Source organism: Actinoplanes sp. NBRC 103695, from assembly GCF_030269485.1.
Taxonomy (GTDB): domain Bacteria; phylum Actinomycetota; class Actinomycetes; order Mycobacteriales; family Micromonosporaceae; genus Actinoplanes.
Genome location: NZ_BSTL01000010.1, coordinates 264,884 through 361,973, shown reverse-complemented (window position 1 = coordinate 361,973; position 97,090 = coordinate 264,884). Strand labels below are relative to the sequence as shown.

The 97,090-nt window shown below is 69.1% G+C and carries 84 protein-coding genes and 3 tRNA genes (1 of these 87 only partly in view); 37 read left to right on the top strand and 50 right to left on the bottom strand.

Annotation, left to right across the window (positions count from 1 at the left end; all coding sequences use genetic code 11):
* Positions 1–197 precede the first annotated feature (197 nt).
* A complete protein-coding gene (locus tag QSK31_RS20395) occupies positions 198–494 on the bottom strand; it encodes a hypothetical protein (RefSeq protein WP_285685819.1) in 297 nt (98 codons plus the stop codon).
* On the opposite strand from QSK31_RS20395, the gene QSK31_RS20390 reads away from it, so the two are divergent.
* Positions 435–1,496, top strand: coding sequence for a recombinase family protein (locus QSK31_RS20390; RefSeq protein ID WP_502872983.1), 1,062 nt, complete (start codon positions 435–437; stop codon positions 1,494–1,496). The genes QSK31_RS20395 and QSK31_RS20390 overlap by 60 nt on opposite strands.
* Before the next feature lie 57 nt (positions 1,497–1,553).
* On the opposite strand, the gene QSK31_RS20385 is transcribed toward QSK31_RS20390, so the two are convergent.
* From QSK31_RS20385 to QSK31_RS20360, 6 genes are all read right to left on the bottom strand, one after another.
* Positions 1,554–1,898, bottom strand: coding sequence for a hypothetical protein (locus QSK31_RS20385; protein ID WP_285685817.1), 345 nt, complete (start codon positions 1,896–1,898; stop codon positions 1,554–1,556).
* A 122-nt stretch (positions 1,899–2,020) separates the two neighbouring features.
* A complete protein-coding gene (clpX, locus tag QSK31_RS20380; protein ID WP_285685816.1) occupies positions 2,021–3,313 on the bottom strand; it encodes an ATP-dependent Clp protease ATP-binding subunit ClpX in 1,293 nt (430 codons plus the stop codon).
* 232 nt (positions 3,314–3,545) lie between these two features.
* A complete protein-coding gene (locus QSK31_RS20375; RefSeq protein WP_285685815.1) occupies positions 3,546–4,208 on the bottom strand; it encodes an ATP-dependent Clp protease proteolytic subunit in 663 nt (220 codons plus the stop codon).
* Positions 4,209–4,219: 11 nt separating this feature from the next.
* Positions 4,220–4,849, bottom strand: coding sequence for an ATP-dependent Clp protease proteolytic subunit (locus QSK31_RS20370; protein ID WP_285685814.1), 630 nt, complete (start codon positions 4,847–4,849; stop codon positions 4,220–4,222).
* A gap of 130 nt (positions 4,850–4,979) precedes the next feature.
* Positions 4,980–6,329, bottom strand: coding sequence for a trigger factor (gene tig / locus QSK31_RS20365; protein ID WP_285685813.1), 1,350 nt, complete (start codon positions 6,327–6,329; stop codon positions 4,980–4,982).
* 37 nt (positions 6,330–6,366) lie between these two features.
* Positions 6,367–6,440: transfer RNA gene (locus QSK31_RS20360), tRNA-Pro, on the bottom strand.
* Between the two features lie 119 nt (positions 6,441–6,559).
* On the opposite strand from QSK31_RS20360, the gene QSK31_RS20355 reads away from it, so the two are divergent.
* Positions 6,560–6,633, top strand: a tRNA-Gly gene (locus QSK31_RS20355).
* Between the two features lie 233 nt (positions 6,634–6,866).
* Here QSK31_RS20355 and QSK31_RS20350 read toward each other — a convergent pair.
* The gene (locus tag QSK31_RS20350) at positions 6,867–7,169 is read right to left on the bottom strand and encodes a hypothetical protein (RefSeq protein WP_285685812.1); all 303 of its coding nucleotides are present in this window, start codon (positions 7,167–7,169) and stop codon (positions 6,867–6,869) included.
* 272 nt (positions 7,170–7,441) lie between these two features.
* Between QSK31_RS20350 and QSK31_RS20345 the strand changes: the two genes are divergently transcribed.
* From QSK31_RS20345 to QSK31_RS20330, 4 genes are all read left to right on the top strand, one after another.
* On the top strand, positions 7,442–9,454 hold the full coding sequence (locus QSK31_RS20345; protein ID WP_285685811.1) for a hypothetical protein: 2,013 nt from the start codon (positions 7,442–7,444) through the stop codon (positions 9,452–9,454).
* Positions 9,436–12,327, top strand: a complete 2,892-nt coding sequence (locus tag QSK31_RS20340; RefSeq protein WP_285685809.1) for an ATP-binding protein — start codon at positions 9,436–9,438, stop codon at positions 12,325–12,327. The genes QSK31_RS20345 and QSK31_RS20340 overlap by 19 nt, the downstream gene beginning before the upstream one ends.
* Before the next feature lie 117 nt (positions 12,328–12,444).
* Positions 12,445–13,548 carry a papain-like cysteine protease family protein gene (locus tag QSK31_RS20335; protein WP_285685807.1) on the top strand — a complete coding sequence of 368 codons (1,104 nt, stop codon included), beginning with the start codon at positions 12,445–12,447 and terminating at the stop codon, positions 13,546–13,548.
* 9 nt (positions 13,549–13,557) lie between these two features.
* Positions 13,558–13,836, top strand: coding sequence for a hypothetical protein (locus tag QSK31_RS20330; protein WP_285685805.1), 279 nt, complete (start codon positions 13,558–13,560; stop codon positions 13,834–13,836).
* 70 nt (positions 13,837–13,906) lie between these two features.
* On the opposite strand, the gene QSK31_RS20325 is transcribed toward QSK31_RS20330, so the two are convergent.
* Complete coding sequence (locus tag QSK31_RS20325; protein WP_285685803.1) at positions 13,907–14,194, bottom strand: hypothetical protein; 288 nt, start codon at positions 14,192–14,194, stop codon at positions 13,907–13,909.
* 157 nt (positions 14,195–14,351) lie between these two features.
* Here QSK31_RS20325 and QSK31_RS20320 point away from each other — a divergent pair, with 157 nt between their 5' ends.
* Both QSK31_RS20320 and QSK31_RS20315 read left to right on the top strand, forming a co-directional pair.
* The gene (locus QSK31_RS20320) at positions 14,352–14,672 is read left to right on the top strand and encodes an ArsR/SmtB family transcription factor (RefSeq protein WP_285685801.1); all 321 of its coding nucleotides are present in this window, start codon (positions 14,352–14,354) and stop codon (positions 14,670–14,672) included.
* Positions 14,669–15,175 carry an SRPBCC domain-containing protein gene (locus QSK31_RS20315; RefSeq protein ID WP_285685799.1) on the top strand — a complete coding sequence of 169 codons (507 nt, stop codon included), beginning with the start codon at positions 14,669–14,671 and terminating at the stop codon, positions 15,173–15,175. The genes QSK31_RS20320 and QSK31_RS20315 overlap by 4 nt, the downstream gene beginning before the upstream one ends.
* Positions 15,176–15,283: 108 nt before the next feature.
* On the opposite strand, the gene QSK31_RS20310 is transcribed toward QSK31_RS20315, so the two are convergent.
* A complete protein-coding gene (locus QSK31_RS20310) occupies positions 15,284–15,859 on the bottom strand; it encodes a DNA-directed RNA polymerase II (protein WP_285685797.1) in 576 nt (191 codons plus the stop codon).
* Between the two features lie 119 nt (positions 15,860–15,978).
* Between QSK31_RS20310 and QSK31_RS20305 the strand changes: the two genes are divergently transcribed.
* Positions 15,979–17,208, top strand: a complete 1,230-nt coding sequence (locus tag QSK31_RS20305) for a GNAT family N-acetyltransferase (protein WP_285685830.1) — start codon at positions 15,979–15,981, stop codon at positions 17,206–17,208.
* A 9-nt stretch (positions 17,209–17,217) separates the two neighbouring features.
* Positions 17,218–17,496, top strand: coding sequence for a hypothetical protein (locus tag QSK31_RS20300; RefSeq protein WP_285685795.1), 279 nt, complete (start codon positions 17,218–17,220; stop codon positions 17,494–17,496).
* On the opposite strand, the gene QSK31_RS20295 is transcribed toward QSK31_RS20300, so the two are convergent.
* The 5 genes from QSK31_RS20295 to QSK31_RS20275 form a co-directional block, all read right to left on the bottom strand.
* On the bottom strand, positions 17,493–17,966 hold the full coding sequence (locus QSK31_RS20295; RefSeq protein WP_285685793.1) for a ribose-5-phosphate isomerase: 474 nt from the start codon (positions 17,964–17,966) through the stop codon (positions 17,493–17,495). The genes QSK31_RS20300 and QSK31_RS20295 overlap by 4 nt on opposite strands.
* A 13-nt stretch (positions 17,967–17,979) precedes the next feature.
* Entirely contained in the window at positions 17,980–18,897 is a 918-nt protein-coding gene (locus QSK31_RS20290; RefSeq protein ID WP_285685791.1) for an alpha/beta hydrolase, read from the bottom strand.
* Entirely contained in the window at positions 18,897–20,093 is a 1,197-nt protein-coding gene (locus tag QSK31_RS20285; protein ID WP_285685790.1) for a DUF1015 family protein, read from the bottom strand. Before QSK31_RS20285 ends, QSK31_RS20290 begins: the two co-directional genes overlap by 1 nt.
* Before the next feature lie 9 nt (positions 20,094–20,102).
* The gene (locus QSK31_RS20280) at positions 20,103–20,309 is read right to left on the bottom strand and encodes a hypothetical protein (RefSeq protein WP_285685788.1); all 207 of its coding nucleotides are present in this window, start codon (positions 20,307–20,309) and stop codon (positions 20,103–20,105) included.
* 84 nt (positions 20,310–20,393) lie between these two features.
* Positions 20,394–21,017: a mycothiol-dependent nitroreductase Rv2466c family protein gene (locus QSK31_RS20275; RefSeq protein ID WP_285685787.1), complete on the bottom strand. Its 624-nt coding sequence runs from the start codon at positions 21,015–21,017 to the stop codon at positions 20,394–20,396.
* Between the two features lie 128 nt (positions 21,018–21,145).
* On the opposite strand from QSK31_RS20275, the gene pepN reads away from it, so the two are divergent.
* Together pepN and QSK31_RS20265 are read left to right on the top strand one after the other, a co-directional pair.
* On the top strand, positions 21,146–23,704 hold the full coding sequence (gene pepN, locus QSK31_RS20270) for an aminopeptidase N (protein ID WP_285685786.1): 2,559 nt from the start codon (positions 21,146–21,148) through the stop codon (positions 23,702–23,704).
* A 232-nt stretch (positions 23,705–23,936) separates the two neighbouring features.
* Positions 23,937–24,491 carry a Uma2 family endonuclease gene (locus tag QSK31_RS20265; RefSeq protein ID WP_285685785.1) on the top strand — a complete coding sequence of 185 codons (555 nt, stop codon included), beginning with the start codon at positions 23,937–23,939 and terminating at the stop codon, positions 24,489–24,491.
* A gap of 229 nt (positions 24,492–24,720) precedes the next feature.
* Here the strand turns inward: QSK31_RS20265 and QSK31_RS20260 are convergent, their stop codons facing one another.
* Both QSK31_RS20260 and ctaJ read right to left on the bottom strand, forming a co-directional pair.
* Complete coding sequence (locus tag QSK31_RS20260) at positions 24,721–25,122, bottom strand: DUF5130 family protein (RefSeq protein ID WP_285685829.1); 402 nt, start codon at positions 25,120–25,122, stop codon at positions 24,721–24,723.
* 103 nt (positions 25,123–25,225) lie between these two features.
* Positions 25,226–25,498 carry an aa3-type cytochrome oxidase subunit CtaJ gene (gene ctaJ / locus QSK31_RS20255; protein WP_285685784.1) on the bottom strand — a complete coding sequence of 91 codons (273 nt, stop codon included), beginning with the start codon at positions 25,496–25,498 and terminating at the stop codon, positions 25,226–25,228.
* 149 nt (positions 25,499–25,647) lie between these two features.
* On the opposite strand from ctaJ, the gene QSK31_RS20250 reads away from it, so the two are divergent.
* Both QSK31_RS20250 and QSK31_RS20245 read left to right on the top strand, forming a co-directional pair.
* Complete coding sequence (locus QSK31_RS20250) at positions 25,648–26,130, top strand: hypothetical protein (RefSeq protein ID WP_285685782.1); 483 nt, start codon at positions 25,648–25,650, stop codon at positions 26,128–26,130.
* Positions 26,127–26,909: a class F sortase gene (locus QSK31_RS20245; RefSeq protein ID WP_285685780.1), complete on the top strand. Its 783-nt coding sequence runs from the start codon at positions 26,127–26,129 to the stop codon at positions 26,907–26,909. Before QSK31_RS20250 ends, QSK31_RS20245 begins: the two co-directional genes overlap by 4 nt.
* Before the next feature lie 142 nt (positions 26,910–27,051).
* Here QSK31_RS20245 and QSK31_RS20240 read toward each other — a convergent pair whose 3' ends face one another.
* Positions 27,052–27,597: an HNH endonuclease gene (locus QSK31_RS20240; protein WP_285685778.1), complete on the bottom strand. Its 546-nt coding sequence runs from the start codon at positions 27,595–27,597 to the stop codon at positions 27,052–27,054.
* 344 nt (positions 27,598–27,941) lie between these two features.
* On the opposite strand from QSK31_RS20240, the gene QSK31_RS20235 reads away from it, so the two are divergent.
* The 4 genes from QSK31_RS20235 to QSK31_RS20220 all read left to right on the top strand — a co-directional run bounded on the left by QSK31_RS20235 (position 27,942) and on the right by QSK31_RS20220 (position 32,243).
* The gene (locus tag QSK31_RS20235; protein ID WP_502872984.1) at positions 27,942–28,940 is read left to right on the top strand and encodes a mechanosensitive ion channel family protein; all 999 of its coding nucleotides are present in this window, start codon (positions 27,942–27,944) and stop codon (positions 28,938–28,940) included.
* A 235-nt stretch (positions 28,941–29,175) separates the two neighbouring features.
* The gene (locus QSK31_RS20230) at positions 29,176–30,471 is read left to right on the top strand and encodes an MFS transporter (RefSeq protein ID WP_285685776.1); all 1,296 of its coding nucleotides are present in this window, start codon (positions 29,176–29,178) and stop codon (positions 30,469–30,471) included.
* Positions 30,468–30,899, top strand: coding sequence for a globin (locus QSK31_RS20225; RefSeq protein ID WP_502872982.1), 432 nt, complete (start codon positions 30,468–30,470; stop codon positions 30,897–30,899). The genes QSK31_RS20230 and QSK31_RS20225 overlap by 4 nt, the downstream gene beginning before the upstream one ends.
* Before the next feature lie 66 nt (positions 30,900–30,965).
* Positions 30,966–32,243 carry a PKD domain containing protein gene (locus QSK31_RS20220; RefSeq protein WP_285685774.1) on the top strand — a complete coding sequence of 426 codons (1,278 nt, stop codon included), beginning with the start codon at positions 30,966–30,968 and terminating at the stop codon, positions 32,241–32,243.
* A 390-nt stretch (positions 32,244–32,633) separates the two neighbouring features.
* Here the strand turns inward: QSK31_RS20220 and QSK31_RS20215 are convergent, their stop codons facing one another.
* From QSK31_RS20215 to QSK31_RS20195, 5 genes are all read right to left on the bottom strand, one after another.
* Positions 32,634–33,215 (bottom strand): type III secretion system chaperone family protein, encoded by a 582-nt coding sequence (locus tag QSK31_RS20215; RefSeq protein ID WP_285685772.1) that lies wholly within the window; start codon positions 33,213–33,215, stop codon positions 32,634–32,636.
* Between the two features lie 131 nt (positions 33,216–33,346).
* Complete coding sequence (locus tag QSK31_RS20210) at positions 33,347–33,994, bottom strand: DUF8185 domain-containing protein (protein WP_285685770.1); 648 nt, start codon at positions 33,992–33,994, stop codon at positions 33,347–33,349.
* Positions 33,991–34,395, bottom strand: coding sequence for an acyl-CoA thioesterase (locus QSK31_RS20205; RefSeq protein ID WP_285685769.1), 405 nt, complete (start codon positions 34,393–34,395; stop codon positions 33,991–33,993). The genes QSK31_RS20210 and QSK31_RS20205 overlap by 4 nt, the downstream gene beginning before the upstream one ends.
* Complete coding sequence (gene ettA / locus QSK31_RS20200; protein ID WP_285685767.1) at positions 34,388–36,064, bottom strand: energy-dependent translational throttle protein EttA; 1,677 nt, start codon at positions 36,062–36,064, stop codon at positions 34,388–34,390. Before ettA ends, QSK31_RS20205 begins: the two co-directional genes overlap by 8 nt.
* 99 nt (positions 36,065–36,163) lie before the next feature.
* On the bottom strand, positions 36,164–36,697 hold the full coding sequence (locus QSK31_RS20195; RefSeq protein ID WP_285685765.1) for a hypothetical protein: 534 nt from the start codon (positions 36,695–36,697) through the stop codon (positions 36,164–36,166).
* A 104-nt stretch (positions 36,698–36,801) separates the two neighbouring features.
* Here QSK31_RS20195 and QSK31_RS20190 point away from each other — a divergent pair, with 104 nt between their 5' ends.
* On the top strand, positions 36,802–38,199 hold the full coding sequence (locus tag QSK31_RS20190) for an alpha,alpha-trehalose-phosphate synthase (UDP-forming) (RefSeq protein ID WP_285685763.1): 1,398 nt from the start codon (positions 36,802–36,804) through the stop codon (positions 38,197–38,199).
* Here the strand turns inward: QSK31_RS20190 and QSK31_RS20185 are convergent.
* Genes QSK31_RS20185 through cobC form a run of 4 tightly spaced genes read right to left on the bottom strand, consistent with a single transcriptional unit; the run spans position 38,196 to position 41,873 of the window.
* Positions 38,196–38,570 (bottom strand): VOC family protein, encoded by a 375-nt coding sequence (locus QSK31_RS20185; RefSeq protein ID WP_285685761.1) that lies wholly within the window; start codon positions 38,568–38,570, stop codon positions 38,196–38,198. The genes QSK31_RS20190 and QSK31_RS20185 overlap by 4 nt on opposite strands.
* A gap of 29 nt (positions 38,571–38,599) precedes the next feature.
* Positions 38,600–39,787, bottom strand: a complete 1,188-nt coding sequence (cobA, locus tag QSK31_RS20180; RefSeq protein WP_285685759.1) for a uroporphyrinogen-III C-methyltransferase — start codon at positions 39,785–39,787, stop codon at positions 38,600–38,602.
* Positions 39,784–40,836, bottom strand: a complete 1,053-nt coding sequence (gene cobT, locus QSK31_RS20175) for a nicotinate-nucleotide--dimethylbenzimidazole phosphoribosyltransferase (RefSeq protein ID WP_285685757.1) — start codon at positions 40,834–40,836, stop codon at positions 39,784–39,786. Before cobT ends, cobA begins: the two co-directional genes overlap by 4 nt.
* On the bottom strand, positions 40,833–41,873 hold the full coding sequence (cobC, locus tag QSK31_RS20170; RefSeq protein WP_285685755.1) for an Rv2231c family histidinol phosphate aminotransferase CobC: 1,041 nt from the start codon (positions 41,871–41,873) through the stop codon (positions 40,833–40,835). The genes cobT and cobC overlap by 4 nt, the downstream gene beginning before the upstream one ends.
* 83 nt (positions 41,874–41,956) lie before the next feature.
* On the opposite strand from cobC, the gene QSK31_RS20165 reads away from it, so the two are divergent.
* Positions 41,957–44,104, top strand: a complete 2,148-nt coding sequence (locus QSK31_RS20165) for a transglycosylase domain-containing protein (RefSeq protein WP_285685753.1) — start codon at positions 41,957–41,959, stop codon at positions 44,102–44,104.
* Here the strand turns inward: QSK31_RS20165 and QSK31_RS20160 are convergent.
* Positions 44,073–44,717, bottom strand: coding sequence for a TIGR03086 family metal-binding protein (locus QSK31_RS20160; protein ID WP_285685751.1), 645 nt, complete (start codon positions 44,715–44,717; stop codon positions 44,073–44,075). The genes QSK31_RS20165 and QSK31_RS20160 overlap by 32 nt on opposite strands.
* Positions 44,718–44,773: 56 nt before the next feature.
* A complete protein-coding gene (locus tag QSK31_RS20155; protein WP_285685750.1) occupies positions 44,774–46,309 on the bottom strand; it encodes a cobyrinic acid a,c-diamide synthase CobB in 1,536 nt (511 codons plus the stop codon).
* Between the two features lie 118 nt (positions 46,310–46,427).
* Between QSK31_RS20155 and QSK31_RS20150 the strand changes: the two genes are divergently transcribed.
* From QSK31_RS20150 to QSK31_RS20140, 3 genes are read left to right on the top strand one after another with little or no spacing between them, the layout of a single operon-like run.
* Entirely contained in the window at positions 46,428–47,324 is an 897-nt protein-coding gene (locus QSK31_RS20150; protein WP_285685749.1) for an SURF1 family cytochrome oxidase biogenesis protein, read from the top strand.
* A gap of 3 nt (positions 47,325–47,327) precedes the next feature.
* Positions 47,328–47,483, top strand: coding sequence for a hypothetical protein (locus QSK31_RS20145; protein ID WP_285685748.1), 156 nt, complete (start codon positions 47,328–47,330; stop codon positions 47,481–47,483).
* Entirely contained in the window at positions 47,480–48,259 is a 780-nt protein-coding gene (locus QSK31_RS20140; RefSeq protein WP_285685746.1) for a hypothetical protein, read from the top strand. The genes QSK31_RS20145 and QSK31_RS20140 overlap by 4 nt, the downstream gene beginning before the upstream one ends.
* Positions 48,260–48,403: 144 nt before the next feature.
* On the opposite strand, the gene QSK31_RS20135 is transcribed toward QSK31_RS20140, so the two are convergent.
* From QSK31_RS20135 to QSK31_RS20105, 7 genes are all read right to left on the bottom strand, one after another.
* Positions 48,404–49,948, bottom strand: a complete 1,545-nt coding sequence (locus QSK31_RS20135) for an ATP-dependent DNA ligase (protein WP_285685745.1) — start codon at positions 49,946–49,948, stop codon at positions 48,404–48,406.
* Positions 49,949–50,466: 518 nt separating this feature from the next.
* Entirely contained in the window at positions 50,467–50,673 is a 207-nt protein-coding gene (locus QSK31_RS20130; RefSeq protein ID WP_285685744.1) for a hypothetical protein, read from the bottom strand.
* A 120-nt stretch (positions 50,674–50,793) separates the two neighbouring features.
* Positions 50,794–52,146, bottom strand: coding sequence for a dipeptidase (locus tag QSK31_RS20125; protein WP_285685742.1), 1,353 nt, complete (start codon positions 52,144–52,146; stop codon positions 50,794–50,796).
* Positions 52,147–52,155: 9 nt separating this feature from the next.
* Positions 52,156–53,226 (bottom strand): M48 family metallopeptidase, encoded by a 1,071-nt coding sequence (locus tag QSK31_RS20120; RefSeq protein WP_285685741.1) that lies wholly within the window; start codon positions 53,224–53,226, stop codon positions 52,156–52,158.
* Between the two features lie 45 nt (positions 53,227–53,271).
* Positions 53,272–53,892 (bottom strand): uridine kinase family protein, encoded by a 621-nt coding sequence (locus tag QSK31_RS20115; protein ID WP_285685740.1) that lies wholly within the window; start codon positions 53,890–53,892, stop codon positions 53,272–53,274.
* Positions 53,889–55,400, bottom strand: coding sequence for a cobyric acid synthase (locus tag QSK31_RS20110; protein WP_285685739.1), 1,512 nt, complete (start codon positions 55,398–55,400; stop codon positions 53,889–53,891). The genes QSK31_RS20115 and QSK31_RS20110 overlap by 4 nt, the downstream gene beginning before the upstream one ends.
* Positions 55,401–55,410: 10 nt before the next feature.
* The gene (locus tag QSK31_RS20105) at positions 55,411–56,346 is read right to left on the bottom strand and encodes a cobalamin biosynthesis protein (RefSeq protein WP_285685826.1); all 936 of its coding nucleotides are present in this window, start codon (positions 56,344–56,346) and stop codon (positions 55,411–55,413) included.
* A 64-nt stretch (positions 56,347–56,410) separates the two neighbouring features.
* Between QSK31_RS20105 and QSK31_RS20100 the strand changes: the two genes are divergently transcribed.
* On the top strand, positions 56,411–57,187 hold the full coding sequence (locus QSK31_RS20100) for a methyltransferase domain-containing protein (protein WP_285685738.1): 777 nt from the start codon (positions 56,411–56,413) through the stop codon (positions 57,185–57,187).
* Positions 57,188–57,370: 183 nt separating this feature from the next.
* Complete coding sequence (locus QSK31_RS20095) at positions 57,371–57,994, top strand: G5 domain-containing protein (RefSeq protein ID WP_285685737.1); 624 nt, start codon at positions 57,371–57,373, stop codon at positions 57,992–57,994.
* A 199-nt stretch (positions 57,995–58,193) separates the two neighbouring features.
* On the opposite strand, the gene ssb is transcribed toward QSK31_RS20095, so the two are convergent.
* Positions 58,194–58,931: a single-stranded DNA-binding protein gene (ssb, locus tag QSK31_RS20090; RefSeq protein ID WP_285685736.1), complete on the bottom strand. Its 738-nt coding sequence runs from the start codon at positions 58,929–58,931 to the stop codon at positions 58,194–58,196.
* 128 nt (positions 58,932–59,059) lie between these two features.
* On the opposite strand from ssb, the gene QSK31_RS20085 reads away from it, so the two are divergent.
* Positions 59,060–60,088, top strand: a complete 1,029-nt coding sequence (locus QSK31_RS20085; protein ID WP_285685735.1) for an alpha/beta hydrolase — start codon at positions 59,060–59,062, stop codon at positions 60,086–60,088.
* Between the two features lie 20 nt (positions 60,089–60,108).
* Positions 60,109–60,181 (top strand) — tRNA-Arg (locus QSK31_RS20080).
* 234 nt (positions 60,182–60,415) lie between these two features.
* Here the strand turns inward: QSK31_RS20080 and QSK31_RS20075 are convergent.
* Both QSK31_RS20075 and QSK31_RS20070 read right to left on the bottom strand, forming a co-directional pair.
* On the bottom strand, positions 60,416–60,604 hold the full coding sequence (locus QSK31_RS20075; RefSeq protein WP_285685734.1) for a hypothetical protein: 189 nt from the start codon (positions 60,602–60,604) through the stop codon (positions 60,416–60,418).
* Positions 60,588–60,869 (bottom strand): hypothetical protein, encoded by a 282-nt coding sequence (locus QSK31_RS20070; RefSeq protein ID WP_285685733.1) that lies wholly within the window; start codon positions 60,867–60,869, stop codon positions 60,588–60,590. The genes QSK31_RS20075 and QSK31_RS20070 overlap by 17 nt, the downstream gene beginning before the upstream one ends.
* A 357-nt stretch (positions 60,870–61,226) precedes the next feature.
* Here QSK31_RS20070 and QSK31_RS20065 point away from each other — a divergent pair, with 357 nt between their 5' ends.
* Together QSK31_RS20065 and QSK31_RS20060 are read left to right on the top strand one after the other, a co-directional pair.
* On the top strand, positions 61,227–62,108 hold the full coding sequence (locus QSK31_RS20065; RefSeq protein ID WP_285685732.1) for a helix-turn-helix domain-containing protein: 882 nt from the start codon (positions 61,227–61,229) through the stop codon (positions 62,106–62,108).
* Positions 62,105–62,308, top strand: a complete 204-nt coding sequence (locus QSK31_RS20060) for a DUF397 domain-containing protein (protein WP_285685731.1) — start codon at positions 62,105–62,107, stop codon at positions 62,306–62,308. The genes QSK31_RS20065 and QSK31_RS20060 overlap by 4 nt, the downstream gene beginning before the upstream one ends.
* 859 nt (positions 62,309–63,167) lie before the next feature.
* Here QSK31_RS20060 and QSK31_RS20055 read toward each other — a convergent pair.
* Positions 63,168–63,620, bottom strand: a complete 453-nt coding sequence (locus tag QSK31_RS20055) for a hypothetical protein (protein ID WP_285685730.1) — start codon at positions 63,618–63,620, stop codon at positions 63,168–63,170.
* 23 nt (positions 63,621–63,643) lie between these two features.
* Here QSK31_RS20055 and QSK31_RS20050 point away from each other — a divergent pair, with 23 nt between their 5' ends.
* Positions 63,644–64,684 (top strand): serine/threonine-protein kinase, encoded by a 1,041-nt coding sequence (locus tag QSK31_RS20050; RefSeq protein WP_285685729.1) that lies wholly within the window; start codon positions 63,644–63,646, stop codon positions 64,682–64,684.
* Positions 64,685–64,811: 127 nt separating this feature from the next.
* On the opposite strand, the gene QSK31_RS20045 is transcribed toward QSK31_RS20050, so the two are convergent.
* Positions 64,812–65,096 (bottom strand): hypothetical protein, encoded by a 285-nt coding sequence (locus QSK31_RS20045; protein ID WP_285685728.1) that lies wholly within the window; start codon positions 65,094–65,096, stop codon positions 64,812–64,814.
* A gap of 662 nt (positions 65,097–65,758) precedes the next feature.
* Here QSK31_RS20045 and QSK31_RS20040 point away from each other — a divergent pair.
* Complete coding sequence (locus QSK31_RS20040; RefSeq protein WP_285685727.1) at positions 65,759–66,295, top strand: GntR family transcriptional regulator; 537 nt, start codon at positions 65,759–65,761, stop codon at positions 66,293–66,295.
* A gap of 498 nt (positions 66,296–66,793) precedes the next feature.
* On the opposite strand, the gene QSK31_RS20035 is transcribed toward QSK31_RS20040, so the two are convergent.
* Positions 66,794–67,597: a hypothetical protein gene (locus QSK31_RS20035; RefSeq protein ID WP_285685726.1), complete on the bottom strand. Its 804-nt coding sequence runs from the start codon at positions 67,595–67,597 to the stop codon at positions 66,794–66,796.
* Positions 67,597–74,415, bottom strand: coding sequence for a polymorphic toxin-type HINT domain-containing protein (locus QSK31_RS20030; RefSeq protein ID WP_285685725.1), 6,819 nt, complete (start codon positions 74,413–74,415; stop codon positions 67,597–67,599). Before QSK31_RS20030 ends, QSK31_RS20035 begins: the two co-directional genes overlap by 1 nt.
* A gap of 296 nt (positions 74,416–74,711) precedes the next feature.
* On the opposite strand from QSK31_RS20030, the gene QSK31_RS20025 reads away from it, so the two are divergent.
* The 3 genes from QSK31_RS20025 (at position 74,712) to QSK31_RS20015 (ending at position 81,508) form a co-directional block, all read left to right on the top strand.
* On the top strand, positions 74,712–79,103 hold the full coding sequence (locus QSK31_RS20025; RefSeq protein WP_285685724.1) for an FG-GAP-like repeat-containing protein: 4,392 nt from the start codon (positions 74,712–74,714) through the stop codon (positions 79,101–79,103).
* 196 nt (positions 79,104–79,299) lie between these two features.
* Entirely contained in the window at positions 79,300–79,884 is a 585-nt protein-coding gene (locus QSK31_RS20020; RefSeq protein ID WP_285685723.1) for a dihydrofolate reductase family protein, read from the top strand.
* 85 nt (positions 79,885–79,969) lie between these two features.
* Entirely contained in the window at positions 79,970–81,508 is a 1,539-nt protein-coding gene (locus QSK31_RS20015) for a plasmid pRiA4b ORF-3 family protein (protein ID WP_285685722.1), read from the top strand.
* A gap of 157 nt (positions 81,509–81,665) precedes the next feature.
* Here the strand turns inward: QSK31_RS20015 and QSK31_RS20010 are convergent, their stop codons facing one another.
* A complete protein-coding gene (locus QSK31_RS20010; RefSeq protein WP_285685721.1) occupies positions 81,666–84,485 on the bottom strand; it encodes a glycosyl hydrolase in 2,820 nt (939 codons plus the stop codon).
* Positions 84,486–84,726: 241 nt separating this feature from the next.
* Positions 84,727–87,039 (bottom strand): PAS domain-containing hybrid sensor histidine kinase/response regulator, encoded by a 2,313-nt coding sequence (locus tag QSK31_RS20005; RefSeq protein ID WP_352244462.1) that lies wholly within the window; start codon positions 87,037–87,039, stop codon positions 84,727–84,729.
* Positions 87,040–87,177: 138 nt separating this feature from the next.
* Between QSK31_RS20005 and QSK31_RS20000 the strand changes: the two genes are divergently transcribed.
* Entirely contained in the window at positions 87,178–87,984 is an 807-nt protein-coding gene (locus QSK31_RS20000) for an SAM-dependent methyltransferase (protein WP_285685720.1), read from the top strand.
* 5 nt (positions 87,985–87,989) lie between these two features.
* On the opposite strand, the gene QSK31_RS19995 is transcribed toward QSK31_RS20000, so the two are convergent.
* The 5 genes from QSK31_RS19995 to QSK31_RS19975 all read right to left on the bottom strand — a co-directional run bounded on the left by QSK31_RS19995 (position 87,990) and on the right by QSK31_RS19975 (position 94,834).
* Positions 87,990–90,251, bottom strand: a complete 2,262-nt coding sequence (locus QSK31_RS19995; protein WP_285685718.1) for a sensor histidine kinase — start codon at positions 90,249–90,251, stop codon at positions 87,990–87,992.
* Positions 90,248–91,897: a S8 family peptidase gene (locus tag QSK31_RS19990; protein ID WP_285685716.1), complete on the bottom strand. Its 1,650-nt coding sequence runs from the start codon at positions 91,895–91,897 to the stop codon at positions 90,248–90,250. The genes QSK31_RS19995 and QSK31_RS19990 overlap by 4 nt, the downstream gene beginning before the upstream one ends.
* A 184-nt stretch (positions 91,898–92,081) precedes the next feature.
* Entirely contained in the window at positions 92,082–92,465 is a 384-nt protein-coding gene (locus QSK31_RS19985; protein ID WP_285685715.1) for a response regulator transcription factor, read from the bottom strand.
* A 42-nt stretch (positions 92,466–92,507) separates the two neighbouring features.
* Entirely contained in the window at positions 92,508–93,701 is a 1,194-nt protein-coding gene (locus QSK31_RS19980; RefSeq protein WP_285685713.1) for a response regulator, read from the bottom strand.
* A complete protein-coding gene (locus QSK31_RS19975; RefSeq protein WP_285685712.1) occupies positions 93,698–94,834 on the bottom strand; it encodes a PAS domain-containing sensor histidine kinase in 1,137 nt (378 codons plus the stop codon). The genes QSK31_RS19980 and QSK31_RS19975 overlap by 4 nt, the downstream gene beginning before the upstream one ends.
* A 250-nt stretch (positions 94,835–95,084) precedes the next feature.
* Here QSK31_RS19975 and QSK31_RS19970 point away from each other — a divergent pair, with 250 nt between their 5' ends.
* Both QSK31_RS19970 and QSK31_RS19965 read left to right on the top strand, forming a co-directional pair.
* A complete protein-coding gene (locus QSK31_RS19970) occupies positions 95,085–96,563 on the top strand; it encodes an alpha/beta hydrolase (protein WP_285685711.1) in 1,479 nt (492 codons plus the stop codon).
* A gap of 59 nt (positions 96,564–96,622) precedes the next feature.
* Positions 96,623–97,090 carry the 5' portion of a hypothetical protein gene (locus QSK31_RS19965; protein ID WP_285685710.1) on the top strand. Its footprint extends 30 nt past the window's final position, so only the first 468 of its 498 coding nucleotides appear in the window; it begins with the start codon at positions 96,623–96,625; the stop codon falls past the right edge of the window.

The following is a 97,090-nucleotide window of genomic DNA, read 5'->3' as shown; positions in this document are numbered from 1 at the left end:
ACGGCACCGACCACCGCACCCACGAAGAACAAGACGCCGCGATCGGCGACTACATACGCTGGCATAACCAGCGCGCCCGACCGAAAACCGGATACGCCACCCACTCCAAAATCCGCCGCCCGGATTACCCCTCCAAGGCCGCATGACGAGGCACTAGCTGCCAGGATCGTTCAGCAGTGGACTGGCGGCACGAGCCGCTATGCATTGGCGCCAGGCTGCGCCGCAGCATCCGACTGGCCTACGCGGCGGGCTAACACGAAGATCTGCGCCAGCGCGGTGAGTACGGTTTGTACGCCCACATCAACGTCCACGACCACTACAGCCTGCGAGTCGGCCCCGATCCACGATTCCGGGCCGGTTTCGTTCTCACAACTCATTCTCACGTAAGAGTGTCGCGACGAGGTTCTGAGAAATGTTTGTGCGAGCATCTGGGCATGGTCGCCGAGGAGAGCCGTGAATCCGATTCGCGTGATGCCGACGATGTCGAGCGGCACCCGTGCCCGCGGTGTCAGGCGCAGCCCGGCTCACCGTGCCGGTCGCGATCCGGCGCGGTGGCCACGTCGTACCACACCGGCCGGTTCACCAAGGTCCGCCGGCTGAGCAAGGCCCTCCGGGTGCTGACCCCGGCCGACCGCGGCCCGGGCCAGCCGTGGCGCCCAGGCACCCCGCCGCCAGCACCCCTACCGGCCGACATCCCGGCCGCGGACATCCGCATCGGCTACGCCCGCTGCAGCACCCTGACCCAGGAACTCCAGTCCCAACTCGACGCGCTCGCCGCGCACGGCATCCCCCGCGACAAGATCTTCGCCGAAAAGATCTCCACCCGGGTCCGGGTCCGGCCACAGTTCGAGGCGGCCCTCGCCCTCGCGCGTGAGATCAAGGCCCACGCCCCGCACTGCCGGGTCATCCTCACCGTCAACGAGATGAAACGCCTCGGCCGCGACGCCGCCGAACTCACCGCCCTGGCCGACCACCTCAGCGCGCACGGCCTGGTCCTGGAGATGCTCGCCGGCCCGCTGCCCGGCCTCTACGACCCCGCCGGCTCGGGTCGCATGCTGTTCGCGTTCTTCGCTGCCATGGGCGAGACCGAGCGGGAGAACATCCGCGAGGCCACCCTCGAAGGCCTCGACGCCGCAGCCCGCAAAGGCAAACACGGCGGCCGACCGCCGGTCATCACCGACGACATGCTGCACACCGTGCTGCGCCGCCGCGCCAACGGTGAGACCGTCGAGCAGATCCAACCCGATCTGGTGATCCCGACCGGCAAACGCACGGGCCGCAACCCCAGCGTGGCCAGCATCTACCGCGCGCTCGCCGCGTACGAGAAAACGCAGGCGTACCCGGACGCCGTCGAGCAGGCTCGAACCGAGCACGCCCAGCGCACCGGCGCCGACCTCCCGGTGACCGTGCGGCCCCGCGCCGCTCGCGTCCTCGACCCGATCGACCCCGAACTGGCCGCCAGAATCCAGGGCCGCCCTCTCGACCGGACCAAGTAACCCCTGTTGACCTCGGACGAGGAACGCAACGCTCAGGCCCTCAACCCAAGATCATCGCTAGCGCCAGTTTCCGTTCCGATGTTCCTCGAGCCCCGTCTCCCAGCGCCCAGCCACCCCTCGTCCCAGAACCACGACCCCATCAGCGGACGTCCAGTCACGGACATCGGCGCGGTAGCCGTGCGCTCTGGCCACCCGGCTGTGCGCGGAGTCATCGGCCCTCGTCAACGCGATCTCAGGCGTGCCGGGCAGCGGGCTCGCCACGAGCACAGCGTCAAGGTTGCCGGCCACGGCGCCGATCCGTTCCTCGAGGGCGACGAGAAACTGCGGGCGTAGCGGCGCGATGAAGTCGTCGTCGGCTGTCCACGAGTCGAGCCACGCGCGATCGATGTCGGCGGCGACCACGACGTAGCCGGGAAAGGACAGGATGGCCGCACGGCCTGGAGCCGGTCCGGGGACCAGCTCCAGCCACGGGTCTCCGCCGAGGCGCTCGCCCGTTTCGAGGCGGGCGATGACCTCAGCGAGGGTCAGGCCGACTTCTCCTCGCGCTCGCGGCGAGCACGACGGCCCACGAACTCGCGCGGGACGATGGTCGGGTTGACGTTCTCCAGGACGACCTCACGCGTGATGAGCACGCGGGCGGCGTCGGGATTGCTCGGGACCTCGTACATCACGGAGAGAAGGACCTCTTCCATGATGGCGCGCAGGCCGCGGGCGCCAGTGCCGCGGAGCATGGCCTGGTCGGCGATGGCCTCCAGGGCGCCGGTGTCGAACTCGAGCTCGACGCCGTCCAGCTCGAACAGGCGCTGGTACTGCTTCACGTAGGCGTTGCGGGGCTCGGTGAGGATCTTGATGAGCGCCTCGCGGTCGAGGTTGCGCACCGTGGTGATCACCGGGAGCCGGCCGATGAACTCGGGGATCAAGCCGAATTTCAGCATGTCCTCGGGCATGACCTTGCTGAAGATGTCGTCGGTGTTCCGCTCCGAGATCGAACGCAGGTGCGCGCCGAAGCCGACGCCGCCCTGACCGACCCGGGACTCGATGATCCGGTCCAGTCCGGCGAACGCGCCGCCCACGATGAACAGGACGTTCGTCGTGTCGATCTGGATGAACTCCTGGTGCGGGTGCTTGCGGCCGCCCTGCGGCGGGACGTTGGCGACCGTACCCTCGAGGATCTTGAGCAGCGCCTGCTGAACACCCTCGCCGGAGACGTCGCGGGTGATCGACGGGTTTTCGCTCTTGCGAGCGATCTTGTCGACCTCGTCGATGTAGATGATGCCCTGCTCGGCGCGCTTGACGTCGTAGTCTGCGGCCTGGATCAGCTTGAGCAGGATGTTCTCGACATCCTCACCGACGTAGCCGGCCTCGGTCAGCGCCGTGGCGTCCGCGATGGCAAACGGCACGTTCAGCATGCGGGCCAGCGTCTGCGCCAAGTGCGTCTTGCCGCAGCCGGTGGGGCCGATGAGCATGATGTTGGACTTGGCCACCTCGACGTCGCTGCCCGCTCCGGGTGCGCCGGACGACTCGGCCTGGATCCGCTTGTAGTGGTTGTAGACGGCGACCGAGAGCGCCTTCTTGGCCTGTTCCTGGCCGACCACGTAGTTGTCGAGGAACTGGCAGATCTCCATCGGCTTGGGAAGCTCTTCCCACTTCACCTCGCCGGTCTCGGCCAGCTCTTCCTCAATGATCTCGTTGCAGAGGTCGATGCACTCGTCGCAGATGTAGACCCCAGGGCCCGCAATGAGCTTTTTGACCTGCTTCTGGGACTTCCCACAGAAGGAGCACTTCAGTAGGTCGCCACCGTCACCGATCCGTGCCACCTACGGTCTCCCTGCACTCATCGGCCGGCTGTTGCCCGCCCCTTGGCCTTGAGGACGATCCGCCTCGACGCCGTTTGAACCTCACCTGCACAGCTCATCGACTGCGGACCCGCATTACTGAGGTTGCATGAACGACGTTACCCGCTGTTGGGCACTTCTCCGACCCCCCAAAACGGGCGTGTCAGGGGCCGGTAAGTCTAGCTCCCGACGATCCGGCCCCTGCCAGTGGTGCTCAGCTGCCCGCGCCGACCGTCTGCAGGCTCTTCTTGCGGCTGACCAGGACGGTGTCGACCAGGCCGTATTCCTTGGTCTCGGCCGCCGTCATGATCTTGTCACGGTCGATGTCCTTGCGAACCTTCTCCGGGGTCTGGCCGGAGTGCTTGGCCAGCAGCTCCTCGAGCTGGGTGCGCATCCGCATGATCTCCCGGGCCTGGATCTCGATGTCCGAGCCCTGACCGTAGCCGCCCTCGGTGGCCGGCTGGTGGATGATGATCCGCGAGTGCGGCAGCGCCATCCGCTTGCCCGGCGAACCGGCCGCCAGGAGCACCGCGGCCGCGCTGGCCGCCTGGCCCAGGCACACCGTGATGATGTCGGGGCGGACGTACTGCATCGTGTCGTAGATGGCCGTCATGGCCGTGAACGACCCACCGGGCGAGTTGATGTACATGGTGATGTCGCGGTCCGGGTCGGTGCTCTCCAGGGTGAGCAGCTGGGCCATCACGTCGTTGGCCGACGCGTCGTCCACCTGAACGCCGAGGAAGATGATCCGGTCCTCGAACATCTTGTTGTACGGGTTCGACTCCTTGACCCCGTACGACGTGCGCTCCACGAACGAGGGCAGGACGTACCGGTTGTGCACGGGAGCGAACCCTGGAGGCATGGAAAGGTCGGTCATGTGTCTGCTCCTCAGTTCAGCGTGCCGGCGCCCTCCGGGACCTGAGTGGCCCCGGTGATCACCTTGTCGATGAAGCCGTAGTTCTTGGCCTCTTCGGCCGTGAACCAGCGGTCGCGGTCGGAGTCGGCCTCGATCTGCGCCTGCTCCTGGCCGGTGTGGAAAGACACCCGCTCCTGGAACATGCGCTTGGTGTAGAGCATCTGCTCGGCCTGGATGGCGATGTCGGCGGCCGTACCGCCCATCCCACCCGACGGCTGGTGCATCATGATCCGCGCGTGCGGCAGCGCGAAGCGCTTGCCGGTGGTCCCCGCGCAGAGCAACAACTGCCCCATCGACGCGGCCATGCCCATGGCCACGGTCTGGACGTCGTTGTCGATGAACTGCATGGTGTCGTAGATCGCCATGCCGGAGTAGACGGAGCCACCCGGCGAGTTGATCCACAGGTGGATGTCGCGCTCCGGGTCCTCCGCGGACAGGAGCAGGAGCTGCGCGCAGATGCGGTTGGCGACCTGGTCCGTCACCTCGCTGCCGAGGAAGATGATGCGCTCGCGCAACAGCCGGTTGAAGACCGAGTCGTCGAGGTTGCCAGTGAGGTCACCGCCCCGCAGGGCAGGACTCGCAGGGATGTGCAGGTCGGTCATGGCAGCCCTTCACCGCTGACTGAGCCGGCCGAGCGATCCGGCCGGCAAGTGGTCCTGAATACGACCAACGTAACCGGTCGGATGCCCGGCGGCTTCCCGCTCGGGCGGGTGTTCGCTGTCAGCGCAGGGGTCAGTGGTCGTGACCCTCGTGCTCGGCGGCGTTGGCCTCGCGGAGATCGTCCAGCGTCAGCGTGTTGCCCTCGGAGTCCTGCATCGTGACCTTCTCCAGAACCGCGGCCAGCGCCTTGCCCCGCCGCACGTCGCCGAACACGGCGACCGCGCTGCCGGACTGGACGAGCTGGTCGTAGTACTGCTGAGGAGACATCTGGGCACGCTGGGCCCGGTGCACGATCTCGTGGCCGAACTCGTCGTCGGAAACCTGGATGTCGTCCGCGTCCGCGATGGTGTCGAGAAGGAGCTGGATGCGCACGCCCTCGGTCGCCGCGTCGGTCAGCTCGGTGTCGATCTGCTCCTCGGTCTTCTCCTCCGAGGCGAGGTAGTCCTCGAGGGTGGCGCCGATCCGCTCGAGCTGGTCGGTCATGGCCTGTTTGCGGCCCTCGACCTCCTCCTTGACGACGCCCTCGGGCGCCGGGATCTCGGCGGCCTCGACGAGCTGCTTGAGGGCCTCGTCACGGGCCGCGTAGATCTGCTCGACCTTCTTCACCTTGCCGAGCCGCTCACGCAGGTCGCCACGCAGCTCCTCCAGCGAGTCGAACTCGCTGGCCAGCTGGGCGAACTCGTCGTCGATCTCGGGCAGCTGCTTGTCCTTGACGCTGCGCACCTTGACGTCGACCTCGGCGTCGCGGCCGGCGAAGTCGCCGCCGACCAGCTGCGTGGTGAAGGTCGCGTCGGCGTCGGCGACCAGGCCGACCAGTACCTCGTCGAGGCCGGGGAGCAGCTGCTTGCTGCCCACCTCGTGGGAGATGTTGGTGGCCGAGCCGCCCGGAACCTCGACGCCGTCCACGGTCGCCTTGAGGTCGAGCTGCACGTAGTCACCCTCGGCGGCCGGGCGGTCCACGGTCTTCAGCGTGGCGAAACGCTCACGGAGGCCGTTGACCTGCTCGTCGATCTCGTTGTCGCCGATCTCGACGGCCGGGACCGTCACCGAGATGGTGGACAGGTCCGGGATGGTGATCTCGGGGCGGACGTCGACCTCGGCCGTGAACTTCAGCGGCTCGCCGTCGGTGAACTCGGTGATCTCCACCTCGGGGCGACCCAGCGTCTTGACGTCGTGCTCGCGCACCGCGGCGAGAATCTGCTGCGGGATCGCCTCCTGCACGGCCTCGTTGAGCACCGTGCCGCGGCCGACGCGCTGGTCGATCACCTGGGCCGGGATCTTGCCACGGCGGAAGCCCGGAATCTGCACCTGCGTGCCGATCTCCCGGTACGCCTTCTGCAGGCTCGGCTTGAGCTCGTCGAACGGCACCTCGATGGCGAGCTTCACCCGGGTCGGGCTCAGAGTCTCGACGGTGCTCTTCACAGGCGTACTCCTTGTTACTTCGAATGGCGTGTGTCAGTCGGGGTGGCGGGATTTGAACCCACGGCCCCTCGCTCCCAAAGCGAGTGCGCTACCAAGCTGCGCCACACCCCGTGGCGGGGCAAGTGTATGCGGTCGGCGCCGGACGGTGCGCTCCGGAGTCACCCGGGCGACTCGCGGGGTATCCGGTTCGCGTCGACCAAGGACGTTCAGTACGCTGTAGAAGCACCAACGCGGGCGTAGCTCAATGGTAGAGCTTCAGTCTTCCAAACTGACTACGCGAGTTCGATTCTCGTCGCCCGCTCCACGAGTCCCAGCTGCCCAGATGTTCGTCGATGCAGCGAGACGTTCAATCTGGTCAAGCTTGATGTGGTCCCGCCGTGCGACACGCCGCTCACGGCGGTGAACCAGACGGCCATGCCCGCGCGCATTGCCGGCCACGGGGAACAACGATTCTGAGAGCCGGATTCATGGAGTACGGCGACAGGAAGATGCCGCCGTACCCGGGCCGCCCGATCGGCGAAGCGCGACAGACGGCTCTCAGGAGGCTCCGCGGTCGCCGGCGGCACCCGTCCCTCCACAGACAGGGCAGAGGGTAGCCGGGGCGTGTTTGTCCTCGAAGCCGTCGCCGACGAAGTTGAAGGTGCGCTCCGGTTCCTGATCGATCCAGCCCGTGCCGCGGCAGTTGAGGCATCGCGGCTGGGGAAGGCCGGTGGTCCACGTGTTGCGCCGTCGAGTGGTGACGATGCGGGCGAGGGACCAGACGCCGCCGAGCACCTTGACGACCAAGAGAACAGCGGCCAGCACGAGGAGCAGCAGGACGACGACGAGGAGCCATTTCATGAGTCCACTTCCCGCTGCTGCTTCGCCTGTACCGGATGAACCGCCGGCCTGACTTTCCGGGCTCGCGGATCGAGGTCGGGTGGACCGGCATCGACGGCCGACCACCTGGTGACCTGTACCCGCTCGATGCGCGGCGGTCGCCGGATGACCAGAACCGGATGACCAGAAACTGACACCTTAGCTTTACGTACACCTTTCCACCGCGATGAGTCATTGATTGACTTGGGTACCACATGTAGTTCAGCGTGCCCGGAAGGCGGACTTTCGCCGAGATGACCGACGTCGTGCCGTACCCGACTCCGTTGCCTCGCCTGGCGGCACCCGGCGAGCGCCTCGGTTGGATCTTCAACGATCGCAATCTGTACCGGCGCAAGTACATGGAGCCGCCGCCCTCACCCAGCATGGTTCCACCGCAGCTGGTGGACCGGGTGGTCCGGGCGCAACGTGAGATGGGCAAGCGCATCGCCATCTCGCTCGGCCTGGGCGTCGGCCTGGCGGTGCTGGTCAGCTGCTGTGGCAGCTTCGCCAACGCCGGCGGCGCCAGTACCGGCGCAGGCGCGGTGATCTCGGTGTTCGCCTTCCTGGCATTGGCAGCCGGTGTCGGCGGGGCCGTCCTGGCCGGTGCCGCCCCCGGCAGGGCCAAGAAGGCCCTGGAGACCGCGCAGCAGCAGGTCCAGCAGGAGTACGCCCACGCGTACGCCGCCTGGGACGGCCGCCGTGGATGGCACGACCAGCAGCAACAACAGGCCGTCGACGCGATGTTCGAATGGGGTGCGGCCGCCCCGCCGCCCGGCACCCGACGGGTCGACATCATCGGTGGCACCACGTACGGATGGGAGGCCGCCCTTACCGTCTTCGGCGGCTCCCTGCTCGCCACCCGGGGCCACATGACCCTGGTCGACTTCACCGGCGAGGCGCTCTGCGGCGAGCTGATGCAACTCGCCGGCTCGACCGGGCGCTCGGTGCACGAGTACCGCATGCCCTCGCAATTGGCCCAGTTCGACCTGGTCGGCGGCCTGGAGCCTGCCGAGCTGGTGGACTGCCTGGTAGAGGCCATGTACGGCGACGCCGAAGGTTCGAGCCGCGCCGAACGCTCGCAGGACTCGATGCTGCTCGGGGAAATCTGCGGGATCCTGTCACCGACCATCAGCATGGCCCGGCTGCTGGCCGCATTGCGGGTGCTCACGGATCGCCCCGCGCAGGCCGCTCTCGCCCAGGACGAGGTCGACCGGCTGCTCGATCTGCAACCCGACGAGAGTCGCCGCCAGATGCACCAGCACCTGCGCCGGATCGAGGCGTTCCTGCACCCGCTGGAGACGATGGGAAGCGGGTCGGCCGAGCCCGGCACCGCCGATCTGACCTGCCTGGTCGCCGATGGCGGCGGGCGCAACGCGCAGAGCGAGCTGCTCAAGGATCTGCTGGTCCAGTGGCTGGCCCGCCAGGTCCGGCACGAGGCGGTGCCGATGGGCTCGCTCGTACTACTCGGTGCCGACGAGGTGCATCACCGCTCGATCGAGAAGCTGAGCACGCTCTGTGAGCGCCGCGGGATTCGGCTGGTGCTGTTCTTCGGTCATCTGCGGGAAGAGTCGCTGCACACCATCGGCGGCGGCGAGGTCGCGTTGATGCGCCTCGGCAACCACCAGGAGGCGACGCAAGCAGCCGACTTCATCGGCAAGGGACACAAGTTTGTGCTCAGCCAGCTGACCCGCACGCTCGGCGGCAACGAGACCCACACCATCGCCGACACCATCGGCGAGTCGGAGACGCACGGCGGCTCGGACGGAAGTAGCCGCAGCGGCCTGCAGTTCAGCAGTCAGAAGGGCAGTAACTGGAGCAAGACCCGCAACTGGAGCCAGACCGAGTCTCAGGCCAAGGGCACGAACTGGAGCGACGCGCAGTCGGTGCAACGGGTCTACGAATACACCCTCGAGCCGCGCGTCCTGCAGGACCTTCCCGAGTACGCGATGATCCTGGTCAAGGGCGAAGGACGCGGCTCGGTCGTCCAGGCCGTGGAGGTCGATCCGGCGATCGTCACCCTGCCGCGGGTGTCCATGGCCCCGCTGGATCTGGCGCCGCTGCCCCACCCGGCCGAGGCCGTCATCCCGGCCACCCGCCAGCCCAGCCAGGTCACCGTCTCCCAGCCGCACCCGCTGACCGCGCACGACGCGACTGCGCGGGACATGAGTAACCCGGCGCTGCACGGCTGGGGCGGCGCGCCCACCGGCACACCGCAGCCTCAGTATCCGAGGCAGCCCTGTCAGGGACCGTGGGGCGGCAAGCAGTGACCGCGGCCGGCGAATTGTTCAACCGGCTGGCGGTCATCCGTGTGCTCGAACTGCCCCGGCGGTCGTCGCCGCGCGAGGACGCCGGCACCGACGTGGGCCGCCGCCAGCGACTCGCCGGGATCGTCTCGGCATATCACGCCGGGACCGGCCTGCTACTCGGCTGGCATCGGCCGGCCAGGTCCCAGCCGATCGAGGTGTTCGCGTCCGGTGGCGTGGCGGGCGAGCCGGACGACGCGGGTCTGACCCCGCTGTCCATCCCGCCGGGCGCGCTCGGGCTGCCGTACCCGGAGCATGACCTGCTCGATCGGCTACGCGCCGTTCCCGCATGGACCCGGGTGGCCGGGCTGACCGATGGACTCCTGGTCGACGACCAGAAGGCGCCCGACGAGGACCTCCGGCCGACTCTCGACGAGTGCCTGCTACATGTGTGGCACGCGGGCTTCGCATGGTTCGTGCTGGCCGAGCCGGAGCCGGCGTCCGAGATCGCCACGGCGGCGCGCCAAGTCGGGTTCGAGGAGCGGCAGGCGCGGGCCAAGACGCAATCGCCGGAACACGCGGTGGCCGCCGCCCGGTTGCAGCGTCGCCACCGGGAACTTCAGCAGGGTCGATCCACCGGCATGTGGCGCGTCCATCTGCTCGTCGGCGCCCACTCTCCAGCTGCTGCCGGGGCCGTCGCCGGGCTGCTCTGCGCGTCGGCCGACCTCAGCCGTCAGCCGTACACCCTGGCCCCGACGGACGTGATCGGCGATCTCGGCAAGGTACTGGCCGACGACGTGCCCGGCTCGCCGGTGCTCGCCAGCTCCCAGCTGCTCGCGTCGATCGCGGTGGCTCCCTTCGAAGAGGTACCGGGGCTGCGGTTCGCGATGCGCTCCCAGTTCGACGTCACCCCGGAAACCAACGGTCAGACCGGCCGATCGGTGACCCTCGGCGAGGTGCTCGATCGGACGGCCACCCCGGTCGGCCCGCTCGAGATTCCACGCGGCAGCCTCAACCGGCACACCTTCGTCTGCGGCGCGACCGGCGCCGGTAAGTCCCAGACCGTACGCCACCTGCTTGAAGGCGCTACTGCGCAGCAGTTGCCGTGGCTGGTGGTCGAGCCGGCCAAGGCTGAGTACCGGCAGATGGCCGACCGCATCGGCGGCGAGAACGTGATCACCATCCGGCCCGGCGACACTGAGGCGCCACCCGCGGGCTTCAACCCGCTGCGCCCGGCCGACGGATTTCCGCTGCAGACGCACCTGGACCTGACTCGTTCACTCTTCCTCGCCGCGTTCGAGGCGGACGAGCCGTTTCCGCAGGTGCTCAGCGCAGCCCTCACCCGTTGTTACGAGGAACTCGGCTGGGACCTCGCGCTCGGCGAAGCCCGCATCTCCGCGCATCAGCCGCGTTACCCGACGCTCGGCGATCTGCAGCGCACCGCCGAGCTGGTGGTGGACCAGATCGGTTACGGCAAGGAGATCACCGACAACGTCCGCGGCTTCATCCGGGTCCGCCTGTCCAGCCTGCGGCTCGGCACCACCGGCCGGTTCTTCGAGGGCGGCCACCCGCTGGATCTCGCCGCCCTGATGCGACACAACGTCGTCTTCGAGATCGAGGACGTGGGCGACGACCGGGACAAGGCCTTCCTGATGGGCGGGCTGCTGATTCAGCTCACCGAACACCTGCGGGTGGAGACTCGGCGCGAGCCCGACGTGCTTGCGGCCGGCCTGCGCCATCTGAGCGTCTTCGAGGAGGCGCACCGGTTGCTCCGCCGCACCGAGCAGGCCGGACCGGCCTCGCATGCGGTTGAACTGTTCGCCGCGCTGCTGGCCGAGATCCGCGCGTACGGCGAGGGTCTCGTCGTGGCCGAGCAGATTCCGAGCAAACTGGTGCCCGACGTCTTGAAGAACACCGCGGTGAAGATCATGCACCGGTTGCCGGCCGCGGACGACCGCGCTGCGGTCGGCGCGACCGTCAACCTGACCGACCACCAATCCCAGTTCCTGGTCACCCTGCCGCCAGGTGCGGCAGCGGTCTTCGCCGACGGCATGGATCAACCTCTGCTGGTACGAATGCCCGACGGCACACCGCGCGAGCGAGGCGGACGCACGATGACCGCTCCAGCCGGAGCGGTCATCGGACGGCGCAGTGTGACCTGCGGCGGGGCATGCTCGGATGTGGCGTGCACGTTGCGCGACATGCGGACCGCCCAGCACGTCCTCGAGGACGAACCATGGCTGGTCTTCTGGGCCGAGCTGGCCGTACTCGGCCATCTCACCGGCTGGCCGACCCCCTCCCCGCTGGCTCACCGGTTGCGGCAGCTGCTCGACATGCCCGCCCGGCTACGCGAATGCTCGATGTCTCACGCCGTCGACGGGGCGGTCGCCGCACGGTCGCCGGTGCTCACTACCACCACCGATCCAGCCTCGATGGCCGTTCATGTGCTCGCGTCCATGACCGGCTACCTGCGCGGTGTACTCGACTGCGCCGACGAGGAACTGGCTTTCCTGGCCAGGCCGTACCGGTGGTCGCGGCTGGCCGACGAGCTGTTCACGGCCTCGGCGGCGGTGGACGGCGCCGGGCCGCGGCACGAACTCTCGGCCCGGTGGGAACAGGTCTACGGCAGGGCCGTGACCGGGGACAGCATCGGTGCACAGGCGGCCGTCGTCCAACGATGGCTCGACGCGGATATCTCGGATGCGGCTGTACGACGCGATGTGGCTTTCGGGATGAGCGAGCCCGCGGCACTGGAGCGGGCGGCCGGGTCGGTTTTCGGGGCCGCGGACTGGGCCGATCGGGTGGCGACGATGGTGACCGAGAACTTCGCCAACTGCCGTTGGCCGTCCCGGTTCTTGGTGCCCGCTCCGGGCGCGGGCGAGGCGGACGATGACTGACGCCACGAGATCGGACGCCCGCCGCCAGGCCGTCCGTGATGCGGTCGGGAAAGTGAGAACGGTGCGGCTCGAGGACTTGATCCGAAACGGACCTGGTGACAGGGCGCGGACTCAGTGATGGCCGAGAACATTCAGGAGACCGGATCGCCCGAGCCACCGCCGAAGCCGGCGGAGGTCCCGAAGCCGACAGCGCAGTCGAATCGCGCGGAGGCAGTGGAGAATCCGCCGCCGGAATCGCAGCAGTCGGCCAGGCAGGACGCCCGTGACAGTGCCCATTCCGAACATCGCAAGGCAACTGGCGTTCGTGAGCCTCAGGGCTCGTACCACACTCCGGAGTTCCAGGGACGACTGGATCGGCAAACGGCAGCAAAGGACGGCCCGGAAGGTCTGCGGCCCACACCGGAAGTCCAGACCGGGCTCGATACACACACGGCCGCGAAGGTGGAGCGGGACGGCTCGGCGCGGCAAAATGCGGGCGGGCAGTCATCGGAACGGGCCGCCGCCCATCAATCCGCCGCCGATGAGTACATCAAGGCCAACCCTCAAGCGACCCCGAGCGTGACGCCGGAAGCCCGGACTTCGCCGGCAGACGCGACACAATCACAGGCTCAGTCAGCGCAAGAGTCGCCTCACGGCGAGCCGAACCGCCATACCGATGTGGTTGACGAACCGGTGCGGGCGGTGGACGAGAGTCACGCACGCCAAGCCGTCGGCGACCAGTCGCGGCAGGAGGCACCCGATGCCGGAACTGATGGACGCGCTCCCGCCGCGGAGACCGATCAGGTCAGCGGCGCGGGCGGGGACTGGGAGACGATCGATGAGCAGCCCGGCGGAGCCGTGGGACAGGTCCATCCGCTGTCGTGTACGTCGGCCTGCGGCGAGATGCTCTCCGGGCGGCCACAGGACGAGTTCATCGAAAAGCTGGGGGTTCCCGCCGCTCAGGGCGATCTGGCGAAGGCGTTGGGTCCGGAATGGCGAGCCGTGGCCATCGACCCTGGGCAGCCGGGGGCAGTGAGCGGCCTCTGTGAGAACGGACCGTGGGCGGCGGACCTGTGGAACGCCGGCGAACGTATTCACCACACGGTCATCGTCGATGGAATCGACGACAACAACCAGGTGAGCATCCGCGATCCTTGGGACGGAGGCAGCACGTACCGAATGTCCTGGAATGCTTTTGACGGGGTGTGGAGCGGCGTAGCTGTCATCAAGCGTGAGGAGTGAGAGTCAAAGATGGGTCAGTGGGTTCTGCGCGGTATCAGCGCTGCCGGTGAGGGTGAGTACGCCGCGCACTTCAAGTCAGGCGACGATGAACGAACGTTCCGGTTCACCGTCGACTACATCGGCAAGGGCGAGAAGCGCGTGCTGGCTTTCGAGGCGGCCGATTTCGAGAAGGAGACGCTCTACAGCCGCGACACGGCGCGGGCCGTCGTCGAAGCCGTCTCCGCGTTCCACAAGGCTACGGCCGGGCCGGTGCTTTTTGCTCTTCCGGGTGAGCCGCCTGAAAGATGACCTCGAACCGGTTGAGAAGTGAGGGCTTTAGCCGGCCGGGCAGGATAACGAGGCCCTGACACAGGAGCGGTCAGTCGTCGTCGCCCGCGTGGCGGTTCTGGTGGTCGCCGTCGCTGTCGGGCCTGTTGACGCGGCCGTGGTGGTAGTGCTCGTGGTTGTCGCGGATGCCGTCGTTGTCGGTGTCGGGGTCGTGTGGGTTGCCGTGGCGCTTGTGGTGTCGCGACTCCCAGCTGTTCGGCATGCCGTCGTGGTCGTGGGCCTGGGAGGTGGCCTCGGCCGGCGCGGTGGCCGTCGACAGGACGACGGCGGCTGCGAGGGCGGCGATGGCGGCGGCGCGGTACGAGCGGTCGATGCGCATGGCGTGCTCCTCACGGCGGGGGTGATCTGACCATCGGCCGCCAGGGTTGCCGGCTGTTGCCCGCCGAGGTGCCGGCGAGTTGCCGGATCCAACGTAGTCAACCAATTACTCAGAGTGCCGCTTGACATGTGACCAAATGGTCACCTAACTTGGCGTCATGACGGATGACGACCGGGTGTTCAAGGCGCTCGCCGATCCGAGCCGTCGATTTCTGCTCGATCTGCTCTTCCAGCGCGACGGCCGCACGCTGACGGAGCTCGAGTCCGAGCTGGCGATGACGCGCTTCGGCGCCGCCAAGCACCTGCGGGTGCTGGAGGACGCGGGACTGGTCGTCGTCCGCCGCTCGGGCCGGGAGAAGTTGCACTTCCTCAATCCCGTGCCGATCCGGCTGATCCATGACCGGTGGATCGACAAGTTCACCGAACGCCAGGTCACGGCACTGGTCGATCTCAAGAACGCGCTGGAGGACGAAGAATGACCACCACGACGCAGGTGCACCGGATCTGGATCAAGGCCGCGCCGGAGCGGATCTGGGCGGCGATCGTCGACCCGGAGTTCAACGGCAGGTACGGGTACGCAGCCGCCGCGAGGTACGAGCTGAGTCAGGGCGGGCGGTTCGAGCAGTTCGCCAACGACGGCATGCGGGCGTTCGCCGCCCAGCACGACTTCGCGATGCCCGATGTCATCGCGGACGGCGAGGTCATCGAGGCCGACCCGCCGCGGCTGCTGCGGCAGACCTGGAAGCTGCGGATGGACCCGGGGACCGCGGCCGAGCCGTACTCGATCCTGACGTACTCGATCGAGGAGTCGAAGACCCAGCCGGGCACCTGCAAGCTGACGGTGACGCACGAGCTGCCGGAGTCGCCGAAGTCGGCCGCGATGGTGGCCGGCTCCGACGAGGAGGGCGCCGGCGGTGGCTGGGCCTGGATCCTCAGCGACCTCAAGTCGCTGGTCGAGACGGGCAGCGGCTTCAACGGGTAGCAGACGGCGGGCCGAAGGTGGCCGGGTCCACGGTGAACGGGGTGAACCGGCCCTGGAGGACCCGGCCGACCGGTGCCGCGACGGTGCCGCGGAAGCGGTCGCCGAAGGTTAGAACAATCCTAAAATCCATCGATACGCGTCCATCACCCAGTCGGTCTGGCGCAGGTGCGCGACGCCGACGCCGATCAGGAAGATCGCGGTGACGATGTGCGAGCCGCGGGCGCCCCGGCGGACCCGGTGGAACTGCTTCTCCAGCACCAGCCGGCCGACCATCCGGCAGAGCGCGAAGAGGCCACCGGCCACCAGCAGGCTGCACACGAAGATGATCACCGGGCCGGTGAACCCGCCGTCGGTGGAGATCGCCCAGATGCCCCAGCAGACGAAGGCGAACAGCAGGCCCGCACTGGTCCACTCGCCGCCCCGGCGCAGCTCCCGCCAGGAGAACCCGCGCGGCTGCGGCGCCCCGGCGCCCGGCCAGCCGGTGCCGGTGGGCTCGTGGTCGGCGGCGAACTGCGCGGTCCGGGGGTGCGGGTTGACCGAGGCTCGGCCCCGGCTGAACGGGCTCGGGTCGGGTGGCACCGGCAGGCCGTCGGGTGGGACCGCCTGAGCGGTGGGCTGCTCGCCCCACGGGTCCTGCGGCGGCATGTCGAGCGTCCGCTCCGACCACTGCGGTTGCTCCGGCATTGTGCTCCTCCCGGACGATATCGGGCACGACGCAACGGACGTTGTGCGTCTTCGAGAGTAGCGACGCGGCAAACCGTTGGCCTCGGCGTGCCCGGTCCGTTACACAGAACGGCATGACCATGGGAGATGACGTATCGATCCGCGTCGCGGCGGCGGACGACTGGGACGCGATCCACCGGCTGCTCAGCATGGCCTTCCACGACGTCGCCGAGGACGAGATGCGGCAGGTCGAGGGCTCGGTGTACGAGCCGGAGCGCGGCCTGGTCGCCACGAACGGATCGGCCGTCGTCGGGCACGCGGCCGCGTACACCAGGGAATTGACCGTGCCTGGAGCGATCCTCCCCGCCGCGCATGTCACCCTCGTGAGTGTCGCGCCCACCCATCGCCGGCGCGGCATCCTGAGCCGGATGATCCGGCGGCAGCTGGACGACATCGCGGCCGGCGGTCGCGAGCCGATCGCGGTGCTCTGGGCGAGCGAGGGCCGGATCTACCCGAGGTACGGCTACGGCCTGGCCGCCCAGCGCCTCACCCTGAGCGCGAAGACCCGCGAGCTGGCCTTGCCCGGCTCGCCGAGGGACAAGAGCGAGCTCCGGCTGGTCGACCCGGGACAGGCGGTCGGCGAGCTCACCAAGCTCTACGAGCAGCTGCGCGCGGAGCGGGTCGGCTGGTCCTCGCGGGACGACCGGTGGTGGCGGTTCGTGCTGGCCGACAACGCCACGCTGCGGCGTGGCGCGACCGAGCTGCACGGGGTGGTGCACGACGGCCCGGACGGACCGACCGGCTACGCGACCTGGCGCACCAAGGGCGGCTGGGACGACACCGGCCCGACCGGCCGGGTGCAGGTGCACGAGGTGGTCGCCGCCGATCCGGAAACGTACGCGAGCCTGTGGCGCTTCCTGTTCGGCATCGACCTGGCTCGCACGCTGCACGCCACCTACCTGCCGGTCGACGACCCGCTGACCCATCTGGTGACCGAGCCGCGGCAGCTCGGCACGAAGCTGCAGGACGGCCTCTGGATCCGGATCGTTGACCTGCCGGGTGCGCTGGCGGCCCGCCGCTACGCCGCCGAGGTCGACGTGGTGCTGGACGTGACCGACGGGCACTTCGAGGCGAACACCGGCCGGTGGCGGCTCACCGGCGGCCCGGACGGCGCGGCCTGCGTGCCGAGCGGCGACCCGGCCGATCTGGCCTGCACGTCGGTGGAGCTGGGTGCGGCGTACCTGGGTGGGACGTCGCTCGCCTCGCTGGCGGCGGCCGGACGGGTGCGGGAGCTCACCCCGGGCGCGCTGAACCGGGCGTCACTGGCCTTCGGGTGGCACCGGATGCCCGCACCGCTGCAGATCTTCTAGGCTCGGGGCATGGTCGAACCGGAGCGGCGCCGACGACGAGTGCGGACCTCGAGCACGACTCCCCCGCCGCCCGTGGAGGAACCGCAGCCGAAGCCCCGCCATGAGGAGGCCGCCGAGCGCGGCCTGCGCGGCCTCGTCGGTTCCGGGTCTTCACAGGTCAGCGTGGGTGCGGCGATGCGGGCACGGGACGCCGCCCGGCCCACCGAGGAGGACCTGGCCGAGGCCGAGAGGCTGCCGGTCGTGCGGCGCAACTGGACGCCGCGCGAGGAACTGCCCCGCAATCGTTAAGACGCGGGGAGAGCGGGCAGCGTCCGGGTGCGCTCGTACTCGGTGAGCTGCTCGATCCGGCGCTGGTGGCGCTCGTTGCCGGAGAACGGCGTGGCCAGGAACGCGTCCGCGAACGCGCTCGCCTCCTCGGGGGTGTGCTGGCGGGCGCCGATCGCGCACACGTTCGAGTCGTTGTGCTGCCGGGCGAGCTCGGCGATCTCCACCTTCCAGACCAACGCGGAGCGCACCCCGGCGATCTTGTTCGCGGCGATCTGCTCGCCGTTGCCGGAGCCGCCGATGACGAAGCCCAGGCTGCCCGGGTCGGCCACCACCTTGGCCCCGGTGGTCAGGCAGAACGCCGGGTAGTCGTCCTCCGGGTCGTAGGCGTGCGGTCCCACGTCGACCACGTCGTGCCCCTGCTTGGTCAGGTGCTCCACGAGGTGGTTCTTCAGCTCGAAGCCGGCGTGGTCGGAACCGAGGTAGACGCGCATGGGAGCGATCCTTTCAGAACGTCAGGGCGCTGCGCAGCACAGCGGCTATCTGGTCGGCGGCGGCCCGCGCGGCGTCGATGACCGCCAGCTTGCGGGCGAAGCCGTGGTTCATCTGGGCGTACCGGGTGTGCACCACCGGGACACCCGCGACGGCCAGCGCGTCGGCGTAGTCGGCGGCCTCGTCGCGGAGCACGTCGTACTCGGCGGTGATGATCAGCGTCGGCGGCATGCCGGCCAGGTCGGGCGTGGCCAGCGGCGCCACGTCCGGGGTGAAGCGCAGCGCCTGGTCCTGCACGTAGGCCGACCAGGCGAGCTGCATGGAGGCGCGGTCGAGGCCGTAGGAGCCGAGCTCGGCGTACGACTCCGAGGCGCAGAGCGGGTCCAGTGCCGGGTAGATCAGCACCTGGTGGTCGAGCGGGGTGGCCGCGTCACGCTGGCGGCGCGCGACGACCGTGGCGATCTGGCCGCCCGCGCTGTCCCCCGCGATCGCGATCCGGGCCGGGTCAAGACCAAGATCAAGACCCTCTTTCCTGATGTACGCGAGAACGACCTCGACGTCCTCCAGTGCGGCCGGGAACGGATGCTCCGGGGCCAGGCGGTAGCCCACCGACACCACCGCGCACCCGGACCGGTGGGCGATCCGCCGGCACAGCCGGTCGAAGGTCTCGATGCTCCCGTAGGTCCAGCCGCCACCGTGCACGTACACGACGACCGGAAGCCCGAACCCGGTCGCGTAGAGCCGGCAGGGCACCCCGTCGGCGTCCAGGTCGGCGACCACCGGCAGCGGGAACGCCGGACCGCACTCGGCCTCGTTGGCGGCCTCCATCGCGTCCCGGACGAACTGGAGCTGGGCCGCCGGATCGCTCGCCAGCACCTCGGCGGGCGGCCGCTGCCGGAGCGCGACCGCCGCCGTGACCTGCGGGTGCAGCATCAGCCGAGCTGGGCCAGCACGAGTCCGCCGCGCGCCTTGGGCGTGAACCAGGTGCTCTTGCGGGGCAGTTTCTGCCGCTGGAGGTTGACCGTGACGAAGTCGTCCACGGTGACCGGGGCGATCAGCACGGCCAGCTCGGAGCGGGCCGCGTCGACCTCGTCGCGCAGCCACTCGGCCGGGTAGTCGCCGCCCACGTAGCTGACCCGCTTGTCGCCGGGGTCGAGACCGAGCACCCGGCCCAGCAGCACCCGCTCGACGCGCGCGTGGTCCAGGTTCTCCACGTCCGGCAGGTTGGGGTCGGCGGGCAGGTCGACGGCGTAGGTGCGGCCGTCCACGTACAGCTCGATCGTGCCCTTGCCCGGGATCCGCGCGGGCCGCGGCAGATCGGTGACCGTCGCGCCGGCCGCGGTGAGCCGCTCGACCAGCTCGCCCGGCGGCACCGGCAGCTCGCTGATCAGCCGGTTGTAGGGCTGGATCGCGACCGAGGCAGGCGTGGTGACCACCGCCAGGAAACGGGGCAGCCCGCCACTCTGCGCGGCCAGGCTGCGGTGGTTGCCGTCGGCGACGACCAGCTCGCCCCCACCGGCCAGAGCCAGCAGCTCATCCTGCTCGGGGCCCGCGGGCAAGGGCCAGATCTGATGGGTACGCCCGGACTGGTCGGTGTCTTCCGCGGCCGGCTCCCCCGCCGCGTCGGCGGCCGCCAGCAGCGCCGCGTGCAGGTCGTCCCCGCGGCCGGTCTGGAGCAGCAGCACCGGGGACAGCAGCGCACCGACCGTCTCGGCCAGCGCGACCCGCTCGCGCACCTTGGCCAGGAACACGTCCTCGTTGCGGATGACCAGGCCGGGCTCGTCGGCGCTGGCGGAGATCTGGTCGGTGTCGATCATCGCCCAGAGGCCGACCGCGGGCGGCTCCCCCGGCGCGGTGATCCGGTAGAGCACGGCGACCTGCTCGGCCGGCGTGTAGTCGCCGTGCTCCTGCTGGGCGGCCAGCCGGGCGGCCGCGTCGGGCAGCGCCTCGGTGAAGGACCGGCCCCGGGAGTCCGGAGCGAGATGCGGCATCTCGATGGCGAGGGAACTGGCCGGGTTCGCCGCGATGATCGCGGTGATCTCGGCGTCATCAGCGAATTCGTCGTAGTTCTGCGCGCCGGTGATCGCGGCGGAGATCCAGGCCCGGGAGATCGGGTGGGCGACCGTCATGCGCGCAGGTTACCGGGCCTGCCCGCGGTGCCGTCCGACGGGCATGTTCCCGCGTGACCGCTGCAACTGCGCGCGCCGCCAGTCGTCGACCTTGCGGCCGATGGGCATGCTGACGACCGTGACCGGCGGCGCCACCATCGCCGCCAGATCAGGGTCGGTCCAGATCCCCCGGTGCACGGCGATCGTCGAGGTGGCGACGCTGTCACTCGCGCTCACAGGAAACCCTCCGGGTTGTCGAGGCCCATCACTCCAACTAGTGACGCACCCCATCCAACGACCCTCGGGGCCCTGAAGGTGCTCTCAATCGAAAATCGGGCCCAGGTCGCGGGTGCGCTTGAGCTCGAAGAACCCGGGTGTGCTCATGCACAGCCGGACACCGTCCCAGAGTTTGCCGGCCGCCTCGCCCTTGGGCGCCGGGGTGACCACCGGGCCGAAGATCGCCACCGGCTCGCCGTCCGGGCCGGGCGCGTGGATCACCGGGGTGCCGACGTCCATGCCGACGGGCTTCATCCCCGCGTCGTGGCTCGCCCGTAGCTTGGCGTCCCACTTGTCACTCCCGGCCTCGGCCGCCAGCGCCGGGTCCAGGCCGGCGTCGGCCAGCGCCTCGGCGTAAAGCTTCTCGCCACGCTCGTACTTCTGCAGGTGGATGCGGGTGCCGAGCGCGGTGTAGAGGTCGCGCAGGACCTCCGGCCCGGCGGTCTCGGCCGCGGCGATGCAGACCCGCACCGGACCCCACGAGGTGTCCATCATCGCTCGGTAGTCGCCGGGCAGGTCACGTCCCTCGTTGAGCACCGACAGGCTCATCACGTGGAACTCGATGTCCAGCGGGCGCACCCGCTCCACCTCGAGCAGCCAGCGCGACGTCATCCAGGCCCAGGGACACACCGGGTCGAACCACATGTCGACCGTTTCACGTTCCGTCATGCTCTGATCCTCTCTCCGTAAGCTGGCCCGTTCCGGGTGACGTGCACCACGGCCCCAGGACATAGGGTGACGTGGAAAGCTTCTCGACGGGGGTCGCATGGCCCCCCTGCGTGCGGAATGGAGTGATCGTGGCCGGAGTTCGTAACCTGACCCAGGTCGAGGCAGCCGAGCGGGCCCGCCTGCTCACGATCGACGGGTACGACATCACCCTCGACCTGACCGACGGCTCGGGCAACCCGGGAGAGGTCACCTTCCGCTCCACCACCCAGGTCACGTTCACCTGCGTCGAGCCCGGCGCGGAGACGTTCATCGAGGTCGCCGCGACCACCCTGCACTCGGCCACGCTGAACGGCGCGCCGGTGGACACCTCCGGCTGGTCGGCCGAGACGGGCCTGACGCTGACCGGGCTGGCCGCCGCGAACACGCTGGTGGTGGAGGCCGACTTCGCCTACTCGGCGAGCGGTCAGGGCATGCAGCGCAGCATGGACCCGGTCGACAAGGAGATCTACCTCTACAGCCAGTTCGAGACCGCGGACGCGCAGCGGGTCTTCGCCTGCTTCGACCAGCCCGACCTGAAGAGCAACTTCACCTGGCACGCGACCGTCCCGGCGCACTGGAAAGTCGTCTCCAACATGCCGGTCGAGAGCGAGGCCAAGGCGGGCGTCGGCGCCAAGACCGTGCACTTCCCGCCGTCGGTGCGGATGAGCTCGTACATCACGGCGCTGTGCGCGGGGCCGTACACCGAGGTCCGCGACGAGCACGACGGCATCTCGCTGGGCGCGTTCGTGCGCGCGTCGATGGCACGGTACCTGGACGCCGACGACATCTTCGCCGTCACCAAGCAGGGCTTCGACTTCTTCCACGAGCAGTTCGGCGTGCGCTACCCGCTGCCCAAGTACGACCAGCTGTGGGTGCCCGACTTCAACGCCGGCGCGATGGAGAACTTCGGCTGCGTCGTGCACGCCGAGGCGCACTACATCTTCCGGTCGCAGGTCACCGACTACGAGTACGAGCAGCGCGCCAACACGATCCTGCACGAGATGGCGCACATGTGGTTCGGCGACCTGGTCACCATGCGCTGGTGGAACGACCTGTGGCTGAACGAGTCGTTCGCCGAGTGGGCCAGCCACTGGTGCAACACCAGCGCCACCCGCTTCACCGACGCCTGGACGACCTTCCTGTCGATCCGGAAGAACTGGGGCTACCGCCAGGACCAGCTGTCCTCGACGCACCCGGTGTACTGCGAGATGCCCGACCTCGAGGCGGTCGAGGTCAACTTCGACGGCATCACCTACGCCAAGGGCGCCAGCGTCATCAAGCAGCTCGTGGCGTACGTCGGTCAGGACGCCTTCCTGGCCGGCCTGCGCGCCTACTTCGGCAAGCACATGTGGTCCAACGCGACCTTCGACGACCTGCTCACCGAGCTGGAGACGGCGTCCGGCCGGGAGCTGCGCAAGTTCGCCGCCCAGTGGCTGGAGACCGCCCAGGTCAACACGCTGCGGCCGGTGATCGAGGTGGGCGCGGACGGCACGTACACCAGCGTGGTGGTGCAGCAGGAGGCCCCGGCCGCCTATCCCACGCTGCGCACCCACCGGATCGGCGTCGGCCTCTACGACAAGCAGGGCGACCAGCTGGTCCGCCGCGAGCTGCTCGAGCTGGACGTGGCCGGCGAGCGCACCGAGATCGACCGGCTCGTCGGTCAGCCGGCGGCCGACGTGCTGCTGCTCAACGACGACGACCTCACGTACGCCAAGCTGCGCCTCGACGAGCGTTCGATGGCCACCGTGGTCGAGCACATCGCCGGTTTCGACTCGTCGCTGGCCCGGGCGCTGTGCTGGGCCGCCGCCTGGGATATGGTGCGCGACGCCGAGCTGGCCACCCGCGACTACCTGGCCCTGGTGTGCAGCGGCCTGCCCGCCGAGAAGGACATCAACCTGACCACGGCGACCCTGCGCCAGGCGCAGACGGCGCTGACCATGTACGCCGACCAGGAGTGGGCGCCGACCGGGTGGGCCCGGCTGGCCGAGACGGCGGCGGCGGCCCTGGCGGCGGCAGCGCCGGGAAGCGGCTTCCAGCTGGCCTGGGCGCGCGCCTACACCGTGTCCGGCCGCGGCGCCGGCGACCTGGCCACGCTGCGCGGCTGGCTGTCCGGCGACGGGGTGCCCGAGGGCCTGACCGTGGACACCGAGCTGCGCTGGTCGCTGCTGCAGACGCTGGCCGCGGCCGGCGAGGCGACCGACGAGCAGATCGGCTACGAGCTGGACGGCGACCGCACGGCCAGCGGCGAGCGGGAGGCCGCGTACGCCCGGGCGCTGCTGCCGACGGCGGAGAACAAGGCGTCGGTGTGGGCGAAGCTGACCGGCGACGAGGAACTGCCGAACTGGCTGCACCGGTCGCTGCTGCAGGGCTTCCAGCACTCCACCCAGGTGACGTTGACGGCGCCGTACGCCCAGCGCTTCTTCGACGTGGTGGACACGGTGTGGAAGCGTTCGGACAGCGAGCCGGCCCAGGAGTTCGTCATGCTGGCGTACCCCGCCTACCAGGTCAGCGACGAGACCGTGGCCCAGACCGACGCCTGGCTCGCCGGCAACGGCCACAACCCGTCGCTGCGCCGCCTGGTCGCCGAGGGCCGCGACGGCGTCGTCCGAGCCCTCAGGGCCCGAGCCCGCGACACAGCCGCCGCCTGACCTGGGCGCCCGAGCGGCCACCTGATCACCCGGCGCGCCGCCTGACCTGGGCGCGCCCGAGCGGCCACCTGATCACCCGGGCGCGCCACCTGACCTGGGCGCGCCCGAGCGGCCACCTGATCACCCGGGCGCGCCACCTCGTCCGCTCATGCGCGCGCCGCGGCGACTTGATCGCCTGAGCGGCGCGCCTGATCGTCACCTCGTCACCACCCAGCGTGAGTACGCTGGGTGCGTGACGACCGGTCCCGCCTCACTGGTCCGCTGGACCGCCCCCGCCGGCCCGTGGACGGAACCCGACCTGCACCTGTTCCCGCAGGACGGCCACCGCTACGAGATAGTCGACGGCAGCCTGCACGTGACGCCACCACTCGACGCCCCTCACGAGGCGATCGTGCGAGCTCTGGTGACGACCTTGCGGGGCGCGGCCCCCCAGGGCTGGTGGGTGTGCGCCCGCTTGGGCGTGGCCACCGGCCCAAGCCACCTGGTCCCCGACGTAACGGTGCTGCGCCCAGACTCATCCGGCGCAGTCTGGGCGGACCCCGCCGACGTGGCCCTGGTCGTCGAGGTAGAGGGCCCAGCAAGCAGCCGCTACGACCGCCTGCTGAAGCCGTCTCTGTACGCCGAGGCAGGAATCCCGCACTACTGGCGCATCTCCGACGGCCCCACCTTGCACGCCCACACCCTCAAAAACGAGGGCTACGCCCAACCCCAGAGCATCGCTCCCCCAGAGCTGGTGAAGCTGAACGCCCCGTACCCAATCCGGCTAGCGCCGTCCACGTGGGTCTGAGCGGCACTGTCTCCGACCTGCACCCACTGTCTCCGACCTGCACCACTCGCTCCGACCTGCACCACTCGCATTTCGCCCGCTGACGACTTGGCCGCGAAAAAGCACGAGGCGAAGCCGTGGTGCTTTTTCGTGGCCAAGTCGTCAGCTCCTCGGGGCGAAATGCCCGGAGGAGCGAAGCGACGACCAGCCAGCTCAGCAGCCGCGTGCAACCAGCCCAGCCAAGCTCAGCTCAGTGTTTACCAGCGTGAGTAGCCAGTTGGTCCAAGCCCGACAGCACCCCGCCAGCCAGGTCCCCACCCGCGAACGAAGCGGCCATCGACAAGGCAGCCAGCTTGGCATCCCGGTCGGAGATGCGCTTACGTGCCTCGCTCCCGGTCACGATCTCCAGCACGCGCTGGTTGGGTGACACCGCGATCAGCACCGCCAGCGGGGAGCCGGCGATCTCGCGGTGCAGGTTTTCGGCCGTCTGGCGGACCGGCTCGGCAAGCTCGCCGACGTAGACGCTGAAGATCAGCCCGGTCTGCTGGTCGGCGACGCGCATCGCCTCGTCCAGGCGGAGCAGTTGCCGGGTGGTGAACGGGCCTTCCAGCGCGGCGGCCGCCGGCTCGGACTTGTGCGGGTCCTCGGTCAGTGTGGGACCGCCCGGCGTCTCCACCGAGCTTGACGGGTGGGGCCCCTGCGAGGTGCCCTCGGGTCCGTCCACGCCTGTGGTCGAGCGCTTCAGTGCGGTCTGGTCACCAGCGGTCACTTGCGCCTCCAACCGGGCCGGGGCGGACGGGCCGGCCGTCCGAACCCTCGATGACGCCGGCCTCGATGGCGGGCACCGCGGGTCCGGTCCGCTCCGGGGCGGCGAGGAACCAGGTCGGTGCGAAGTCGTAGGGACGGCCCGGTCGGTAGCGCCGCGAGGGGCGCCCGGAGTCGCTGCCGGCACGGGCCAGCATGACCACGATCGCGATGACCGCGAGCGGGATCAGCGCGTAGACCAGGACAGTGTTCAGCACGGACACGCCCTCACGGTAGCGGAGTGCGGGTTCTCCCACGCCGTCGGGTCTCATACCCGCATCTCATGCGATGGGGATCTCGGCGGATTACGCCTTCAGGTGCGAAAATCACCCTCACGCGCCGTTCGGCGATGATCGTGTCGAGGGGGAACTCAATGCGCAGGTCCGTCCCGGCCGCACTTGCGGCGCTAGCCGTCTTGATCTTCGCCGCGCCCACTCCCGCGTCAGCGGCGGCCGCGGTCTTCGTGGAGACCAACCCGAGCACGGTACGCGCCGGCGACGAGATCGGCGTCCGCGCGAGCTGCACCGACAACCTGAATCCGGCGACGGTGGCCGCCGATCCGTGGGGTTCGGTCCAGGTCAAGCCGAGTTTCGGTTTCCTGACCGCGACCGTGCGCATCGCGCGGGACACGAAGGCCGGCGACTACCGGGTGACTCTGCGCTGCCCGGACAGGCAGACCGCCACGTCGGACCTGCATGTGGTGGCTCGTGTCGAGCCGACCCGGGGCCCGGCCACCGGCGGCGGGGGCACCGCGCCCGGCCGGCAGGCGCCGCTGCTGATCGGCGGCGGGGCGGCCGCGATCCTGGCCGGTTTCGTGCTCGCCCTGGTCGCCCTGCGCCGCCGGCGTCTGGGATGAGTCCCGCCCGCCTGCCGGATTCGGTGCGCGGGAAGCGCCCGGCCGTCGTCGTGCCCCGGCAGCGCGTCGCCGGGCCGCGCGTCACCGGGCAGCGAGTCACCGGGCAGCGCTTCGCCAGGCCGCGCGTGGCGGGAGCGCCCCGGCCGGTCCGGGCGGTGCGGCGTGGGCGGCTGCCGATCGGCTGGATCGCCGGCGGGCTGGTCTTCCTCGGGCTGTTCTGTGTGGGCATGGGCCTGGGCAACGCCACCAGCCTGGACATCGGCAGCTGGTTCCGCGGCCCGGACGAGCCCCCGCCGCGGGCCTTCCCGGTGCTGGAGCCGAGCCGCCCGCTGCGGCTGACCATCCCGGCGATCAAGGTGGAGGCGCCGATCCTCGACGTCGGGCTGGCGAAGGACGGCTCGGTGGACGTGCCGCCGCTGCAGCGCCACAACGAGGCCGGCTGGTTCGACCAGGGGCCGACGCCGGGCCAGTTCGGCCCGGCGCTGATCGTCGGGCACGCGGACACCCGCACCGGCCCGTCGGTCTTCCACCACCTGGCCAAGCTGAAGCCCGGTCAGGTCATCGAGGTGCTGCGGGACGATCGCGAGGTGGCGCTCTTCACGATCAACTCGGTGGAGAACTTCGGCAAGGCGAAACTGCCGATCCAGCGCGTGTACGCCGACTACAGCAGGCCGTCGCTGCGGCTGGTCACCTGCGGCGGAACGTGGCTGGGCGGCGCTCAGGGCTACAGCGACAACATCGTGGTCTTCGCCAGCCTGACCGGCACCCGGAAACGCTAGGCCGCCGCCCCGGAGCCCGCCAAATCGGCCGTGCCTCACCAAGCGGCCGCACCGCTCAGCGTCAGGCAGCCTCGCCCCGCATCAGGCGGCTCCGTCCCGCGTCCGGCAACCTCGGCCCCGCGTCAGGCGGCCTCGCCCCGCGTCAGGCGGCCTCGGCCGCGGCGGGCACGGTCGGGAGGTCGAGCCAGTCGGACCAGCGCGGGTCGGGCGTGCGGTGGCCGAGCACCCGCCAGGCCACGCCCCGCGGTGCGGCCGGCGCCTGGTGCAGCCGCCAGCCCAGCTCGCCCGGGGTCTTGTCGCCCTTGCTGTGGTTGCACTTGGCGCAGGCGGCCACCACGTTGTCCCAGGCGTGCAGGCCACCACGGCTGCGCGGGAAGACGTGGTCGATGGTCTCGGCGGAGCCCCGGCAGTAGGCGCAGCGGCCGCCGTCGCGCGCGAAGATGGCACGGCGGGAGAGGCCGATGTGGGTGCGGTAGGGAACCTTCACGTATCGCGTCAACCGAACCACGGACGGGATCGGGAGCGTGTGATGGGCGCTGTGCAGCAGTCCGTCGCCGTCGGAGACACACTCTGCCTTAGCGGTCAGCACGAGGATGGTCGCTCGACGCACCGATACGACGCACAAGGGCTCGTAGGTAGCGTTCAAAACCAACGCGGATGAGCCCACTGTGGGTCGTATGTCAGGCATCGTTGATCACCCTTCGGAGTGTGTGTTGCTCTTCACCGCTCCCGATGTGCTGGACGTGTGCTGGATGTATACGCCGGGGAGCCCGGCGATCTCCGGTACCCGTGCGCCAATAGTCCCTGATGAATCACGGAATTGCGAGCACAATCTGTGGCCGCCCGGTAAACGTCTGAGGTCCCCCGTAGGAGGGAGGGCGTCCATAGCCTCGTTCGAGGCTCGGGTTCTCCGCGCCGTCCGAAGGACCAGGCGCCGGTAGCGGCACGGTAGGTTGGTGTCCCGTGTTTCCCTTAGCTCCAACTCCTGATCCCGGTTCGTCCTCCCCCGGCTTCGACTTCTCGACGCCGAGCATCAAGGACATCACCGACGGCTGCAACGCCGACGCGCTGTGCCGCCAGGTCTACGACCTCACCGGCAACCAGTGGCTGGCGAACAGCAGCTACGTGATCATCTTGAAACCGCTCCGGGTGATCGGCATCATCCTGGCCGCGATGCTGATCCGCTGGATCATCCACCGGGCGATCCAGCGTCTCGCCAACAGCACCTCCCGCGCGTCGATGCCGGCCCTTCTGAAGCCTCTGAAGGAGCGCACCGCGCAGACCGCGGAGGAGGGCACGTTCATCCCGGAGCGCCGGCGGCAGCGCGCCGAGGCGATCGGGTCGGTGCTGCGCAGCTTCGTCACCGCGATCGTGTTCACCATCGCGGTGCTGCTGGTGATGGGCGAGTTCGGCTTCAATCTGGCGCCGCTGCTGGCCAGCGCCGGGATCGTCGGCGTGGCGCTCGGTTTCGGCGCGCAGAGCCTGGTCAAGGACCTGATCGCCGGCTTGTTCATGCTGCTGGAGGACCAGTACGGCGTCGGCGACTCGGTCGACCTGGGCGACGCGAGTGGGGTGGTGGAGTCGGTCGGCCTGCGGATCACGACGGTCCGCGACGCGCGCGGCGTGCTCTGGTACGTCCGCAACGGCGAGATCCTGCGGGTCGGCAACAAGAGCCAGGGCTGGGCCATGGTGGTGATCGACATCCCGATCGGCTTCGTCAACTCGGAGGAGGCGATGTCGGTGATGCGGACGGCCGCGCTGCGCGTCGCCGAGGACCCGGCGCACGCCACCGAGTTCCTCGAGCCGCCGGACGTGGTCGGTGTGGAGACCATCACGGTGGACGGCGCCACCATCCGGACGATCGCCAAGACCACCGCGGACGGGCAGATCGCCGTGCAGCGGGAGTTGCGCCGGGCCCTGTCCGAGTCGCTGGAGACGTCCGGCATCTCCGGTCGGATCGCCGCCTCGCGACTGCTCCCCCGGCCCGCCGCCCCGTACGGCTCCGCGAGCGAGACCGGCGGACCCAGCTGAAAGGCCCAGCTGAAAGGCCCGGCTGAAAGGCCCGACCGAGTGACCCTGCCCGAGGGCCCGATCAAAGGCCCAGGTCAGGCGAACGGGTGATGTCCAATCTCGCCCGAATGAGGTCTTATCCCGCCGTACGCCCTAGCCACCGGTCGGCCGATCGGGCAGAATCCCGCACAGAGCATCTGCACGTGCAGCTACAAGTTCGCGAGCGGGTGTGGTTGTCCAACAGAGCGGGGGGCGGGTGTCCGACGACCGACCGGTGACCTTCCGGGACGTCTTCGCCGTGTCCGAGTACCGCGCGGTCTATCTCGCTCTCGTCGCCTCCTGGATCGGCGACTATCTGGCCCGGGCCGCGGTCACCGTCCTCGTCTACGAGCGCACCGAGTCGGTCACGCTGTCCGCGGCCGCCTTCGCCACCAGCTATCTGCCGTGGCTGCTCTTCGGTCCCCTGCTCGCCGCGGTCGCCGAGCGGCACTCGTACCGATCGGTGATGGTCCTCGGCGACCTGACCCGCGCCGCCCTGATCCTGATCCTGGTCGTCCCCGGCGTGCCGTGGCCGGCGATCCTCGGCCTGCTCTTCGCGGTGACCCTGGCCGGCGTGCCGATCCAGGCCGCCCGGTCGGCGCTGATGCCGGTGATCCTGAGCCGGGCCCAGCTGGCCGTGGCGATGGCCGCGAACGCCACCACCGTCCAGGCCGCGCAGGTCGGCGGCTACCTGATCGGCGCGGCCGTGGCGGCGGCGCTGAACCCGCATCTGGCGATGGTTCTGGTCGGCGTGCTGTTCGCCGTGTCGGCGCTGCTGGTCGGCGGCGGGATCGGACGTCGGCCGCCCGCGATGCCCGAGGAGCAGCGCACCCACCTGTTGCGTGAGTCGGCGGACGGGTTCCGCCTGGTCTTCGGCAGCCCCGCGCTGCGCGCGATCGCGCTGCTCGCCTTCTCCATCTCGGCGTTCTCGATCGTGCCCGAGGGCCTGGCCGCGGCGTGGGCCGCGCAGGGCGACCCGAGCTCGGTGACCCGCGGCGTCGACCAGGGACTGATCATGGCGGCCGGTCCGGTCGGCTTCGTGATCGGCGGCCTGATCACCGGCCGGCTGGTCACCCAGGCCACCCGGCACCGGCTGATCCGGCCGCTGGCCGTGCTGGCGCCGCTCATTCTGGTCCCAGCGCTCACCGCCCCGCCCGTGCCGGTTGTGGTGATGCTCACGCTGCTGTCCGGCGCCGCGCTGGGCGGCCTGATGCCGACGCTGAACACCCAGTTCGTGCTCTGCCTGCCGCACGGCTACCGGGCCCGCGCCTTCGGCGTGATGCAGCAGGGTCTGCAGGTCGCCCAGGGCGGTGCGGTGCTGCTCACCGGCTTTCTGGCCGACCGCGCGTCGGTGCCTCTGGTGGTCGGGTTGTGGAGCGTCGGCGGGGTCGGGCTGATGGTGGTGCAGGCCCTGCGCTGGCCGCGGACCGGACCGCAGGCGGAGGCGGTGGCCGAGACGCCACCTCCCGCCCGTCCGCGGTTCCGCGAGGCGGCTGGCAGGATGGATGGGTGACCGCACCCCGAGAGTTGCCGCTGACGCCGGCGGCCAAGGAACCGCCACCGGTCGAGGAGGCGAGCTTCTTCGTCGCGGTCGGTGGTGAGCCGACGTTCCGGCGCCTGGTCGACGTCTTCTACGAGGGCGTGGCCGGTGATCCGATCCTCCGGCCGATGTACCCGGAGGAGGACCTGGGCCCGGCCGCCGACCGGCTGACGCTGTTCCTGATGCAGTACTGGGGCGGCCCGAACACGTACTCGGCGTCCCGCGGGCATCCCCGGCTGCGGATGCGGCACGCGCCCTTCCAGGTGAGCCCGGCGGCGCGCGACGCGTGGCTCAAGCACATGCGTACGGCGGTCGACTCTCTTGGTCTGCCAGAACCGCACTATTCGGCCCTCTGGAACTATTTGGAGAAAGCCGCCCAATTCATGGTGAACTCGGACTGATCGCATCCATGGGACGGCTTGTTCGTTGATCGGGTTGACCGCCACCCGACTCTGGAGCCGCCCAACATGCGTCGACGCCTCTCCGCCGCCGCCCTGCTGACCGCCACCGCTCTGCTGACCGCCGCCGGTCTGGCCGTCGCGGGACCGGCCGCCGCCGATCTGGCCCACCCCAAAGTGGTCTCGGTCAATCCCGTGGACTTCACCCCGCATGTGACCGGCGGCACCGTGTGGGCCATCGCCGTGGTGGGTGACACCGTCGTGGTCGCCGGGAGCTTCACCGAGGTCACCAACAGCAGCAAAACCAGGACGTACGCCCGTCGCAACATCTTCGCGTACGGCCTGAACGACGGCGTTGTCCGCCCGTTCGCCCCGTCCGTCGACGGCGCCGTGTACTCCCTCGCGGCCGGCGCCGGTGGCACGGTCTATCTGGGTGGGGCGTTCAAGACGGTGAACGGCGCCGCCCAGCGCGGCCTGGCCCGGGTGTCCCTGAGCAACAGCCAGCGGGTTCCCGGCTTCCTCGCGACGCAGAACTGGGGTGACGCCCGGGCGCTCGCGGTCCGCGGCAGGTGGCTCTACGCGGGTGGCACGTTCACCGCGATCAGCGGCACGCCCCGGGTCGCGCTGGCCCGGATGGACGCGAACACCGGCGCGGTGGACCGCGGTTTCGACGCCCGGCTCTCCGCGCCCGGCCTGCAGCGGGCCCGGGTCGAGCACCTCGACGTCACCGCGGACGGCACCAAGCTGATCGCGATCGGGGCGATCCTCAAGGCGGGCTCCGCGGACCGTACGCAGATCGCCATGTTCGATGTCAGCGGCGCGACCGCCTCGCTGTCCAGCTGGTACACCAACGCCTACAAGCCGGTGTGCATGGCGGGCTTCGACACCTACCTGCGGCAGGTCAAGTTCTCGCCGGACGGCCGCTACCTGGTGGTGGCCGCGACCGGCCGCGCCTCGTCCCCGGTCAAGCTGTGCGACTCGGCGGCCCGTTTCGAGGTGGCCGGCGCCGGCCTGCACAACCCGACCTGGGTCCAGCGGACAGGCGGCGACTCCCTCTACGCGGTGGCGGTAACGGGCGCCGCGGTCTACCTGGGCGGCCACCAGCGTTACCAGGACAACCCTTACGGCAGCGACGCCAAGGGCCCCGGAGCCGGCGCAGTCAAGCGCGAGGGCATCGGCGCAGTAAGCCCCACCACCGGAAAGTCCCTCCCGTGGAATCCTTCCCGCAGCCGAGGCGTAGGCGTAAGGGCACTGATCCCCACCGCCAACGGCCTGCTGGTAGGTAGCGACACAGACAAGCTGGGCAGGGAGTACCACGGCCGAGTCGGCATGTTCCCGCTCAACTAACACAAAGCGAAGCAACAAGAGGGCAAAGCGCAACCACCCGCAAGCGGGCAAAGCGCAACCACCCGCAAGCGGGCAAAGCGCAACCACCCGCAGGCGGGAAAGCGCAACCACCCGCATTTCGCCCGCTGACGACTTGGCCGCGAAAAAGTGCCAGGCGAAGCCGAGGTGCTTTTTCGTGGCCAAGTCGTCAGCTCCCCGGGGCGAAATGCCCGGAGGAGCGAAGCGACGACCAGCCAGCTCAGCAGCCGTACACACCCAGCAAATCCAAAAACAGCACGTCACCGCACCCAGCCCAGCCCATCCCGGGCTAACCCAAGCCCCACCCAGGCAACCCAAGCCCCACCCGGGATAACCCAAGCCCAACCCGGCCTAACCCAAGCCCAACCCGGGTTAAAGCAGAGCACCCTCATCATGCAGCCAGTCCACAAACGACGTGGCAACAGCAGCACCGCAGTCCAGCATCTCCACAAGCAGGGCATCATGAGCCCCCGAGTTGAGCGGCACCTGCAGCTCCGCGTAGATCGGAAGCTGCCCCCGCTCGGTCGGGTCGCCCACATACGCCTTGCAGAACCGGCGGGTGTGGTTCCACTCGTTGACGACGCGGTAGGCCCGGTCGGCCCAGTCCGGCGGCACGGTGGAGTGCGGCCGGGCTCGCATCACCAGGATCTCGTCGTCGGGCCCTTCGAGGGTGAACAGCACCGCGTGCCGTTCCCACATGGCCAGCAGGCTCCCGCCGCCGTCGGCGAGGAACCGGATGTCGAGCAGATCGAGGGCTTTGCCGATGCGGTCCAGCGTGACTGGCTGAACCTGGTCGCCCTCGTCGATCGTGGACAGTTCCGCCGGCGGAGCCGCATGTCCGGGCTCACGCTGGGCGGGTATCGCGACGCGGACGCTGCTTTGCAACGCGACCTCGCCACCGGCCTCGGGCCGGCCGCCCGCGGACGATCCTGGCCGCCATGACCACCACGGCATCGTTGTGCACCTCGCTCCCCAGCAGGCCGAACCGCCGGACGTAGCGGTGACCCCGGGCAGCGACGCTACCCGTACAGATCTCGGAGGTCATCCCCCCAACCGGAGGGCGCGACCGGACAGTCGATGGGCCATCACCCTTTCGGGTGAGTCGAGATGGGCATAACAGCCAGATTCTTGACCCGCTGTAGCCATGCAACTCCATATGGTGCGGAAAGTCCCACCCAGCGTCCCGAGACGAGCACTCTCGCGTCAGGACCCTCCACATCGGCCGGTCCGAGAAATCCCATCCGTGACACCGCCTGAACGAGTCGTTGCGGAATCTCCACTGAATCGCCATCGGCAGTGGTGACTACGAGTGCAACGTGGTCAAGCAAAGCGTCACGAACGGCGCGTTGTCCGACCGCCCGGCCGAGCCCACCACCGGTGACTTCGCGCAGTGTCCCGGCCGCGGCCACGGCGAGCCGCGAGAGCTCGGAGACGGCGACATGCTCGACGACGGCACCTGACGGCGCCGGGAGTGGCCACCGCCAGTCGGCATCACGCCGCGGCGGAAGCTCAGGGGACGAAACGGAGAGTGTGGCCAGCAGCTCGGCGGCCGACACGGTCACGTCGCCCTCGACGGCGCCGTCAACCTCGCGGGTGACCAGCACGTCCCACGGCAGGTGACCCCACAGCGCGACCCGCGGGCCGGACGGTCGCAGGCGCACCGGGGCGCCGCGGTCCAGCCGGACCAGACGCGCCAGGAAGGCGCCGGCGTCCGGGATTCCGGAAAGGCTCATTGCTCGACGTACGGCTTGAGGAAGTCCCGCTCCGCCTCGGACAGCCGGCGCGGGAAGCCCTCCGCCAGGTTGTACGGCACGCACCAGGATTTGGCCCGCCCGGCGAGCTCACCCTCGTCGAAGAGCTCGTACGACACGACGAAGCTGGCCGCACGCAGCTGCGAGACCCACGTCTCGATGCGGACCGGACGTCCGAAATCCACCGGTCGCAGATAGTCGACCTCGTGCCGGGAGATCACGATGCCCTCCTCGAACGAGGTCACGCCCTGCTCGCGCGCGGCGAGGAAGAACATGGCGACGCGCGCCTCCTCGTACAGGGTGAGGAAGCGCGCGTTGTTGACATGGCCGTACACGTCCATGTCGGACCAGCGGACGGCCACGTCATGGACGTATTTAGTCACGAGTCAGCTTGCGGTAGGTGACCCGGTGCGGGCGTGCCGCGTCGGCGCCGAGGCGGTCGATCTTGTTCTTCTCGTACGCCTCGTAGTTGCCCTCGAACCAGAACCACTTGTCCGGTTCCTCCTCGGTGCCCTCCCACGCCAGCATGTGGGTGGCCACGCGGTCCAGGAACATCCGGTCGTGGGAGATGACCACGGCGCAGCCCGGGAAGTCGAGCAGCGCGTTCTCCAGGCTGGAGAGCGTCTCCACGTCCAGGTCGTTGGTCGGCTCGTCGAGCAGGATCACGTTGCCGCCGATCTTCAGCGTCATCGCGAGGTTGAGCCGGTTGCGCTCGCCGCCGGACAGGACCTTGACCGGCTTCTGCTGGTCCGGGCCCTTGAAGCCGAAGGCGGCCACGTACGCCCGGGACGGCATCTCGACCTTGCCGACCATCAGGTGGTCCAGGCCGTCCGAGACGACCTCCCACACGGTCTTGGTGCCGTCCAGGCCGGAGCGGTTCTGGTCGACGTACGACAGCGACACGGTCTCGCCGACCCGGACCTGGCCGGCGTCCGGCTTCTCGAACCCGACGATGGTCTTGAACAGCGTGGTCTTGCCGACGCCGTTCGGGCCGATGATGCCGACGATGCCGTTGCGCGGCAGCGAGAACGACAGGTGGTTGATCAGGACCCGGTCGTCGAAGCCCTTGACCAGGTCGTTGGACTCGATGACGGTGTTGCCCAGGCGCGGGCCCGGCGGGATCTGGATCTCCTCGAAGTCCAGCTTCCGGGTCTTCTCCGCCTCGGTGGCCATCTCCTCGTACCGCTCGAGGCGGGCCTTGCTCTTGGTCTGCCGCGCCTTGGCGTTCGAGCGGACCCACTCGAGCTCCTCGGAGAGCCGCCGCTTCATCTTGGCGTCCTTGCGGCCCTCGACCGAGAGTCGCTGCTGCTTCTTCTCCAGGTACGTCGAGTAGTTGCCCTCGTAGCCGATCGCCCGGCCGCGGTCCAGCTCGAGGATCCAGCCGGCCACGTTGTCCAGGAAGTACCGGTCGTGCGTGATGGCGATGACGGTGCCGGCGTACTTGGCCAGGTGCTGCTCCAGCCACTGCACGCTCTCGGCGTCCAGGTGGTTGGTGGGCTCGTCCAGCAGGAGCAGGTCGGGCGCCTCGAGCAGCAGCTTGCAGAGGGCGACCCGGCGGCGCTCGCCACCGGAGAGCTGGGTGACGTCGGCGTCCGGCGCCGGGCAGCGCAACGCGTCCATGGCGAGCTCGAGCTGCGAGTCGAGGTCCCAGGCGTTGACGTTGTCGAGCTGCTCCTGCAGCTTGCCCATCTCTTCCATCAGCTCGTCGGTGTAGTCGGTCGCCATCTCCTCGGCGATCTTGTTGAACCGGTCGAGTTTCGCCTTGGTCTCGGCGACCGCTTCCTCGATGTTGCCGAGGACGGTCTTGGTCTCGTTGAGCGGCGGCTCCTGCGCGAGCATGCCCACGGTGAAGCCGGGCATCAGCCGGGCCTCGCCGTTGCTCAGCGTCTCCAGGCCGGCCATCACCTTGAGCAGCGTGGACTTACCGGCGCCGTTCGGGCCGACCACACCGATCTTGGCGCCGGGCAGGAAGCTCAACGTGACGTTGTCGAGCACGACCTTGTCGCCGTGCGCCTTGCGCGCCTTCTCCAGCGTGTAGATGTACTGGGCCACGGTGCGGCCTACCTCCGTGTCGACGACGATTGTGAGCTATCGGCACCCATCCTCCCAGGGCACCAGTGTTGCAACCCCGCCGACCCTCCCCCGCATTCCTCAGCCGATCGCCGCCTGGGTCTCCTTACCGCCGTCCCGGTGGGTCACCACCAGCCGCTTCTTGGTCACGGAGAGCGTCGTCCCGTCGTTGGCGGTGGCCAGGTAATCGTCCGAGCGCCGCTCGACGCCGGCCAGGAAGAGCGCGGTCTCGCCCTCGATCCACTGGTCCTCGCCACCGTTGTCGGCGTGGTAGAAGAGCTGGTCGGACGCATCCCGGCAGATGTAGACGTCCGAACTCTTGGTGCGCAGATGCAGGACTATGACCAGCGGTCCGGGGTATCCGGCGTTTGCGGCGGCGTCGAGGGTCTCCGGCCGGCAGGGCTCGCCATCCAGAGAAGGCGAAGGATCGGGCGCGGCTGGGCTGTCGACGATGGCCGGGGTGTTGTTCACCGGGTTCAGCGCCTCGCGGCGGTCGCGCTCGTTGGCCAGGAGAATGCCGGCGGAGATGCCGATGATGCTGAGAAACGTGGTGGCAATGACCACAGGGAAGAACAGGGGCCGTCGCGGCGGGGGAAGATCATCGGACAGGCTCACCGGACCAGGATGCCACCCAGCTGCCACAACCGGGGACTCCGCATCCAGCTACGCACAGTAGGCTCGTCGGTGGGAACTAGCAACGACCCGGAGGTGCACTCAGCGTGGCCGAACGAAGTTCCTTCGTCGTTGTCGCCAACCGTCTGCCCGTCGATGAGGTGATCAGCGACGACGGCGAGCGGCAGTGGCGGCCCAGTCCGGGCGGTCTGGTCACCGCCCTGCATCCGGTCCTCGTCGAGCATCGGGGTACCTGGATCGGCTGGGCGGGCGGCGACGGCGACGCCCCGGACCCGTTCGAGCTGGAGGGCATCAAGATCCACCCGGTGCCACTGAGCGCCGAGGAGCTCGAGCGGTACTACGAGGGCCAGTCCAACGCCACGATCTGGCCGCTCTACCACGACGCCGTCGAGACACCGGTCTACAAGCGCCGGTGGCGCGAGGCGTACCGGCAGGTCAACCAGCGTTTCGCCGAGGCCGCGGCCGAGGTGGCCGACGAGGGCGCGACGGTCTGGGTGCAGGACTACCAGCTCCAGCTGGTGCCGGCGATGCTCCGTGAGCTGCGCCCCGACCTGCGGATCGGTTTCTTCCTGCACATCCCGTTCCCGCCGATCGAGCTGTTCATGCAGATGCCGTTCCGCGCCGAGGTGCTGCGCGGGCTGCTCGGCGCCGACCTGGTCGGTTTCCAGCAGCGGCTGGCCGCACAGAACTTCGTCCGGCTCGCCCGGCACCTGCTCGGCCTGCGCTACGAGGGCCAGTCGATCCAGGTGGACGGCCGCAAGGTGAAGGCCGGCGCCTTCCCGATCAGCATCGACACCAAGGACATGGAACGGCTCGCCGCCGACCCCAAGGTGCAGGCCCGGGCCAAGGAGATCCGGGCCGAGCTGGGCGACCCCGAGACGATCATCCTGGGCGTCGACCGGCTCGACTACACCAAGGGCATCGAGCTGCGGCTCAAGGCGTTCCGCGAGCTGCTCGCGGACGGCAAGCTCAAGGTCGGCGACGCGGTGATGGTGCAGGTCGCCACGCCCAGCCGGGAGCGGGTCGAGCACTACCAGACCCTCCGCGTACGCGTGGAGCGCGAGGTGGGCCGGATCAACGGCGAGTTCGGGCGCGTGGGTGTGCCCGCGGTGCATTACCTGCACCAGTCGATGCCCAAGGCCGAGCTGGCGGCGCTCTACTCGGCGGCCGACATCATGATGGTCACGCCGCTGCGTGATGGCATGAACCTGGTCGCCAAGGAATATGTGGCGTCCCGCGAGGGCCGCGGCGGCGCGCTGGTGCTCAGCGAGTTCGCCGGCGCCGCGACCGAGATGCGTCAGGCGTTCCTGTGCAACCCACACGACCCGGACGGCGTCAAGGACGCCCTGTTGCGCGCCGTGGCCGCCGAGCCGTCCGACCAGAAGCGCCGGATGCGCACCATGCATCGCCACCTGCGCAGCCACGACGTCGCGGCCTGGGCGAAGAGCTTCCTGGACGAGCTCGGCGTACCCGACGAGAGCTAGAGGTAAAGGCAGAAGGGGTGGCCGTCCGGGTCGATGTAGACCCGGACGTCGTCCTGCGGCTGGAAGTCCGCCAGCGTCGCGCCCGCCTTCTCGGCGTGCCTCCCGGCCTCCTCCAGATCAGCCACCTGGATGTCCAGGTGCACGCTCATCTGGGGGTCGCCGGGCTTCGCGGGCCAGACCGGGCGCCGGTAATCGCTCTCGGTCTGGAAGGACAGGCCGGCGCCACCGGCGGGTGCCGCCAGCCGGACCCATCCCGGATCCTCCGAGATCACCGACCAGCCCAGCAGGCGCTGGTAGAAGGCGGCTAAATCGTTCGCGTCCGGGGCATCGAGGACAACCCCGGTAACCATCATCTGTGGTCTGGGCTCCATTTCGGTGAGTTACCCCTCAGTCACAAGATTCACGCCACGATTGCGGCGACTTCTCCGATCACGACGACCGCGGGCGGCCGGATGCCGGCCTCGACGACGTCCGCCGCGATCGCGCCCAGGGTGGTGCGCAGGCTGCGTTGTGCGTCCGTCGAGCCCTCCTGGACGACGGCGGCCGGGGTCGCGTCGTCCCGCCCGTGCCTGATCAGCGCCTCGGTGATCGACTTCAAGTTCTTCAATCCCATGAGTACGACCACCGTCCCGCGCATCCGGGCCAGCGCCGCCCAGTCCACCAGCGACGCCGGGCTGTCCGGCGGCACGTGCCCGGACACCACGGTGAACTCGTGTGCCACCCCGCGCTGGGTGACCGGGATGCCGGCCAGGGCGGGCGCCGCGATCGCGCTGGTCACGCCCGGCACCACCCGCACCGGGACACCGGCCTCGGCGCAGGCGATCGCCTCCTCGCCGCCCCGCCCGAAGACGTACGGGTCACCGCCCTTGAGCCGCACCACGAACTTCCCGGCCTTGGCCCGGTCGACCAGGATCCGGTTGATCTCCTCCTGCGCGGCCGACGGCCCGTACGGGATCTTGGCGGCGTCCACGAACTCGGCGTCCGGCCGCAACTCGCCCAGCAGCGACCCGGGCACCAGCCGGTCGGCGACCACGACGTCGGCCGCGGCGAGCAGGCGCCGGCCCAGCACGGTGATCAGCTCGGGGTCGCCCGGACCGGAGCCGACCAGCGCCACGCCCGCAGGCATCGGCTCGGCCGCCGTCGCCGACTCCAGGGCGCCGGCCACCAGGTCACGGACGCCGATGGCGCGGCGCCTGTCGCCGCTGTCGGTCACCGCCACGGTGATCTCGCCGTGCCGGGTGACGGCCGGGGTCCAGGCCGTCGCCGCGTCGCGGTCGTCCGCGCGTACGCAGAAGATCTGGTGCTCCTCGGCGGCCGCACTGACCGCTGCCGCCGCGACGGGATCGTCGACCGCCACCTGCACCAGCCAGGCGCCCCGCACGTCGTCCGGGTGGAAAGAACGTTCGTTCCACGTCAGCCGGCCCTGGTCGGCCAGCCCTCGCAGCGCCGGGGTCAGCTCGGGCGAGACGACCTCGACCCGCGCACCGGCCGCGAGCAGCGCGGGCATCCTGCGGGTGGCCACCGCGCCGCCGCCGACCACCAGCACGCGCCGGCCGTCGAGCCGGAGAGCCATCGGATAGAGGTTCATTTCTCGGAAACACCTGCCGAGTCGAAGGTGGCGACGTCGTGCAGCACGCGGACGGCGGCGGCCACGATCGGGAGCGCGAGCAGGGCGCCGGTGCCCTCGCCGAGGCGCATGCCCAGGTCGAGCAGCGGGGTGAGGCCGAGGTGGCCGAGCGCGACGGCGGCGCCCGGCTCGGCCGAGAGGTGCCCGGCGACCATGGCGGCGACGGCGTCCGGTGCGAGGGCGGCGGCGGCCAGGGCGGCCGAGGCCGCGATCACGCCGTCGATGATCACCGGGATGCGGCGCTCGGCGGCGCCCAGCAGGAAACCGGCGAGCGCGGCGTGCTCCAGGCCGCCGACCGCGGCCAGCACGCCGAGCGGGTCGGCCGGGTCGGGGTGGTGCCGGACGAGGGCGTCGGCGATGACCGAGACCTTCCGGGCGTACGTCTCGTCGTCGATGCCGGTGCCGCGACCGGTCACCTCGTCGGCCGGACGGCCGGTGAACGCGGCGATCAGGGCCGCGGCCGGGGTGGTGTTGCCGATGCCCATGTCGCCGGTGAGCAGGCAGCGGGCACCCCCGTCGGCGAGCGCGTGGGCCACCGAGATGCCGGTCTCGACGGCCTGCCGGGTCTCGGCGGCGGTCATCGCGGGCTCGGCGGTCATGTCCCGGGTGCCGCGGCGGATGTTCGCGTCCAGCAGGTTGCGGCCGCCGTGCAGCTGGATCGCCACGCCCACGTCGACGACCAGCACTTCCGCGCCGTTCTGCCGGGCGAACGCGTTGACCACCGCGCCACCGGCCACGAAGTTGGCCACCATCTGCGCGGTGACCTCCTGCGGCCAGGGCGAGACGTTGCGGGCGTGCACCCCGTGGTCACCGGCGAAGACCGCCACGGTGGCGGGCTCGGGCAGCGGCGGCGGGCAGCGTCCGGCCAGGCCGGACAGGCGTACCGAAAGCTCCTCCAGCGCGCCCAGCGACCCGGCCGGCTTGGTCAGCCGGGCCTGCCGCTCCCGGGCCGCGGCCATGGCCGCCTCGTCCGCCGGACGGATCGCGGCGACGGTGGTCTCCAGGCTCACAGCAACTCCTCCAGGGTTTCTACGAACGCGTCCGTGGTGGCAGTGTCGCGCACGGCGATCCGGAGCCAGTCGGGGCCCAGGCCGGGAAAGGTGTCGCCGCGTCGGACGGCCCAGCCGCGTCGGCGCAGCTCAAGGCGGATCTTGTCGGCGCCGGCCAGGCGAACGGCGACGAAGGCGGCGGCCGGTTCGCCGGCGATCGTGATGCCCGGCACATCCCGCAGCGCGGCCACCAGGTGCGCACGCTCCGCAGCCAGTTCCTCCGCGATGACACGCTCCGTGGCGACGGCGTGGTCACCGGCGATGACCGTAGCGGCCGCCAGCGCGGGCGTGGACACCGGCCACAGCGGGAGCTGCGTCCCGAGACGCTCGATCAACCCGGCCGGGGCGAGCGCGTAGCCGATTCGCAGGCCGGCCAGCGCCCAGGTCTTGGTCAGGCTGCGCAGCACCAGCAGCCCGGGCAGGTCGCGGCGCTCGGCCAGCGACTCCGGCTCGCCCGCGACACCCGGCCGGAACGTCGTGTCGGCGAACGCCTCGTCCACCACCAGCACCCGGCCGGGCCGGGCCAGCTTCGCGATCTCCGCCGCCGGATGCAGCACCGATGTCGGGTTTGTCGGGTTGCCCACGATCACCAGGTCGCTGTCGGCGGGCACCAGCCGCGCGTCCAGCCGGAAGCCGTCCGCCTCACTCAGCAGCACCCGCTCGACCTCGTGGCCCGCGGCCAGCAGCGCCGCCTCCGGCTCGGTGAACTGCGGGTGCACCACGACCGGCCGCCGCACCCCGCGCAACGCCTGCGCGATGATCACGAACGCCTGGGCCGCGCCCGCGGTGAGCAGCACCTCGCTGCGGTCGCGGCGGTGCCGGGCCGCGACCGCCCTCGTCGCTTCGCTCCCTTCCGGGTACGCCGCGAGCGAGGTCAACGATGCCGCGATCGGCTCGGACAGCCACCGTGGCATCGGCGCACGGCGGACATTGACGGCCAGGTCGATCAGGCCGTCGCCGACCTCGGCATCGCCGTGGTGCCCCAGGTCGTACGTCATGAGATCAGCATGACCCACCGCGATGTCACCCTCACTTCAGCCGTTTGATCCGTATGTGAGGTTTATTGCCCTACCTTCGAAGAGTGATGAAGCGACCCCTCTCCGCAGTCGGCCGCGTCGCCCCCCTCATCCGGGCGGGACTCATCGCCGGGGTGGTGATCGCCGGGCTCGCCTACCCGCTGACCGCGATGGCCGGATACGGGATCAAGGCCGGGTCGGACGCCCTGCAGAGCCTCCCCGAGGAGCTGTCCGTCGCCCCGTCCGCACAGACCACCTACGTGTACGCCAACGACGGCAAGACCCTGCTCACCACGTTCTACGAGGAGCACCGCAAGCCGACCAAGCTGGCCCACATGTCGCCGTACATGACGCAGGCGATTGTGGCGTCCGAGGACACCCGCTTCTACGAGCACCACGGCGTCGACCCCAAGGGCGTGGCCCGCGCGTTCATCGCCAACCAGCAGGCCGGCGGCGTCTCCCAGGGCGCGTCCACGCTGACCATGCAGTACGTGCGCATGGCCCTGCGCGACGGCGCGAAGAGCCCCAAGCAGGCCATCGAGGCCACCGAGCAGACCACCGCCCGCAAACTGCGCGAGATGCGGCTGGCCATCGAGGTGGAGAAGCGCCACAGCAAGCAGGAGATCCTCGAGCGCTACCTCAATTCGGCGTATTTCGGGCACCGCGCCTACGGGATCTACGCAGCGTCCCAGGTGTTCTTCTCCAAGTCGCCGCGCAAGCTCACGCTCACCGAGGCCGCCCTGCTCGCCGGGCTGGTCAAAGCCCCTTCCGCGTTCGACCCGGCGGTCACCGACCAGCGCGCGGCCACCGACCGGCGCAACTACGTCATCGACCAGATGCTCAAGATGGGCGTGATCACCGCCGAGCAGGCCACCACCGCCAAGAAGACCAAGATCAAGCTGCGGCTGAGCTCGCCGCCCAACGACTGCGTCTCGGTCTCCCGGACGCACAACGACTGGGGCTTCTTCTGCGACTTCCTGCGCAGCTGGTGGCTGGAGCAGCCGGCCTTCGGCCGGACCGCCGCCGACCGGGAGGAGGCGCTGCGCCGGGGCGGGTACCGGGTCGTCACCAGCCTGGACCCGAAGATCCAGAAGTACGCGATGAAGCACGTGCTCGCCAAGGAGAAGCGCAAGAGCAAGTACGCGCACGGCGAGGTGCTGATCCAGCCCGGCACCGGGCAGATCAAGGCGATGGCGGTGAACCGCACGTACTCGCTGGACCAGGGCGACAACGGCAAGCACACCGACCGGGCCAAGCGTAAGGAAGGGCTGAAGGGCAACTACCCGAACACGGTCAACCCGCTGCTCGGCGGCGGCGACATGGCCGGATACCAGGCCGGGTCGACCTTCAAGATCTTCACCCTGCTCGCCGCCCTCGAGGACGGCAAGCCGCTGACCACGTCGTTCAACGCGCCGCCGGTGTTCCGGTCGAAATACATCACCTCGCCCGGCCCGTCCGCCTGCGGCACGCACTGGTGCCCGAAGAACTCCAGCAAGTCGATGAGCGGCCGGCAGACCATGTGGAGCGGGTTCGGCAAGTCGGTGAACACGTACTTCGTCTGGCTCGAGCAGAAGATCGGCTCAGAGAAGGCGGTGCGGATGGCGGAGAAGCTCGGGCTCAAATGGCGTACGGACGTCGACCGGATGATGGCCGGGCCGGACCGCGCCGACGGCTGGGGCTCCTTCACCCTCGGGGTCAGCGACGCCACCCCGATCGAGATGGCCAACGTCTTCGCCACCCTCGCCGCGAAGGGCAGGTACTGCGAGCCGCTGCCGGTCCGGTCGATCGCCCTGCCGGACGGCAAGCCCGCGGTGTTCAAGGGCGTCGAGGTCGCCCGGCCGCGCTGCCACCAGGCCGTCAAGCAGGACGTGGCGCTCGCCGCGACCGACGCCGCCCGGTGCGTGACCGGGTACGGCGCCGCCAAGGGCGAATGCGGCGGCTGGGAGACCTCGCCGATGGTGCACGCCGTCCTCAACCGGCCGGTCGCCGGCAAGAGCGGCACCACCGACGGCAACAAGACCGCGTGGTTCTGCGGATTCACGCCTCAGCTCGCCGCGGCCGCCTTCGTCGCCGACCCGGACAACCCCGACAACGTCGTCGGGTCCGGCCGCGGCACGATCTCCAAGTTCACCGTCGCCGAGACCCTGAAGGACGCCCTCAAGGGTCAGCCGAAGCTGAAGTTCAAGGAGCCACCGTCGTCGATGGTGCGGTGAACCCGGGCCGCCGGCGGCGCCCCGTCTCGTGCCAGCGCGGGTCACGACCGGCCCGCGCCACCACCAGATCGAGCAGCGTGGCCTCGTCGTCCGCCTCGACGGCCGGCCCGAACAACCCCGGCACACCCCGCTCCGGGCCCCGCGAGATGAACTCCAGCAGCGACTCGAGGATCCGCGGGTCGGCGGCCATCTCCTGACCGGTGGCCTGGGCCAGGTCCCAGCTGTGCAGGACGACCTCGTCCATCGCGACCAGGCCCATCTCGGCGGCCGGCAGAGTCACGCCACCGGCGGTCGCGGTGCCGGTCCAGGCGACCGGGTCCTTCCAGGCCGTCGCCAGCTCCTCCAGCAGGACCGGCATCCGGCTGCGCCAGTGCGGCGGCAACTCGGCGGCGGACGGCTGCGGGGGCGGGCCGTCCGTGCCCGGACCGTCCGCGGCCTTCCGCGCCGCCGCGGCGAACGCGTAGGACAGGCCCTGGATGTGGTGCAGCAGGTCGCCGACCGTCCAGTCGGGGCAGGGGGTCGGTGCGGTCAGGTCCTCATCGGCGACCCCGAGCAGCAGGGCCCGGAGCCGACGCACCGGAGGGTCGAAATCCAGGGGAACTTGGTCGGCCATGCGTCCGCCTCCTCGTCTTTCGCTCGACTTCTCACGACGGAGGTCTTGCCCACAGGTTACGGACGTGTCACGACATCCGCTGTGTCGGCATCGACGTCGATGATCCGCGGGACTGTCAACTCGGCCGTCCTCTCGTCCCGGAGCTCCGGAATCTCCTCCAGCACAGGCGCCGCGAGCTGCTGCGGCGCGGCCGTCTGGAGCAGGTGCGGCGCGGGCTGGAGCTGCGGCGCCGGGAGCTGCTGCGGCCCGGCCGCGTTCACCAGCCGGCGGGCGATCTCCGGCGCACCGGCCCAGTGGATGCCCAGCTGGGACGCGTGCACCTGGCGCCAGACGAAACCCTCCGTCGTGCCCGACCAGGACCACGCCGGACGCTCGCCGGCGCGCGGCGTGACGACCGCGCGGACCTGCTTGTAGCCGGTGATCCGCGCGCCGGCCGGAGCCAGCAGCGAGGCGGCCGGCGCGGTGGCCTCGCGGTAACCGGCCACGATCTGCTCGCCGGTGCGGGCGCCCGCGTCCAGCACCCCGCACATCGGCAGGCCGTCCAGGTCGCGGACCAGCCAGGTCAGACCGGCGCCCTCGGCCACCACGGGCATGCCGTCCGCGGCGAGACGCGCCACCTCGGCGGCCAGGCGGCGGTTGGCGGACAGCTCACCCGCGTACGACTCGGGCAGGCCGGCGCCGACGACGAGTCCGCGTACACCAGGGGGAAGTTGCTCGTCGCGCAACGGATCGACCACCGCGACCTCCGCACCCGCCGCGGTCAGCAGCTCCGCGGTCTCGGCGTAGGAGAAGGTCCCGCCCGGACCACCGGCCACCGCGATCACCGGTCGCGGACCGGCCGGCGGCGACCCCGCGACCGCCTCGGCCGGCGACCACGCCGGGCCCGGCAGGGTGGGCGCCGACGACGCCAGCGCGAGCATCTGATCCAGGTCGATGCCCTGGCCGACCGCCTCGCCGAGCCGCTGCACAGCACGCGCGGCATCCGCGCTGCGCTGCGCCACCGGCATCGCACCCTGGGCCCGGCCAGGCAGAACGTTGGGGAGATCGCCGCGACGCAACGCGCCCAGCACCGGCATGCCGATGTCGTCGAGGGCGCTGCCCAGCAGCTGCTCGTGCCGCGACGACGCGACCCGGTTGAGGATCACGCCACCCAGGCGGACCATCTCGTCGAACATCCGGAACCCGTGCACCAGCGCGGCCACCGAATGACCCATCGACGCCACGTCGATCACCAGCACGACCGGCGCGTGCAGGGCCGCGGCGACCGAGGCGGTGCCGTCGATCTCCGGCTGACCGGTCAGGCTGTCGAACAGGCCCATCGCGCCCTCGATCACCGCGATCCGCGAGCCGGCCGCGCCGTGCGCGAACAGCGGCGCGATCCGAGCGGCGCCGACCAGGCGGGTGTCCAGGTTGCGCCCCGGGCGTCCGGCGGCCATGCCCAGGTACGCGGCGTCGGTGTGATCCGGCCCGACCTTGAAACCGGCGGCGGGCACACCCCGGGCCGTGTACGCGGCGAGGAGACCGACGGCGATCGCGGTCTTGCCGTGCCCCGAGGCGGGCGCGCTCACGACGAGTCGCGGTTGAGCGGTCACTGCCAGTTCCCCCTTCCGGCATCCGTGCGGATCTCTTCCGCCATCCGTGCGGATCTCGCACCCTACCCGGACAGCTCCCGCGCGCTGCGATCTCGGGGTGCCCGGTAGCCTCGCAAGGGTGTACCGGTTCCTGCTGACGCCGCGCTGGCTGGCCGCCGCGGCGCTCACCGTGACCTCATCCGTGGTCATGGTGTTCCTCGGCAATTGGCAGCTCCACCGGTACCAGGAGCGGAGCGCGATCAACGCCCGCATCGACGCGGCCGAGGCCGGCACGCCCACGCCCCTCGAGTCGGTGCTCACCCGACCGGGTGGCGCCGGAAAAGCCGGTCCGTCCCCCGGCGAGAACCTCGCCTGGACCAAGGTCACGGTCACCGGGCGTTACGACCCGTCGCACGAGATCCAGGCCCGTGGCCGCACCGTGGACGGCCAGGTCGGCTTCGAGATCCTGACCCCGCTCGTCCTCGCGGACGGCACCGCCGTGCTCATCGACCGGGGCTGGGTTCCGCCGGCCGAGGGTGGAGCGGTCGCCGCCCCCGTTGCGCCCGCCGCACCCACCGGCACGGTCACCGTGGTCGGCCAGGTGCACCGCTCGGAGAGCAAGCCGGCCCCCATCAACCGCCGCGACGGCCGCCTCGACACCCGGCGCGTGTCCCTGCCCCGCCTGGCCGCCGAGATGCCCTACCCCCTCTACGGGGCATATCTCCTGGCGTCGGAGCCCGAACCTGGCTATCTGCGCATCCCGATCGACCATGAGGACGCCTGGCAGAACGGCGGCTACACCGTCCAGTGGTGGCTCTTCGCCGTGATGGCGCTGGTCGCCTTCGGGTGGCAGGCCCGCAAGGAGGCGCACGGTGACGGCCCGCGCCCCCGCCGCGACCGGGTCGCCGACGCCGACCGAGCCGCCCCTGGCCCCGCCGCTGATCCTTCTGCTGCCGGCTCTTCTCCCGCCGCCGATCCTTCCGCTGCCGGCGGTTCTTCGGACGCCGTGGTGCCCTCCGCTCGGCGTCCCATCTGACGCGTGGCCGACACCTACGCGGAGGATCTCCGCTTCGCCCGCGAACTGGCGGACGCCGCCGACGACATCGCCCTCGGCCTCTCCCACCTTCTTTACGCCGACCTCCGTCGGCACGGGGACTGTGTGGGCTGTGTGGGCTCGGTTACTGTTCGAGGGTGACCTCCGCACCGAGCGATCCCTGGGGTGAGCAGACGCCGCCGCCGAACGAACCGGCAGCTCCGGCCCATCCCCCGGTGTCCGCCGAGCCGGCCCCACCGGCATCCGGCCATCCCGGTGCGCCCTCCGCCCCCACCTCGGGCTACCCCGGCCAGCCCACACCGACCTCGGGCTACCCCGGCCAGCCGACGCCCACTTCCGGTTATCCCGGCCAGCCGACCCCCACCTCGGGCTACCCCGGCCAGCCGACGCCCACCTCGGGCTACCCCGGCCAGCCGACGCCCACCTCGGGCTACCCGGGCCAGCCCGCGCCGACCTCCGGTTATCCCGGCCAGCCCACCGCTCCGGTCACCGGCCAGTTCGGAGCGAACACGTTCCCTCAGCAGGCGGTGCAGCCCTACCAGAGCCCGGCGGATCTGCTCCCGCCCGGCCCGGTGATCGTCCAGGTAGGAGAGATCGGCGTCACCTCGACCGTGATCCACACTCCGGCCGGTGACATCCCGCTGGCCGGCTCCAACTGGCAGGTACACGACTACTGGCACCACGAGCAGCGCATTCCTCAGTGGGCGATCATCTGCGCGATCGCCGGTTTCTGCATCCTCACGGTCTTCAGCCTGCTCTTCCTGCTGGCCAAGGAAACCATCTCGCGCGGCACCGTCCAGGTGACGGTCACCAACGGCACCCGCCAGTACGTGGCGCGCATCCCCGTGACCCACCAGTCGCAGGTCGCCGCCATCCACCACCAGATCAACTACATCCGCTCCCTCGCCGCCCTCTAAACGAGCGAAGGCCCGGCCCGGGACAAAGCGGGCCGGCACGGAAACCAGGCCCGCGCGAACCGGGCCGGCGTGGAAGTCGCCCAGGGCGGAAGCGAGGTCGGCGCGGAAGCGAGGTCGGCGCGGAAGCGAGGTCGGCGCGGAAAGTCAGGCCGGCGGGATCCCGATCGCCTTGACCATGTCGATCGTGTCGGCCTCCTCCGCCTTCTTGTCGTCGCGATAACGCAGCACCCGCGCGAACCGCAACGCCACCCCGCCCGGATAGCGCGGCGACGTCTGCACCCCGTCGAAGGCGATCTCCACCACCTGCTCGGGCCGGACCGTGACGACCCACCCGTCGTCGCCGGTGGAGAGCTCCTGGAAACGCTGCGTCTGCCAGCGCAGCAACTCGTCGGTCAGCCCCTTGAACGTCTTGCCCAGCATCACGAACCCGCCTGTCCGCGGGTCGCGCGCGCCGAGGTGCAGGTTGGACAGCCACCCCTTGCGCCGCCCGTGTCCCCACTCGACGGCCAGCACCACCAGGTCGAGGGTGTGCCGCGGTTTGACCTTGACCCAGGCGGATCCGCGCCGCCCCACGTCGTACGGCGCCTCCTGCGCCTTGACGACCACGCCCTCCTGACCGGCGGCCAGCGCCGCGGCGAACGCCTCCGCCGCCTGCTCCTCGGTCTCGACCGTGCGCCGCCCCACGATCAACTCGCCGGGCACCGCCTCGGTCAGCGCCGCCCACCGCACCCGTCCGGGCTCGTCGAGCAGGTCGGTGCCGTCGAGGTGCAGGAGGTCGAAGAACCACGGCGTCAACGCCGGCCCCGCGGCGGGCCCGGCCGCCTTCCCGGCACGCGCTCCACGGGTGGCTGCCCGGCTGGACGTCTCCTGGAACGGCCGCGGCCGCCCGCTCGCATCCAAGGCCATCGCCTCGCCGTCGAGCACGACCTCGCGCACCGGCAACGCGCGCGCCGCCGCCACCACGTCGGGCAGCCGCGCGGTGATGTCGTCGAGGCTCCGGGTGAACACCGACACGTCGTCGCCGGAACGGTGCACCTGGATGCGGATGCCGTCGAGCTTCACGTCCACGGTCGCCGGGGCTCCGGTGGCGAGCAGGGCAGCCGACACATCGGGCGCGCTCTGTGCCAGCATCGGCGTCAGCGGCGTCCCGACCCGCAGGCTGAACCCGCCGAGCGCCGCCGCGCCCCCGGTCAACGCCGCCACGGCCACCTGCTTGAGGTCGCCCGACAGGAGCAATGCTCTGCGTACGGCGGTGAGCGGCACCTCGGCGGCCTTGGCGATCGCATCGGCCAGCAACCCGGCCTGCGCACCCTGTCGCAGTTCCCCACCGAAGAGCCCGACCAGCAGCCGCTGCTCCTCCCCGGTCGCGGCCGCGAACAACGCCCCCAGCAGGTCCCGCCGCCGGGCCTGCGACCCGGCCCCGGCAACCACCGAGATCTCCGCGATGGCCGCATCAACCACCGCAACGGTCAGCGTGGCGACCTCGGCCGGCGCCGGCCGGTCGCGCAGGCTCGCATAGCCGACCCCGGTCTGCCGCTGCCGCAACTCCCCCGCCAGATAGGCCGACCCGGCCGCCAGCTCCTCCGGCTCGAGCCGCCGCAGAGCGTCGGCGAGCAACTCAACCTTCGCCTTGCGCCCCGAGGTGGCAGCAACAGCCGCCGAAGTGGCGGCGACATCAACGAAAAGCACGAGCTCATCCTGGCAGCTGCCTACGACATTTTCCCTGGTGCGAGCGGAACCGATGGACACGGCGGACCGGCCCCGGCGCACTCCCCCGTTGAGTGGCCGAGCCCGGCCCGCGTTCGGCCCGGATCGAAGGCCCGGACGATCCGGGTCACCCGGGCCGGAAAGGACAAACGGCCCGGGAGCTGTTGGGGCGGGTGGCCGGTCCGTTCGTGGGCAGGTGTACGAACCGGCCACCCATGGGGTGGGAGCCGCGGGGACACGCGGCCCCGCGAACCCGGCCGGGGACAACAGCCGGGCGACTATCGGCGGTGCAGGCTATCGGCGGTGCAGGCTATCGGCGGTGCGGGCTATCGGCGGTGCGAATCCTCACGGTCGGACGAGTCGAGAGGAAGGTCGGACGAGTCGGGAAGGGAATCGGACGAGTCGGGAAGAAAGGAGTGGAGGCCGGAGAGCTCCAAACCAGGGCCCGGACGGACGAACAGGGCGCGAGCAGGCGGCGGCACCAACTCATCGGTGCCGGGTCAGGCCGCTATCGGCTCGACCACCCGGAAGCCGCGCGCCCGGATGGCGTCGGCCACCCGGCTGAGCTCGGCGTCGACCTCACAGAGGGCCGTGGACAGCTCGGCCAGGTGGTCGTTGAGCGCGGTGTCGTCCCACCCGGAGATGTCCACATCCACCAGGGCGCTGACGGCGGAGCGGAGGCGGGTGATCAATTCGTTCGAACGCATGTTCGAATCTTAGTCCCGCATTGATCACCCGAGCAAGCCCGGATCACCCATCCGGGTACAGAGGGAGAGAAGAGTGACGCCCCCGTCCCGGAAGGCCGGAACGGGGGCGTAGAAGAGCGGTCAGGAGCCGAGCTGCGAAACGTTGCGCAGCAGGAGAGCCTCGGCCAGGCAGACCCGCTGGAACTCGCCGAGATGCAGGCTCTCGCCGGGCCCGTGCGCGTTCGAGTGCGGATCCTCGACGCCGGTGACCAGGATCGACGCCTCGGGGAACAGCTCGCGGAAGGTGGCGATGAACGGGATCGACCCGCCGACGCCCATGTCGACGGGCGCGGTGCCGTCCCAGGCGTCGCGGAAGGCGGCTCGGGCCGCGTCGTACACCGGGCCGGTCGCGTCGATCACGCACGGGTCGCCGACGTTCTCCAGCTCGACCTCGACCTTGGCGCCCCACGGGGCGTGCTTCTCCAGGTGGGCCTTGAGCGCCGCGTACGCCGAAGAGGGGTCGTCGCCCGGCGCCAGGCGCACGCTGAGCTTGGCCCGGGCGGCGGGCTGCAGCGCGTTGGCCGCTTCCTGCGCGCCGGGCGAGTCGATGCCGAGCACCGCGATGGCCGGCTTGGTCCAGATCCGGTCGGTGATCGTGCCGTTGCCGATGAGCTGGACGCCGTCGAGGATCCCGGCCTCGGCGCGGAACCGGTCGAGGGGATAGTCGACGGTGGCACCCTCGCGGCCCACCAACCCGTCGACCGCGACCTCGCCGGCCTCGTCGTGCAGGGTGGCGATGAGCCGGGCGAGCACGGTCAGCGCGTCCGGCACGGCGCCGCCGAACATGCCGCTGTGCACCGCGCTGCGCAGCACCTTGACCTCGACGAAGGCGCTGACGAGCCCGCGCAGCGAGGTGGTCAGGGCGGGTACGCCGATGTCCCAGTTGCCGGAGTCGGCGATCACCATCACGTCGGAACGCAACTGGTCGCGGTATTTCCGGAGGATCGCGTCGAGCGAGTCGGAGCCGTACTCCTCCTCGCCCTCGGCGAACACCACCACGCCCACCGGCAGGTCGTCACCGAAGGCGCGCAGCGCGGCCACGTGTGCCATGACGCCGGCCTTGTCGTCGGCCGCGCCTCGCCCGTAGAGCCGCCCGTCCCGCTCCGAGGGCTCGAACGGCTCGCCGGTCCACAGTGCGGGGTCACCGGCCGGCTGGACGTCGTGGTGCGCGTACAGCAGGACGGTCGGCGCTCCGGGCGGCGCGGGCCGGCTGCCGATCACCGCGGGCTGGCCACCGTCCTCCTGGACGATCCGCGTCTCGAGGCCGCAGCCGCGCAGCAGCTCGGCCACCGCCTCGGCCGAGCGCTGCACGTGCGAGTGGTCGAAGCCGGGGAACGCCACGCTCGGGATACGAACGAGGCGTTCCAGATCGGCGCGGACGCCGGGCATCTCGCGCGCGATCGCCGCGCGCAGATCGTCGTCGGAAAGGGTCATGCGGCGACTCTATGCCGGGTCGGCCGGCGGCGTGTTCCCCTCTTGCTCGCCGGGCCGCTGTCCCCAGGTGCGGGCGCTGCGGGCGGCCGATCCGGCCAGGTCGGCGGCGCCGTCGCCCACCTTGCGCAGCAGCCCGACCAGCGGGTCCTGCGACTCGTTGAAGGTTTCCCGGTACGAGTTCGCTGCGGCCTTGACGTCGTCGCTGACCGAGGCGTTGCCGTCGCCGTCGCGCCGCGGGTACTCGCCGCCGAGGATGGCGCCGTACTCCCCCGAGTCGACCCACTTGCGCAGCGCCGCCGCCCGGGCGACCGGGACCGGGTGGCTGGAGTAGATCGTCATGCCCAGCTTGAGGACGCTGTCGCGCAGGTCGCCGCCGCTCTCGTACTCGGCTGCCTGCTCGAGGAAGGCGGTGGTGTCGATCTGCGACAGGTCGCCGCCGCCGGCCAGCTTCATCAGCAGGCGGATCGAGGCGGCCGGGTCCTGGCCGGCGAGCAGGCCCGCGCGGTCGGCGGACAGCTCGGCCTTGCGCCACCACTCGAACATCGCCGCGATGATGGCCCGCAGCGCGATCGCCCCGACCGGCAGCCAGGCGAGGTTCGCCGCCCACTTGGTCAGGATCATCATGATCGTCTTGTAGACGGCGTGGCCGCTGCGCACGTGCCCGATCTCGTGCCCGAGCAGGGCGCGCATCTCCTCGTCGTCGAGCTTATCCACCGCGCCCGTGGTGATCACGATGAACGGCTTGTCGATGCCGATCGCCTGACCGTTGATCATCGGGTCCTGCGACACGTAGAGCTGGGGCAGCTCGGCCACGTCGAGCGTGGTGGCGGCCTCGGTGAAGCGCTGGTAGATCGCCGGGTACTGGCGGTGGTCCACCCGGATCGCGTTGGCCAGGAAGGCGAGCCGGAAGGCCCGCTCGTTCCACATGCCGAAGAACGCCTTCACCACGTCGTCGAATCCGCGCAGCTCGCGCAGCGCCGTCAGGGCGCCGCGGTCGGCCGGGTGCTCCCAGGCACGCGAGCTGATCCCGGTGAGCGTGATCCGGCGTCGTGCCGGCCGGGTTTCGTCCTCGGTCGTCATCGTCCCCACCCGCTTCCTCGCGCCGTCTGCACGGCTGATCGTCACCTACCCCGGCGAACTCCGCCAGAGCCGTTCGTACCGGCCGTCGTCGCCGGTCGCCGCGCCGTCCACCAGCAGGTCGGCGTGCGTGGCCGTGCCGTCGGCGGTGAAGTGCCGGGCCTCGGCCCGCCGCCAGCGCTCAAGGTACGCCGCAAACGCAACGTCATGTCCCCCGTCGCGCCCTTGGTCGCGCTCCATGACCCTGCCCACGCGGAGCTCGAGGGGCGCGCTGACGAACACGCTCAGGCTCAGCTCGGGCCGGATCATCTCCCGCGCCGACGACACGCCCTCGACGATGAGCACGTCCGGAGGGTCCACCCGGACGACCTCGTCGCCGAAGCGCCCGCGGCGCCAGTCGTAGCGACGGTATGCGGCAGTGGTCCTCCGGCGCATCGGGGATAACACTGATTCCTCCAGCCGGTGCCAGAACGTGAACTGGTCGTCCCAGCCGTCCAGGAGGTCGTCGGTGTGCACCACGGGCGCGCCGGCGGCCCGGGCCAGCCGGTCGGCGAACCAGGTCTTGCCCGCCCCGCTCGGCCCGTCCACCGCGACCAGCCGGGTGTCGCCCAGGCGCGGGTGCGTGACGCGGACGGCGGCGGCCAGGTCGGCGAAGCGTTCGGCGGTCACGGCGCTCCCGGCGGCAGCACCGGCAGTCCGGCGGGTGCGCCGTCCGAGATCAGCCGCCACAGCGCCGCCGTGTCCAGGTGCTCCTCGACCAGGTCGGCAAGCAGATCAAGACCCTTTTCGCGTACGGAGGTGAAGCTCGTGCCCGGCGCCGGTTTCCATCCGGCTCGCCCCGCCTGCCGCGCGGCCGTGACGAGGAAGCGGCGGCGGAACTCGTCGGACTCGAACGCGCCGTGCCAGTGGGTGCCGCTCACGGTGGCCGCCACGGCGCCTTCGGGACGCCCGTCGGCGTAGGTCAGCAGTGGTTCCGGGGCGTCGGCGCTGGACACGTACCCGTGATGGATCTCGTAGCCGGCGACGGGCGCGCCCAGGGCGTACCCCATCGAGGTCTGAACGGTCTTGATCTTGCCGAACGTGACCTCGACCGGGAGCAGGCCCAGGCCCGGCACCGTGCCGCGGCGTGACTCGACGTCGTCGTGGATGGCCCGGCCGAGCATCTGGAAGCCACCGCAGATGCCCAGGACCGGCCCGCCCCGCCCGGCGTGCTGCTCGATGGCCGCGGCCAGACCGGTCTCGCGCAGCCAGGCCAGGTCGTCGACGGTCGCCTTGGAACCGGGCAGCACCACCAGGTCGGCGTCGAGGAGATCGGCCGGTTCGGTGGTGAGCCGCACCCGGACACCCGGTTCGGCCGCGAGGGCCTCGGCGTCGGTGGCGTTGGAGATGCGGGGCAGCCGGATCACGGCGACGCGCAGCCAGTCGGTGCCGTGCGGCGGGCCGGGGCGGCCGAGGACACCCACGTACGCCAGGGAGTCCTCGCCGTCGAGCCAGATGCCCGGCGACCAGGGCAGGACGCCGAGCACCGGCCGTCCCGTCACCTTGGTGATCATGTCCAGGCCGGGCTGGAGGATCTCCCGGCTGCCGCGGAACTTATTGATCACGAAGCCGGCGATCCGGGCCTGATCGGCGTCGCTGAGCAGGGCGATCGTCCCGTGCAGGGCGGCGAACACCCCGCCGCGGTCGATGTCGCCGACCACGATCGCCGGGAGGTCGGCGGCGGTGGCCAGGCCCATGTTGACGAAGTCGCCGTCCCGCAGGTTGATCTCGGCCGGGCTGCCGGCACCCTCGCAGATCACCGCGTCGTACTCGGCGCGAAGATCGGCCAGCGCGGCGTACGCGGTCTCGGCGAGCCGCGGCTTGATCGAGCGGTAGTTGCCCGCGGTGACCGTGTCGACCGCCTCACCGAGGAGGACCACCTGACTGGAGCGGTCGCTGCCCGGCTTGAGCAGCACCGGGTTGAAGCGCAGATCCGGCGCGACCCCGCAGGCGGCGGCCTGCATGGCCTGGGCCCGGCCGATCTCCCCGCCCCGGCCGTCCGGCCCGGCCACCACCACCGAGTTGTTCGACATGTTCTGCGCCTTGAACGGCGCCACCCGGACCCCGCGCCGCCGCAGCCACCGGCAGATCCCGGCGGTGAGCACGCTCTTACCGGCGTCCGAGGTGGTCCCCGTCACCAGGAGCCCCTTACCTGCTTCGCGCACCCCTGAACGCTAGCCGCAGCCCCGCCGCCAGCAGCAGCGCGCCCGCTCCCACGATTCCGGAGATCCGCGCCGCGCGCCGGGCGTCGGCCGCCGACGGCTTGGGCCCGTCGCCCAGGAACGGCCGCACCTCACTGCGCCCGAAGTACACATTCCGCCCGCCCAGCCGCACGCCCAGCGCACCCGCCATGGCCGCCTCGCACTGCCCCGCGTTGGGCGACGGGTGATCGTTGCGGTCCCGCCGCCAGACCCGCATCGCCTCCCGCCGGTCCTTCGCGACCGCCACGGTGAACAGGCCGGTCACCCGGGACGGGATCAGGTTGAGCACATCGTCCAGCCGCGCCGAGGCGGTGCCGAACCGGGCGTACCGCGCGGACCGGTGCCCGACCATCGCGTCCAGCGTGTTGGCCGCCCGGTAGCCGAGCAGCCCCGGCAGACCCGCCACGCCGCCCCAGAACAGCGGCGCGACCACCGCGTCGGACGTGTTCTCGGCCACCGACTCGACGGTGGCCCGGGCCAGTTCCCGCTCGTCCAGCGCGGACGGGTCACGCCCGCAGAGATGACCGAGCCGCCCACGCGCCGCGGCCAGGTCGTCGCGCTCCAGGTGTCCCGCCATGGTCCGCGCCTCGGTGCGCAGCGTCCGGCCGCCGAGCACGGTCCAGGTGGCCGCGGCCACGATGACGGCGCGGGCGATCGGCCGCGCCCGGGTCAGGTGGGCGAGGCCGGCCCCCGCGACGACCGGCGCCCCGACGGCGACGGCCGTGAAGACGGCCCCGTTCCGCCGGCGGGGCCGGTAGAGGCGTCGCTCGAGGGCACCGGCCGCCGTCCCGAATCCGGCCACCGGATGCCACCGCCGCGGGTCACCGAAAGTCAGGTCGAGCAGGTAGCCGGCGGCTAGCCCCACGGCATCAGCGCTGTTGATCACGTACCCGATTCTGCCAGGTCTTTCGCCCCATTTCTGGTCCTTAGTGGACTATGGTCGTCAGGTGACCGATCAGGGGTACGCCTTCGACAACGCCAACGCCCAGGCGGGTGACCACCACCGGGCTCTCGCCGACCTGCTGGACGCCGAGACGCGAGCGCACATCGAGGACCTGATCGACCTGCCGGGCAAACGCTGCCTGGAGGTGGCGGCGGGCGCCGGCAGCATCGCGTCGTGGCTGGCCGAGCACGCCGCCGAGGTGCTCGCCACGGACATCGCGCCGCAGCACATTCCGGCCCGTCCGCGCCTGACCGTCCGGCAGCACGACATCGTCACCGGCGAGCATCTGGGCCGGTTCGACCTGGTGCACGCTCGCCTGCTGCTCGGCCATCTGCCGCAGCGGCTGGACGCGCTGCGGCAGATGGTGGCCGCCGTCGCCCCCGGCGGGGTGCTGCTCACCGAGGACTTCACCACCGGACCAGGGACATTCGTCTCGTACGCCCCCGATCCGGTCACGACCGGCGCACTGTCCCGCTACATGGAGGCGCACCTGGAGGTGCTCGCCGCCCACGGCAGCGACCGCCAGTGGGGGCATCGGGCACCCGCCGCGTTCGCCGAGGCCGGCCTCACCGACGTACGCCTCCGCGTCCACGGCGGCAGCTGGCACGGCGGCGATCCGGGCTGTCGCCTGCTGCTGGCCAGCCTGCCCCAGCTGCGCGACGGGCTGCTGGCCCGCGGGCTGACCGACGACGACCTGGCCCTGGCGGCCGAGGCGCTGATGGATCCGAGGGTGATCCTCAGTGGATTCCTCACCCTCCAGACGAGTGGCCGCGTCGCCTGACCATCCGTTCCCCCCGGTCGCCGAGCGGCTGATCGCATTCGGCCACACGGCTGGAGAGCGTCCTGGTCGAGTGTGGACGATCAAGCGATGTGTCGCCGCCGCGCGCCGGCGCATCCTGTGACCGTGACGTACCAGCCTGTGCACCCACCGCAGCCCGGCCTTGCGCGTCGGGCCTGGACCCGCATGACCCCACTGCAGCGAGCCGGCGTCCTCCTCGGCGGAATCCTGGTGCTCTGCTGCGGCGGCGTCACCGGCATCGGAGCCATCGGAGCCACCAGCGACAAGCCGGCGGCCGACCTGAGCGCCGCCGACGTCCCCATCCCTTCCTCGACGTCCAGCAGCACCCCCGCAACCCCCGCAACCTCCGCCGCCCCCGCAACCCCCGCGGTCGAGAAGCGCACGGTCACCGAGACGAAGAAGGTCCCGTTCAAGTCCCGCACGGTCCGCGACCCCAACCTGGAGAAGGGCTCGAAACAGACCCGCACCGAGGGCGCCGCGGGCGTAAGAACCCTGACCTACGAGATCACGCTCACCGACGGCAAGCAGACCGCGAAGCGCCTGCTCAGCAACAAGGTCACCCAGCAGCCGACCACCAAGGTCATCGTGATCGGCACGATGAGCGAGCCCGAGCCTGAGCCCGAATCCGACTGCGACCCCAACTACAGCGGCTGTGTCCCCGTCGACAGCGACGTCGACTGCTCCGGCGGAAGCGGCAACGGCCCCTCCTATGTCAGCGGCGTCGTCAAGGTCACCGGCTCCGACATCTACGACCTGGACCGCGACAACGACGGATACGGCTGCGACTGACACACTCCGGCCCGTGGAGTGGACCTTGCGCCCGGCGCAGACCACGGACATCGACGGGCTGGCGGACCACCATGACCGACCGGCGGGAGGGCGGCCGCCCGGGTGAGCCGAACCCCGGGCAGCCACCCCCGATGCCGTCGCCCCGAGGCCTTGCCGGGGGGACGTCCGGTCCCCGGAGCGACGGCGGTCTAACCCCGGATCAGGCCGGGATCGGCTGGCGGCGGTTGCGGCGCGGGCGCCGCGGGTTCACCTCCTCCTCCAGGCGCTCCACCTCGATCTCCACCTCGGGCGCCGGCGCCGGGGCCGAGGGCGACCCCGGGGCCGGCGGCTCCGGGTCGTCGTCGCCGTCGCCGGGCTTGGGCGTCGTCTCCTTCTCGAACGGTTCGAAACCACCGCCGCCGAGAACCGCCGTGACCGGGTCGAGGCTCGGCGGCTGCTCGGTGAACTGCGGCTCGGTGGCGTCCGCGTCGATGCCGTCGCCGAGGACCACCGGCTGGTCCGGCACCGCCTCGGCGGCCTCGCCACGAACCACCCCGTCCGTGTCGGGACCCTCGGCGCTCATCACGCTCGCCGGTCGGGTGCGGAACAGCCGGGTGCGGCCGCGGGCCAGGTCGTGGCCCACCGACATGGCCTCCACCTCGTACGAGGTGCGGGGGTTGTTCTCCGAGTCCACCCAGTCGCGGGTGTAGAGCCGGCCGACCACCACGATCGGGTCGCCGACGGCCACCGAGGCGCCGACGTTCTCGGCCAGACGGCGCCAGCAGTTGACGCGTACCCGAAGGGTGTCGCCGTCGACCCAGCGGTTGTTGTCCTTGTCGTAGCGACGGGACGTGGAGGCGACGCGGAAGTTGGCGACCAGCGTGTTGCTCTTGATGGTGCGCCGCCACTCCGGCGCGGTCAGCACATTGCCGACCACAACAATGGGTGTGTCGTACACGATCTGCCTGTCCTCTCTGGGGTTGTTCGGTTGTGCGTGAACCATCGCCGGGCTGTCCAAGATCACGTCGGGGGCCTGTGGACAAGGTCGGACTGTGGATAACCGGGTCGGGCGTTTAGCCTGGTGGCGTGGAGACCGACGTCCTGGGCCCGCCGTACGAGCGGCACACCATCGATCTGGGAACCGACGACGAGGGCAAGGTGGTGGCGACGCTCGTCCGACGCCGGGCCGAGCAGCCGAACCCGAGCAGACGCGCGGTGCTCTACGTCCACGGCTTCGTCGACTACTTCTTCCAGACCCACCTGGCCGACTTCTTCGTCGAACGCGGCTGGGACTTCTACGCGCTCGACCTGCGCAAATACGGCCGCAGCCTGCTCCCGCACCAGACCCCGAACTTCTGCCGCAGCCTCACCGACTACTTCCCCGAGCTGGACGAGTCGGCCCGCATCATCCGCAGCGTCGACGGCCACGACCAGATGCTGGTGGTGGCTCACTCCACCGGTGGCCTCACCACGTCACTGTGGGCGCACGCGCGGCAGGGGCAGGGCCTGGTCGACGGACTGTTCCTGAACAGCCCGTTCTTCGACTTCAACAACCCTTGGCTGGTACGCCGCCCGCTGATGGCCGTGCTGACGGCGGCGAGCGCGAAGCGCGCCCCGTACCGGATCATCCCCGTGAAGGCGCTGGGCCTGTACGGCCAGAGCCTGCACGCGACCGAGCGCGGCGAGTGGGCCTACGACCTGAACTGGAAACCGGTCCTGGGTTTCCCGGTGACGGCAGGCTGGCTGCATGCCATCCGCAGCGGCCAGGCCCGGCTGCGCCGCGGCCTCGAGATCGACGTGCCGGTCATGGTCGCGTGCTCGACCAGGACTTTCCGGGGCAAGGCCTGGGACGACGACGTACGCCTGACCGACGCGGTCCTCGACGTCGACCACATCGCCCGCTGGTCACCCCGCCTGGGCCCGCACGTGACAATCACCCGCTTCGACGGCGGCATGCACGACCTCACCCTGTCCGGCAAAATCGTCCGGGCCGAGGTCTTCCGCGAGCTCGCCCGCTGGACCGACGCGTTCGTCCCACCGCCTGGAACAGGCCCGATCGAGGTGCCCCCCGCACCGGAGGACAAGGCGGACGACATCAGCGCGACGACCGCCTAAGATGTGCAGGCCAGCACCAGGCGCTCGTAGCTCAGCGGATAGAGCAATGGACTTCTAATCCATCGGTCGCAGGTTCGAATCCTGCCGGGCGCACTGAACCTGCCCTGGGGCCCGAGCCCCAGACCCCACGCCGTGGGGGCAAGCCCCCCGGATCCCCCATCGGTGCGGGCTGACCCGGGGGAGTCGGTTGCGCGCAGCATCCGAGGGGTTTCCTGCCAGGCGATCGACGTCCGAGACGTACGATCCGAAACTCTTGATCCATTGGTCGGAGGTTCGCGTTCTGCCGGGCGCAGGACGTGCCCGAACATTTGCTCTACGACCTTGATGTCAACGCCGGCCCCACGCGATCAACACGTCGCGAAGGTCCCCAGCGTCGCACTTGAGCGCACCGAACTGGTCAACACCCCAGACGATGACCTCCGCAATGTCGAGATGATCATCGCCGATCTGAAACCCTACGTCGGCGTCCTCAGGCAGAGCCGCGATCCGCTGCAACAACTCATCCCGCATCATCATGACTGATCCTTTCGTTGGAACCGGTCCCGACCCAGCCCAGGAACCGGTCATAGAGGTCCGACACGATCCCCAGCTCGGCGAAGTCGGCGGCAGCATCCGCCAGACACAGGGCGAGATAAACGAGCACGGCCGTGCGGTAGGTAAGGGATTGCACGACAAGGCCGATCCGCGCCTCAAGACACGGCCACTCGTCACCACAGGACTGGCAGCGCCACTCCGGCCGACATGGCAGGTGCTCGACAGCGGCTTTCTCGGCTGCAGTCACGATTTGGACGGTCGAGTAGATGCCTGGTCGCCGTGACGATCAGGCACCGCAACGAACGTCAACGAGCCACACCGAGGACACCATCGACTCTTCGTCTTGAAGGCGAGCAGGCCGGCAAGAAAACCGATGACCAAAGCCGCCACCACCACACCAACCGACATCACGTCCTCCGCTCGTTCATCTGTCGCGCCTCCCCATCGGAGGAAATCGACCGCTGTAGGCATCGATGGTTAGTCGCGCGACTATGCCTCGCAACGGTTACGCGGCAGAATGGCCCGAGAAGGGACCGAACGTCTGAGGCCCGTTTCGCGACGGCGCGACAGGCGGTTACGCGACGATGCGTAAGGGAGTTGCGCGGTGACCAATGACCACATCGGATCGACCGTCCCTCGCCGCCAACTCGGCCGCAGGCTCCGCGACCTGAGGGAGGACGCCCGGCTGACCGTCGCCCAGGTCATCGCCGCATTGGAGTGGTCCAAGCCGCGTCTGTGGCGCTACGAGACGGGCCAGGTCCCAATCCACCCGAATGACGTTGAGGCCATGTGCCGGCTGTACGGCGCGAACCGCGAGCTCACCGAGGCACTGAAGACGCTGGCCCGCGAAACAAAGTCCAAGGGTTGGTGGCACGCCTACTCCGAGATCCCCGAGTGGTTCGAGCTGTTCCTCGGCATGGAGGCAGCCGCGTCCCGCCTCCGGCAGTACGAGGCCGAGGTCATCCCCGGACTTATCCAGTCCGCCTCCTACGCCAGCGCGATCATCCCGCGAGGCATCGTCAGCGATCCCACGCCCGAGGTCATCGAGCGCCGAATGGCCATGCGCTTGCAACGCCAACAGATCCTGACCCGCCGCGACCCCAAGGCTCCAGACCTGGAAATCTTCCTGAGCGAGGCAGCCCTGCTACGCGGTTTCAGCCCAGAGATCATGGTCGACCAGCTAACGACGTTGCTGACGCTGTCCGAGCGCCCCAACATCACCATCCGCGTGGCCCCACTCGCCGCCGGCCCACACCGCGCCTTCCACGGATCGTTCGTCATCCTCGACTTCCCGGAGGAGACACCAGTCCGCGGCCCCGAGCCCACCACCATCTACTCGGAGCACCCCACCGGAGCCCTCTACCTGGACAAGCCCAACGAAGTCGAAAGCTACTCAAGAATCTGGTCCGACCTCGATAGAGTGGCACTCGATCAACCAGGCTCCAACCACCTGATCCGACAGACGCTCAGGGAGTGGTCGCAGTGAAGCCCAACCTCGACGGCGCCATTTGGCGCAAGTCCAGCCGCAGCGGCAGCGAGGGCAACTGCGTAGAGGTAGCCACCAACCTCCCCGACCTGGTAGCTGTCCGAGACACCAAAGATCGAGACGGCGGCACGCTCATGTTCTCTCCACGGGAGTGGGCGGCCTTCATCGCAGGCGTTCGAGGCGGCGAGTTTGACCTCTGACGCAAGCGGTCGATTCGCGCGGGGTCAGTTGGCTCTTCCGGCTGACATGCGCCGAAAAGCGAGCCTCTTGGCGCGCTCATTGACCCTGACGATCCGGGGGAGAGAGAAGCGAGGAAAGCTCTCCGTTGCACGGCTTGCACAGGCCGGTTAACCGATCTACTGATCAAGCCCATCGGCCAGCAGCTACGCCTGGACAAGTTAGCGACCTGCTCTGTGGCACACAGTTCGATACATGGTCGCCTGTTAGTGGAAGTTTCGTTCAGCCGATCGGCTCGTTGCGTAAAGTGCAAACCACACCAAAAACCACGTTTATGACGTGCAAAAGCAGACCTATCGCACCTTTCGCACCAGTAAGCGCCGTGCCGTCACGGTTGTAATCATCGACCAAGATCCCTAAGAAGAGGCGCAACGGCCCATACTGGCAGCGGCTTGCGCGACGATTGGGAGGGCGGCATGACGGACCTCTTGGAACTACTAGCTACGAGCCGGCGAAACGTTGATCTGCTGACTAGCCCGTCAGCATTGCTGGCCGCGGCGTCTGAGGTCCGCAGCTTCGCAACGTTGTGCGGCGCTACACGCCTAGTTGCGGCGAGCCCTCCGGCTGAGCGGATCGTGGGAGCAGCTCTACTCCTGCTCAGCCAACAGGAGTGCCTTGAGCCAGCACCGCCCCCCGCCGCGAGAGCCGTGCTGGTCGTGGACATCAACATCGCGAGCGGCACCTCAATGGCAGAGACTGTACGCAGAGAACGTGATGGCGGAGCCAGCAAAGTCGAGGGCTTTGTCCTTCATGCTCTTCGCGGAGCGGTTGGGCCAGCAGAGTGCGGCTTAGATGGCCTGAAGATCCTTGATCGTTCAACCGTCATGTGTGCTCAGTAGCCAGACCGCTCAACGCGGCAGCCGCCGCCTCCTTACGCGAGCTGGCGATCGCCCTGCCCCTCTCGTCAGCCTCGTCCTTAGACAGGCTCAAGGACTCGCCGACCTCCTTGCCGCCCCTAATATGTACGGACGTCACTCTGCTTCGCGCAACGAATGCAAGGGCTCCTTCAACAAGTAGCCGAATCGAGCTCGCATTGCGTCGCGTCGCGACCCTGGCGAAGTCGGCTACGCGTATAACGACGATGTCAACGCTCGTCCCGCTCAACTTGCTGCTCAGGGACTTCCCAAGAAGATCAATCTGGTTCACCGTGGAGTCTTGGTTCGACTTCAACGCGAAGGATTCGATCAACCGCGGGTCCTCGACAGATCCCGACAAAATCACGCACTCCGCCGACGGAGGGGCAGATGGCTTGACGACGATGCCAAGAGCGATCACTGACATAATCTACCCTCTTCACCATGACTTCAGGGCTGATGGTGCCGCCGGGCACGCGCATCGGTGATCGCTACGACGTCCTCGAGGCACTAGGCGAAGGCACGCAAGGTCAGGTGTACCGCGTGCTCGATCGAAACCTGGGAGTGGAACAAGCTCTAAAGCTGCTCCGACCCCAACCCGGAGAGCCCGCGACGTGGGATGAAGCGAAGATCCTTAAGCGTTTGGAGAGCGATTACCTGCTGAGGGTGTTGAACGCTGACGTAGCAAGTCCAGCCGATCTCCGCTACATCACAACGCCACTCTTGCCCGGCGGCGACATAGAGGCGAAGATTCGGAACCGCGGTATCACCCCATCGAAGGCAATCCGCTGGGGGATGCAGGTCGCACACGGGCTTCAGCGAATTCATGATGAACGCCTACTACACCGCGACATCAAACCGGCCAACGTCTATTTAGACAGCGCAGGCGACGCGCTGCTGGGAGATCTTGGGTTGGCGATTCAAATGGGTCCCGACGGAAAGAGCCCTCCGAGAGGAACTCCGCAAACGATGGCACCCGAAGCGCTCAGCACTTTCGGAAAATGTTCAGTGCGAACAGATATATATTCACTGGCTGCGACTGTTTTCTTTATGATGACAGGTCAGTATCCGGTGTACAACAGAGGCGATGTCGCTAAACGCGTTCTCAAGGGAGAGCGGCGATCCGTTAGAGATCTTGCACCCCACGTTTCGAGGGCGACAGGCACTGTTATTGAAAGGAGCCTGTCATACGATCCGGAAGGTCGAGCTGCCTCGGCCAGGGACTTTGCTAATCAACTGAGTCAGGCATCTCCCCACCCAAGAGAGTGGTCACTGTTAGCCGATCACGAAGATCATCAGATTTGCCTCCGCGGCGAGCCATTCAGGTTTCGTAGAGGAATCACGGTTTGCGCCATTCCGTCGGGCGGCAAATGGAAAACCGAGGTCTATCGAGATGGCGGCCGGCGTGCCCGGAAGCTCGAAAAGGATGGCTTGGCCTACGAAAGGATCGCAGTAGAATTACGCAAACTGGCGGAAACCCTTTAACGATCCATCCGGTGCTCACGAGAGCTGATATAGTGCCAGCCTGCCAAACCGCTTGGATAGACGGACTGGCGCAACCCATTGCTATACGCTCGGCGCATGGACCTAGTTCCTGCACTCGCCGCCGACGTCAGCGATTGCCCTTCTTCTTCGGCTTACGCCCGCGAAGACGGTGCTTGGCTCGCCTCACTGAAGGCGGGCTAGGACTACCAAGGCGATTGGCGGGTAGGAGACCGAGCTTATTGACCAGGTCGTCGAGTTCATCTGACTCACCGGGCCGCCGATTGTCGTACATAACGAAATCGATATTCGCGCGGCAATCGATGATAATACGCAAAGCTCGATCGGCCTGAAGCTGATGCTTCTTCGCCAACATGTATCTGCGGAGCCGGTCGACCGCCTCGTCAAGAGCCATGCCGTCTGGTCTCGTTTGCACACGCCCATGTTTACTCTTGCGCCCTTCGGAATACCATGCCCGGCGAGCTTCTTAGTGTCGACGACCGCTCCGCTGGCCTCGAGCTCGGGATAGCCGACCTGCTGGTTGTAGCTGATCGTCGCGCCGCGCCCGGTCTTGGCCTCCACCGCCACCCAGTTCCCGGCCTTGTCCTTGCCGACGTAGTCGGCGACAAAGACGTTCGCCGTGACTGTTCCGGAACCTCACCTGCTTCTCGACATTGGTGAACCCCTCTGTCAGCATCCGCTGCAGGGATGCAGCTTCCCCAGCGCGCCATGCGGCAGTCCCGTTACCGGGCACTCTCCCAAGTTGTTCACGAGGACAGGCGAGTCGCCGGCGAGCACATAGTACGTGTGGCATATTCACCGCCGACACGGCGCGTGACTTATCGGTGCGGGGCTCTCACCTGGTCTTTCTCGGAACGGTCCGGAAGCGGATCGGGGCGTCGGGTGGCATTGACGGCAACCGTGACGGCAACGTGGGCAGACAGCCAGCGACGTTGGCGTCCGTCGGGCGAGTCTGGCGCGGCTATCCGAGGTACGGCGCGGTGGCGGAGCCTGAGCCTGACGGTGTCATTGATCGGGATGCGGTCGAGTCGGCCGGGGCGACGAACCGCCCGCAAGATGGCCGATGTGTACGGCGTGGCCTCCATAACCGCCCAACGCGCCCTACGCGAGCTGCAACACCGGCGCATCACCTACGCCGTCGCCGGCAAAGGCACCTTCGTCCACGCCGACGCCTTCGACCTCCTGCGCGGCGGAGTCCTACAGGAGCCGATCGACGACCCCGAACTCAGGCGCCGGGTCGCGGCCAACCTCGCCGACCGGCAGGCGATCACCATCCGCTACCACCAGGCCCGCGCCATCGACGAGAAGAATGCCGCCCTGCGAGACTTCCTCGGCCACGCCGACACCCACAGCCAACTCACCGACGAGGTGATCAAATACCAGACCGACCACGGCAACTTCGCCAAACCATCCGCCGTCGCAACCGTCACCAGCGACGACGAGCCGCCGGCCGCGCCCACCAAGCGGCGCAGCAGCCGCCGCACCCGCGGCACCAAAGCAGTAGCCACCAGCCGCGGACCAAGCTGGTTCAAAACTGCTCTACATAATCAAGGGCGGCCCCGGCCGAAGCCGGGCCGCGCGAACGCGCTATAGGCCTACGGCCCCCGCGCCGACAAACCGAGGCCGCCAACCAGACCAGACTCCTGGAAGGGCTCACGGGCCCAGGTTTCGAGCCACGCGACCATCTATCGACGCACAAGAATGCGTGGCCAATTGTGACGGCAACGTACGCCGCCGCCGACGCACACCAGTGACACTCAGGCGCGCACTGGTCGCGCCCTGCCACCCGGACCTCTACCGCCCAACGGAACTAGCCGCCCCACTACTCAACATCATCCGCCCTATTCGCTCCGAGCCACGCCAACCAATCTTCAAAAGATTCCCGCACGTTGGAATCCGAACGATAACCACTCGGCCACAGATCCGATGCCGCACCTACATAGGCGACGCCATGGAGTCTGCGGCCAACAATTCCTTGTCGAAGGTCGGCAAGCACACCTTGGTCATTCTTGATCAAGTTGGGACCTTGCGTCAGCTACTTGTACATTCCGCGACGCCGCGGGCGTATTCCTCTACGTCAAGCACTTCGCCTCACTCGTCGGGCCCGACCACTCTTGCTCTACGCGAGAGACGTTGCAACACTTCCGCGCTCGGCTCCAGAACCCGCGTTCCCCTCAGGCGGACATCTTGGAGATCCGACAGTCCCAGCAAAGGCTCCACAGAATACACGGCCCCAGAATTAGTGATACGAAGCTCCCTCAGCGACCGCATGCCAGAGAGTTCACCCAGATCCAGATTCGATGAGCCCTGGGGCTTCGCAGGCCCGATGATCCACAGCCTCAGCAAGTCCCGCACAGAACGGAGCGGAGCGAGGCTCTCCGCGTGGATCTCCAGTAGTTCAACCTCAAGGAGAGACCGACATTTTCCTATACCTTCAAGATTTACGGCCTGACCCATTCCCTCCACCTTCAGCCAGCGCAGATGCGGAGCTCCGGACAGAAAGTCGAGTTCTTTCCGCGCGAATGACCACACGGTCAGGTTCTGAAGTCCTGTATACGCAGAGAGATCGAGAACGCCTGGTCGATCATCAATACCGAGCGATGTGAGAGTATCACTTGCGGAAGCACGAAACGGAACCTGGCTTCCCGTGAGGAGAGTCAGCTCCTCGACCTCCGGCAATGAAAACGCTCGAGAGTCATCACGTACAGCACCGTCAACCTCCACATACTTGAGACCTGGAAGTCGCTCAAGGAAATCTACATCATCAAGTTCCAGCCCCCGGGGGACGCGAATGTAGACTCCATTGTGCCCGCCGTCAATGAACACTCCCTGGAGATCAGCGAAATCCTGGCTCGATCCGATCTCCCGCTTTAGCACATCGTAATCTGCCCGCATCACATCTCGTTCCTTCTGTTCAACAGGACGCCCCCGTTCACACCACCGAACTGGTCGATGGCCTCCTGTTCCGCCTCACGAATTTCAGCCCATGTCTTTCCAGACATGTCCTTCGTGCTCACGAAGTCCACATCGTCGTAAGTGTATCCCGCCTTGTAGACTGCGGCATTCTCGTCCGTGAAGGATTTATGAAGTCGCTTATGAACAGTTGCGGTCGCCTCTTTTCCGGCGGATCCAACATAAGCTCTGCCATCCCGCATGACGATGATATAGATCCCGTGATAGTTCGGCGCCTTCGCAAAACCGAAGGTTGGGCAAGCGGTGTTGTGTACGAGCACCGGAGTATTCCCGGCGAATACATAGTAGGTGTGGAGGTCGTCGATAGTGAGGTTGTAGGCGGTACTGGTGCGGGTGGTGGTCCAGTCAAGGCCGGCGTTCGATGCCAGGGCGAAGCCGCCGGTGTAGAGGCGATCGCCGGGGTCGAGGTCCTGAGCTTCCTGCCATTCTTGGTCAGTGGCGTTCCAGAAGGGGTGATCCTCGGTTGTGGTGACCCGGCTGCCGTTGGAGAGCTGGAGGTCGACGAGTTGGTCTTGGTGAACCCAGAGATGGGTGACCTTGCGTGGGCCGGCCTTGCCGGTTTCCGGGTCGGTCGCCCGGACCTCGTCGCTGACCTTGATGTCCTTGATCGGTTTTGTGGAGCCGTCGGCCATGACCACCTTGGTATCACCGCTGAAGCTCCGCAAGCAGGAGCCAAGATCCTCGAGGGTATCGGCCCCACTCCCGGCTCTGCCGGCTCGGCCCGCTCGTAGGGCGGTCAAGGCCGTCTTGCCGCCCTTGACCGCTACCGCAGCCTTGCCTACCACGGGGATCACGCCAATGGCCGTCCAGATGCAACCGGCTACGCTGCCGTTAGCGCAGTCGCGGACGTCGGCGATGCCGGACAGTTCGTAGAAGAACTCGGTCGCCGCTTTCGACTCCTCCTTGCGCATCTTGGCGCACTCTTCTTCATTGTTCGTGCAGTACCAGCGACGCAGTGCCTCGGCCTGTTGGGTCTGCGAAAGCTCGTGGAACCGCTGGCCCTTCTTCCAGTTGCCGACCGGGTCCAGACCGGTGCAGTTGTCCTCGGCATCCGAGCAGCGGGCGCCTTCTTTCACGACCTGTTCGATCGACTTCTTCTCGGCCGGGCCGGAATCGCTCTTCTTTGCGTTCTGCGTCAGCGCAGCCTTCGAGCAGCGACCTTCATCGGCGCACTGGCCACCGCCAGGGTCGGTGCCTGCCGGGTCCGAGAAGGTGACCGGGTTGTTGTTGGCGTACGTGTAGCCCTGCCACTGCTGCGGCGAAGCCTTGTCCTGCAACGGGTCCAGAGAGATGAAGTGGCCGTTCACCGGGTCGTACTCCCGGGCGCCCAGCCTGGTGAAGCCGGTGGTCGAGCTGGCCGGCTTGTTGAGGAACGCACGGTTGTCGGGGTAGACGCCGGCCGTGCCGCGTGGGCCGCCGTACGGGGTGAACTGGCGCCAGGTCGGTGTCTGGCCGGTGTTGTCCAGGTACAGGTTAGGCGTGCCTTGGCCGTCGCTCAGCTCGAAGCTGAAGTCGGTGTTGGCGGTGCCTTTGCGGACGGCGACAGCGCCGCCGGGCAGGGCGTAGTAGCGGGTGCCGGTGACCACGTTGGTCGACGTGTTCAGGACGTGCTGCTGGGCGCCCAGGTACAGGGTGGTGGTGCCGGGATCCTTCTGCAGCAGCAGGTTGCCGTCGGCGTCGTAGATGTTCGTCGACGTGCCGGACGGGCCGCTCACCTTGGTCAGCTGACCTGCGTCGTTCCAGGTCAGCGTCTGCGCGCCCTGGCCTGCGTTGCGGCTCGTCATGTTGCCCGAGGCGTCGTAGGCGTACGAGGTGGCGGGATTCGGCGCGGTGCTGGTGGTGCTGGTCAACGTGTGCGGCTGGCTCTTACCGTTGCCGTCGTACCGATAGTCGGTGGTGTTGTCCGTGCCGCCGGTCAGGTTGCGCTCGATCTGCGCCTGGCGATTGCCGACCTCGTCGAACGTCCAGCTCGTCCAGTACGCGCTGCCGCCGCCGATCGTGTTGCCGACCATGCTGCGGTTGGCGGCGGTCGGCTGCGTCGCGCAGTTGTCGGTCGCCGTCCAGGCCTCGGTCAGGCGGCGCAGTTCGTCGTAGGTGTAGCACTGGGTCTCCGCCACGTTGCCGGACAGCGTCCGAGTCGTGGTCTGGGCAAGGATGTTGCCCACCTTGTCGTGCCGGTACTGCTGCTTCTCAATCTCCGCCTTGTTCGGCTGGCGCGCCACCGTCCGTTCGACCAGCCGACCGGTGTGCGCGTCGTAGTCGTTCTCCACCGCGGCGAAGTTGGTCGAGTTGCCATACTGCGCGTAGTTGATTCGACCGTACGCATCATAAATAGTTCTGTCCGTGTACCCACTGTTTCCGCCGAGCCGCTGAATCTGGTCGAAGGCGTCGTACGCACCGAGCGTGGTCTCGGCGGGCAGGCCGCCTTTCGCCGGGTAGAACTCCTTCAGCGGCAGGAAGTTGTTCGGCGTGTACTGATGGGTGAAGTCATAGGTACCGCCGAGCGCGCCCTCGGAATCCGGGATCGTGATCGACTCGCCGGTCGGCTTACCGGCGACGTTGTAGCCCTTCACCTGCGTCTTGTACTCGCGCCCGTCCCAGTAGGCGGCGCTGGAGGTGAGCTTGCCCTTGGCGAACGGCATGTTCGGCACCGCGTTGTCGGCGTTGTCGAAGACCCACCTCGCGATCCGGTTGGCGTCCGTCTGTGCGTCCGACGGCGAGGCGTAAGCGGCCGTCTTGCGGTTCAGCGCGTCGTACGTCGCGGAAATCGTCTTCTGCCGAGCATCCGTGGTGGCGAGCACGTTGCCGTTCTCGTCGTACGTCATGGACGTGTCGCCGCCGTCCGGGTCGGTCCGGCCGACCATGCGGCCCAGCAGGTCGTAGCGCGCCGTCCAATCGTTGCCGAGCGCGTCGGTGAGTTCGTTCTGGTTGCCGCGGACGTCGTACCCGTACCGGGTGGTGGTCGTGGTGCCGCCGCTGACGGTGAAGTTCCCGGTGAACGTGTCGGCCGGGCGGGTCACCATCGGCCGGGTGCTGTACTGCACCAGGCTGGTGGTGCGGCCCACCGGGTCGGTGACCGTGCTGGTCACGGTGCCGCCCGCCGGTGGGATGACGGTGGTGCGGTCGCCGCCGTGCACGGTAACCGTCTCGGAGACGGCGACACCGTCCTCGGCCTGCTGCACGATCACGGGGCGGCCGAGCCCGTCGTACGTGGTGAAGGTCTGGTTGGGTACGACCTTCGGCAGATTCGGAACGGTAATGATCCGGGCCGTGCTCGGCAGCGTGGTCGAGTCCCACCAGCCGTTGAAGGTGGCCTTCACCCAGCCGTGGGTGTCGTAGAACGTGTCCGTCACCATCCGGCCACCCTGTGGCGTCTGAGCCTGGGTCTGCCGGGGCCGGAGCTGAGCGTCGTACAGCTGGATCGTCTGCACATAGCTCTTGCTGTCGTTCATCACGTTGGTCGTGGTCGAAGAGGCACCGGTCTGCGACACCACGTACGCGAAGGTGCGGTCCGCGGGCTGGGTCTTGGCGCGGGAGTTGAGCCAGACCGCGGTCGAACGCCCGAGCGCGTCGTACTCCTGCTGGGTGAGCTCGTCGTTGCGGCCCAGCGTGCTCACCTGGTTGCCGCGCCGTGGCTCGGTGGTGGTGGTGATCCGCTGCTGGAGCGCGTTCCGCACGGTCATCCCGACCGGCAGGCCGTTCTCGTCGGTCGCGTACGTGGTGAGGGTCTGGCTGCCGTTGGCGTCGTAGTTCTCGGTGGTGCGGCCGATCGTGTCGGTCTTCGACCGGGTGGTGGTCTGCCAGGTGTACGCGCCGTCGGCGAAGCCGGTGGCACGGCGCACCATCGTCGCGATGCCCCGGTCCGGCACCCTGGCCTGCGGGTAGTCCGTGGACCAGGCGTGGTCGTCGAAGAACGTCCGGGTCGCGTCGATCACCTCGGCCGGGCGGTTCACCGACGCCGGCGCCGTCAGCGTGTTGAAGGCGGCCGGCCGGGTCGGCTTGGTGCCGCGCACGAAGCCGCCGCAGGCCTTGGCGAAGGTCTCCGACTGGCTGGTCAGGCCGACCAGGTTCCGGGTGGTGTTGACCGGGGCGTAGGCGTTGACGGTGCACCGGTCGTAGGCCGGATCGACCGGATCGGTGTGCTTGTACGCGGCCTTCAGCAGGCCGAACGCCGACGACGAGACATCGTCCTCGTAGCTGTTGTCGGTCTGGGTGGTCCGCCAGCCTCCGCCGGGTAGCGCCTGGCGGTCGTAGGTAAGCGCAACCGAGATCCGGTTGGCCGTGAGGTCCTCGAGGTTGTAGGCGTTCCGGTCGCGGGTGGCGCTGGGGGCGGAGACCCAGTAGACGGAGATGTTCGAGGTCTCCAGGGCACCGCCGTCACCCTTGAACGACCTCGTCTCCAGCGTCGCGCCGGCCAGCTCGTCCCGGTCCTCGTGGACGCCGCCGGCTGTGTCCGTGACGTTCACGACGGTGGAGTTGTTGTTGCGGGACAGGCCGCGGTAGTACGTCGACTCCGACCGGGTCTTCCGGTCGCTGAAGCCGTCCCCGGAGCGGGTGACCACCTTTCCGTACCCGCGGAACTGGCCGTAGGTGCGCTCCTTGGGCTTGACCAGCTCGTTGTCGTCGAAGCGCCAGCCTGGGTCGTCGTACTCGTAGGAGGTGGCGGTGGTCACGGCACCGCCGGTCGGGTCGGTCTGGATGACCAGGGTGACGGCGTACTTGTTGAACCAGTCGTCGATCGGCTCGTCGCGCCCCTCCGGTGTCCAGTTCACCGGGTAACAGGAGGTGCCGTTGGTCGCCGGCGCCGGTTTGGTCGATCCGCAGGGCTTCGTCAGCTCGTACGACGCGGTGATCACCGAACCGGACTCGGTGGTGATCGACTCCAGCCGGTGGCGGTAGAAGGACGGCCAGCCGCTGAGCGTGTCGACCCGGTTGGGCAGCGACTTGCTGGCGAACTTGATCGGCGGGAGCTGGATGAAGGTTCCCTTCTCCACCGGGTTGTATCCGGTGCGGACGACCTGGCTCAGCCACAGCGTCGGCTGCTTGCCGTCACCGGTCGCCGGCATCGTGTGGGTCAGGGCGTAGGCGTCGACCGGCTCGTGCCGCCGCGAGACCGAGGTGTACTGCTCCGTGACGACGGATGACAGCCGCTTGGTCGAGAAGAACGACGGGCCCCAGTTCTGCTTGCAGTCCTTGGAGCTCGTGCTGCTGGGGCAATAAAGGTCGAACGGTACGTCCGGGTACTGCGTCTTGGTGGAGTCGCTCAGCGCGCCACAACTCGACGCGCACCGGTTGTCGACCTTGAAGACGATCCGGTTCGGCGCGACCGCGTAGACGTTGCCGCCGGTGAAGCCGTACTCGATGCGGTCGAGGTAGCTGTCCCGCACGTATTCGTCCTCGGACGAGCCGTTGTTCCGCCCGTACTTGTTCTTCTCCTGCGTGTAGTAGTAGGTCATGGCGCTGCCGCTGACGTCCTCGACGTAGTCGAGGCTCCACCGGCGGGCCATGGTGCACCACGAGTTGTCGAATCCGGACGCCTGGTGACACGGGCCGGTCGCCCGCGGGGAGTAGACCGGGACGGTGTCTACCGAGTTGGTGGTCAGCCGCTGGCTGGTCCAGCCAGGCAGCCGGTTACGCCCGAACTGGTAGACGGTGCCGTCGCGGGTGGTCACCTGCCAGTAGTTCTTGTCGTTGGCGCCGGAGCCGTTGTCGAAGTTCACCGACCGGGTGATCTTCTCGCCGCCGTCCGACTCGGCCTTCCACACGTTCTTGGCCGCGTCCCAGACAAGGGTGCTGACCGCGCCGTTGAGCGACATCGTCAGGACCGGCCCGGCGTAACAGAGGTCGCTGGTCTTCTTCGGCGACTCCACCCCCTCCGGCTTGTCCTTGCAGGAGGTGAAGGTCTGTTCGATGTACGAGCGCGGGGTCCCCCAGCCGTCACCCGCCCAGGACGCCTGCGACTGGGTGGACGCGGTCTGCCCGTCCACCGAGGCGGAGTCGTAGGAGAGGCCGACGCTGGGCACGACGCCGGACACGGCCGGCGGGATGATGACCGGCACATTGTAGGAGAACGAGCCGGAGTTGCTGCCGGCCGACCACGATCCGGACGGCTTGAGGTCGGTGGCCGCGAAGGTGCCGCTGTCGCTGCCGGTGCCCGCCGCGGCCGCGAGGACCATGGGCTCGGCAAGGGTCACCTCGGCCGAGACGGTGCGGGTCTGTGGGTCGTTGCGCGATTCAAGAGGGGTACGCGTGCGGCATGCCGCCGCCTCGGGCGTGGTGGCCGCGCAGGCCGGCATCCGGAAGAGCCGGAGGCGGGCGCCGTAGTCACCCCCGTACGCCTCGGCAAAGGTCTTGTAGTCGACGCCGACCCGCACCTTGCCGGCGGCCGCCGCATCCGGCGCGACCGTCATCATCAGGCCGCGCAGACCGGACTGGTGCGCCTGCGCCTCACCGATCACCCGCACCCGGGCCGAGCCCCGGCCGCCCTCCAGCCACACCGGCAGCGCGGCCGACCGGGCGCGCGAGCCGCCAAGGGTGAGCGTCGCCTCGGCCGCGGACGGCATCCGGGTCGCGGTCGGCTGGTAGGAGGTGGCCGCAGCGTTCGGCGGTGCCTTGAAGCGGGTCGGCACCGACGTGACACCGGTCACCGAGCGGCCCGGGAAAGGCTTCGGCGAGGCCGGCGCCGGTTCTGGTTCCGCGTAGGCCGGCGCACTCACCGAAACCGTCAGAGCGCAGGTCACGGCCGCTGTCACTGCGAACAACCGACGCATGCGAGATGACACAATCCGATCCGGACTGTCCACAGTGTTTCCCCGTTCGCGTATTCAACTGTGCGTCCCTGACGCTCTGGGAAAGGACCTTACAGCGAGCACAGTCCTGGCAACAGACGGTCGTCGATTGGTTCCCCCGTGAGCTCCCGACCACCTAAGGTTTTGATGCCGATGCACTGATGCTTGTCGCTTCGAAGGCGGTCGTTATGACGGGGAAACGACGCCGCGGCCAACCGGCTGTGGCAATCACCACACTGCTGACCACCATGACGACGCTGGGGGTGGTCGGCGGACCGGCCGCCGCCGCACCGGAGCCACCACCGAGCGGGCTGGGTTCCCGGCCGGCCGCCGCCGACACCCGTACCCTCACCGCCGACCAGGCTGCTGCGCGGGCCCGGACCACGAAGCAGGCGGTGGAGGCGACCGAGGCCGCCTCGGAGACCGACACCCTGATCGCGAACGCTGACGGATCATTCACGCTGACCCGCACCGCGGTGCCCACCCGCGCGCGGATCGGCTCATCCTGGCAGACCCTTGACCCGAACCTCGCGCAGAACGCGGACGGCACCTGGTCGCCCCGGGCCAGCAGCACCCCGCTGAAACTCTCCAACGGGGGCGAGGGCGCCATGGCCACCATGTCCCACGCCGGGCTGTCCGCGGGCATCGTCCCGCCGCAGTCGCTGAACCCACCGGAGATCACCGGTGACACCGCGACCTACAAGCAGGTGCTGCCCGGCGTCGACCTGCGTGTGACCGCACGGATAACTGGTGGCTTCTCAGAGGTCTTCGTGGTCCACGACGAGGAGTCCGGGGAGAACCCCGACCTCGAGAACCTCACCATGCCGACCCAGCTGTCCGGCATGACCCTCGCAGCCGACACCACCGGCAACATCACCGGCAGCGACCGGACCGGGGCGACCGTGCTGACCTCGCCCGCGCCGGTGATGTGGGACTCCACCACCGGGCCGGCCACGAAGAGCGGACCGGCACCGACCAGGTCCAGCTTCCGCGGGCCGGGATCCGGCGCGAAGATCGCACCGGTCAAGGCCGCGGTGACGAACGGCAAGATTCAGCTGACCCCGGACCGGAAACTGCTCGCCGACAAGAAGACCAAGTACCCGGTCTACATCGACCCGGCCTTCACCTGGTCGGCGGTCGGCGCCAAGAACAACGGGTGGGCGACCCTCCCGGAGACCTTCCCGAACAGCAACTACTGGCGGGACACGCCTGACCCGCGGGGCCGGATGCAGGTCGGCAACCCGAGCAACCAGATCAAGTCGCGGACGTTCATCAACTTCCCGATCGCGACCTCGACGCTCACCGGCGCGACCATCCACACCGCGGTCATGAAGATCACCCAGACGCGCGCCTGGTCCTGCAACCCCAGCCGGGTCAATCTCCACGCCCCGGCGACCGTCCTCACAGCGCGCAACGCGACCTGGACCAGCTGGCGGAACCAGAGCCTCGGGTCGGTGATCGACAGCAAGAACGTCGCGCACGGCTACGAGGGCTGCCCGGCCGGCGGCGTCGCCTTCGACATCAAGGACGCGGTCGGTGCCGCCGTCACGCAGAAGAAGGCGACGCAGACGTTCGCGTTGGTGGCCGACGATGAGAACTCGGACAACGGCTGGAAAGAGTTTCTCGAGACCAGCCCAACCATCGAGATCACCTACAACCACCGGCCGGACACGCCCACCGGCCTGTCGACCTCGCCGCCGACCGCGTGCAGCGCGGCCAGCCCGACGGTGGTCGGCGACGGTGAGATGACGCTGTACGCCCCGGTCTCGGACCGCAACGGCAGCACGCTCGGCGTCATCTTCAGCGCCTGGAAGACGAACGACCCGAGCGTGATCGTCGCCTCCTCCAACCAGAGCCTCACCTACCGGTCCAAGACCACTGCCGCCATCAACGTCAAGGTCGACAAACTGCGCGCCGCGAGCGGTTATCCCAGCAACCCGGTGGTCACCCAGTTCTCCTGGAAAGTCCAGGTCACCGATCTGAACCTGACCAGCGCGTGGTCGGTCACCTGCAACTTCAAGTTCGACCCGACCCGTCCCGGGCCTCCGGTGCTCACGCCGATCGGAGACGGCACGAAGATCGGCGAGTCGGTCACGGTCAACATCGCCAAGCCGCTTACCGGGGATGCTCCGGCCAGCTACCTCTATCAGCTCAACGGCGGGCCGTACGGTCAGGTCAAGGCCACCGACGGCAGCGCGGAGATCGCCGTCACCCCGCGCCGGTTCATGAACACCCTCACCGTGACCAGCGTCTCCGCCGGCGGAAACATCGGCGACAGCAAGGCGGCCAAGTTCAACTCCGATCCTGCAGAGCGCGCGTTCGACGGCGACTTCGACGGCGACGGGCTCAGCGACCTGGTGGTGCCGGGCAGCCGGTACAACCTGGCCCCCGGCCTGTGGTTCTCCGCCGGCGAGAGCAACGGGAAACTGGCGCCGGCCGCGGTCAACCTCGGCTCGCGCGGCAACGGCGCCTTCGCGACCGAGAACCCGTCCGACTTCGATGGCGCCCAGGTGGTCCCCGGACGGTTCGCCGGCACCGGGTTGCAGGACGTGTTCGTCTACTACCCGAGTGGGACCCACGCCGGTGAGGCGGTGATCCTACGTGGAAACGGCGACGGCTCGCCCATCCAGGCCCAGCTCAGCGGCACGTACGAAAAAATCAACGCGGGCACCTTCTTGGATCAGAACGGGCTCGACCCGGTGCAGCTGATCAACGCGGGCCACTCGCCGGACAGCGCCTACCCCGACCTGCTGGGCATCGTCGGCAACGCGGACATCAGCTACCTCAACTACTTCCCGAACAAGGGCTCGACCGGTAATTACCCGACCATCCAAACACTGTCCCAGCAGCGGACGCCGACCGGCCAGCTGGACTGGAACACCTGGACGCTGACCAGCGCGCCGATCGACGGCCGGACCACGATCTTCCTCTGGCAGAAGTCCAGCGGAAAGCTCTACGCCTGGGACAACGTCATCTTCGACACGGTCACCGGCGTGATGTCCTTCACCCAGCGGACCGTTGCCGTTTCCTGGAACGCGGGCAAGGACATCACGCCCTACAGCGGTGACATCAATGGTGACGGTTCCCCCGACCTGTGGGCGGTCGGCGCCGGCGCCAGCGCCGCCGCGAGCCTGATCACCGCCAACGGCATCGTCAACGCGACACCCGAGACGGTGCTGACCGCCAACCACGCCTGGAACCTCAAGGACGCCGAGGACGGGGCGGTCACCGGCGAGAAGGTCGCCAAAGACCGGGTCGGCATGCTGAACCTCACCGGCTCGGCCAGCGCCGCCTGGACCGAGGGCGACGTCTTCGACCGAAGCGTGCGGTTCGACGGCAGCACCGGCATGCTGACCACCGCGGGCCCGGCGTTCGCCACGAACAACGACTTCTCGGTGAGCGCCTGGGTGAAGCTGGACCGGACCAGCGGCACGCTGTTCTCCCAGGACGGGACGTACTACTCCGGCGTGAAGGTCTGGATCGACGACGCGACCGACAGCTGGCGGTTCTCCATGTCGACCGCCAACACCAACTCGCCCACCTGGGTCAACGCGATCGCCCGCAACGGCACCGCCCGCGTCGGCGTCTGGACCCACATCAGCGCGAGCTACACCCGCTCGACCGGCACCCTCGACCTGCACATCAATGGCAAGGACGCGGCCACCGCGGTCATGCTGCCCTCCTGGAACGCCACCGGCGTCTTCCGGGTCGGCGCGTCCGGCTCGGCCAACAACCCGCCGATCGGCTTCCTCCAAGGCCAGGTGGCGGAGGTGCTCACCTACACCTCGGTGATCATCTACGACGCCGGGAACCCGAACATCCGTGACTTCAGCGGCGACAACAAGACCGACATCTTCGCCGTGCACGGCGGCGACGGCCGGATCTTCATGTACCGGGGCAACGGCGCCGGCCAGTTCATCCGCGGCGCCGCCACGGTCGGCACCGGGTTCGCCGACAAACGCTTCATCGTCGGCCCCGGCGACTTCGACAGCGACGGCAACGAGGACATGCTGGCCTGCTGGCCGAACGGAAACCTGTTCCTCTTCAAGGGGAACGGGGCGGGCGGCTGGCTCAACGGCGGCAGCCCCGACGCAGCCGGCAGCGGATGGCACAACCACTCCGCCGTAACCACGCCCGGGGACTTCGACCGGGACGGGTTCCCGGACATCATCAGCCGCCGCGAGGACGGGCACATCTACCTCTACCGCGGTAACGGCGCGGGCCTGTGGCGCAACGGCAACGACCCGCTCAAGCTGTCCACCGGCAACGCGCCCTTCGCCCACTACGCGAGGCTGTTCTCGGCGGGCGATTTCAGCGGCGACGGCAAGCCCGATCTGTTCGCGGTGGCCGGACCGAACGACCCGGTCCCCGGCAAGCTCTTCCTCTACCGCGGCGACGGCAGCAACGGCTGGCTGAACGGCAACGCACCGGACCACATCGGGGATGGCTGGCTCAACCACACCGCGATCTGGTCACCCGGCGACTTCAACGGTGACGGCTTCTCCGACGTGATGACTCGGGAGTCCAACGGCCAGATCCTGCTCTACCGCGGCGACGGCGCCGGCAACTGGCAGAACCGGAACCGGGCTGACGTCATCGGCGACGGCTCGACCTGGAACTCGATGAACAAGTTCATGTAGCAGGAGCGCACTGCTGAGTGGCCGCGGCTGTCACCGGCCGCGGCCACTCTGTGGGTCGTCACCTCGACCTGCGCACCACCTCAGAGCTGCTGTTTCTCAGTCGGCTCCCGGTTCACTCTGACCTGCTACGGTCTCCGAGACCGCTTGCAACTCGCAATCACTCGGGAGGTTCGCCGTGTCGGACACCACCTGCCACATGTCAGTCTCGCTGGACGGCTTCGCTGCCGGCCCGGACCAGAGCCGAGACAACCCGCTGGGCAAGCGGGGCCGCGAGGTCCACGGCTGGCACATCGGCGACCCGCGAGCCAACGAGGCCGACAAGGTCGCGAACGGGTGGCTCATGCGCCCGCGCGGCGCCTACGTGATGGGCCGGAACATGTTCGGCCCGATCCGCGGCGACTGGGACGAGGACTGGACCGGCTGGTGGGGCGCCGAACCGCCGTACCACGCGCCGGTGTTCGTGCTCACCCATTTCAAGCATGACCCGATCCAGATGGAGGGCGGGACGACCTTCCACTTCGTCACCGAGGGCTTCGACGCGGCGTACGCCGCAGCGCGCGAGGCCGCCGGCGACAAGGGCGTGGACATCGCCGGTGGCGCCTCGACCGTCCGGCAGGCCCTGATCGCCGGCGTGATCGACGAGTTCACCCTCGACATCGCCCCGGTGCTGCTGGGTTCGGGTGAGCGCATCTTCGACGGCGTCGAGTCCTTCGGCTTCGAGCCCGCCGAGGTCCTGCACTCTCCGCTGTCCACCCACATCCGCTACCGCCGCGTGAGCTGAACTCCGCCGGCCCCGCCTCTGGTCACCACGCCATCGTCGACCGCTCTCCCTGAATCCCGGCCGGGTGAGGCCTGATGAAGTCTCGGTGAAGGTACGGCAGGATGACCCGGTGAGTCCTGTGAGCCGTAATCGCAAGAGCGATAAGCCCCGCCGGTCCGATCGGCGGATTCTGCGTCCGGTGGTTGCCGTTCCGGAGGAGTGCGACTGCCCGGAGTGTTCGGGCGCGGATTTCGACCCGCAGGCCTTGATCGATGATCTGGCAGCCGGTGCCGCCGGGCTTCTCGCCGGCGATGATCCCCTGGAGGCTGAGTTGTTCGGGGCCAGCTTCGTCGCAGCGGGACGGATGGCGGGCGAGGAGTTCACGGAGGCGCTGGCCGAAGGCATCGTTCCGGCGCTGGCGCAGTTGTCCACCCCGGAATCCGTCGGCGCGCTGGTCGCGATCGGTGCGGTGGAGAGCGGTGTGGGGGCCGCGGATGCCGCTCGGCTTCTCATCGAGGGCGGACTGCCCGCACCGGCGTGGATGAGCGCGCTGGACGAGCCGATCAAGGCCGGAATCTGTCGCCGTTACAGTGACTCGGCCGGCGAAGCGTCGATGCTGCTGTGTGCCTTCGAACGATCCGGGCGCTCGCACGGCTTCCTTGTTCAGGTCGATCACACCGACTGTGACGCGGCAGCCGAGATCATGTTGTTGCCTGGCGAGGTCCTGGACCAGGTGACAGGCAGGATCGCCTCGGAGCTCAACGCCGAGGAACTGGATCCCGCAGAACTTCGCTGGCAGGTTGAACGTGCCCTCGACGCCAGGGCAGTGCACGACACGGAAGACGACGCGCTGGGCTTGGACGACGCCGAGGAGGACGGGCACGACTACCACACCTTGGCCGTCGTGGTACGTGCCCGGATGGGTGTTCTTCCCGAGCCGCCTCGCCCACCGGCCGCGCACGGCGACAACGACCGGCAGACTCCGCTGGACCTGGTCAAGATGCTGACGCGGTTCACCGAGCCGATTCCGGCCGGCCGACGGCAGGTCCTTGCGCCCGCCCGCAAGCTGCCGGCGAAGCGGAAGAAGTCCGACGGGCCGGCCCCGATCTATCAGATCAAGGTGAGCCTGCGTGGCGCGAGGCCGCCGATCTGGCGACGTCTGGAGCTGCCCGGCGACACCAGCCTGGCCGACCTGCACCACATCATCCAGACGGTCTTCGGCTGGGAGGACAGCCACCTTCACGCCTTCGAAACGCCCTACGGCACCTTCGGCGTCGCCGACCGTGAGCTGGGCCACCGTGCCGAAAAGCCGGTGACGTTGGAGCAGGTCGCAACGGGCGTCGGGGACAAGGCGCGGTACCTCTACGACTTCGGCGACAACTGGGAGCACGAGATCACAGTGGAGAAGCTCCTCGACCGCCAAGCTGTGCAATACCCACGCTGCACAGGGGGCCGGCGCGCCGCCCCGCCCGACGACTGCGGCGGCATCTGGGGATACGCCGACCTGCTCGACATCCTCGCCGACCCGACCCACCCGGAACACTCAGAACGACTGGAATGGCTGGGCCTCACATCAGCCGAGGACCTCGACCCGACCCGCTTCGACGCAGCTGAGGCGACACGGATGCTGGCCGAACCACGGTGACGTGCGGGGTTCGGAAACCCACCGCACTGTCGCTCGAATTTGGGTGATAGAGACCCTCGAATTTTGGTAGCGCTCCTGCCTACCTCACGTCCAAGAAATGAACCCCGGGCGGTACCGAGGCAACACCTCGATACCGCCCGGGTTCGTTGTCGTCAGGTCACTGGTACGGCAGGGTCACCGTCGAGAGTGCCCCCAGCGACACCGTGCTCGGCGCCGAGCCGATGGCGCTCCAGATCTCCACCTTGACCGTGCCGTTGGCCAGGTTGCCGAAGGCTCCGGTTGTGGTGATCTGGCCGACGGCGTCGGAGTACCGCTCCCAGCCGGTGACCGGGTCGGTGGCGAAGTAGCGGTACGTCTCGACCCGGTCGAAGCTGCCGTTGCCGGTCAGGTCGTACGAGACGCGGACCTGGGTGGCGTTGCCGACGGAGGTGGCCGAGTCCACCGAGAGGCCGAAGGCGGTCGCGGCGCCGGACCGGTAGGCCAGGGTCAGGCCGGTCGCGGTGAACGTGGTCGGCGAGTGCGGCTGGTTGTCGTTGTTGCCGGACGCCTTCGCCACGGTCGCCGTGCCGGCACTGCCCGCGGCGCCGGCCAGGACGCCGCTGGTCTGCAGGTATCGGACCGCTCCCCCGTCGGTCGGCGGATCCGTGGGCGGATCCGACGGCGGGTCGGAGGGCGGGTCGGAAGGCGGGTCGGACGGCGGGGTGATCCCGCCGCCGGTGGCGTTGCCGCCGGACCAGTTCGTCGCGCCGCTGGCCACCGTCCGGCCGGCCGGCACCGCCAGCGTCCGGCCGTCGGAGAACGTCACCGTGATGGCCGCGTTGGTGATATTGGACGCCACGTACGTCTTGGCGCCGTTCTTGCTGAACACCCGGTACAGCGGATGGTTGGCGGTGACGGTGAGGTCGGTCGTGCCGAGGGCGGCGAGGTTGCGGATCCAGTGGAACGTGTGCGCCTTCGTCTCGCCTTCCTCGGGGGTGTATCCGCTGTTTGCCCGGAACTTGGCCAGGGCCGCGTCGCCGTCGCCGAGCGCCAGGTACTGCCAGGCGATGTCCTGCCAGAGCGCCGGTTCGTGCCCGGCGTTGCGTACCATCTCGGCGTAGTTGCTCCGGACGTAGGCCGGGTCGTTGCCCATGTAGAAGTGCCCGCCGGTGACCGGCAGCATGTTGATGCCGTGGATCTGTTCCGGCGCTGAGGCGAACCAGGTCGCGTACGCCCCGCCGTCACCCCAGACCATGCCGACGGTGCCGTGGCCGAACGCCGCCGGGAAGTTCTCGTTGCGGGTGTCGAACCAGTACTCGTTGATCGCGGCCGACTGCGTCGTGTAGATGAAGATGCCGGCGTCGCGGATCGCGGTGTTGCCGGTCGCCTGTCCCCATTGGATGAGGCCGTTGGCGAAGTTCATGCCCTCCGACGAGGACTCCTGGTTGTTGCCGGCGAAGAACGCGCCGTGCCCGGCCGCCCAGTCGTGACCGGCGTAGATGTCGAAGTCTCTGAGGTACGGGAACCGGTTGTCGCCGCGGTCGTAGTTGTTGGCGTCCCGAATCAGCAGGTCGACCATGCCGCCGTACTGGGAGTTCGCCGCCCAGGACGGGTCGAACTTGGCCAGCGTGGCGGCGGCGGCGATGAAGTAGCCGTATTGGAAGTGGTGGTCGTTGAGCTCGGCGTCGGATCCGTACGACGCGGGGTAGCCGATCAGCGTGCCCCAGTTCCGGTCGTAGTAGAACAGCTTCTGCGCCTTACCCGGCGAGGCGGTGAACCAGTCGGTCAGCCGGCTGCGGATGGCCGCCAGCGCGGTGTCGCGGACGTCGGTCTTGCCGAGCTGGTCGGCGATCTCCGCGATCCGCGCGCCGATGCCGAGCGCCTTGCCGGTCCAGTAGGTGTCGTTGCCCGCCGGGTTGACCGGGTTGTTCTTGACCTGGTCGAGGTAGCCGTTGAGGGTGGCGAGGTCGGCGCCGGCGCTGTCGGCCACCGCGGGCACCTCGGGCAGAACCCCATTGAAAATCGCAGACGTCGTGTACGCCGAGGCGCCCACGAGAACCTTCATCGCTCCGCGCGCGGTGACGTAGGTCGGTGTGATCGGCGTGGCCCCGGTCAACGCCCGCCACTGGTGCGGGTAGAGCCCGATGACGGTTCCGGTGCCGGATCCTTCACGCGCGGTGGTGTTGTAGGTGTACGTCGTGGCGACCCGGCTGGTGGCCTGGTTGTACGAGTACGACACCCGGGTGCCGGTGACGTGGTTGTGCGCGTAGGCGCCGTAGCTGGTCGCCAGCGCGACCTTGTCCGCGACGCCACTCGGCAGCACCGCGATCGAGAAGTAGCCTTTGCCGCTCAGCGTGGAGGTGATGACGTTGCCGCTGACCGACCAGGTGGCGCCGGTCGGCGCGTACGCGACGTAGTCCTTGCCGGCGACCGAGTAGCCGATCCGCGCTCCGCTGTTGGACCAGATGGTCGGGGTGCTCTTCGCGGTGATCTGCGCGTTGCCGCCGGTGATCTGGAAGTACGCGAACGGCAGGCCGTGCCCGATGGTCGCCTTCATGGTCCGGGTGCCGTCACTCCAGTACGGCGTGACGGTCCAGTCGGTCCAGCCGTCGACGAGGGTCCGCGGCGCGTTCAGCCCGGTCACCCCGGCGGTGAAGTCCTCCTGGTAGATGTAGTGGTACTCGCCGACGCCGGTGGACGACCCACTGATCTGCGGCGTGGTGTTGTAGGAGAATCCAAGCCCGGCCGAGGTGGTGTCGTAGGCGGTCGGGTGCGCGTGCAGGTTCTCGCTGTAGGCGCAGTCGAACTTCTTGTAGACCAGCGACGACCACCAGTCGTTGGTCGGCACCGGGCCGGCCGGCGCGTTGGCGGTCATGAACTGGCGGGGGTTCGTGGCCAGGTCTCCACACCCGACGGGCAGGCTCGCACCGGCCGGCAGGGTCTCGGTGTAGCTGCCCGCGCCGACGGTGGCGGCATCCGCCGTGCCGCTGAGGGCCACTGCTCCAAGTCCGGCTGCGACAGCCGCGACAACCGACAGCACGAGGCTCCGATAGAAACGGGCCGCACCGCCTGATTCCGTATGTAGGACGACCGATCCCATTCACGCCTCCACTATTTTCGACCGGCGGCAGCCGCCTGTGAGAGCGCTCTCTCGTGCCTGGACTGTAGGTGTGAACAGTGCATGTCGTCAATGTTTCGGATTTCTTTCCCGTGCTCCGAGAGCCTCGGTCGGTACGGCGTCAGTGCAGTTGGTGACGCAGGGCAGTCAGCAGTTCGGTGCTGGTGAATGGCTTCTCCAGCAGATGGACGCCGGCGGCGAGGGTCCCGTGGGTGGTCAGGATCGGTTGTGCGTATCCGGACATGAACAACACCTTGGTTTCGGGCCGGGCGACGGCGATCGTGTCAGCGAGCGTCTTGCCGAGCATGCCGGGCATGATCACATCGGTGAGGAGCGCGTCGATGCGTCCGTGGTGCTCCTCAGCTTTCCGCAGCGCGTCGGCCCCGTTTTCGGCAGCCATCACGGAGTACCCGGCGCGGCGCAGGATCCGCTCGGCGACCTCCCTCAGAGCAGGTTCGTCTTCCACCAGCAGGATGGTCTCGCCGTGGCCGTCGAGATCGCCGGCCGTGGTGGCCTGCGGCGGGGGTGCGGGGGCCGCGTCGCTGGCCGGCAGCAGCAGGGTGATGGTCGTGCCGAGACCCGGCTCGGAGTAGATCTGCACCGTCCCGCCGGCCTGGGTGATGATGCCGTACACCGTTGCCAGGCCGAGGCCGGTGCCCTGCCCGCTGGGTTTGGTGGTGAAGAAGGGGTCGAAGGCCTTCTCGATGACATCCTTGGGCATGCCTTCACCGGTGTCCGATACCCGGACGCGGACATAGCGGCCGGGGTTGAGCCCGGCGCGAGCCGCGGCGTGGTCGGTGTCGACGTCGACGGCCGCGGTATCGATGGTGAGATCCCCGCCGGCCGGCATGGCGTCGCGGGCGTTGACGGCGAGGTTGACGAGGACCTGCTCCAGCTGGCCGGGATCGGCCATGACTGCCGGCACGTCGGTCGGAGGGCCGGCGGTGAGGGTGATGTGTTCGCCGATGGAACGCCGCAGCATCTGGTGGACCTCTGCGATGACCGTGTTGACGTCCAACGGCCGGGGCCGGATCACCTCCCGCCGGGCGAACGCGAGGAGTTGATGGGTGAGGTCGCTTCCGCGTCGCGCGGCCCGGACGATCTGCTCGGCGTCGTCGGCGTGCGGTGTGGCCGCGGCGTCCTCGACGATGAACGTGGCGTAGTTCAGGATGACGGCGAGCAGGTTGTTGAAGTCGTGGGCGATGCCGCCGGCCAGCTGGCCGAGGCTTTCCAGGCGTTGGGTGCGCTGCATGCCGGCCTCGGCCCGCTGTCGTTCCGTCTCGTCGCGTAACCGCTGCTGTTCCGCCTGAGCGGCGAGCCGGTCGGTGATGTCGCGGATGGCGGCCACGATGACCAAGCCGTCGTCGGTGTGCAGGGCGCTGCACACGATCTCGACGGGCAACCGGTCGCCGCCACGGCGTAGCGCGGCGCGGCCGGCCCACGCCGCGCCGGCGTCCGACGGAGTTGTGACGTGTTCGATGTCGAGGACGGTGGCGTCGCCTTTGGTGCGCAGCACCGCCGAGGTCGCGGGAAGTCCTTCCGGCAGCAGCGACCGCACCGGCAGATGTATCAGGTCGTGACGGGGAATGCCGAACATGCGCTCCGCCTCGGCGTTGACCAGTACCACCCGGCCGTCCTCGTCGACGCCGAGCAACGCGTCCGGCGCCGCGTCGAGGACCGCCTGCACGTGTGCTTCGGTGCGTTCCCGCTCGCTGATGTCGCGCGCGGTGGTCGTGATGCCGACGATGGCGTCATCGGCATCGCGTAAGGGAGACACCAGGAGGGACACGGCGATCGGGTTGCCGTCGGCGCGGACCCGGACGGTGCGGTAGCGGTCCACGCGGCCACCGACGCGGACGAGCGTCCGAATCTCCGCCTCGTCGGCGCGTCTGTCCACTGGCACGATGACGTCGATCGACCGGCCGAGCATGGCGGCCGCCTCGTGGCCGTACAGCATTTCGGCGCCCGGATTCCAGGACAGGACGGCGCCGGCGACATCGGTCGTGACGATGGCGTCGTGCGACGACTGCACGATGGAGGCGAGCAACGCTCGAGCTTGTTCCGCCCCCCTGTGCGCGGTGTCGTCACGCAGCACCGCGGTCACGAGCGTCTCGCCTTCCGGTGAGGCCAGCACGGACAGCGACACCTCGACGGCGAAGTTGGCGCCGTCACGACGGCAACCACGCAACGCCAACCGGCGCAGCGGAGGGTGCGCGCTGCCGAGGTATCCCCCACGCAGCGCCGGGTGCCGGGCACGGACATCGTCGGGTACCAGCGCATCGATCGATTCGCGGAGCAATCCGTCCGGCGGATAGCCGAACATCTCGTGGGCGCGCCGGTTCGCCATCATGATCGTGCCGTCGGACCGGCTGATGATCACCGCGTCCGGCGCGGCGTGCAGCAACATCGCGGCCAGCGACCCGAAGGACTCCACGATCTCCTCCGTTTTCCGGTGCGGCCTGCGACACCTCGGCCATGAGCACCAGCGCATCCTTTTTACCGCACGTAAGGTGAGGAGTACCGGAAATAGCCATAATTGGGGCGAATAGCAACTAAATGAAAGGGCCAGCAGATGAGTACCGAACCCCCACTATCGGCCGGAATCGATCCCAACCGGCCCAGCGCCGCCCGCATCTACGACAGTTTCCTCGGTGGTACCCACAACTTCGCCGCCGACCGGGCAGTGGCTCAACGCGCCCTCGAGCTCGTGCCGGAGCTGCCGAAGATCATGAGGGCGAATCGTGCATTTCTGCGCCGCGCAGTCCGATTCGCCGCCGACGCCGGCATCCGGCAGTTCCTGGACCTCGGTTCGGGGATACCTACCGAGGGCAACGTCCACGAGGTAGCCGCCGACATCCTGCCTGACGCCAGGGTCGTGTACGTAGATCTGGAACCCACCGCGGTGCTGCACGCGCGTGACATCCTGGCGGGCGTGCCTCGCACCGTCGCGGTGCGAGGTGACCTGCAGCATCCGTCGGCGATTCTGGACGACCCTCAGCTGCGCGAGATACTCGACTTCGATGAGCCGATCTGCGTCCTCATGATCGCAGTGCTGCACTTCGTTCCCAGCAGCCCCGCCCTGACCGCGGCGTTACGGCGTTACCGCGACCAGGTCGCACCAGGTAGCTACCTTGTCGTGTCCCATGCCACGGGTAGCGCCCACCCGGACGCGCTGGCCCGGATCGCGGAGCTGTACAACCGCACCGGGACACCGCTGGTCCTGCGCGACACCGACGGACTGGCGGCCGTCTTCGACGGCTGGGATCTGCTCGACCCGGGAATCGTCTACGGACCTCGATGGCATCCGGATCCCGCGGATCCCGAAGTCGACGACCCGGCCGCCTACATCACCCTTGCCGGGGTGGCTGTCAAGTCGTGAGACCGCTATTCCGGTCGGAGCTCTCCGTACGTCAGGGACAGGGTGAAGACCGATCCGGTGTTCAGGGTCGAGACGACACTGACGTCACCGTCCATCGCGCGGGCCAGCCGGCGGGCTATGAACAGACCCAGGCCGGTGCCGCTGGTGCTCATCGTCATGGGATCTTCCACCCGGTGGAACTTCTCGAAGACCTTGTCGAGCTGGTCGGTCGGAATACCGTAGCCCTGGTCCCGGACGTCGACGTGCACGCGGGTCTCGTCGAACCGAAGGCCGACCCGCACCTCGGTGTCCTCCGCGGAGTACTTGAGACCGTTGCCGATCAGGTTGGCGAGCACCTGCAACGTGCGCCCCGCATCGCAATGGGCAGAAACGGGCATCTGTGGCAGGTCCACCCGGACGCGGGCCGAACCCAGATCCCGGGCGGCTTGAGTGACCAGCGCGCATAGATCGTGAGCCGCTGAGGACACGTGCAGGGAGATGTCGTCCGGGTTGTCACCGAACCGCGAGGCGAGCAGCAGATCCTCCACCAGCCGGGAGAGGTGCCCGGCGCGGTCCCCGATCAGGTTCAACGCGTCCAGTCGCTTCTGGGGAGTCATCCGCTCCCCCCGCTTACGCAGCAGATCGACATAGCCGATGATCGGCGTCAGCGGCGTCCGCAGCTCGTGCGACACCATGGCGATGAAGTCGGATTTGAGCCGCTCGGTGCGGTATTCGCGGGTCAGGTCGCTGATCACCACCACGTCGCGGACGAGAGCGGCGAGAGTGAAGTTTGCCGAATGGGCCAGACGCAGGCGGCGTTGCTCCCCGTCGGGGCGACGGACGGTGAGTTCGGAGACTGCCTTCGGCTGCGCCACCGACACCGGCATGAGCAGCATCTGTTCGTCCTCGACGGGCACGTCGAGGACATCGGTGACCGCCCGGCCGACCGCGTCGGCCGCGTCGATGCCGGTCATCTCGGCCAGCGCCCGGCTCCACATCTGGACCAACCCGTCGCCGTCGATCACCATGATGCCCTCGGCGGACTGCTCGACGACGGCCTGCAGTTTGCTGGTCTCGTCCACGAGCCGGTCCAGGTGCTCGGCGCCGCGCATGGCCACGGCGAGAGCACTGGCCAGTGAGGCCAGCAAGCTGATGTCGCCGGTCGTCATCCATCCGCGATCGCGGCGATGGACGGCGAACGCCGCCGTACCGAACCGGCGGCCGCCGCCCTGGATCGGGACGACCACCATCCGGCGCAGGCCTGCGGGCAGGTCCTCGGACAGATCCACCGGACCGTCGATCCGGCGCAGACCAGCGAGGTGGGGCGGAATCGGGCCGTGCCGCAGCGAACCAGGGGCGTCGTCCTCCACCGAAAGCGCCACGTCGTCGTTCTCCAGCATCACGACGGCCAGGTCGGCGCCAAAGGCCTCCCGGACCAGGACGACGAAGTGGCGCACCACATCCTCGCGCTCGGCGAGCGCGTGGGAAAGCTGAAGCAGGCAGCCGGACCGGGAACGCTCCTCGGCTTCCCGTGCCGCCGCCCGGTATGCGTAGGTGACCGCGAGAGCGGGCATCGCCATGAACGGCAGCAGCAATGGTGCGTGCAGCGCGATCTCCGTGGTGGTCAGCCCGGTCGCGACCGTCCCGATGGCCATGTATCCGGACAGCCGGGCCTCCGAGCGGACGATCAGCCAGGGCGGCTGGGAGTTGATGACGCCCAGGATCTGCGCCAGGCAGAAGAGGTTCACCATCGTGAAGGCGATCGTTGCGACCACCACGCCGACGAGCACGTGCAGGGTCATCACGCCGGGGGTGCCGGCCACCAGATGCACGATGATGATCAGTACAGACGTGGCGGCCGTGTAGGTCCCGACGTTGAAGAGCGCCTTCACGACTGGCCGCCGCTGCAGTCCGCTGGCGAACATCAGCCCGCCGGCCGCGGCGATCAGGGCGTCCCGGGGCGACAGGAGCAGGACGTCGATGATCAGCGCGACCTCGTAGAGGCTGAGCTCCTCGACGGCCTCCCCGTGCCGCAGTCGCACGACGGTCATCTCGGCGAGGCAGGTCAGCACCGTCAGGCCGGGCAGAAGCAACGCCGTCGGCACACCGAGCCCGCGCAAGACGCTGCCGTGCTCGGAAAGTCCCAGGATCACCATGGTGGCCAGCCCGGAGCCCAGCAGGACGACCGCCACCACCCGGCGCAGGATCGGATCGCCCAGCTGTGAACGCACGGCGCCGGCCGCCCGGGACAAACCCGGGCGGCCGGCGCGTGACGGAACCGTGCTCACGACAGGGGCATCCACGCCCAGGCGCGGGCGGCCCATCGGTCGGCCGCCCAGGCCCGCGCCGTCCAGTCGTCGGCGGCCCAGGCGCGGGCGGTCCAATCGGAGCCGGCCCAGGCGCGTGCCGCCCAGTCGTCCGACGCCCAGGCTCGCGCGGCCCACGCCCGAGCCGCCCAGGCCCGGGCCGCCCACTCACCGTCGTCGCCGGCCCAGGCGCGCGCTGCCCAGGCACGCGCTGCCCAGGCCCGCGCTGCCGGGTCGAGTTGCGCCCAGGCCCGGGCGGCCCAGTCCCGAGACCCCGGGGTCAGCTTCTTCCAGGCCCGTTCGGCGCCATCCGTGTCGCCGTCCACGACGGCCTTCGAGAACGCCGCCCACCGGCTCGCGTCGCGCCCGATCGTGGCGGTGTCGTCGTCGTACTGCTTCTGCGCCTTGCTGACGCGCCAGCCGGACGCGGACCTGAGCACTCGAGAAGCGTCCAGGCCACCCGCGCCGCCGCCGTCCGCCCGGCTCAACCCGGCACTGGCGTACGTCGTGGTGGTGAGCAGGTTCTTCACCGCGTCCGGCCGCAGCCGGGGCTGGACGGCGAGGGCACCCGCGGCGACGCCGGAGGTCACCGCCGCGGCCATCGACGTCCCGGAACCGCGGAAGTAGCCGTTGCCGACCCGGGCCTGCGGGTTGCCCTTGTCGACCACGCTGCCCGGCGAGCGCAGGCTCACCACGTGACCGCCGACGGCTACCAGGTCGGGCTTGGCGTCGCCCTGCCAGGTGGGTCCGCGCCCCGACCAGGTACCGACCACGTCGTCGCCACGGCCGGCCGTTCCCTCGGCATCAAGGCCACCCGTGGTCAGCAGCAGCGGGTCGTTGCCCGGGGAGGTCACCGTGCCGGTGCCCGGGCCGTCGTTCCCCGACGGCACGACCACCATGACGCCCTGGTGCCACAGCGATTCGAGGGCCTGCGTCAACGGGTCGATCTGGTAGGGCAGTGGGCTGTTCGAGGACAGCGACAGGTTGACGACCTGCACGTCCTCGCGATGGTCGCTGACCCACTGCAGGCCGCGGAGCACGGTGGTGAGGTCGGTACGCCCGTCGGCGTCTGCGACCTTGACGTCGATCAGCTTCGCGCCGGGCGCGACGCCGCGGTAGGCGCCTCCCGAGGCCCTGCCCGAGGCGGCGATCAGGCCGGCCATGAACGTTCCGTGTCCGTAGCCGTCACCGGTGCCGGTATCGGTCAGGTCGACCCGGTCGGCCACCTGCCCGGCGAGGTCGGGCACGTCGGCGATACCGGTGTCCACCACGGCCACCGTCACCCCACGTCCTTCGTTGCCGTCCGCGGGCAGACCGAGCATCTGGCGTACGGCCACCCCGCCGGCCGTACCGCCCGGTGTCGCCGCTTCGGCCACGGTGATCTCACGCTCGGGTGCGATCGACCACGCCGGGTCGAGGGTGCTGCCCTGCGCCAGTCGAGCGGCAACGCCGCGGACGACCGGTAGCTTGGCCACCACCCGGCCGCCGGCCGCCTCGACCGCACGTGCGGCCCCGTCGGCGTCCGAGCCGGTGACCACCACATCCCGCCACGCGGCGGCGACCGGATGCGCGCCGGCGGCGACCGGGAGGCCGGTGACGGCCAGCGCCGCAGCGATGACCGTCGCCATGCGCCTGCGGTTTCCAGCGGTCATTGATAAGCAGCTCAGTCTCATGCTGCAATCTCCCAGTCACTGTAAGTAGTCGAGGGGGGTGTGGAGAAGTAGCGCGAATCGGCTGCTGTCTCGGGTGACCCCTATCGGCCGGTCCGCGGCCGTCATGAGCAGGATCGCCTCCGGTTCCGGTCGACCGTCGTCATCGGTCGTTGGCGCCCGCCTGGTCGTTCAGCACGCCGTCGATCAGGTCCAGCACCGCGTCCGGGGTGAACGGCTTGGCGAGGTAGTAGTCCACACCGCTCGCCCAAGCACGTGCGTCGGCATCCGCCTCAGCCGCGGCGGTCAGCATGAGGACGGGCACCGGTTCGCCAGGTTGGGCACGGATGGCGCTCAGCACCCCGAAGCCGTCGAGTCCCGGCATCATCACGTCCAGCACCACGAAGTCGGGGCTGGACGCCTCCACCGCACGAACGGCGGCCAACCCGTCCACGGCGACGCTGACCTCGTACCCGTCCATCTCCAGCACGTCGATCAGAAGTTGCCGGATCGCCGGGTCGTCGTCGACCACCAGGATGCGTGCCATGACTCCTCTTCCCCGATCGAGCCGCCGCGGCGGCGCCGATGATCATCGACTGCGGTCGTCGTCCCACTGGCCGGCATCGCGCGAAGCCTCGTCGGCGGCCGCGCGCCAGTCGATGCCCTGGGCCCGTAGTTGCGGATGGGACAGCAGGTGAGCCAGTTCCTCATCGTGGGTGCCGGCGCCCGGGCAGGCCGACTCGGTCTCCTGGATCAGCAGATGGGCGGTCCGTATCGACGCGGCCACCCCCAGCCCGGAAGTGTCCGGCGATTGCGGTGTGTCGCGCTGCGCCACCGCGGCGATGATCGGCGGGTGCAGACCCCACAGATGCAGCAGTTCCACGCCGACGTCGCGGAACGGAACGTCGTCGCGCGTCTGAGCGGCGAGGTCGACCCTCGCGCCCCGGCCGTCGGCCACCGCGGCAAGGCAGATCAGCCGCCCCACGTCCTGCAGAAGAGCCGCGGCCTGCGCATGCGGCCGGTTGGCCGGTGAGGCGACGAGTTCGACCAGGCGAGCCGTCGCCACCGCATGCCGCCAAGCGGCCTCGAGGTGCCGTTCGATCGCCGGGGCCCAATCCGTGGTGGGCTGCAACGCCCACACGGCGCCGACCACCGCTTGCACCATCGGGAGACCCATCGAGTGGGCTATCGACTCGACCGAGGAGTTGCGTGGCCGGGAACCGAAGAACCGAGAATTCGAGAGCTGGAGCAGCTTGGCGGTCAGCCCGACATCGTGCATCGCCGTCCGCGCGGCGAGCGACAGGTCGACGTCCGGGCCGAGAAGGGCGACGATTCGTTCAGCGTGCGCCGGCAGGGCGGGAATGGCACGGACACCGCCGGCGATGCGCCGGGCCGCGCTGTCATGGCTCTGGGAGGTCCGGGCCAACATCTGCTCGATCACCGCGACCACGTCCTCCGCCTTGGACGGCTTGGTGAGGAAGCGATGGCCGGCGACCGACACGCGAATCGTCGCGTCCGGTTCGATGTGCCCGGACAACACGACCCGGCCGACCTGCGGGTGACGTTCGCTGACGTGGGTGAGCAACTCGGCGCCGTCCATGCCCGGCATCCGCATGTCGGACACGACCACGTCGCACGGCGACGTCCCGAGCAGTTCGAGGGCCTCCACGCCACCGGTGGCGAACGACATCTCCCACGCGCCACGTTTGCCCCGCAGCGAGCGACGAAGCCCGTCCAGGATCGACGGCTCGTCATCGACGAACAGGACTGAGGGCTTACTCATACCGAGGCGTTCTGCTTGCCGTCGATCGGAAGCCGCAGGATGAACTCGGTACCCTCGCCGATCACCGATCGCATCCCGATCGATCCGCCGTGTTTCTCCATCACCGCGCGGGCAAGCGCGAGCCCCTGCCCGGTGCCCTTGCCGATCCCCTTGGTGGTGAAGAAGGGCTCGAAGATCGACTGCTGGATGTCCTCCGGAATGCCCGGCCCGTTGTCGGAGAATCTGATGACCGCGGCGGGGCCGTCCGTCGCCGAACTGATCCGGATCTCGCCCCGTTCATCCTTGTCCGTCAAGGCGTCGGCGGCGTTCACCAGAAGGTTGAGGAAGACCTGGTTCAGATCGCCGAGGTGGCACCGTACGTCGGGCAGCTCACCCAGCTGCAGGACCACATCGGCGACATACTTGACCTCGTTGCGCGCGACGGTGACGGTGGACCGGATCGCCTCGTTCAGATCCGCGTAAGCCTGCTCGGTGGAGTCCTTGTAACTGAACGACTTCATCGACCGCACCAGCGACGCCACCCGCTCGGTGCCCTCCAGGCTCTGACTGACCGCATGCGGAATCTCGATGGCGAGGTATTCGATGTCCGCCTTGATCTCAGCCTCATGCGCCCGCCGGATCCGCTCGTCCCAGTTCACCTCACCCGTGGTGGGCGCCAGGCACGCGCGATACACCAACAGCAGGTCCAGCATGTCCTGGTAGGCCTCTGCCAGGAACCGGGTGTTGTCCCCGACGAACTGGATGGGCGTGTTGATCTCGTGTGCCAGGCCGGCGGAGAGGCGGCCCAGCGATTCCAGTTTCAGGGCGTGGCGGGCTTCGACCTCGGCGCGTCGGGCCTCCGCGTTCTGCTCGACGTCCGTGGCGATCACGATCCACTGCTGGAGCCGGCCGTCGTCGACGCACACCGGCGTGAAGCTCACGCTGTGCCGGCGAAACGATCCGTCTGTCCGCTTGATCCGGCATTCGGCCACATGCGCTTCCGGCTCGAGGCGGGCGGCCTCCCAGCCGCACCGCAGCGCCTCGACGTCGTCGGGATGGACGATCGAGTCCCACCGGGAACCTTGCTGCCCGGTGTAATCCCGGGCGCGCGGATTGGTATAGACGATGTCACCCGGGACGGATGTGACCCACATGCCGTGGGGTACCGCTGCGGCAAGGACCGCCACATCGACGCTGGGCGGCGAAAGAGCGTGCCGGGTCGAGGTGTCATCACGACCTGAGGTCATCCGAGGCGTTCGATGTCCAGACACACTCGCACTCCTCAGCGACCGGGGCTGTGGATACTCCTCCCTCTTCCCGTTCGGCCGGCCGCGGTCTTACCTGAGGCCTGGACGGCCCCTATCCGCGGACCGTCGGCGTTGTATCGATGTGGTCGAATGGCGCATGCGACGTAACCGCACCTTTCGATTGATCGCCGGAGCGGGTGTGCTGGCCCTCGCCGCCGGCTTCGCACCGAGCGTTGCGCAAGCCGCACCGAGCGCCGCCGGTGTCACCTGGGGTCCGTGCGCGGACGCGGACGACGACCTGCCCGCACGCCTCGTGTGCGCCACCCTGACGGTGCCGGTGGACTGGGCCCAGCCGGGCGGCGCCACCTTCCAGCTCGCCCTGGCCAAGCTGCCCGCCGCCGACCCCGCGAAGCGCGTCGGCTCGCTCTTCGTGAACCCCGGCGGCCCCGGCGGATCGGGCGTCTCGTTCGTCTACGGGGCCGAGTCCTCCTTCTCGCCACAGCTGATCGACCAGTTCGACTTCGTCAGCTTCGACCCCCGCGGGCAGGCCCGCAGCAAGCCCGTACTCTGCGATGGTGATCTTGCCGTTGCGCAGGACCAGCAGTCCTTCCCGTCGTCGGCCGTGGAGTACGAGCGGCTGCGCCGGACCAACCGCGCGCTGGGCGAGAGCTGCGACCAGCTGAGCGGGCCGCTGGCACGGCACGTCGACACGACCAGCGTGGTGCGGGACATGGACGCGGTGCGCGCCGCGATCGGCGAGAGCAAGATCAGTTACTACGGCGTCTCGTACGGGACGATGATCGGCCAGCAGTACGCCGAGCTCTTCCCGGACCGGATCCGCGGCCTGGTCATCGACTCCAACATGGACCACAGCCTGGACATCTGGAACTACCAGAAGTGGGAAGCGACCGCCATGGAGGGCTCGTTCCTCCAGTTCGCCGCGTGGTGCGGACGAACCCCGACGTGCGCGCTGCACGGCGAGGACATTCCGGCCTACTTCGATGAGCTGTACGCCGAGACGGACAGCACCGACCTCCTCTGGACGACGTTCGGCTACATGTACGACCCGGCCGACTGGTTCGAGTTCGCCCAGTACCTCGAGCAACTGGGCGGCGGAAGCCGGAGCGAGAGGCGTGGCGAGCCGGTCGAGCTGGGCTACCGCCCGGTGATGTGCCAGGACTTCATCTTCGACACCCGGCCGTACTGGGCCGTCGCCGCGCTGAAGGGCCGGCTGGCCAAGCTCGCGCCGCACACCAAGCTCAACCCCCTGGCCTGGACCGACCTCACCGGCTGCCAGAACTGGCCCGGCGCGGTGGTCAACCCGCCGCACCGGCTCAACGCGTCGCCGGAACTTCCGCCGATCCTGATGACCAACAGCCGGTACGACATCGCCACCCCGTACGAGTGGGGTCAGAGCCTGGCGGCGCAGCTGCCGAGCGCGACCTTCGTCACCTACGACGGTGTCGGGCACGGCGACTACTGGCTGAGCCCGTGCGCCCGCGCCGCGATCGACACCTACCTCGTCACGCTGCAGACACCCCCGGCAGGCACCCACTGCCCGGCCGTCTTCCCCACCACCGCCAACAAGAACAAGAAGAGCCTGATCAACCCGCTGACCGGTCAGCTGACCCGCTGACCGGATGCGGATCGCGCCCGCCCCCCACGGGCGGGCGCGATCCGCTACGTTCGGCGGCCGTGAAGCTTCTTCGTTCCGCCTCAGTGATCCTGATCAGTGTCTCCGTGCTGGGCCTCGCGGCCTGCGGCGAGAAGAGCGACCCGCCGACCGCCGCCTCGACGCCGTCCACCAAGGCGCCGGTCTCCATCCCACCGTCGCCGCCCGCGTCGGCGGGCGACAGCCAGGGTGGCGGCACCTCCGACAAGGAACGCTGCGCCGCCATCAAGACGTCCGGCGACAAGTTCAAGGCCGACCTGCTCGCCAAGATCCAGTCCGGCGACGCCCAGAACCCGGAGACCTACCGCACCATCCTGTCCGACTTCGCCGGCAGCATGAACAACCTGGCGGCGGGCGACAGCAAGGTCGCCAAGGCCACCACCACGATGATCGCGGAGCTCGAGAAGGCCGCCGCCGCCCCCGACCCGGTGAAGGCGGCCGACGGCGACGCACTCACCAAGGCCGCCGGCGACGTCGAGTCCTCCTGCAAG

Excerpts from the sequence above, each read along its gene's own strand:
- QSK31_RS20245 (WP_285685780.1), top strand. The coding sequence starts at position 26,127 with ATGAGTCCCGCCCGCCTGCCGGATTCGGTGCGCGGGAAGCGCCCGGCC.
- QSK31_RS20040 (WP_285685727.1), top strand. The coding sequence starts at position 65,759 with ATGGCCGATGTGTACGGCGTGGCCTCCATAACCGCCCAACGCGCCCTA.
- QSK31_RS20075 (WP_285685734.1), bottom strand. The coding sequence starts at position 60,604 with ATGATGATGCGGGATGAGTTGTTGCAGCGGATCGCGGCTCTGCCTGAG.
- QSK31_RS19985 (WP_285685715.1), bottom strand. The coding sequence starts at position 92,465 with ATGGCACGCATCCTGGTGGTCGACGACGACCCGGCGATCCGGCAACTT.
- QSK31_RS20330 (WP_285685805.1), top strand. The coding sequence starts at position 13,558 with ATGGGTCAGTGGGTTCTGCGCGGTATCAGCGCTGCCGGTGAGGGTGAG.
- QSK31_RS20240 (WP_285685778.1), bottom strand. The coding sequence starts at position 27,597 with ATGCCTGACATACGACCCACAGTGGGCTCATCCGCGTTGGTTTTGAAC.
- QSK31_RS20300 (WP_285685795.1), top strand. The coding sequence starts at position 17,218 with ATGGTCGAACCGGAGCGGCGCCGACGACGAGTGCGGACCTCGAGCACG.
- QSK31_RS20285 (WP_285685790.1), bottom strand. The coding sequence starts at position 20,093 with ATGACGGTCGCCCACCCGATCTCCCGGGCCTGGATCTCCGCCGCGATC.
- QSK31_RS20045 (WP_285685728.1), bottom strand. The coding sequence starts at position 65,096 with ATGGCTCTTGACGAGGCGGTCGACCGGCTCCGCAGATACATGTTGGCG.
- QSK31_RS20350 (WP_285685812.1), bottom strand. The coding sequence starts at position 7,169 with ATGAAATGGCTCCTCGTCGTCGTCCTGCTGCTCCTCGTGCTGGCCGCT.
- QSK31_RS20345 (WP_285685811.1), top strand. The coding sequence starts at position 7,442 with ATGACCGACGTCGTGCCGTACCCGACTCCGTTGCCTCGCCTGGCGGCA.
- QSK31_RS19990 (WP_285685716.1), bottom strand. The coding sequence starts at position 91,897 with ATGGCGACGGTCATCGCTGCGGCGCTGGCCGTCACCGGCCTCCCGGTC.
- QSK31_RS20220 (WP_285685774.1), top strand. The coding sequence starts at position 30,966 with ATGCGTCGACGCCTCTCCGCCGCCGCCCTGCTGACCGCCACCGCTCTG.
- QSK31_RS20335 (WP_285685807.1), top strand. The coding sequence starts at position 12,445 with ATGGCCGAGAACATTCAGGAGACCGGATCGCCCGAGCCACCGCCGAAG.
- QSK31_RS20250 (WP_285685782.1), top strand. The coding sequence starts at position 25,648 with ATGCGCAGGTCCGTCCCGGCCGCACTTGCGGCGCTAGCCGTCTTGATC.
- QSK31_RS20095 (WP_285685737.1), top strand. The coding sequence starts at position 57,371 with ATGACCCCACTGCAGCGAGCCGGCGTCCTCCTCGGCGGAATCCTGGTG.
- QSK31_RS19970 (WP_285685711.1), top strand. The coding sequence starts at position 95,085 with ATGCGACGTAACCGCACCTTTCGATTGATCGCCGGAGCGGGTGTGCTG.
- QSK31_RS20120 (WP_285685741.1), bottom strand. The coding sequence starts at position 53,226 with ATGACGACCGAGGACGAAACCCGGCCGGCACGACGCCGGATCACGCTC.
- QSK31_RS20215 (WP_285685772.1), bottom strand. The coding sequence starts at position 33,215 with ATGCCGTGGTGGTCATGGCGGCCAGGATCGTCCGCGGGCGGCCGGCCC.
- QSK31_RS20390 (WP_502872983.1), top strand. The coding sequence starts at position 435 with ATGGTCGCCGAGGAGAGCCGTGAATCCGATTCGCGTGATGCCGACGAT.
- cobA (WP_285685759.1), bottom strand. The coding sequence starts at position 39,787 with ATGAACCTCTATCCGATGGCTCTCCGGCTCGACGGCCGGCGCGTGCTG.
- QSK31_RS20125 (WP_285685742.1), bottom strand. The coding sequence starts at position 52,146 with ATGACCCTTTCCGACGACGATCTGCGCGCGGCGATCGCGCGCGAGATG.
- QSK31_RS20035 (WP_285685726.1), bottom strand. The coding sequence starts at position 67,597 with ATGCGGGCAGATTACGATGTGCTAAAGCGGGAGATCGGATCGAGCCAG.
- QSK31_RS20315 (WP_285685799.1), top strand. The coding sequence starts at position 14,669 with ATGACCACCACGACGCAGGTGCACCGGATCTGGATCAAGGCCGCGCCG.
- QSK31_RS20000 (WP_285685720.1), top strand. The coding sequence starts at position 87,178 with ATGAGTACCGAACCCCCACTATCGGCCGGAATCGATCCCAACCGGCCC.
- QSK31_RS20130 (WP_285685744.1), bottom strand. The coding sequence starts at position 50,673 with ATGCGTTCGAACGAATTGATCACCCGCCTCCGCTCCGCCGTCAGCGCC.
- QSK31_RS19980 (WP_285685713.1), bottom strand. The coding sequence starts at position 93,701 with ATGAGTAAGCCCTCAGTCCTGTTCGTCGATGACGAGCCGTCGATCCTG.
- QSK31_RS19975 (WP_285685712.1), bottom strand. The coding sequence starts at position 94,834 with ATGTGGGTCACATCCGTCCCGGGTGACATCGTCTATACCAATCCGCGC.
- QSK31_RS20185 (WP_285685761.1), bottom strand. The coding sequence starts at position 38,570 with ATGGAGCCCAGACCACAGATGATGGTTACCGGGGTTGTCCTCGATGCC.
- QSK31_RS20375 (WP_285685815.1), bottom strand. The coding sequence starts at position 4,208 with ATGACCGACCTTTCCATGCCTCCAGGGTTCGCTCCCGTGCACAACCGG.
- QSK31_RS20020 (WP_285685723.1), top strand. The coding sequence starts at position 79,300 with ATGTCAGTCTCGCTGGACGGCTTCGCTGCCGGCCCGGACCAGAGCCGA.
- QSK31_RS20160 (WP_285685751.1), bottom strand. The coding sequence starts at position 44,717 with ATGGCCGACCAAGTTCCCCTGGATTTCGACCCTCCGGTGCGTCGGCTC.
- QSK31_RS20025 (WP_285685724.1), top strand. The coding sequence starts at position 74,712 with ATGACGACGCTGGGGGTGGTCGGCGGACCGGCCGCCGCCGCACCGGAG.
- QSK31_RS20275 (WP_285685787.1), bottom strand. The coding sequence starts at position 21,017 with ATGACGGAACGTGAAACGGTCGACATGTGGTTCGACCCGGTGTGTCCC.
- QSK31_RS20320 (WP_285685801.1), top strand. The coding sequence starts at position 14,352 with ATGACGGATGACGACCGGGTGTTCAAGGCGCTCGCCGATCCGAGCCGT.
- QSK31_RS20370 (WP_285685814.1), bottom strand. The coding sequence starts at position 4,849 with ATGACCGACCTGCACATCCCTGCGAGTCCTGCCCTGCGGGGCGGTGAC.
- QSK31_RS20210 (WP_285685770.1), bottom strand. The coding sequence starts at position 33,994 with ATGAGCCTTTCCGGAATCCCGGACGCCGGCGCCTTCCTGGCGCGTCTG.
- cobC (WP_285685755.1), bottom strand. The coding sequence starts at position 41,873 with ATGACGTACGACCTGGGGCACCACGGCGATGCCGAGGTCGGCGACGGC.
- QSK31_RS20290 (WP_285685791.1), bottom strand. The coding sequence starts at position 18,897 with ATGCTGCACCCGCAGGTCACGGCGGCGGTCGCGCTCCGGCAGCGGCCG.
- QSK31_RS20325 (WP_285685803.1), bottom strand. The coding sequence starts at position 14,194 with ATGCGCATCGACCGCTCGTACCGCGCCGCCGCCATCGCCGCCCTCGCA.
- QSK31_RS20295 (WP_285685793.1), bottom strand. The coding sequence starts at position 17,966 with ATGCGCGTCTACCTCGGTTCCGACCACGCCGGCTTCGAGCTGAAGAAC.
- QSK31_RS20310 (WP_285685797.1), bottom strand. The coding sequence starts at position 15,859 with ATGCCGGAGCAACCGCAGTGGTCGGAGCGGACGCTCGACATGCCGCCG.
- QSK31_RS20305 (WP_285685830.1), top strand. The coding sequence starts at position 15,979 with ATGGGAGATGACGTATCGATCCGCGTCGCGGCGGCGGACGACTGGGAC.
- QSK31_RS20050 (WP_285685729.1), top strand. The coding sequence starts at position 63,644 with ATGACTTCAGGGCTGATGGTGCCGCCGGGCACGCGCATCGGTGATCGC.